Genomic DNA, 112056 nt, shown 5'->3' with positions numbered 1-112056 from the left:
GCCACGGGCGCGCGCTTCCGCCGCCTGCCGCTAATTTCCGAAGGACTTTGATGAACCGCCCCCCTAGTCAGCTGCCGTCTGATCACCCGACTATCCTGACGGGCAAGGTCGGCGTTCTGCTCGTCAATCTCGGCACCCCCGACGCTCCCGATGCCGGCGCGGTGAAGCGCTATCTCAAGCAGTTTCTCTCGGACAAGCGCGTGGTCGAGATTCCTGCGCTCGTCTGGCAGCCGATCCTGCGTGGGATCATTCTCAACACGCGCCCCAAGAAGTCGGCGCATGCCTACAGCCAGGTCTGGACCGACGAGGGCTCACCCCTAGCCGCAATCACCGCTGCGCAGGCGCGCGCGCTCCAGGCACGCCTTGGCGATGCCGCAATCGTGCGCCATGCCATGCGCTACCAGTCGCCCGCCATGGACAAGGAACTCGATGGGCTTTTGGCGGAAGGGTGCGAGCGCATCCTCGTTGCCCCGCTCTATCCGCATTACTCGGGCGCCACGACGGCGTCGGCGCTCGATGCCGTGGCCGACTGGATCAAGGCGCGCCGCCGCCTGCCGGCGCTGCGCTCGCTTCCGCCCTATCACGACGATCCGGCGTATATCGGCGCGCTCCATGCCGACCTCGCGCGACAGATCGCCACGCTCGATTTCGCACCCGAGATGCTGCTGCTCAGCTACCATGGCATGCCCGAGCGCACGCTGCATCTGGGTGATCCCTACCATTGCCACTGTCGCAAGACCTCGCGCCTGCTGGCCGAGCGCTTTGTGGCGAGCCATCCCGGCCTGCTGGTCGAGACCTCGTTCCAGTCGCGCTTCGGCAAGGCCAAGTGGCTGGAGCCTGCAACCGATGCCGTGCTGACGTCCTTGCCCAAGCGCGACGTGCGGCGGGTGGCGATCGCCGCGCCGGGCTTCTCGGCCGATTGCCTCGAGACTCTGGAAGAACTGTCCATTCGCGGGCGCGAGGAGTTCGTTGGCGCAGGCGGCACGCACTTCGCGTCGCTCGCCTGCCTCAACGCAGGCGATGAGGGGATGGCGCTTCTCGAAGCGATGGTGCGCCGGGAGCTTTCGGGCTGGATTTGACTCTGCTGACATGCGTGTTAATTGTTCGGTTAAGACGCAAACGGGAGAGATCATGGCCAGCCTCGCGCCGGACATCCGCAAGGACCTGCACACCGATCGCGCCAACCCGCACTGGGTCCGGCTTGGCGGCGATGACAAGCTCGACCACATTCCGGGTGACGATGGCTGGCCGCTGCTGGGCACGACGATGATGCAACTGGCCGATCCGCTCGGGTTCCAGCGGCGGATGTCTGAAACCTACGGTCCGGTCTATCGCACGCGCAGCTTCGGCAGGCGCGGCGTCAACCTCATGGGGGCGGACGCAAACGAACTGGTCCTGTTCGATCGCGACAAGCTGTTCTCGAACGAGCAGGGCTGGGGTCCGATGCTCAACCTGCTGTTTCCGCGCGGGCTGATGCTGATGGACTTCGAGGCGCACCGGGTCGACCGCCGCGCCCTGTCGATCGCGTTCAAGCCCGAACCGATGCGCGCCTATTGCGGCGTGCTCAATGCCGATATTGCCAGCGCAGTCGACGCATGGGCCCAAGATGCCGAAAAATGCCCGATGCGCTTCTATGACGCAATCAAGGCGCTCACGCTCGATACCGCGGCTTCGAGCTTTCTCGGGCTGCCGCTAGGGCCGGAGGCCGATGCACTCAACAGGGCCTTCGTAGACATGGTTCAGGCCTCGGTCGGCGTAGTGCGCCGTCCACTGCCTTTCACCAAGATGGGCAAGGGTGTTGCCGGGCGCCGGCTGATGATCGAGTTCTTTGGCAAACTGGTGCGTGAACGGCGCGCCAATCCGGGGCAGGACATGTTCAGCCAGTTTGCGCTGGCCACGCGCGAGGACGGTGCGCTCCTGCCCGAAGATGTCGTGGTCGATCACATGATCTTCCTGATGATGGCCGCGCACGACACGATCACCAGTTCGGCCACAGTCCTGTTCTGGCAGCTGGCGACGAATCCCGGCTGGCAGGACCGTCTGCGCGCCGAAGCCCGCGCCGTGACCGGGGGCGATGGCCTGCCACTGGGCTATGACGACCTTGGCCGGATGGAACTGACCGAGATGGCGTTCAAGGAAGCGCTGCGCTTCATGCCGCCGGTGCCCAACATGCCGCGCCGCGCGCTTCGTGCCTTCACCTTCGGGGGCTACACCATTCCGGCGGGCACGCCCGTCGGCATCAGCCCGGCGGCGGTACACGCCGATCCGTCCCACTGGCCAGACCCCGAGCGCTTCGATCCCTTGAGATTCACGCCCGAGAAAGTCGCTGGCCGCCACAAATATGCCTGGGTTCCGTTCGGCGGGGGCGCGCACATGTGCCTCGGCCTGCATTTTGCCTACATGCAGGTAAAGCTGCTGGTCAGTCACATCCTCACCCGCTACGAGGTCGCCATGCAGCCAGGCAGCGAACCTTCGTGGCAAGCCTGGCCGATCCCCAAGCCGCGTGACGGCCTTCGCGTGGAGTTGCGCCGAATCTGTTGACGATTCGGTGCCCTACCGCTAAGGGCGCCGCTTTCCGGCGGTGCTTTGCCGTCAAACCATGAGAATTCAGCGGCCCGTTTCTTGCGGCCCGCCAGAGGACGAGAAACAGAGACACATGGCCAACACGCCGCAAGCCCGCAAGCGCATCCGCCGCAACGACCGCCGCGCCGTAATCAACGGCAACCGCCTGTCGCGCATCCGCACCTTCGTCAAGAAGGTCGAATCGGCGCTCGAAGGTGGTGACAAGTCGGCAGCGGCCGAGGCCCTCAAGGCAGCACAGCCCGAACTGGCTCGTGGCGTTGCCCGTGGCGTGCTTCACAAGAACACCGTCGCCCGCAAGATGTCGCGTCTGTCGAAGCGCGTCGCCGCGCTCTGATTCGCGAATTTCGATTCGGATTGGTGCCGCAAGGCGCCATCGGATCGTAACAGCGTACAAAAGCGGAATTTGGCCGGCGATTTCTCGCCGGCCATTTTCGTTTGTGCCGCATATTATTCGCCACGCGGCGCACGAATGTTTCAATGTGACAGTGTGCAGTTGCAACAAGTCACGGAATCTTCGCGATTCGCTTCTCGAATAAGTAAATTCTCTTATAAATCAGTGCCTTGATGCATTTCTGCGGACCTTGGCGAGTCAAGGGCATTTATTTCAGTTTTTTTGCGGTCGCCCCGCTTGCGCAAGGGGGCTCTCGCCCAATAGACAGTGTGAACCGGGGGCGGGAATCACTGTCACCTGGTGTCACAAGACAACTTTTTGGGCGAAGCCTGCGGCGCAACCGTGCTGCCGGGCGGGGGTAGTTCGTGCCTGTGGGAACCGACCGGTTCGCGCATGGCTTTTTAGTCGGGGCAGCGACGCGTGAAAATTGACGATTTCGCTGGTGGTTCCGCTGGCCGGGGGGCAAGCGCGGATTTCACCGGGCAAGCCAGTGCCGACCGAAACATGACGAACAAGAAAGGGCGGGACAGCACGATGATTGAGGACCAGGAAGCGCTGGATCTGGCTGCCGACTGGGCCGACATCAGTCAGGGCCTGAAAAAGGATCTGGGGCCACAGCTGCACGCGCAGTGGATCAAGCCGATCCAGCTCGGGTCGTTCTGCAAGGACACCGGTACGCTCGATCTGTTCCTGCCGACCGAATTTTCCGCCAACTGGGTCGCCGACCGTTTCGCCGATCGCCTCAGCCTCGCCTGGAAGATCGCCCGGTCCGAAGTGCGCCAGGTGCGCATCACCGTGCATCCGCGTCGCCGCTCCCTGCCGGAACTGCGTGTCGGTGCCGACAGCGTGGCCCAGCCGCGCGCAAGCGCTCATCTGCAGGCATCGCCGGTCATGGCCGATTCGGCGCTGTCGGGCCTCGATCCCTCGCTCACCTTTGCCGAGTTCGTATCGGGCACGGCCAACGTGCTTGCGGTCAATGCCGCGCAGCGCATGGCCGCTGTCGAAACGCCCCAGTTTTCGCCGCTCTATCTCAAGGGCTCGACCGGGCAGGGCAAGACGCACCTGCTTCACGCGATCGGCCACGCCTTTGCCGCCAACAAGCCGGGCGCGCGCATTTTCTACTGCTCGGCCGAGCGCTTCATGATCGAGTTCGTCCAGGCGATGCGCTCGAACGAGATGATCGAGTTCAAGTCGCGCCTGCGCGGCTTCGACATGCTGCTGGTCGACGACATCCAGTTCATCATCGGCAAGGCGAGCACGCAGGAGGAATTCCTGCACACGATCGATGCGCTGATGAGCGCGGGCAAGCGCCTCGTCGTCGCCGCCGATCGCGCGCCCCAGGCGCTTGACGGGGTGGAGCAGCGTCTGCTCTCGCGCCTTTCGATGGGCCTTGTCGCCGATATCCAGCCGGCCGATATCGAACTGCGCCGCAAGATTCTCGAGCACCGCCTTGCCCGGTTCAGCAACAATCAGGTTCCCTCGGACGTCATCGAGTTCCTCGCCCGCACGATCAACCGCAACGTGCGCGAACTCGTCGGTGGCCTCAACAAGCTGATCGCCTATGCCCAGCTCACCGGCCAGCCGGTATCGCTGCAACTGGCAGAAGAACAGCTGACCGACATCCTCTCGGCCAACCGCCGCCGCATCACGATCGACGAGATCCAGCGCACGGTTTGCCAGTTCTACCGTGTCGATCGCACCGAGATGGCCTCGAAGCGCCGCGCCCGCGCAGTTGTCCGGCCGCGCCAGGTCGCGATGTACCTCGCCAAAGTGCTCACGCCGCGCTCCTACCCTGAAATCGGACGCAAGTTCGGCGGGCGCGATCACTCGACCGTGATTCACGCCGTGCGCCTGATCGAGGAACTGCGCACGCGCGATGCCGACATGGACGGCGACGTGCGGACGCTGCTGCGCCAACTCGAAGACTGACAGGATTTCCACCGGTTTTGCCGGTGTTGCGCACAACGATGCCGGGATGCGTGTGACCCTCGCATTCCGGCATTTTTGTGCCTAGATGCGCGCCATGACGCCAGACCGCCTAGACCGCTTCGCCCGCCATATTGTCCTGCCCGAAGTCGGGGCGGTTGGGCAGGCGCGGCTTGCCGGTGCCCATGCCGTTCTGGTCGGCATGGGCGGAATCGGCTCGCCAGCGCTGCAGTATCTTGCGGGGGCTGGCGTCGGCAAACTGACACTGATCGATGACGATGTCGTCGAAGCCTCGAACCTTCAGCGCCAGACGATCTTCGGCGAGGCCGATATCGGCGAGCCCAAGGCAACCGCCGCAGCCCTGTGGGCCGGCAAGTTCGATCCCGCACTCGACGTCGTGCCGCACATCGTCCGCATTTCCCGCGACAATGCCCCCCGCCTGATCGAAGGGGCTGACGTCGTGCTTGATGGGTGCGACAACTTTGCCACGCGCCTCGCCGTGTCCGATGCCTGCGTGGCCGCGGGCATCCCGCTCACCTCGGCTGCTCTCGGGCGCTTCCAGGGTCAGGTTGTCAACTTCGCCGGCCACCGCGAAGGGCATTCGTGCTACCGCTGCTTCGTCGGCGACGCCTTCGATGCCGAGGACTGCGATACCTGTGCCGATCTGGGCGTGCTCGGCGCGATGGTGGGCATGGTCGGTGCGTTCGGCGCGATGGCCGCCATGCGCGTGCTGCTAGAAGGCGTCACCACGCTGGGCGACCCGCAATGGGGACAATTGCATGTGCTGGATGGATTGAAGCCCGGCCTTCGCACGATGCGGATTGCCAGGGATGCCGAGTGCCGGGGCTGCAATTCGGCCCGATAATCAGCCCAGCAGTTCGTCCACCCATCCAGGCACCACCTCGCTTGCCGGGCCAAGCCGCGTCTCGTGGAACCACGCCGATCCCTGGCTCCGCTCGAGATTGAGCTCGAGCGTCTGCAGGCCGAGGTCGCGCGCGGTTCGTACCAGACCGGCGGCAGGGTAGACCGCGCCCGAGGTGCCGATCGACACGAACAGGTCCGCAGCCGAGAGTGCCTCGTAAATCTCGTCCATCCGATAGGGGATCTCGCCAAACCAGACGATGTCCGGGCGCAGCGATGGCGTGGCGCATGACGGACAGGGTGGCCGGTCGATCAGGGGGGCGGTCCAGCGATGGCGTGCATCGCAGGTGGTGCACCACGCGTTCAGATGCTCGCCATGCATGTGCAGCACGTTGAGCGCCCCGCCGCGCTCGTGCAGATCGTCGACGTTCTGCGTGACGATCAGCACCTCGCCGCCGGTTCGCTTGGGCCACTCGCGATCGAGCTTCGCCAGGGCAACGTGCGCCGGATTGGGCTGCTTGGTCTGGATCGCGGCGCGGCGCATGTCGTAGAAGCGCAGGACAAGCTCGGGATCGCGCGCGAAGGCCTCTGGCGTGGCGACGTCCTCCACCTTGTGCTGTTCCCACAGGCCACCGCCGCCGCGAAAGGTATCGATGCCGGATTCGGCGGAAATTCCCGCTCCGGTGAGAACGACGATATTGCGTGGACGTTTCATCGCGACCATGAAGCACGCCTGCAAAGGGACAGGCAATGACCAGAATCGCAAGACGCATCGGAATCATCGGCAGCGCAGGACGAATGGGCAATGCGCTTCGGGCGGCCATTGCGGCGGCAGGCCACGACTTTGCCGGCGGGATCGACAAGGGCGGCGATCCGCTGGCTCTGGCAAGCCTGAGCGATGTACTGGTTGATTTTTCCGCTCCGGCCGCCCTCGAGTTCAATCTCGACGCCGCCATCCACGCGGGCGTCCCGATCGTGATCGGCACCACCGGTCTCGAGGAGCGCCACCACTGGCTGATCGATGCCGCAGCCGTCAGCATTCCCGTGCTCCAGACCGGCAACACCTCTCTCGGCGTCACCCTGCTGGCGCATCTGGTCAAGGAGGCCGCGATGCGGCTGGGCGAGGACTGGGACATCGAGATCGTCGAGACGCACCACCGCATGAAGGTCGATGCGCCATCGGGCACGGCGCTGCTGCTGGGCGAGGCTGCGGCCAAGGGACGCGGCGTCGATCTGGCGGAGGAATCAGTGCGCGGGCGCGATGGCATCACCGGCGCAAGGCAGGCCGGCACGATCGGCTTTGCGGCGCTACGCGGCGGTAGCGTTGCAGGGGATCACTCGGTCCATTTTCTTGCCGACAACGAGCGCCTGACCTTCTCGCACCTCGCCGAAAATCGCGCGATCTTTGCCAAGGGCGCCATCCGCGCAGCCGAATGGCTTCTGAGCAGGGAGCCAGGCCGCTACACCATGCAGGACGTGCTCGGGCTCTGACATGAACCGGGCAGACGTCTTCGAGTTCTTCCGGCGCCTTGCCGAGGCCAATCCCTCGCCCGAGACCGAGCTCGAATACGGCAACGTCTATCAGTTGCTGGTCGCGGTGACACTTTCGGCGCAATCGACCGACGTCGGCGTCAACAAGGCGACGCGCAGGCTGTTTGCGCAAGTAAAGACGCCGCAGGACATGCTCGATCTGGGCGAAGCCGGGCTCAAGGATCACATCAAGACCATCGGCCTGTTCAATTCCAAGGCCAAGAACGTCATCGCCATGGCCGAGATACTGGTAGCGCGCCATGGCGGCGAGGTCCCCGCAGACCGCGATCTCCTGACCGAGCTTCCGGGCGTCGGGCGCAAGACCGCGAATGTCGTGATGAACTGCGCATTCGGAGCGGAGACCTTCGCAGTCGATACGCACATCTTTCGTGTCGGCAATCGCACGGGGCTGGCCAAAGGCAAGACGCCACTCGCGGTCGAGAAGGGCCTCGAAAAGAAGGTGCCTCAGCCGTTTCGCGTGGGCGCACACCACTGGCTGATCCTGCACGGCCGCTACATCTGCAAGGCGCGCACGCCCGAATGCTGGCATTGCCCGGTCATTGACCTTTGCGCCTACAAGTCCAAGGTGCTGGACAAGGGGGCCAAACCAGCCCCGCAGCCCACGAAGGCAGCGGCCCGAAAAAAGGAGAGCATGACATGAAGCGCATGACCCTGATCCTCCTGTCCGCAGCGGCCCTTTCCGGCTGCGCCGCGCAAGAGCCCGGCGCGACCTCGAGCAACGGCCATGGCAAGGATGTCCCGGCGGCCCGGGTCGTCGGCAATGCCGTCAGTTGCATCCCGCTCCAGTCGATCCGCGAAAGCCGGGTAAGAGATGACTGGACGATCGATTTCCGCACCGATGGCAACCGCTGGTACCGCAACACTTTGCCGCATCGCTGCAGCAGCCTCGGTTTCGAGCGGGCCTTCGCTTATTCAACCTCGCTCACGCGGCTGTGCAATGTCGATATCATTACGGTCATTGCCAGTAGCGGCGGCCCCGGCCCGATCAATCGCGGATCGTGCGGTCTTGGCGAATTCACGCCGGTAGAGCTGGCGAAGTAAAGCTACTTCTACCGGCGTGCAGAATCTGCACCGCACTTCGTCATTGCGAGCGCAGCGAAGCAATCCAGAGCGGCACCACATGGCCCTGGATTGCTTCGCTGCGCTCGCAATGACGCGTGACTCTGATTTACCGCATGCCGCTTTAGCCGTTGGCCTGCGCCTTGAGCTGGTAGAGCAGGTCCAGCGCCTCACGCGGTGAAAGTGCGTCGATGTCGAGGCCGTTCAAGCGCTCGCGCAAGGCGTCGACCTTTTCCTCGGCGGCTTCAATCGCGGCGGCGAACAGCGGCAGGTCGTCCAGGCCCGCAGCGAGGCCTCCGGTCGCCGCGCGACCCTTCTCGAGCTTGTCGAGCACAGACTTCGCGCGCTTGACCACGGGTGCGGGCACGCCCGCCAGTCGCGCTACGGCAAGGCCGTAGGACTTGTCTGCGGGGCCTTCGGCCAGTTCGTGCAAGAGGACAAGATCGCCCTTCCATTCGCGCGCGCGAACGTGGTGCAGCGACAGCGCATCGCAGCTTTCGGCCAGCCGCGCGAGCTCGTGATAGTGCGTGGCAAAGAGGCAGCGGCTGCGGTTGATCGAGTGGACCGTCTCGACAACCGCCCAGGCCAGCGCAAGCCCGTCATAGGTGGACGTGCCGCGCCCGACCTCGTCGAGGATCACGAAGCTGCGCTCGGTCGCCTGGGAAAGGATTGCGGCGGTCTCGACCATCTCGACCATGAAGGTCGAACGGCCGCGCGCGAGGTTGTCGGATGCACCGACCCGGCTGAACAGGCGGTCGACCATGCCGATCGTCGCGGCCTGCGCAGGCACGAAGCCGCCCGCCTGTGCGAGTAGCACGATCAGCGCGTTCTGGCGCAGGAAGGTCGATTTACCGCCCATGTTCGGACCGCCGATCAGCCAAAGGCGGTCCGTTGGTGCGAGCCGGCAGTCGTTTGCCACAAAGCGCTCACCCTTGGCGGCAAGCGCTGCCTCCACCACCGGATGACGGCCGCCCACGATCTCGAGGCAGGGCTCGTCCACCACGCGCGGCAGGGTCCATCCCCCCTCGGCCGCGCGCTCGGCCTGCCCTGCGGCAACGTCGATGCGTGCTAGTGCGGCGGCGGTCGTGGCGATTGCCTCCTTGGCGCGTACGGCTTCGCCCACCAGCTCCTCGAAGTGCGCTTCCTCGGCGGCGAGCGAGTGGCCGCCGCTTTCGGCGATGCGGCTGGCTTCCTCGTGCAGGGCAAGCGCGTTGAAGCGCACCGCGCCGGCCATGGTCTGGCGATGGGTGAAGCCCGATTCGGGCGCCATCAGCCGGTCGGCATGGCGGGCAGGCACTTCGATGAAATAGCCGAGAACGCCGTTGTGGCGGATCTTCAGCGCGGTGACGCCGGTCTCGTCGCGGTACTTCGCCTCGAGCGCGGCGATCGCGCGGCGGGCATTGCCCGACATGCGGCGCAATTCATCCAGCGCGGCGTCATAGCCCTCGGCAATGAATCCGCCCTGCGAACGTTCCGTTGGCGGGGTCGGAACAAGCGCGCGGGCATAGAGATCGACAAGTGCGCCGTGCCCGGCAAGCGCGGGCAGCAGTTCATCAAAGGGCGCGGGCCGGTCGGCGCGTGCGCATAGCAGGTCGTGGAGCCGGCGCGCCTCGGACAGGCCATCGCGCAGCTGCCCGAGATCGCGCGGGGAACCGCGTCCGGCGACCACGCGGCCGAGTGCGCGGCCGACGTCGGGGAGCGAGCGCAGGATTGCCCGCAAATCCCCGCGCAACAGCGGATCGTCGTGGAGCCAGCTTACCAGTTCCAGCCGCCGGTAGATTGCGCGCGAATCGGTGAGGGGGGCAGACAGGTCTTCGGCCAGCAGGCGCGCGCCCGCGCCCGTGACGCAGCGATCGATTGCTTCGGCGAGACTGCCCCGCCGCGTGCCACTGGTGCTCGTCAGGATTTCGAGGCTGGCACGCGTCGCCTCGTCCATCGCCATGTGCGTACCCGCTTCGCGCAGCACCGGTGGCAGCAGCAGCGGCAGGCTGCCACGCCCGACGTGGTCGAGATAGGTGATCAGGCCGCCCGCTGCGGCAAGCATGGCGCGGGTGAACTGGCCGAAGCCGTCCAGCGTGGTGACGCCGTGGACCGTCTTGAGCCGCGCCTCGCCCTCATCACTCGAGAAGGACCGATTCGGGCGCTCGACGCATCCGGACGGCGCTTCGCCCCAGGAATCGGGCGCCACGATCTCGCTTGCGCCAAGCCGGGCAAGTGCTGCGCCCATCTGCTCGGAGCCGCATTCCTCCAGCTCCATCCGGCCCGTCGAAATGTCGCAGGCGGCGATGCCGATGAGCCCGCGCACTTCGCAGACCGCGGCCAGCATGTTTGCGCGGCGCGGCTCGAGCAGGGCCTCCTCGGTCAGAGTTCCGGCAGTGACGAAGCGGACGATGTCACGCGCCACCAGTGCCTTGGAGCCGCCGCGTTTCCGGGCCTCCTCGGGTGTTTCGACCTGTTCGGCAATGGCGACGCGGCACCCGGCCTTGATCAGGCGGGCAAGGTAGCCCTCGGCCGAATGCACGGGCACCCCGCACATCGGAATGGGCGAGCCGCCATGCTCGCCCCGGCTGGTCAGCGCGATGTCGAGAACCTGCGCTGCGGTCTTCGCATCGTCGAAGAACAGTTCGAAGAAGTCACCCATGCGGTAGAACAGCAAGCAGTCACCAGCCTGCTGTTTCAGCGCAAGATATTGCACCATCATCGGAGTTGGGGCATTAGGGGTCACGCGGTGGTGGCTAGACCAGCCGCGCGTGTTTCTCAAACCATCGACACCGGGATATCCGCAACTCCGCGCCAAACGGCTGGAGACGGGTCCGGTCTTGTGGGGGTATGTACGGTTTGACGCAAGTCCGCGAGAAAGACTGGATGGCAGGGATCAAGGCCCTGTGGGCGCGTGCAGGCGCGCTGCCGTGGCTGTCTGGCCCCGGCATCCTTATCGGCGTGCTGCTGATCTGCCTGCCTTTCGCGCTGGTCGATGTGCCGCCCCTGATCGACGTGCCGGGCCACATGGGCGCTGCCGCGATCGAGGCTGCGGGCCCGGGCAATCCGCTTGAGAAGTATTTTACCTGGAAGTGGGTGTTCACGCTCAACATCGGCGGTGGCGTGCTGATGAAGGTGCTGGGCGCACAGTTCGGCATTCTCGCCGCAGGGTGGTGGAGCACCGTCCTGGCAACCGGCCTGTTCGCAGGCGGCTGCCTGTGGACGATCCGGATGCTCAACCCCAGGGGCGGGCATGCCGCGGCCTGGTCGCTGATGTTCGTCTTCAGCTTTCCGCTGCTTACCGGCTTCCTCAACTACATCCTCGCCACCGGCCTCTCGTTGACGGCGTTCGGCGCCTCGCTCTGGCTCGAGCAGAAGAACCCACGCTACCGCGCTGCCATGCTGATCGTGGCGCAACCGGTCGCGATGCTGTGCCATGCCATCGGCGGTCTGCTCCTTGCGATGCTTATCGCCGCGCACGCCTTTGGCCGTGCGATGGATGAACTGCCCGAAGGCTGGCGCTTCCGCGACTTGACCAACCGCCAGTGGCTCAAGACGCTCGACTGGAAGGCCATCGGCCTGCGCCTGTGGCAGACCTGCTGGCCGCTTGTGGCGACGCTCGTCACAATCGTGCTGTGGAAGGCGTTTTCGCCCGAAGCGAAGTCGATGAACATCTGGCGCTGGGACCAGAAGGCCTGGTCCTTCGTGCTTACCCTGCGTGACCAGAACCAGATTCTCGATGCAGGCACAACGATTGCAGCCTGCCTGCTCGTTCTTGCCGGCCCTTTCCTCGGCGCCCGCTGGCGCTGGCGGCAGGGCCTTCCGGCGCTGATCGTCTTCGCGCTGTTCCTCGCTATCCCAAGCGACATCAACGGATCTTCGTTCGTCGACATTCGCCTGCTCCCGGTCGCGGCGATGCTCGGGCTTGGGCTGCAGGACTGGAGCGGCGCGCGCAAGGCGCAGTGGGCAAAGATGGTCGCTTACGCAGGTATGGGCCTGCTTGCGGTGCGCCTCACGGTAACCGCGGTCAGCTTCTCCGACTATGCCGAGGACTACAACAAGCAGCTTGCCGCACTGACCCATGTCGAGCCGGGCAGCCGCGTGCTCGCCTTTGTCGAGCATACCTGTCTCGATGAATCCTGGCGCAACACCCGCCGCGATCACCTTGCCAGCCTCGCCAGCCTCTATCGGCAGGCGTGGGTGAACGACAATTGGGCCGTGCCGGGCCTGCACATGGTCGTGCCACGCTTCCGTCCGGGACGAAATTTCACGGCGGACCCGTCCGAATTCGTTTGGTCGCGCGGCTGTGCCGGCGGCTGGCGGCGCAATGTCGACAGCGCGCTCAAGGCTGCCCCGATCGAACGCGTCGACTATGTCTGGCTAATCGATACCGGGATGCCGCATCGTCCCGATCCGCGCCTGCAGCTCGTCTGGCAGGAAGGTCGCAGCCTGCTGTTCAAGGTGCGCCGCCTCGGCATCCCGACCTGGAAGCCGCGCGACTTCTGATCGCGCGCCGCATTCCGGTGAGGTCACCGGTGATTTCGCCGGTCGATTCTGTGTAATCGGTGCCTTGCTATCGATTGGAAGGCGGCTGCGCGCCTTGACGTAGCGTCAAAGGTCGGACAGTGCCTTTGTGCCTGACAACGGCGAGTTTACGGGGGATACCATGTCCGAGGAAAGCAACGTCCGCTTCACCGAACGCGAGGCGCTTTTCTACCACAACACGATCCGCCCCGGTAAGATCGAGATCATCGCCTCCAAGCCGATGGCGACTCAGCGCGATCTTTCGCTTGCCTACTCGCCCGGCGTTGCCGTGCCTGTTCTTGCCATCGCGGAAAATCCTGCGGACGCCTACGAATATACCACCAAGGGCAATCTGGTGGCGGTAATCTCCAACGGCACGGCCATCCTTGGCCTCGGCAATCTTGGCGCGCTTGCGTCCAAGCCGGTGATGGAAGGCAAGGCGGTGCTGTTCAAGCGCTTCGCCGACGTCGATTCGATCGACATCGAACTTGACACTGAAGATGCCGATGCGTTCATCGAGGCAGTCGCACTGATGGAGCCCAGCTTCGGCGGCATCAACCTCGAAGACATCAAGGCGCCCGAGTGCTTCATCATCGAGCAGGCGCTCAGGGAGCGCCTCAAGATCCCCGTGATGCACGATGACCAGCATGGCACCGCGATCATCTCGGCCGCCGGCCTTCTCAATGCCTGCCATCTGACCGGACGCCGGCTCGACGAGGTCAAGGTCGTCGTCAACGGCGCGGGCGCTGCCGCCATCGCATGTACCGCGCTGATCAAGGCCATGGGCGTGCGTCACGATAACGTGATCATGTGCGACCGTTCGGGCGTGATCTATCGCGGCCGCGAATCGGGCATGGACCAGTGGAAAAGCGCGCACGCGGTCGATACCTCGGCGCGAAGCCTCGAGGACGCTCTGGTCGGTGCCGACATCTTCCTCGGCCTGTCGGCCGCCGGTGCGCTCAAGCCCGACTGGGTGACGAAGATGGCGCCGCAGCCGATCATCTTCGCGATGGCCAATCCCGATCCCGAGATCACTCCGCCCGAAGCCAAGGCTGTGCGCCCGGACTGCATCGTCGCCACGGGCCGTTCGGATTATCCGAACCAGGTCAACAACGTGCTCGGTTTCCCGTTCATTTTCCGCGGTGCGCTCGACGTGCGGGCAACCGCGATCAACGAGGAAATGAAGATCGCCGCAGCCGAGGCGATTGCCCAGCTTGCGCGCGAGCCTGTGCCCGAGGAAGTGGCTGCCGCTTATGGCATGAACCACACCTTCGGCCTCGATTACATCATCCCGGCGCCGTTCGATCCTCGCCTGATGGAGGTGGTCTCTTCGGCCGTCGCCAAGGCGGCGATGGATTCGGGCGTGGCGCAGAAGCCGATCGAGGATTTCGACGCCTACCGCAACAGCCTGAAGGCGCGCCTCAACCCCACGACGTCCGTGCTGACCAACGTCTTTGCCCAGGCGAAGGACAATCCCAAGCGGGTGGTCTTTGCCGAGGCAGAGAACGAGGTGGTCCTGCGCGCCGCAATCCAGTTCAAGGACTTCGGTTACGGGACACCCGTTCTGGTAGGTCGCACGCAAGGCGTGCGCGATTTGCTGGCCGAACTTGGCGTCACGGATCCCGATTCCTTTGAGATCCACAATTCCGCCGTCTCGCCGCTCGTGCCCGAGATGATTGCCTTCCTTTACCAGCGCCTGAAGCGTCGCGGCTACATGGAGCGCGACGTCAAGCGTATGGTCAATCAGGACCGCAACGTCTTCGCTTCGCTGCTCGTTGCGCTTGGCCATGGCGATGCGCTTATCACCGGGCTTACCCGCACGTTCGCGCAATCGATGAAGGAAGTGCGCCGGGTGCTCGATCCCAAGCCCGGGCACCTGCCGTTCGGCATCCATCTTATGGTGGCGAAGAACTACACCGTGTTCATTGCCGACACGACCGTGAACGAGCGTCCTTCCGCCGAGGAACTGGCGCATATTGCGCGTGAAACCGCGGCCGTCGCGCGTCGGATGGGTCACGAGCCGCGCGTGGCGTTCATCTCCTACTCGACCTTCGGCAATCCCTATGGTCGCTGGCTCGATTCGGTGCGCGGCGCGGTGGCAATCCTCGACGCCGAGGACCCCGGCTTTGAATACGAAGGCGAAATGGCGCCCGATGCGGCGCTCAATCCCAAGGTCATGGCGAATTATCCGTTCAGCCGCCTTTCGGGACCCGCCAATGTGCTGATCATGCCGGGTCTGCAGTCGGCCAACATCTCTGCCAAGCTGCTGCGCGAACTGGCGGGCAACGCCGTTATCGGCCCGATGCTGATCGGTATGGAAAAGCCGGTGCAGATCGCTGCGATGACGTCGATCGCGCCCGATATCCTTACGCTGGCCGTGCTGGCGGGCGCGGGTATCGCGGGCTGAATCAGCCTTGTGCGGCGGCCTTGGCAACAAGGCCGCCGACCAGCAGCTCCAACCCAGTGGCATAACTCGCATCAAGATCGAACATCTGATCGAGATAGGCGGCCATCGCCGTGTTTTCCCGGTAGAGCGCCCAACCGACCGTAAGCGATAGCACCGAGGCCTGTGCTTCGAGAGCCGCCTCGACGCTGAAGCCGAGATCGCGCAGACCATCTGCCAGCGCACTTGCGCGCTCGGCGTCGGCTTCGCGCGCGGGTGCGGCCACGGCTAGCAGCCTTGCCGCGTCGCGGTGCCCGGACAGCACCCGCGCCAACCCCTTGCCAAGTTCGAGCAGCCAGCCGTGCGCGTCGGCGCAAGTTGCAAGCCCTGCCCGCCCACGCGCATGTATGTCCTCTGCCATCAAGGCGAGCAGGTCTGCCTTGTCGCGCACGTGCCAATAAAGCGCAGGTGCCTGCACTGAAAGCCGCGCTGCCAGCGCGCGCATGGTGATGCCATCGAGCCCCTTGTCCTCGAGCAGCGCGAACGCCGCAGCGAGGATCGCGTCCCGGCTGATCGAGATGTCACGTTGACGGGCCATATCCCCGTTTGACAATTTAACAGTGTTAAGTAAAGTCCGAAGCGCAGTTTGGGAGAACCGCGATGATTCATGTTCGCAATGCCTGGCACGTCGCCTGTTGGTCGATGGACCTCGAAACCGCGCAGCCTTTTGCACTGTCGATCGCGGGAGAGCCCGTCGTGATTTTCAGAACCGCCAGCGGCGCTCTCGCCGCACTCGAAGACCGGTGCGTTCATCGCCTCGCGCCGCTATCGCTGGGCCGGTGCGAGGGTGAGAGCTTGCGCTGCATGTACCACGGCCTGCGCTTTGCCGCAGACGGGCGCTGCGTAGAGATTCCGGGGCAGGACCAGATCCCGGCCGCGGCGCGCGTCCGGGCCTATCCCGTCGTTGACCGGCACAGCTGGATCTGGGTCTGGCTTGGCGATCCGGCAAAGGCCGACCCGGCGCTGATCCCGCAGGCGGTCGGTTTCGATGATCCTGACTACATCCTCGGGCGGGGGCAGCTGGATTATGCTGCCAACGCGCAGCTGATCCACGACAACCTCTGCGATTTCACGCACCTTGCCTTCGTTCATCCGGCCAGCTTCGGCGCCAACGAAGAATGGGCCAACACGCGGCCCAAGGTCACGCAACTGCCGCGCGGCCTGCGCTTCGAACGCTGGGTGCGCAATCAGTCGGGAATGCGCTCAGACGGTGAAGCGGTCGACGTGTGGTCTTCCTACGAATACCATGTCCCCGGTGTGCTGCTGATGCCCAGTGCGTCCTATCCTGCCGGCACGGCCGATGCGCTGGGCGATGCACCTCCGCCCCCCGACATGTTGGCAAGGGGCGTCACGTTCACCAGCCAGGCCGTGACTGCGCTTACCGATACGACAAGTCGCTACTTCTTCAGCTGGGGCCCCCACCGCAATCACGGGGACGAAGCCTTGCGGGATTTCCTGATGGGTCTGGCCGCAATGGCCTTTGCCGAGGACAAGACCATGATCGAGGCGCAACAGCGCGTGATCGACCTTGATCCGGCGCGCCAGCCGATGCCGGTCACCTTCGACAAGGGCGTCGTGCTCTATCAGCGACTGGTCGAACGACTGGCGCGCGAAGAGGCAGGCGCCGAAGCGGCCTGAGGCGTCAGATCACGTCCGTCAGATCAGTCCGGCCAGCGGGCTCGAAGGATCGGCGTACTTGCGCGTCTGCATCCTGCCAGCGAGATAGGCATCGCGCCCGGCCTGCACCGCCAGTTTCATCGCGCGCGCCATGCGGATCGGGTCTTTTGCTTCGGCGATGGCGGTGTTCATCAGCACGCCGTCGCAACCCAGTTCCATCGCCACGGCGGCTTCCGACGCGGTGCCGACGCCCGCATCGACCAGCACCGGCACCTTCGCGCCCTCGACGATCAGTCGCACGGTTACGCGGTTCTGGATGCCCAACCCCGAGCCGATCGGCGCGCCCAGCGGCATAACCGCTACCGCGCCCGCATCCTCGAGTTGCTTGGCCGCGATCGGATCGTCGACGCAGTAAACCATCGGCAGGAAGCCCTCCTTGGCAAGGACCTCGGTCGCACGGATCGTCTCGATCATGTTGGGGTAGAGCGTGCGCGCCTCGCCAAGCACCTCGAGCTTCACCAGATCCCAGCCGCCTGCCTCGCGCGCGAGGCGCAGCGTGCGGATCGCATCCTCGGCGGAAAAGCACCCGGCGGTGTTTGGCAGGTAGGTGATCTTCTTCGGGTCGATGTAATCGGTCAGCATCGGTGCCTTGGGGTCCGACACGTTGACACGGCGCACGGCCACGGTGACGATCTCGGCGCCCGATGCCGCCACGGCAGCAGCGTTCTGCTCGAAGTCCTTGTACTTGCCGGTGCCGACGATCAGACGGGACGTGAAGGTGCGTCCCGCCACGGTCCAGGTATCATTGTCGGTCACGTCCACTTGTCCTCCACCTACGAAATGCACGATTTCCAGTACGTCGCCTTGCGCGATCTGGACATCGGCAAGCGTGCTGCGCGCCACGATTTCGCCATTGCGCTCCACCGCGACCTTGGTGGGTTCGAGTTCGAGGCTGCGCACCAGATCGGCAATCGATCCGGGCGCAGCACGGCGCGGTTCGCCATTGACGGTAAGGGACAAGGTTTCGCTCATGCCGCCCGCTTTAACGAGGGCGGGGCAGGGTGCAAGCGGGAGCTTAGTGCGTGCCCCGGATGTTGATGAAGTGCGCGGTAGCCACAAGGATCACGCCGCACACGGTCAGCACCACTTCAGCATTGCCGTGGCCGACCGCGACCGCGCCCGCCATCAGGCCCAGGCCCGTTCCGCCCACGGCCAGCGGCAGGAAGCGGCCATGACGCAACGCGCCGATGCCGATCGTCGCCGCGCCGATGACCAGTGCAAAGGCGAGGCCCCAGCGATGAATATCGGGGTTCAGCAACGCGGTGCCGCCAAGGCCGAGCATGCCGACAAGGAATACGCCCGCGACGCAGTGAATCAGGCACAACCCCGAAAGGAGTACCCCGATCCGGTCCAGCCGGGCGCGCAAGGCAAGCATGGCATCACTCATCTGCCGCTCATATATGTTATACTGTATCATCCGGCAAGGTGCTGCTCTCGATTGATCGCTGCATGCCCCAAGAGGCAGACGATCCCTCTTGCGATTCGGCAGGCGCAGGAGCAGGGCGCAAGGCCATGAACGGAGCCGTTTTGCCCACTCTTCGCACCAGCCCCATCGCCATTGCCCGGTGGCTGTTCATCGTCGCGCTGATGGTCCTTGCCATCGTAGTGGTCGGCGGGATCACGCGCCTCACCGAATCGGGCGTGTCGATTACGGAATGGAAGCCGGTTTCCGGAACCTTGCCGCCGATCACCGACGCGCAATGGCAGGCCGAGTTCGACGCCTACCGCGCCACTCCGCAGTACCGGCTGGTCAACGGCCCGGCGGGGATGACGATCGAGACCTACAAGTTCATCTTCTTCTGGGAGTGGGTTCACCGCCTGCTCGCCCGCACGATCGGCCTCGTGTTCGCGGTGCCGCTGGCATGGTTCTGGATCAAGGGCCGCATTCCCCAAGGCTACAAACCGCGTTTGCTGGCGCTGCTGGCACTCGGCGCGCTGCAGGGGGCAGTTGGCTGGTGGATGGTCAAATCCGGCATCGTCAACGACGTCAAGGTCAGCCACTTCCGCCTCGCCACGCACCTGCTGGTCGCGCTGTTCACCTTGGCGGGCCTCGTCTGGACGGCGCTCGATCTGATCGGCCTGTCGAAAGGCGAGTCGCGCGCAAGACTTGGCGGGATCGGTGTTGCCGCGCTGGTCATGCTGTTCGTGCAACTGTTCTACGGCGCGCTCGTCGCAGGCCTGCGCGCCGGGACATCGGCGGGCGGCGGCTGGTTCAACCTGGATGCCTGGCCGCTGATGCAGGGGCGTATCTATCCCGAGGGTGTGGACTGGGGAGTGGGCGCTGCCCATGCGCTTCTGAGCGACGTGTTCCTCGTCCACTTCATCCACCGCTGGTGGGCTTGGGCGGTCGTAGCCGTGCTGGTGGTTGTCGCGCGCCGCCTGCGCAAGACCGATCGCAGGGCCTCGGTCGTCCTCCATTGCGTGTTCGGCACGCAGGTCCTGCTCGGCATCTTCACCGTGTGGAGCGGCGTTACGCTGTGGATCGCGGTGCTGCACCAGCTCGTCGGCGCAGTGCTGCTCGCAACGACGGTGTGGTGCGCGCATATCCTCGGATGCCGGTCCGGTCGTGCGCAATGACCGTCGCGCTGATCTGGTGCCCTTTCGGCGACATCGAGACCGCTGAAGCCGTTGCCGGCACGCTGCTCGACGAACGCCTGATCGCCTGTGCCAACATCCTCCCCGCCATTCGCTCGCTCTACCGCTGGAACGGCGAGCGCGGCGAGGGCACGGAAGTCGCCGCCCTGTTCAAGACGCAGGCTGATTTGCTCGACGCCGCCGTGGCGCGGGTCGAGGCGCTGCATCCCTATGATTCGCCGGCCATCTCCGGGTGGCGGTGCGATGCGGTCGGTGCGGCAACCCTGGGATGGCTGAGGACCGATTGCGGGCCGCCGAAATCATAGCGGTATTATTTTACCTCTCTGGAAACCCGCAGTTTGCTTGACTCTGTGCGGCATTTGCAACAAAGGCGCGCTTCCTTCGTCGGGAATGCGGATTTCCGTGTGGCCGACGCACTGAAATCCAGGGAACCGTAGCCATGAAGGCTCTCAGCAAGGTCACCCGGTCGATCAAGCCGGCCGAGGTGGAAAAGAACTGGCATCTTATCGATGCCGAAGGTCTGGTGGTTGGCCGTCTCGCCGTCATCATTGCCAACCGTCTGCGCGGCAAGCACAAGCCGAGCTACACCCCGCACGTCGATTGCGGCGATCACGTCGTCGTGATCAACGCCGACAAGGTGCGCCTGACGGGCAACAAGCTCAAGAACAAGACCTACTACAAGCACACCGGTTATGCCGGCGGCATCAAGGAAGTCACCGCGGACAAGGTCCTCGGTGGTCGCTTCCCCGAGCGCGTGCTTGAAAAGGCGGTTGAGCGCATGATCCCGCGCGGTCCTCTCGGCCGTGCGCAGATGCGCGCCCTTCACCTCTATGCCGGTGCCGAGCACCCGCATGGCGGCACCCAGCCGGTGGCGCTCGACGTCGCTTCGATGAACCGCAAGAACAAGGTGGGTGCATAATCATGGCCGAAACCGAAAACACCGTGTCGAGCCTGGCAGATCTCAAGGATCTGACGGCTGCCGCTCCTGCCGCTGCGGCTCCCGCCGAAGCTGGTGAAGTTGCTGCTCCCGTTGTCCGCACCGGCCCGGCCGCTCCGATCCGCGATCGCGAAGTCGATGCGCAGGGTCGTTCCTACGCCACCGGTCGCCGCAAGGACGCCGTTGCTCGCGTGTGGCTCAAGCCCGGCTCGGGCAAGGTCACCGTCAATGGCCGTGACCAGGAAGTGTACTTTGCCCGTCCGACCCTGCGTCTGGTGATCAACCAGCCGTTCCAGGTCGCCGGTCGCGAAGGCCAGTACGACATCGTCTGCACCGTCAAGGGTGGTGGCCTCTCGGGCCAGGCCGGCGCGGTCAAGCACGGCATCGCCCAGGCCCTGTCGAAGTTCGAACCCGAACTGCGCAGCGCCGTCAAGGCTGCCGGCTTCCTGACCCGCGACCCGCGCGTCGTGGAACGCAAGAAGTATGGTCGTGCCAAGGCACGCAAGAGCTTCCAGTTCTCGAAGCGCTAATCGCTTCGGCTGCAAGGCCAAACGAAATCAGGGGCTGGCCTTCGGGCTGGCCCCTTTTTTCTTGCCTGCATGGCGCAAGCATCTGAAAGAACGGGCGAGAGAGGGTGCCAGCCATGTTCAAGTTTCCCCGACCGACAGCTCTTGGCCAACTCCGTTTCGGCGGGCGGCTGGGTTGGGCGCGCGGGGCCGTCGGCGCATTGTTCGGGGTACTGGTCGCCGCCGCGCTGGGTAGGCTCCTTCCGCAGGCGCAGCACTGGCCGTGGATCGTCGCGCCAGTGGGCGCTTCGGCAGTGTTGGTCTTCGCCGTGCCCGCCAGTCCGCTGGCCCAGCCCTGGCCGGTGTTCGGCGGCAACATGGTGGCGGCGTTGACCGGTCTGGTGGTGGGCCACGTGGTAGGAATGCCCCTGCTGGCGGCGAGCCTTTCTGTCGGCCTTGCGATTGCCGCCATGACCTACGCGCGCTGTCTCCATCCGCCGGGCGGTGCATGTGCGATTCTCGGCGCGCTCGCGGCCACAGCGGCCGGGGGTGGGTGGATGGCGCTGCTGCTGCCGTTGGGGCTCAACCTCATGGCGCTGGTTGGCGCGGGCTGGCTCTACAATAATCTTACCGGACACGCGTGGCCGCACGTGCCGGTGCAGGCGCCGCCGATGCCGAAGGGCACCTGGGCGGGTACCTACGAGACCGCCGATCTCGATGCCGTGCTCGAAGAATGGGACGAGGTGCTCGACGTGAATCGGCGGGATCTCGATGCTCTGTTCCGCGCGGTCGAACGGCGCGTGCTGCGCCGCTGGGAAGACGATCTCAAGTAGTCAGAACAGGCTCGGCTGTGCGGGCAGGGAGTCGGGAATGTCGACCTCGATCATGGCTTCGTCTGAATAGGGCTGCTGCATCGCCGCCGCGCCGTCGCCATCGGCAGTCAGCCAGCGTGCGGCATCTTCCGGCGATCCCAGGATCACCGGCATCGCCTTGGGGTGAATTGCGCCGACCAGCGCGTTGGCCTCGCAGGTCAGGAACGCGAAGCGCGGGCCCTCGGAGGTCGGGCGCCACAGCCCGGCAAAGGCGAACAGGGGCTGGTCCTTCAATGCGAACCAGTGCTTGCGCTTGCGCCCCGTCACAGGATCAGGGGCCTGCGACCATTCGGAGAACTCGGTGACGGGCACAAGGCAGCGTCGCGAGGGATCGTCGAGCGCGCTGCGCCACATCGGCGAGGCGAGATTGCGGATGTTGGTGACCGGGCGCTTCACTTGCCCGAACGGTGGCCAGCCCCAGCGCATCACGCCCATTCTCCTGGCGGGGCCCCGCGCGATCAGGACCGGTGCCTCGGCATCGGGATAGATCTCGTGAAACGCGGGCAGGTTGGCCTGTGCATTTGCCACCGGCGCGAACATCTGCGCGATGGCTTGCGCGTTGCTGGTCATGCGATACAGGTTGCACATAACAACCATACTAACCGGAGAGCGCGTGATGGCTACCCACCTGCGGCCCAATATCGGATGCAGCGATGCCGAATGGCATGCGCGGCAGGAGCTGGCTGCCTGCTACCGCATCTACGATCACCTCGGCTGGTCGGAATCGATCTACAACCATATCTCGCTCAAGGTGCCTGGCGAGGAAGGCGCGTTCCTGATCAACCCATTCGGGCTGCTGTATTCGGAAGTCACCGCCTCGAACCTCGTCAAGATCGACATCGACGGCAACAAGCTCGACAGCAGCGAATTTCCGGTGAACCAGGCCGGTTTCACCCAGCACGCCTATTTCCACCGCCACCTGCCCTGGGCCCACGCCATCGCTCATGTCCACACGACTGAGACGATGGCGGTGTGCAGCCTTCAGGAAGGGCTGATGCCGATCAACTTCTATGCCTGCAATTTCGCCAACCAGCTTGCCTATCACGAGTTCGAGGGCGTTACCGTGCGCGCGGAGGAAGGCGAGCGGCTGCTCAGGAACCTCGGCTCCAAGCGCATCCTCATGCTCCGCAACCACGGCCCGGTCGTACTTGCGCCCACGCTCCAGCAGATGTTCATCATGCAGTGGAGCCTGCAGCGCGCTTGTGAAATCCAGCTTGCCACGTTGTCGATGGGCCAGCCCGTCGCGCGCGTGCCTGACGAGGTGATCGCAGTGCACCAGCGCGACCTGGGGCAGGTCAGCGCGGGCGGTGCCGTCGGCGCGGCAGACTTTGCGGCATGGACACGCCGGATCGACCGGATCGACCGCAGCTGGCGGGATTGATGCAGCGGCAGTTCCCCGGCTAGAGCGGACCCATGGCCCGCCTGACCGTCAACAACCAGCCCGTCCAGTATCGTCTCGAGGACGATACTCCGCTGCTCTGGGCGCTGCGCGACGCGGCAAACCTGACCGGCACCAAGTATGGCTGCGGCACGGGCGAGTGCGGCGCCTGCATGGTCATCGTCGATGGCCAGGCGATGCCCAGCTGCACCCTGCTGCTGGGCGAGGCCGAAGGGCGCAACGTGACCACGATCGAGGGGCTTTCAGGTGATCGTTCGCACCCGGTCCAGCAGGCGCTGGTGGCCGAACAGGCGATCCAGTGCGGCTTCTGCACGCCGGGCATCGTGATGGCCGCCGCCGCGCTGCTGGCCACCAACACCAATCCGACCGATGATGACATCGGCCGCGCGATCACCAACATCTGTCGCTGCGGCGTCTATCCGCGCCTGACCCGCGCAATCCAGCGCGCAGGCCGCGTAATGCGCGGGGAGGAGACGATCAGCGCTGCTCCACCGCCTGCAATCGTTGCACCCGGCGCTGGCTGAACTGGACGATCACGACAACGGAGGTGGCGCTCCCCTCCATGGGCGAATGAGGGGTGGAGGAGAGCGCCGGGGGGGGGTCAGAACTTCGCCTTGATCGACAGGCGTGCGTTGATCGGTTCGCCGGTCGAGATGTTGTTATCGGTGTGCGCGGCCGGGAAGTAGTCGTTGTCCAGCAGGTTCTCGACGTTCAGCTGGATCGAAACGCGGCTGGAGACGTCGTAGAACACCGCTGCATCGACACGGGTGAACGCGGGCAGCGTTACCGCATTGCTGATCGTCGAAAAGCTCTTCGACTGGTGCGTCACGCCAAGCCCGACGCCGATCTGCCCGGTCACGTCATAGCGGCTCCAAGCCGCAAACTGGTGGCGCGGCAGCTGCGCCAGCTTGCGACCGACCGGTGCGGCCGTGGTCTGCGAGCGGACTTCGCCTTCCTGCAGCGTATAGCCAAGGCTCATCTGCCAGTCGGGCAGGATACGGCCCGCGAGCTGGACCTCGATGCCCTTCGTGCGGGTCTTGCCCGAAAGCTCGGGCAGGCCGGTCACGGGGTTGTTGAAGCGCGAATTCTCGCGGTCCAGCCGGTAGGCGGCAGCAGTGAAGGCGAGGGCAGGATTGATGTCCCACTTCATGCCCACTTCGAGATTCTCGAACTGCTCGGGCGCGAGCGTAGCCTGCGTGGCGTCGAGCGCGCCGAACTGGTCGCCGGACTGCGGCAGGAAGCTGCGGGTGAAGCTGCCGTAGAACGACATTTCCTTGCGCGGCTTCAACAGTATGCCGAAGCGTGGCGACCATTTGCGGTCGGTGCGCTGCGCGTTCACGCCATTGATGGCGTTGCGGCCCGAAATGCGGAATTCGTCATAGCGCACGCCGGCCACCAGTTGCAGGAACGAGGCAAACTCTACTTGATCCTGCACATAGGCCGACAGCGTGCTCACGGCCGTGCGACTGTCGGTGACCAGCGCTCCGAACGCGAAGGCGGGCATGACGATCCGTTCGGCGAGCGTCACGGTTGCGTTGTTCGCATTGCGCCGGGTGGCGTGGGTGTCCTGATCCGCCGCCTCGACGCCTGCCAGCAAGGTGTGGCCGATGCCACCGGTGCTGCCGGTCCAGACGAGGTTCGCCTGACCTACCCAGCTGTCGCGCAGGGTGCCGCTTTGGTAGCCGGAGAGGGGAACGGTGTTGGTTGCCGTGTTCACCGCGCCGCTGGCGAAGACGTTGCCATAGAGCTTGTCGGTATGGGTATACTGGCCAAGTACGTTGAAGCTGAGGTTGTCGGCCAGATCGTGGTCGAGACGGACTTGCGCGATGTGCGCCTTCACCTCGGCGAGGTTGAGGTCCTCGGTGCCGAAGAACGTATCGTCATAGCCCGTCAACGGCTTTCCGCCCAGCGAAGGCACGCCGCGGTCGGTCGTGCGGCTGTCGTCGTCGTAGTTGTACGAAACCTCGATGCGCGTGGCATCCCCGGGCTCGAACGCCAGCGTCGGGTTCACGCCGATGAAGCGGCCCTCGAAGTTCTGGCGATGGTTGTCGAATTCCTCGTAAGTCGCGTTGAGGCGACCGGCGATCTTTTCCGACAGCGGCTGGTTGAGGTCGGCAGCGAGAGCGAAGGCGCCGAAGCTGTCGATGTTGATGTCGGCCCCGCCCTTGGTGCGGTCGAGGTCGGGCGTCTTGCTGACGCGGTTGATCACGCCGCCGCCGCCGCCGCGCCCGAACAGGAGGGCGTTGGCGCCCTTCAGCACTTCGACCCGCTCGATATTGTAGAGCGAGCGGTAGTACTGCGTGTCGTCGCGAAGGCCATCGAGGTAGAAGTCGGCGGTAGTGTTCTGGCCGCGCAGGTTGATCTGGTCGCGGTGGCCCTCACCTTGGCCGAGCACCACGCCGGGCACATAGCGCAACGCATCGCCCAGTTGGGTGACGGCCTGATCGTCGAGCTGTTCGCGGGTGAGCACGGTGATCGTCTGGGGAACGTCGACAAGCGCGGTAGGGGTCTTGACCGCGTTGGCGTCGACCGGCCGATAGCCGTCGGCCGTGCCCGTTACCACGATGACCGTTCTTGCCGGATCGGCGTCGAAGGCAGCATCAGCCGGCACGATGTCCTCTGCGAATGCCGCAGTGGGGGCAAGGATGGTTCCGGCAAGCAGCAGGCTCGTAATTCGTGTCACGGCAGTTCCTTGATTCCGATAATCATTCGCAAGAGGGCTGTTATTGCGACCCAATCGCATTTGCAAGAGCTTATTTGAGAATATATCGCAATAACATTGATCAAGCTCAAACCTGAACCTCTTGGAGCCCTTTGTGCCCATCGGATTGCGCGCTAAACGCCGTGGCGTTCCCTCAAGATCAAAGGAGTGCGGCGATGAAAGCAACGATCTGGCACAACCCGGGATGCGGCACGTCGCGCAACACGCTTGCGATCCTGCAGGACGCGGGCGTGGATCTGACCATCGTCGAGTATCTCAAGACTGCGCCGGCCGCCGCCAAGTTGGCCCAGCTTTATGCCGATGCAGGGATCACGCCGCAGGAAGGCCTGCGCCTGCGCGGAACTGATGCCGAAGCGCGTGGACTGCCGCTGGCCGATGATGCCACAGTGCTCGCCGCAATGGCCGCCGAGCCCAAGCTGATCGAGCGCCCGCTGGTCGAAACCGAAAAGGGCGTGCGTCTGTGCCGTCCGAAGGAGAAGGTGCTGGAGATTCTCTGACGACTTCTGCGGTCACATCGTGGTGAATAGCTCGTCCAGGGTGGGCCACAGGGATCCTGCCTTGTCGCGCGGCACGGCATCGTCGGCGTAGTACCACCAGAAGTACCCGCCAACGAAGCGCGAGCCTGCAAGTCGGGCAAGCTCGCCATGCATGCCCATGTAGCGACGTGCAATCCGCTGCTTCTCGGCAAGGTCTGGCTCGGGAAAGCCGTCAGCCTTCCGCTGTGCGCCGATTTCGCCGATCAGCAGGCGGGCCTTGGGGAACAGCGTGCCAAGCTCGGTCAGCATGGCGGCGATCTCGGTTGCGTTCGGCTGCTGTCGGGGTGAACAGGCGGTCTCGTAGATGCTCAGTCCGAGATAGCTCGTGCCCTCACGAATTTCGGCGGGGATCGTGCGTGCAAAGCTCAGCGTCGGCTCCCACGCCTTTGCATAGCAATTGGTTCCGGACCAGTAGTTGAGAGTGATCATGGCGGGCGCATGATGCTGGCGCACGATCACGTCGTAAGCCGCGTCGAGCTTGGCATTGATCGCGGCAGGCCCGCTGCCGACCCATTCGCCGTTCAGCTCGTTCCCGATTTCCCACAGATCGACATCGCTGCCGAATGCAGCGAAGTAGGCTGTGGCGCGCTCGCGCACCTGGGCCGCGCTCATGCCTGCCAGGGCATCCGAATCGACCAGTTCGCCAACGATGAAGGCCCGGGGTCTCAGACGCTGGACGATCGCGTGATATGTCGATGGCGGTTCACCTTTCTGGAACACCAGTCGCACTGTCGGCGCGCGGGCGTGCGCCGAAATGGCTTCGTAAAGGGCATCGCTACGGTCAAGCGTTTCAACCGTCAGGCCACGCAGAGGTTCTGCCAGAACGCGTCCGGCGGCCGCAGGCAGATCGTCGCGGCCACTGGCCGTGGGTGAAGGGCTTGGCGCAGGCGTGGGGCTGGGCGTGGGACTGGGTGAGGGTGTTGGCATCGGCACGATGATGGGGCCGGTGCTTGCACTGTCGCCTCCGCCACAACCGTGCAGGCTGCCAAGCAGCGCCAACATCGAAATCGCGAGTACGGTGGGCCGGCGCATTCCTGACGCTCCGTAATTACGCGGAGCGAAGCAAGCGGTGATGCTGTCAGATTGGAAAGACCGGTTGCGCCGTCAGAACGGCAGCGGCTTACCTGCCATGATCAGCGCAATGGCGCTGCCCAGAACGACAAGCTTGCGCACGAGGTCCTGCAGATCCACCGGCGTGTTGATGAGAGCGATAGCGCGAGCCATTTGTGAACCATGCCCGCCGAGTCCTTAACGCGGGGTAAAAACGGTCAATCCCGCAACCATTCGAGCAACGACGCGAGGCACTCGCGCGCAAGCAGCTTCGATCGCTCGGGGCTCCACCCTTGCTCAGCGCAGGGCAGATCGTCGTTGTCCTTGAACGGCATTTCCAGCGTCATCGCCACGCAGCCGAAGCGTTGTGCCACCTGGTTGGTCGACATCGTCAGGTTCGCGCGGCCTGCTGCGGCGACCGGATAGCCGCGTCTGGTCTGGAAATCGGGGGTGCGGCGTTCGAGAATTGCGCGATAGCGGGCGTAGGCCTCGCCCAGCGCTTCGGTCCAGCCGGGGATGCCTTCGAACCCGGCGATGAAGACATAGGGTATCGCCTCGTCGCCATGGACATCCATCGCGAAATCGACGCCGGTTGCGTCCATCGCGTTGCGGATCGCCAGTACCTCGGGCGAGCGCTCAGGGCTGGGTTCATGCCATTCGCGGTTGAGGTTCACGCCGACGGCGTTGGTCCGCAGGTGGCCGCGGCACGATCCGTCGGGATTGGCATTGGGCACAATATGAAAGCGGCATCGCCGGCGCAGCGCCCGCGCGTGGGGATCGGCCGGATCGGTCAGCATTTCCAGCGCGCCTTCCATCCACCATTCGGCCATGGATTCGCCGGGGTGTTGGCGGGCGTAGAGCCATACCTGCTTGTCGCCTTCGCCTACTGAAAGGCAATCGATCGGCTGGCCTTCGATGCTCGTCCCCAGGCATCGATATTCCACGCCTTCGCAGGCGGCGGTCGCGGCAACCAGATCATGATGCCGCTCCATCGAATAGGGTGCGAAGTAGGCAAACCAGCAGGTGCCCGCTGAAGGCGTGTGGCGGATCGTCAGCGTGCCGCCGTCTTCCTTGGCATCATAGGACGTGTCGGTGCGGCCCCAGAACTCGCGGTTTTCGGAATATGCCGCGCGGTAGGCAGGCCAGCCGCCGGGATAGGCCGATGAACCGAGGCCGGTGATCTTCAGTTCCAGCTCGCGCGCTCCGGCGCCGTCCACGCGGAAATGGAACCACTGGAAAAAGTCCGATTCGCGGTCTTTGCGGATGGCAAGACGGGCGCTTGCTCCGCTGACCGAAAGGACTTCGATGTTTCCGGAATCGAAAGCGGCGTTGATGCGGATATCGGTCATTTGACCGTGATAGTCTCGCCCGACGTTCCGGGGAAGCCCGCGAACAGTGCATGCGCCAGACGGGGCGCGGCCTGCGACGGCGCGGCAGCCTTGTCCTTCGCATTGTCACGCGTCTCGGCGCGGCCTTCCCACAGTGCCTCGCCGGTGCGGCGATCGCGGATGCGCACCGATAGCCGGGTCGTGACAATATCCTTGGGGCCACCGCCCAGATCGAAGCCGAGGCCCACGCCAAGCCCGCCACCATAGCTGCCGGTAGAGCCTCCGACTCCCACGCTCACCGGCCTGCGCGAGCGTTCGCGGCGCAGCGTCTCACGCATAACGTCCACTTCGGCCAAGACGTCGGCTGCACCCGGCGTCGCGCTGCCAAAGCCTGCTGCGCCAAGTTCGCGCGTCACGGCATCGCGCCAGACCCGGTCTTCCAGGCTCGCCGGATCGCTGCCCGGAGCCGATTCCACGATGACCGCAACGCCTTTCAGCCGGGGAAGGGTCTGTGCGGTATGGAACCGCGTGACCTCGACCGGACCAGGCTTTGCGGCAAGTGGCGACGTCGAAAGGGCAAGCAAGGCGAGCGCTGCGGCAAGGGGCTTCATGATCAAGGCATCCATCCGTTCATCGCGTATGGTGGAGCGGCGGCGCCAAGGCCGCAATGCCAAATGGCACGATCTTTCAACCAACCAGCGGGACTTCCGCCGCGTCTTCGAAGCGCGCGAACAGCGCCGTGGCGAGCCGCGCGGCGACTGCGCCATTGTTCAGGCCGTCATCGTCTTCCCGGGTCTGGGCCTCGGCATGTCCTTCCCACAGCACGCGGCCTGTGGCCTTGTCGCGAATTCGGACATCGAGCCGGGTCGAGACGATCGCCTTGCGCGGCTTGGACAAGTCGACGTTGAGCGCCAGCGCCGAATAATTGCCCCGGTTGGACACGCCCACTTCCATCGCGCCCGATACCGGCTTGCGCTTGGCTTCTTCGGGCACGACGACTGCATGCGCCACGCCGATCTGCGCGATCTGGCCGCCCTCGGCGCCACTCACCGCGGTATCGTAGCCAAGCCTGGCCAGCTGATCGACGACGGCAGCCTCGTAGACCGGCAGCTTCCATTCGGCCTCGGTTCCGGGCGCTGCAGCCACCGTTATCGGGCCCTTGCCGAGCAGGGCAGCGGCGTCGACGGCGCGAAAGGCTTCGACATTCACCTTCTTGGCCGGTTCGACCGCGCGCCGTCCATCGTCACCGCGCATGCGCTGGTTCATCATCGGCCGGTCCCGGTCGCCCCCGGGATAGCCCTGCGCCTGCACTGTTGCTGGAATGGCGGCGACGAGCACGGCAAGGGCAAGTGATTTGCGGTTCATTCGTAATTATCCCGTAAGCGGCAGATGTACGACCTGCGCAAGCGGCTATACCTGCAGCGCTGTCGTGAGCATGAACGCAAGGGGATGAACAGGCCCTGCGCACCAAGGAGCAGAACGTCGATGACCAAGGTTCCCGTACTCGTCACCGGAGGCGCAGGCTATATCGGCAGCCACGCCGTGCTGGCGTTGAAGGACGCGGGATGGCCCGTCTGTGTGATCGACAATCTCGTCACCGGCTTCCGCTTTGCGGTGCCGGAGGGCGTGCCTTTCTACGAAGGCGACATCGAGGATGGGGCGCTTGTCACGCAGATCGTGGCTGAGCAGGGCGTGCGCGCGATCATGCACTTTGCCGGGTCCGTGGTCGTGCCCGAATCGGTCGAGGACCCGCTCAAGTACTATCTCAACAATACCGTCAGGAGCCGCGCCCTGATCGAGGCTGCCGTGAAGGGCGGCGTGCCGCATTTCATCTTTTCGTCCACTGCCGCCACCTACGGCATCCCCGAAGTCTCGCCCGTGGCCGAGGACTGCCCGCAGCGCCCGATCAATCCCTATGGCATGTCCAAGCTGATGACCGAGGCGATGCTCGGAGATGTCGCCCGCGCACACCCGCTCAACTTCTGCGCGCTGCGCTATTTCAATGTCGCAGGCGCCGATCCCGAATGCCGTACCGGCCAATCGACGGCGGGAGCGACGCACCTGATCAAGGTCGCGGTCGAAGCCGCGCTGGGCAAGCGCGAATCGGTCGGCGTGTTCGGCACCGATTTCGCGACGCCAGACGGCACCGGCGTGCGCGATTACATCCACGTGTCCGATCTTGCGGCCGCTCACGTACTGGCGCTCGAAGCACTGACCGAGCAGCCGACCCGTTCGCTCACCATGAACTGCGGCTACGGGCGCGGCTTTTCGGTGCTCGAAGTGCTTGATGCGGTAGATCGCGTCACCAACCGCAAGATCGTCCGCAAGCTCGAAGGCCGCCGCGCCGGCGATCCCGACTCACTGATCTCGGACAATCGCCGGATCAAGGCGACGCTGCCCTGGGAGCCGAAATACGCCGATCTCGACACGATCGTCGCGCACGCGCTGGCGTGGGAGCGCAAGCTGGGGTCGATGCGGGGTAACGCTCAGTAACCGGCGTCGAGCGCCGCGCCTGCCTTGCCGAGCTGCGCCTGGAGTTCGGAATAAGTGATGAAGCTGCCATCGGGCTGGCGGAAAAAGTCGCCCTGCGTCGCTGTCGTCCGCGCGATGCTGGGCCAGTTTTCCATCCGGTCGGTCCCGAAATTGAGGCACAGGAACACTGCACGCTCGTCCAGTTGTCCCACCGAGGTCGAATGCCTGAAGTGCGTCCCGAACACGAGCCCCTTGCCGACGCGGTAGGTCAGCTCGCGCATCTCCTGCCGCGCGGTCTCGTAGGTCATGCCAAGGCCGCTGGCGTTTGGCGTGAGCGGAGCCATCAGCGTAAAGGCGTCGTTGCCTTCGGTAAGCCAGTCGCAATGCATGTCGAGCGCTTCGCAGCGGCTGCGCGTGACGAAGAACCCGGCGTATAGCCGGATCTCGCGGTCGTGCGGCACGAACTGGGCGACCATTTCGGCAAGTCCGAGGCGGCGATAGATGTCGTCGAACCAGTAATATGATGCCTCGTCCGCATGGCTCAGCCAGCAGATGTCGCTGCGCCACTTGCGCGGCCGTTCATTGAAGAGACGCAAACCGCCATCGAGCGTGTAGGTCTGGCCCGCTTCCTCCATCGTGCGCAGCGCCTCGGCGTGCTGCTGAAGGTCGGCGAGAACATCTGCCGCCACGTCGATCTCGAACGTGTTGGGCGTCATCATCGCAGGATTGAAGAACACCGGCGCACCCGGTTTGTGCAGAATGCCTGGAATGATGGGCGCGGACATGCTGTGGCTCCGTGGACTGGAAAGGCGAATCGCACGACCGTCGGCCTATGGCAAGAATCTGCGGCGTCAGGCGCATTTTGGTCTGTCGCCCCGCCCGGTCAGGGTTGACTTGCCCGAACGCCGTCTTTAACGGCCACGCTTCAGTTTTCAGCCCGGTCAGCTTCGGGCAAAGGGATTCGACATGAAGATTCGCAACAGCCTGAAGTCGCTCAAGGACCGTCACCGCGATAACCGCGTGATCCGTCGCCGTGGCCGCGTCTATGTGATCAACAAGACCCAGAAGCGCTTCAAGGCGCGCCAAGGTTAATCAGGCGCGCTGATATTTCGCAAGTTTCGGTGCAGTCTCGCGACGGCGGGGCTGCACCGGAAACACGGCAAGCTTCCGCGTGAAGCATGATGCCCCCGCCGAAACGCGGGGGCGCTGTCGTTTCTAGGCATTGGCGTTTGAGGGGCACGCTTTCGTGATCGAAGCCGTCGTCTGGGACATTGGCCGCGTGCTGGTCGAATGGGACCTCTCGCTGATCTACATCGATGCGATTCCCGATCCGGTCGAGCGTCGGCGATTCGTCACCGAAGTCGTGACCGAGCAATGGCACATGCAGCATGATGCCGGCGTGAGCTTTGCCGAAATGGTCGCCGCACGGCAGGCCGAGTTCCCGCAACATGCCAGCCTGATCGCCCTCTACGCCACGCACTGGCTCGATTGCCTCCCGGGGCCGGTCGCAGGCACGCACGAACTTATCGAGCGGTTGGCGCAGCGCGGGGTGCCGCAATATGCGATCACCAATTTCGGCGTCGAGGCATGGGACTTGTTCCGCCCGACCTTCCCGGTTCTGGACCACCTGCAGGACATTGTCGTTTCCGGCGTGGAGCGGCTGGTCAAGCCCGGCGAGGCGATCTTCGATCTGGCGGCGCGGCGATTTGCCCGCTCTCCCGAGACAATGATGTTCATTGACGACAGCGCCGCGAACATCGCGACCGCGCAGGCGCTGGGGTGGCACACCTTCCATTTCACCGGCGATGCGGCCGCTCTCGACCAGCGGCTGCAGAGCCTGGGATTGCTTTCCGCGGCCTGATCCGGGGAACTGCCCACCTTCGAGAGGCGTAGTGCCACTGACTTATCGGTGGAGCACGTCATGACCAAAGCGATCGCAATCAACTGCACTCTCAAGCCCGACGGCGAATCATCGACCGACGCAATGATCGACGTGCTTGCCAAGGCGTTTGGCAAACACGGCGTCACGATCAGCGAGACCATTCGCATCGCCGCGCATGACGTGAAACCGGGGGTGACCTCGGACGAAGGCGATGGCGACGAATGGCCCGGGATCCGCAAGAAGATACTGGCGGCCGACATTCTGGTTTTCGGCGGGCCGGTCTGGATGGGTCAGATCGGCAGCGTGGCCAAGCGCGTGCTCGAACGCATGGACGCCTTCCTGTCCGAAACCGACGATGCCGGGCGCATGCCCAGCTTCGGCAAGGTCGCGGTAGCTGCCATCGTCGGTAACGAGGACGGAGCGCATTTCTCGACCGCGCAACTCTTCCAGTCGCTCAACGATGTGGGCTGGACGATCCCTGCAACGGGCGCAGTTTACTGGGTCGGGGAGGCTTACGGGAAGATCGACTTCAAGGATCTCGACAAGGTGCCCGACAGCGTGACGGAGGCGGCGGAACTGGTCGCGCGCAACGCTGCGCACCTCGCTGGCCTCTTGAGCGCAAAGCCTTACCCGGCCTGACCGATCCTGACGTGGAGGGCGAACGCAGCTCACCCTCCACGCAGCATCTGCATGGCATCAGAAGCCGTCAATCGCCTTGCTGACGAGGACGTTGACCGCCACTCGGCGATTTTGCGCCTTGCCTTCAGGGGTGAAGTTGTCCGCGACCGGATCGGATTCCGCCATCCCGGTCGGGGTGAGCATGCGGTAGGGCTTCCACCGGCAAGCCTGCTGCAGGTAGTTGATGACGCTGGCGGCACGCTTCTCGCTCAGCGTCTGGTTGTATTCATCGCTGCCCACCGAATCGGTGTAGCCGACGACCAGCATCAGCGCATTGTCCATGCCATCGGCGGTAGATGCAGCCTGACACAGCTCGGCCTTGGCCTGTGGCGAAAGCGCTGCCTTGCCCGTGTCGAAATAGACGTTGGTCGTGCTCTTGATGTTGTAGTTGTCGATGTCGCCCATGCGGCTGCGCAGGCCCTCGGTAGCGGCGGTCTGCTCGGCGAAGCCCTGCGCCGTTCCGTTGCGGATCATGTTGGCGGTCTTGAAGTCGCCGTTGCGGAACGTGATCTGGCTGGCGACCAGCGTGGTCCCGGACTGCATTGTCTTGACTGTGACGGGCAAGCCGTTGAGCAGGTTTGTGAGGTTGAGCTTCTTGCTGCCGAACAGGCCGGTGCTGGCCTTTACGGTGGTGGCATCGTTGATGAAGATCACCGAACTTGTTCCGTCTTCGGCGGTGACTTTCATCTTGTCGCCCTTGCGGGCAGTGATCACGCCCTTGATCTCGGGGCCTTTGACCAGACTGGCCATGTCGGGCAGGACTTCGCCCTCGACGATGATGTTGGGATCGCGCGCAGCTTCCTGCGCAAGCAGGCCGGTCGACGACGATGCGGCGAGGGCTGCGAGGAGCACAAGACTCCCGCGCCCGGAATTGATCAATGACATGGCACACGGCTCCTTGGAAACTTTGACGCTGTCGGTGTTGTAGCGAAACTTGCTGGCCGATGAACGGCGCGCGCCCTCAGGAAATGTGCGGGTTATCCGGGCGAGGTCTGCGACAAACCGATGTGGATGTTTCGGCTGAACGCCCTCAGGACGCGTTGACGGCCGGAAACTGGACCGGCTCATCGCCCTCCTGCCACGGCTTGTGCCGTGCCATGACGGCGGCAAACAGGCCAGATTGCAGATGACCCTCGAGCCAGCGCTGGAGATGCCTTGTAGGCTGCGAATCGAACCATGCAGGATCGACGGCAGCGAACTGCCGGACAAACGGGAAAATCGCGGCATCGGCCAATCCGCGCCTCTCTCCGCACAGGTGCCCGCCGCTTGCCAGCCGCGCATCCAGATTGCGAAGGAACGCAAGACCGCCCTCGCGGTGTTCCTGCGGATCGCTGTGATACCGCTCCGGATACTTGTAGCGATCGAGGGCGTGCTTGAAGGCGGTGTCGTTTTGCGCGACCAGTTCAGGATCGTCGCGGTCCAGCCAGCCCTCGGGGTCGCTGCCGCCGAGCGCCCAGCGCATGATGTCGAGGCTTTCGTCGATCACCGCGCCATCCGGCAGAACCAGCACCGGCACCGTACCCTTGGGCGAGGCGGCGCACATCGCCTGTGGCTTGGCCGAGAGCTTGACCTCCCGCAGCTCGCACGACGCCCCGCTGACAGCCAGTGCCAACCTTGCGCGCATCGCATAAGGGCAGCGGCGGAAGCTGTAGAGGATTGGAAGTCGCACGGCGGTCAGGCGGCGCGCAGGCCGATCAGCGAGATCTGCCGTCCGTAGCCCGGCTCCTTGCGATGCGTTGCGCGGCGGAACGAATAGAACCGGGCCTCTTGCGCATAAGTGTCCTCGCCCAGCATCCCGACCTTGCCAACGCCCGCATCGCGCAGGCGCGAGGCGACATAGCCCTCGAGATCGAACCAGGCATGGCCTTCGGCGCCTGCGCGGAAGAAGCGCTCGTTCTCGGGTGCCTGTTCGAGGAAGCGGGTCTCGAACGCCGCATCTACCTCATAGCTCTTCTGGGCAATGCATGGGCCGACCACGGCTGCGATGTTGGCGCGCGTGGCGCCCAGTGCTTCCATTGCGGCGATCGTTGCGTCAGTGACCCCGGTGAATGCGCCCTTCCACCCCGCATGCGCCGCGCCGACGACGCCTGCATGAGCGTCATGGAACAGCACCGGTGCGCAATCGGCCGTCAGCACGCCAAGGACAATTCCGGGCCGGTCGGTGACCAGCGCGTCAGCCTTGGGGCGGTCGGCATCGTCCCACGGTTGCGTCACCGTCACCACATCGGGCGAATGGATCTGATAGCAAGTCTGCAAATGCCCTTCTGGCAGCACGGCCTCGGTCGCCCGTCTGCGGTTCTCGGCGGTGAGCGCGGGGTCGTCCTCGCTGTAACTGACATTGAGCCCCGCCAGATCGCCGCTGCTGACCCCGCCGCGCCGCCCGAGGAAGCCGTGGGCGGCGCTGGCCAGCAGCGGATGGGTCAGTGCCTCTACGCTCACCCCTCGAGGCTCTTGGTCACCTGCTCGCGCACATCGCGCGACAGCGTCGGTTCGGCGGCGATGCGTTCCAACTCGGCCCGCATCAGCGCGGCGCGGCCTTCGTCCACCTTTTTCCAGCGGCCCAGCGGCGGCACGAAGCGCGCCGCCACGTTGCCGTTGATCGGATCGAGCCTGAGGATCAGGTCGGCGATCAGGCGATAGCCTTCGCCGCCTGCGCGATGGAACGCCTGCGCGTTGACCGCAAACGACATCCACAGCGCGCGCACGCGGTTCGGGTTGGCCAGCGTGAAGTCCGGATGGCGGCTCAGCGCCTTGACGTGTTCGGTGGCGTCGTGGTGCAGCGATCCCGCCTGCAACGAGAACCACTTGTCTATCACCAGCATGTTGCCGTCGAACCGCGCATGGAAATCGGCCAACGCCGCCTCGCGCTGCGGGCAATCGAGGCTGCACAAGACCATGAGCGCCGACTGACGATCGGTCATGTTGGTGGCCGCATCGTATTGCGCCTTGGCGCGCGTGGCGGCTTCTGCCGAATCGGCGGGCGCAAGATAGACCAGCGCTTGCGTCTTCAGCTTGCGAGCGCCCCGGGCCGCGGCATCGAGGCTGTAGGGCACCGCACTGCAACGGTCGTGCAGGGCAAGCCACTTGTCCTTCAGCGTCTGGCCCAGCCAGCGCTTGAGTCCCTCGCGTTCGGCGAAGATGCGGGTGGGGTCAGCGCGGGTCAGCTGTTCGGCGAGATAGGCTTCGCCGGGCAGGATAAGCAGTTCGCCGCGCATCAGGTCATCGAGCGCTGCATCGTCGAGGATCGCGCCCATCGCCGCGCCGATCGCACTGCGCCCGGCCTCGCGTTCGGCCTCGGACATTACGCCGGAAACGGCGGCCACCAGATGGCGCACGATCAGCTGCTGCATCGCCTCGTAGCGGGCGAAGGGATCGTCATCGTGCCGGGCAAGGAACACCAGATCGTCGGCGGTCACGGGAGCGTTGATCTCGACTGGCGCGGAAAACCCGCGGTTGATCGAGAGAACGGGCGCCGTGGCAAAACCATCGAAAGTGAAGGTCTGTTCCGCCTCGCTCAGCACCAGCAATTGCTCGCCGTGATGCTTGCCCGTGTCGCGGTCGAACAGGGCGGTGCGCAAGGGGATGACCATCGGCTGCTTGACCGGCTGGCCGGGGGTGGGCGCCATGGTCTGGGACAGGGTCAGGGTGACCTTGCCCCCCTCATGACCCATGGTTACCCCCACCTTGGGAGTGCCTGCCTGCTCGTACCAGCGGCGGAACTGCTTCAGGTCGATTTCCGCACCGTCTTCGATTGCCTTGACGAAGTCTTCGCAGGTCGCCGCCTCACCATCGTGCCGGTCGAAGTAGAGCGTGGTGCCCTTGAGGAACCGCTCCATGCCGGTCAGGACGGTCATCATGCGGATAACCTCGGCCCCCTTGTTATAGACCGTGGCGGTATAGAAGTTGCTGATTTCCTGATAGGAATCCGGGCGGATCGGATGCGAAAGCGGACCTGAATCCTCGGGGAACTGCGCGGCGCGCAGGATGCGCACATCCTCGATACGCTTGACCGGGGCAGAGCCGCGATCGGCGCTGAACTGCTGGTCGCGCAGCACGGTGAAGCCTTCCTTCAGGGAAAGCTGGAACCAGTCGCGGCAGGTGACGCGGTTGCCCGACCAGTTGTGGAAATACTCGTGTGCGACAACGCCTTCGACCGCGTCGTAATCGCCATCGGTCGCAGTTTCGGGATCGGCCAGGATATACCGCGTATTGAAGACGTTGAGGCCCTTGTTCTCCATCGCGCCCGCGTTGAAATCGCTGACCGCTACGATGTTGAAATCATCAAGATCGTACTCGCGGCCATAGACGTCCTCGTCCCACTTCATCGACGCGATGAGCGAGCGCATGGCATGGGCGGTGCGCTCCTCGTCGCCCTCGCGGACATAGATGGCAAGATTGACGCGGCGGCCGGACATGGTCGTGAAGCTGTCACGCGCGGCAACGAGATCGCCCGCAACCAGCGCGAAGAGGTAGGACGGCTTGGGCCAGGGATCGTGCCACTCCGCCCAGTGCGTGCCGTCCGCTCCTTCGCCCGAGGCCACCGGGTTGCCGTTGGACAGGAGGACCGGGAAGGCCGCCTTGTCGCCGGTCATGCGTACCGAATAGACCGAGAGCACGTCGGGACGGTCGGGGAAGAAGGTGATGCGGCGGAAGCCTTCGGCTTCGCACTGGGTGCAGAGCAGGTCGTTCGAGGCGTAGAGCCCGGAAAGCTGTGTATTGGCGGTGGGATCTACCAGCGTCTCGATGCCGATATCGTGCGCATCGCCGGGCAGCGTGATGACCAGGTCCGCGCCATCCATGTGCCAATCGTTATGCGGGTGTCCGTCGACGCTGACAGCCTTGGCTTCGAGCCCGTCGCCATTGAGGCGGAACTCTGCGCTGCCTTCGCCCGCCGGATTCCTGCGCACCTTGAGCGTGGACTGCACCCGCGTCGCATCGAGCGAGAGCGCGAAGTCGAGCGCGATCTGGGGCACCAGCCATTCGGGCGGGCGATAGTCCGCGCGGTGAATCACGGGCGGCGGAGCGAATGGTGCGCTGGAGAGATCGTTCATGAAAACGAACTTAGGAACCCGTGGCGATTGCGGCAATCGCGGTTATGGTTCTTTCGATGAACTACATGCTGATTTTCGGAACGGGCTATACCTCGCAAGTGCTGGCGGCGCGGCTGCGAGGCATGGGCTGGCAGGTCCACGGGACGGGTAGCGCAGGCGACATCGCCTTCGCCGATGGCGCTGCAGTGCGGGCAGCGCTTGGGCGGGCGACCCATGTCCTGTCCTCGGTTCCACCTGCCAGAGCCGGGGGTGATCCGGTGCTGGAGACTTATGGGGCAGATATTGCTGCATGCGACGCGCATTGGATCGGTTACCTGTCTTCGACCGGGGTCTATGGCGATGCCGGCGGGGCGTGGGTCGATGAAAGCGCTCCTGTCGGGCAGGGGCGCCGCACCGCGCGGGCCGAGGCGGATATTGCATGGCAGGCACTGGGTGCGCGGGTGCGGGTCTTCAGGCTGCCCGGCATCTATGGGCCGGGGCGCAGCGCGCTGGAACGCGTGGCCGAAGGACGCGCGCATCGCATCGATCTGCCCGATCAGGTGTTCAGCAGGATCCACGTTTCGGACATCGCGAGCGGGGTGATCGCCTCGTTCTCAGGGCCTGCGGGAGCCTACAATCTGGCCGACAACCTGCCGTGCAGCCAGAACACGGTGATTGAAGAGGCGGCGCGTCTGCTAGGACAGGAGCCGCCGCCGATGCAATCGCTGGAGCAGGTTAAACTGTCGCCCATGGCGCTGGCGTTCTATGCCGAAAACCGCCGCGTGGCCAATGGCCGCGCGCGGCGGCTGCTGGGATGGAGGCCGGCTTTTCCGACCTATCGCGAGGGATTGCGCGCCCTGAGCGCAAGCGTGAGCCCGACCATGGCGAGTGCCGCACCGGTTCCGGCCAGCAAGGACCAGCGATAGCCCTCGAACAGGGTCGAGAGAACCATGGCGATCACGGGCACGAGCACGCCGTTGTAGGCGCCGCGCCCGGCACCCAGCCGCTGCAGAAGACGGAAGTAGAGCGGAAAGGTTACGACCGATCCTATCAGCGCGAGATAGAGAAGCCCGAAGAGATAGCCCGGACGCGTTTCGAACTGAGGTGGGCCTTCGACGACAAAGGCAAAGACCGCGTCCATCAGTGCGCCCATGGCCATCGACCATGCTAGCAGGGGGACCATCGGCTGGCGGCGGGCGGCCGGGCTCGCCTGCAGGACATTGGCGCTCGACGCGCTCAGCAGGGCCGCAGCGGTCAGGGCGATTCCTGTCAGGACCTGACCTTCGGGAGGGGCGATGCGGTATTCATGCAGCAGCAGCAGCGCGATGCCCGCGCCTGCTACGGCCGATCCGCCGAGAAAGCCGCGCGAGACGGGCTGCCGCAGAAAGATCCACGCAAGCAAGGCATTGGGCACCAGCAGCAGGGCAAAGAGTACCGCAACGATCCCTGAAGTGAGGTGCTGCTCGGCGCGATAGACCAGCTGGAAGTTCATCACGAATTGGGCGAGCCCGAGCAGCGCGGCCATGCGCAGTCCGGCAGCGTCGATCCGAAGCGATTCACGGCGAATGACGGCCAGCAGGCCCATGCCCACCGCGGCGATCATGAAGCGCCAGGTCACCGACCAGCTCGGTGGAACCGTGCCGACCTGGTCCTTGATCACCAGCCAGGTCGATCCCCAGATCATTGCGACGATGAAGAACGGCCCGGCGATGTCCCATTGCCAGAAGCGCGCGTGGCCTGGAACTTCCGGCACGGGCTGATCGCTCACAGTGCCGCAATCGCGCGGGCCAGTGCCGCCACATGTGCGGGTTCGCTGTTCCAGGACGTGACCAGCCGGGCCGCGCCCGAAGCGCTGTGGGGAGCGGTCCAATCGTAGAAGTCGAAGCCCTGCGCGCGCAAGGCGGCCTGTTCCTGCGGCGAAAGGATCACGAAAATCTCGTTTGCCTCGACCGGGTGGAATACGCGCGCGCCGCAGGCCTCGGCGATTTCCTGTGCGGCGGCATTGGCCGCACGGGCATTGTCGAGCCACAGGTCGTGCTTGAGCATCGCCAGGATCTGGGCGGCAAGGTAGCGACCCTTGGATTGCAGATGGCCTGCGCGCTTGCGGCGGTAACGCGCCACATCGGCCAGTTCCATGTCGAAGAACACCAGGGCTTCGGCGTTCATCCCCCCGTTCTTGACGCACCCGAAGGTAAGGGCATCGACGCCTGCCTGCGCGGTGATCTCCGCGGGGTGGCAGCCGAGATGCGCCACCGCATTGGCAAAGCGCGCGCCGTCCATGTGCAGGCCAAGGCCCCGCCCTTGCGCGAGCGATCCGATCGCGGCGACCTCGTCGGGGGCATAGACCCGGCCATATTCGGTTGCCTGCGTGATCGAGATGGCGTGCGGCTGGACCTGATGGACGTCGTTGCGGACCGGGTCGATCACTGCGCGAATCGCGTCGGGCGTCAGCTTCGCGCCATCGCCATCGGCCAGCATGAGCTTGGCACCGTGGGTGTAGAATCCGGGCGCGCCGCCTTCATCCATCTCGATGTGCGCCTCACGATGGCAGACCACGCCGCCATGCGGAGGCGCCATCGCGGCCAGCGCTAGGCAATTGGCAGCCGTGCCGGTGGCGACCCACAGCGCGACGCATTCTGTGCCGAACAGACCCGAGAACGCCTCGTCCATGGCTTGCGAAAGCGCGTCGCCGTCGTAGCCTGAATCCGGGCTGTCGGCAGCGTGCATCGCCTCCCACACCTTGGGATGGACCGTGGCGGCATTGTCGGAGAAAAATTTCATCGGAAACTGCAATGTCGTCCGGCGCGTTGCGGGTCAAGCAAGGAGCACAGGGCATGGCAGACAGTACAGGCGTCAGCATCACGCACTTCGATCAGGGCGCGCGGGGCGAATTTCATGCAAAAGTAGAGGGCAGCGAGGCGATCGGGCGCCTGACCTACCGGCGCGACGGCGATGTCGTCACCGCGGACCACACGCTGGTGCCCCCCGAGATCGGTGGACGTGGCGTGGCCGCCGAGCTGGTCAAGGCCCTGGTCGAGGACGCGCGCAAGTACGGTTTCAAGATCGTGCCGCAGTGCAGTTACGTCGAGGTCGCGTTCCGCAGGCACCCGGAATGGGCCGACCTGCGGGCTTGATCGGGAAGGTCAGGGTGTTGCGACAAGCGGAAGGCGCAACACCGAATCGAAGCCATTCTCGGACCATGCGATTTCAAAGGTGCCGCCACGAGCCTTGCAGATGCGCTGGATCAGCGAAAGCCCCTGACCCCCTGTGCGAGACGTAGCGGTCACTTTGGCGTCGGAGCGTTCGCTCCAGTGAATCACATGCCAGTCGGGCTCGGTCGTGGCGGTCAGGTCAATCTGTCCGCCACGGTCGATCGCGCCGTGCTTCGTCGAATTGACGGTGAGTTCGCCAATCACGAGCGCAATGACATCGGCCTGTTCGCGCGTGATCTCGTGGCTTTGCTGGCATTCCAGGTTGACGATCTTGCGGGCACCGTCGCGAAACGGGGTGACGAGCGTTTCGAGCAGGTCATGCAGATCGGTGGCCTGCTGGGTGTCTTCGAACAGGGTCTGTGCGCGAGCGAGCGCGGAAATGCGATCCACCATATCCGCGGCAAAGGCCGTGTTGGCTTCGTCGCCGCGCGCGATCGAATTGAGCATCGAGCACACGATCGTGAAGCTGTTTTTGAGCCGATGGCGCATTTCGGCCATGACGATGCGCTGTGCCTCACGGTCTGCGTGCTGCTGGCTGACATCGCGCGAGATCGAGATGAAACCGGCGGCTACGCCATCGGAAGTCGTGACCGGCGAAACGCTTACCTCCCACCAGCGCGGCGTGCCTTTGGCGGTCGGGCAGAAAGCCTCTACCCGTGCAATTTCGCCTCCTGCCGCCTCGGCCAGCGCAGACTTAATCAGGCCGCGCGATTCCTCGGGCCAGAGCGACACCCATTCGCGTTCGCGAAATTCGTGGAAATCGTCGATTTCCATGGCGCAGCGGCCGTTGCGGTTCATCCAGAGCAAACGACCATCCGGATCGACCAGCTTCACGCAATCGGCGCTTTGTTCGAGTACGAGGGAAAGACTTTCAGGGGAAAGCGCGGCAGATGAAAGCATCGGAGAATACCCGCGGAAGAATATGGGCAATAAAACCTCTGCCCACGCAAAGTTCCATATATCGAAAGTTAGGTATTCGGCCGCAGCAGTTCTTTCTGCACGATTACGCCGACGTAGGGAAATGGTGCTGCTGGGGAGGATTGAACTCCCGACCTCAGCCTTACCAAGGATGCGCTCTACCACTGAGCTACAGCAGCACACCATTTCCGCTGCCTCCCCCGGTAGGGTGGGCAGGGGCGGGCTAATGGCTGCGGGGGCGGGCTTTGTCAAGCAGGGGTTGCAGGACCGGCGTGGCGCGCGCAGATATGCGGGCGATGGCCCATGCAAACGCCCAAACCACCCGCGAAGAACGGCTAGCCGCGAGCCTTCGCGAAAACCTCAAGCGGCGCAAGGCACAGGCCCGTGCGATGGAAAGCGCAGATGCCCCGACGGCAAATTCCGCTGATTCGCCGGAAACCGGCCTTTCCAAGTCGGAAGGGTGACGCTAGGGGCCGCGTGATCCTTATCAACTGTCACAGGATGCCCAGATGCCCCGCCTGATCCTGATCCGTCACGGCCAGTCGCAGTGGAACCTCGAGAACCGCTTCACCGGATGGTGGGACGTGGACGTGACCGAGAGGGGCGCTGCCGAGGCCTTTGCTGCCGGTCAGCTGCTCAAGGACAAGGGCGTCCTGCCGACCCTCGCTTTCACTTCGCTGCAGACCCGCGCGATCAAGACGCTGCATCTCGCGCTGGAAGCGATGGGCCGCCTGTGGGTAGCCGAAGACAAGGATTGGCGCCTTAACGAGCGTCACTATGGTGGCCTTACCGGTCTCGACAAGGCCGAGACTGCGGCCAAGCACGGCGACGATCAGGTCAAGGTGTGGCGTCGCAGCTTCGACGTGCCGCCCCCGCCGCTGGAAGTGGGCAGCGAGTTCGATCTGTCGTCGGACCCGCGCTATGCCGGGATTGCGGTGCCCGCCACCGAAAGCCTCAAGGATACGATCGCACGCGTCCTTCCCTGCTGGGAAGAGAAGATCGCGCCCGCGCTCAAGGCGGGTGAAACGGTGATCGTCTCGGCACACGGGAATTCGCTGCGCGCACTGGTCAAGCACCTGTCGGGCATCTCGGACGAGGACATCACCGGGCTGGAGATCCCGACCGGGCAGCCCATCATTTACGAACTCGACGACAATCTCGCCGAGATCGAGCGCTACTACCTGTCGGAGCGCTGACAGCGCCAATCAAACGCAAGGGGCGGGGATGACGGACAAGCCAGCAGTTGCCATCGTCATGGGCAGCCAGTCCGACTGGGAGACGATGAAGAATGCGGCCGCCGTGCTGGAAAAGCTCGGCGTGGCGCACGATTGCCGCATCGTTTCGGCGCATCGCACGCCCGACCGACTGGTCAGCTTTGCCAAGGGCGCGCATTTCGAAGGCTTCAAGGTAGTTATCGCGGGCGCAGGCGGCGCGGCGCACTTGCCGGGCATGGTCGCTTCGATGACGCACCTGCCGGTGCTGGGCGTTCCGGTCGAATCGAAGGCCTTGAAGGGCATGGATTCGCTGCTGTCCATCGTCCAGATGCCGGGCGGCATTCCCGTGGCGACGCTGGCCATCGGCATCCCGGGCGCGACCAATGCGGGCATTCTTGCTGCATCGATCCTTGCAACGTCGGACGCGGCGCTCGCCGAAAGGCTGATCGCCTTCCGCACGGCGCAGACCGATTCGGTGGCGGAGCGGCCATCCTGACATGATCCCACCGGGCGAAACGATCGGCATCCTGGGCGGTGGCCAGCTTGGCCGGATGATCGCGCTGGCGGCGGCCAACCTCGGCTATCGCTGCCATGTCTATGCGCCCGAATCCGATCCGATCGCAGCCGACGTCTGTGCCGCGTTCACGCAAGGCACGTTCGATGACGAAGCGGCGCTCGGGGCATTTGCCGCGCAATGCGCCGTGGTGACTTACGAATTCGAGAATGTCGCCGCAGGTCCGCTCGGCGCGATTGCGCCCCATGCGCGCCTCCATCCGCCAGCGCGCGCACTGGAAGTGGCGCAGGACCGGGTCAGCGAGAAGTCTTTCGTCGAGTCGTTGGGCGGGCGGCCCGCACCTTGGGCGCAGGTCGATTCGGCGGGCGACCTCAAGGCAGCCGTTGCGAGCATCGGCGCTCCCGGCATCCTCAAGACCCGGCGCGACGGCTATGACGGCAAGGGCCAGTGGCGGATAATGCAGCCCGTCGACGTCGAGGCGATCGTCCTTCCGGACGTGCCGCTGATCTACGAAGGCTTCGTGACCTTCGCAGCGGAATTCTCGGTGATTCTCGTGCGTACCGCTGCAGGCGAGGTGCGCTTCTGGGATTCGGCGGAAAACGTCCACAAGAACGGGATTCTCGATCGGTCGACCGTCCCGGCCTCGCAGGTCATTCTCGATCAGATGGAAGCGGCCCGCGCGCTGGCGGCGCAAGTTGCCCACGCGCTGGAATATGTCGGCGTGCTCACGCTCGAATTCTTCGCGACGGCGCAAGGCCCGGTGTTCAACGAGATGGCACCGCGCGTGCACAATTCGGGGCACTGGACGATCGAGGGTGCGCTCACCAGCCAGTTCGAGAACCATGTGCGCGCGATTTGCGGGTTGCCGCTGGGATCGACAGACCTCGCCGCCCGGGGTGTGGTGATGGATAACCTGATCGGCGACGATGCGCACGATTGGCCTGCCATCCTTTCGGACCCGGCCAATCACCTGCACCTCTATGGCAAGGCAGCGGTCAGGCCGGGACGCAAGATGGGCCACGTTACGCGGCTGGTGCTGTGAGCGCAGCGCAAGTCAGGAAGGGCCTGTTCCTGATCTATGCGCGCGCCGAAAATGGCGTGATCGGGCGGGACAATGCCCTGCCCTGGCGGCTTCCTGCCGATCTCAGGCGCTTCAAGGCGCTGACCATGGGAAAGCCGATGATCATGGGCCGCAAAACTTTCGAGAGCTTTCCCGCGCCCTTGCCCGGCCGACGCCATATCGTCCTCACACGCGATGCGGCATGGCAATCCGATGAGGCAGAGGCAGTTCCCTCGGTCGAGGAAGCGCTGGCGCTTGCTGGCGAGGGCGAGGTGGCCGTTGTCGGTGGAGCGGAAATCTACCGCCTGTTCCTGCCGCTGGCCGAGCGCGTGGAACTGACCGAAATCCACGGCGATTTTGACGGTGACACGGTCATGGCGCCGTTGGACGATCAGTGGGTGGAGCAGGCGCGCGAGGAGCACCCCGCGAGCGATGGCCGCCCAGCCCATGCCTTCGTAACCCTGATCCGGCGCGGGAGCTGAGGCACGATGCGTGGCCGCATCGGATGGACGCTGGTCTTCGTGCTGGTCTTTGCCGTCCTGTTCGTGGTCGGCCCGCTTCCGGCGATGGTCGAGAAGCGCATGAACGTGATCGACGGGAAGCCGCTGATTGCCGTCAGCCCGCATGCCCGCGCGCTGCACCGGACGCTGACGATCGTCGATCTGCATTCGGACACCCTGATGTGGCGGCGCAATCTCGATACGCGCGCACGGCAGGGCCATGTCGATCTGCCGCGCCTGATCGATGGCAACGTGGCGTTGCAGGTGTTCTCGTCGGTGACCAAATCGCCCTCGGGCCTCAACTACGATTCGAACGGCGCGGATTCCGACACGATCACTGCGCTGGCGGTCGCGCAGATGCAGCCGGTGCGGACCTGGGGATCGCTGGTCGAGCGGTCGCTATGGCACGCGCAAAAGCTGGACCGCGCGGTTGCCGGATCGAAGGGGCAGTTGCTCAAGGTCGGCGATGCGCAAGGGATCGACGCGCTACTGGCCCGGCGTGGCGCGAACACGGTGCCGGTGGGCGCGCTGCTCTCGATCGAGGGGCTGCACGACCTCGAGGGCAAGGCAGAGAACCTCGACCGGCTCTACAAGGCAGGCTTCCGCATGGCGAGCCTGACGCACTTCTTCGACAACGAACTGGCAGGGTCGATGCACGGCCTCGACAAGGGCGGGCTTACGCCGCTCGGGCGGCAGATCGTTCAGATGATGGAGGCGCGCGGCATGATCGTCGACATCGCGCACCTCTCGCATACCGGGGTCGCCCAATTGCTGGCGATGGCGCGCCGTCCGGTCATTTCCAGCCACGGCGGGGTGCAGGCGACCTGCAACGTCAATCGCAACCTCACCGATGACGAGATCCGCGGTATTGCCCGTACGGGCGGTGTGATCGGGATCGGCTATTGGGATGCGGCGATCTGCGACACCTCGCCGCGCGCGGTGGCGCGGGCGATGGACCACGTGCGCGATCTGGTGGGCGCGCAATACATCGCGCTCGGCAGCGACTTCGACGGCGCAACGACAACGCGGTTCGATACCTCCCAACTGGAGCAGGTGACGCAGGCGCTGCTTGACGAAGACTTCACCGACGATGAAATACGCGCCGTGATGGGGCAGAATGCACTTCGGGTAATCCGCGCAGGGATCGCGCCCATGGTGGGTGGGGGCAAGTGATCCGTCTCGACAGTCTTGCGCCCGTGCCCGGGGCCTTGCGTGGTGGCGTGGTTGCGCTCGGCAATTTCGATGGCTTCCATCTCGGGCATCAGGCGGTGGTCGGCGAGGCGATCCGCTGGGCGAGGGCCGAAGGGCGCCCGGCCATCGTCGCCACGTTCGATCCCCATCCGGTGCGCCATTTCGCGCCCGATTCGCCGCCATTCCGCCTGACCACGCTGGACCAGAGGCAGGAACTGTTCGGCGCGGCCGGGGCAGATGCCATGCTGGTCATCCATTTCGGCGCGGGCGTAGCAGGGCTGACCGCCACCGAATGGATCGAGCAGGGTCTGGCAGGGCACCTCGGCGCGGCGGGCGTGGTGACGGGCGAGGATTTCACCTTCGGCAAGGGGCGCAGCGGCAATCCGCAGGTGCTCGTCGACCATGGCGCGAAAGTGGGGTTGCGCGCCCGCGCGGTCGGTGCGGTCACGCAAGGCGGCGAGGTCGTCTCCTCCAGCCGCATCCGCGATGCCCTGCAAGCGGGCGACTGCGAAACTGCGACGCGGCTGTTGACGCGGCCATTTGCTATTCGCGGCACGGTGCAGCACGGCGACAAGCTGGGCCGCACGATCAACTTCCCGACCGCCAATCTCGACATCGGCATGTACCTGCGGCCGCGCTATGGCATCTATGCGGTGACGGGCACGCTGCCTGGCGGACGCGTGCTGAAGGGCGCGGCCAATATCGGCATCCGCCCGACATTCGATCCACCCAAGGAACTGCTCGAGCCACACTTCTTCGACTTTGCCGAAGACATTTACGGGCAGGAGATCGAAGTGGCCTTCCACCATTTCCTGCGGCCCGAAGCGAAGTTCGACGGGCTCGACGCGCTGGTCGCACAGATGGAGCGGGATTGCGACCGGGCGCGGGAATTGCTCGGCCAGAGCGTCGTGCGGTAAATCAGAATCACGAAGTGTAGTGCAGATATTCTGCACATCACTCTAGGGCAGCCGCTCGGCAGGATAGGGTGTGCCGTCCTTGTGAAAATAGCCATCGGCGGTGAACACCATGTCGATGTCGGAATAGGCGCCTCCGCCATCGCGATCACCGCCGCTGATGCAGACGAACACGCAGTCGGCAGGGCTTTCGTTGATCAGGTGGTGGCCGTTCTCGACGCCCTTGGGCCAGGCCAAAACGTCGCCCGGGCGCACGATGGTCCGGCCTTCATCCTCTATCAGCACGGCCTCGCCCGCGATCATCACCAGCAGTTCGTCTTCGCCATCATGCCAGTGCCGCTGGCTCGACCATGCGCCGGGTTTCAGGACGACATGGCTGGCGCAGAAATCGGTGAGTCCGGCCGCGGGAGCCAGCCTGCGCCACCAGCGGCCTTCGACGGCGCGGTCGAACGGCGCGGGGTAGCCGGTTGCGTTGCTCTGCGCGATGGCATCAAGATCGATCCTGGGCATGGTGGCGGCTCCTTTCAGCGGCAAGCCAGCTTAGCGCAGGCCTGAGGGCCTCGCCACTTCCCCAAGCCGCGCATTTGCTCTAGTGCGCAGCCGTCATGACCGAGAAGCGCGATTTCAGACCGACCGTCTTCCTGCCGAAGACCGATTTCCCCATGAAGGCGGGACTCCCCCAGAAGGAGCCGGGCATTCTGGCGCGCTGGCAGGACGAGGGCATTTACCGCAAGGTGCGCGAGGCGCGCAAAGGCCGCGAGAAGTTCATCCTGCATGACGGCCCGCCCTATGCCAATGGCGACATGCACATCGGCCATGCGCTGAACCATATCCTCAAGGACATGGTCTGTCGCACCCAGTCGCTGCTGGGCAAGGACGCGCCCTATGTGCCTGGCTGGGACTGCCACGGCCTGCCCATCGAGTGGAAGGTCGAGGAAGAGTATCGCAAGAAAAGGAAGAACAAGGACGAGGTTCCGCCAAAGGAATTCCGCGCTGAATGCCGCGCCTATGCCCAGAAGTGGGTCGACGTGCAGCGCGAGCAATTGAAGCGCCTTGGCATCAATGGAGATTGGGACAACCCCTACCTGACGATGGATAGCCAAGCCGAGGGCACCATCGTGCGCGAACTGCTGAAGTTTGCCGAAAGCGGCCAGCTATATCGCGGGGCCAAGCCGGTGATGTGGTCGCCGGTGGAGAAGACCGCGCTGGCTGAGGCTGAGGTCGAGTACGAGGATATCGTTTCGACGCAGATCGACGTGGCGTTCGAGATTGTTGAATCGCCGATTGCGGAACTGGTCGGCGCGCATGCGGTGATCTGGACGACGACGCCTTGGACGATTCCGGTGAACCAGGCTTTGGCTTATGGGCCGGAGGTTGAGTATGTTCTGGTGCGCGAGACAATCAGTGCGCCCGATGCGCCTGTCCAAACAGGCAGGACGCTGCTCGTTGCCGACGCACTTTGGCTGCAACTCGGTGAGCGCTCAGGTTTTCTGACTGACGAAGGCGAGACCTTCTACGAATATGAGCGCCTCTGGGAAGGCAAGGGCTCTGACCTCGCAGGAACCATCTGTCAGCACCCGATGCACGCGCTCGGCGGGTTCTTCGCCAAGCCGCGTCCGATGCTGCCGGGCGATTTCGTCACCACCGACAGCGGCACCGGCCTTGTTCACATGGCGCCCGATCATGGCGAGGACGACTTTGCGCTGTGCAAGGCGCACGGGATCGAGCCGGTGTTCGCGGTGCAGGGCGATGGCAAGTATCGTGAGGACTGGGGCTGGCTCGGCGGGCAGGGCTCGGTCATCAACCCCAAGTTCAACGCGCCCGATGGTCCGATCTGTGAGGCCCTGCGCGAGGCTGGCGGGCTGCTGGCGGCGAGTGCCGATTACAAGCATTCCTACCCGCATTCGTGGCGTTCGAAGGCCAAGGTGATCTATCGCTGCACGCCGCAGTGGTTTGTACCGATGGATCGCGCGATTGCGCAAGGCGTCTCGACTTCGCTCGACACGAACGGAGATCAAGACACCACACAACAGCCGTTCGCGTCGAGCGAAGTCGAGACGCCGGGCGCGACCCTGCGCGAGATCGCCCTCAAGGCCATCGCCGACACCCGTTTCGTGCCCGAAAAGGGCCGCAACCGCATCGGCGCGATGGTCGAGGGCCGCCCTGACTGGGTGCTGTCGCGCCAGCGCGCCTGGGGCGTGCCGATCACGCTGTTCGTCGATCGCAAGTCCGGCCAGTACCTCAATGATCCGGAAGTGAACGCGCGCATTGTCGCCGCCGTCATGGCCGAGGGCGTGGATGCTTGGGACGAGGAACGCGCGCAGGAGTACCTGGGCGACAAGTACAAGCTCGAGGACTACGAGCGCGTCACCGATATTCTCGACGTGTGGTTCGATTCCGGCTCCACCCATGCCTTCGTGCTGGAATCGGGGCGCTGGCCGGACCTGCAATGGCCTGCGAACCTCTATCTTGAGGGATCGGACCAGCATCGCGGCTGGTTCCAGTCCTCGCTGCTGGAAAGCTGCGCCACGCGCGGGCGTGCGCCTTATGATGCGGTGCTGACGCACGGGTTCACCATGGACCAGAAGGGCATGAAAATGTCCAAGTCGCTCGGCAACACGATCAGCCCGATCGATCTGATGCGTGATTACGGCGCGGACATCCTGCGGCTCTGGGCGCTCTCGGTCGATTTCACCGAGGACCACCGTATCGGCAAGGAGATCCTCCAGGGCGTTGCCGACCAGTACCGCAAGCTGCGCAACACCTACCGCTACCTGCTGGGCGCGCTGGAAGGCTTCAGCGAGGACGAGCGGCTGCCGGTGGCGGAGATGCCCGAGCTGGAGCAGTACATGCTCGGCCTGCTCGGCAAGCTGGACACGACGCTGCGGCAGGCCGTCGAGGACTTCGATTTCAACACTTATGTCCGGGCGCTGACCGAGTTCTGCAACGAGGACCTGTCGGCTTTCTTCTTCGATATCCGCAAGGACTGCCTCTATTGCGATGCGCCGACCGATCCGAAGCGCCGCGCCTATCGCACCGTGCTCGACACACTGTTCCACGCGCTGGTCCGCTATGGCGCGCCGGTGCTGGTGTTCACGGCGGAAGAGGTGTGGACCTCGCGCTATCCCGATGGCGGCAGCGTCCACCTGCTCGAATGGCCGCAAGTGCCGGTCGTGACGGTCGATGAGGCGCGCTGGACCGAACTGCGCAGTTTGCGCCAGACGGTAAACGAGGCGATCGAGCCGCTGCGTCGGGAAAAGGTGCTGGGATCAGGGCTTGAAGCCAATGTCACCGTGCCGGCAGATGCGCCGGAAGCCGATCTGGCCGAGCTGTTCATCACCGCGACAGTAACGCGCGGGCAGGGCAGCGAAGTGACTGTCGAACGCGCCTCCGATCACAAGTGCGGCCGCTGCTGGCGCCTCCTGCCCGAGGTGACGGAGGACGGCGACCTGTGCGGACGGTGCGAGAGCGTGGTTTCCTCGATCGACGCGGGCGCGGCGGCCTGATGCTGACGCGCGCACGCATCGAGGGCTTGGGCCTTGCAGCGCTGGTCTTCGCCGTGGATCGCGCGGTCAAGGCGTGGATGACCGGAGCGCTCATGCTGCAAGAGCGTGGGCTGATTGATCTGCTGCCCTTCTTCGACCTGCGCTACGCCGAGAACTATGGCGTGTCGTTCGGCATGTTCACCGCAACCTCGCTGGAAATGCGGCTTGGCCTGATTGCCGTTACGGCCCTGATCGCCACCGGCGTGTTCATCTGGATGCTGCGCGAGAACGCGCGCGGAGACATTCTGGGGCTCGGCTTGGTGCTGGGCGGGGCGCTCGGCAATATCTATGACCGGCTGACCTTCGGCTATGTCATCGATTACGCCGATCTTCACATCGGCGCATGGCGGCCGTTCCAGATATTCAATCTTGCCGACGTCGCGATCACCTTCGGCGTCCTGATACTGCTTGCCCGCTCGTTCAAATCGCGCGAAAAGCCACTCGATAGCGGCGACAATACCGCCACGGAGAATGCATGATGCGTAAAGCTGCCGCCCTTGCCCTCGTCGTTTCGGCGGCGACCCTGCTGTCCGCCTGTGGTGGCGGTGGTGGCCTGTTCAATCGCGACCGTCCCGACGAAATGGCCGTGACCCGCGCCGCGCCGCTGGTGGTGCCGCCCGATTTCGCGCTGACCCCGCCCAATCCCGGCGCGCCTCGTCCGCAGAATTCGGAAACCGGCAAGCAGGCGCTCGACGTTCTGTTCGGCGGCCCGTCGGCCCGCTCTGGCGTGGAAACCGATACTCTCAACCGTGCGGGCACCGCGGCCGCCTCGATCCGTTCGACCGTGGGCGATCCGGAAACGCAGACCGTGGCCAAGGGCCAGGTCGTGCGCGACATTCTGGCTGCTCCCGAAGGTGACGGTCAGGCCGCCACGGCCTCGATCCCCGGCTGATCGAACGCTCTTTCGGACGCAAGGCAAACCCCGCTTCGGCGGGGTTTTCTTTTACACCCGCCAGTCGATCGTGCCGCGACCGTGCGCTTCGAGAAAGGCATTGGCCTTGCTGAAATGACGGCAGCCGAAGAAACCGCTGTAGGCAGAAAGCGGGCTGGGGTGCGGTGCTTCGAGCACGAGGTGGGGGCCTTCCACGAGCCCGGGCACTCGCGAGGCCTTTTTCTGCGCGTGGGCACCCCAGAGCATGAAGACGGTCGGCTCGGGTCTCGCGGCGACTGCGGCAATCGCGGCATCGGTGAACTGCTCCCAGCCGCGTTTCTGATGCGATCCCGCACGTGTGGCCTCGACCGTCAGGGCATTGTTGAGCAGCAGGACGCCCTGCCGAGCCCAATGCGTGAGATTGCCGTGCGACGCGCGCGCTATGCCAAGGTCTCCCTCCAGCTCCTTGTAGATGTTGGCAAGGCTCGGCGGAACCTTGACACCGTCAGGCACGGAAAACGCGAGGCCGTGGGCCTGGCCCGGCCCGTGATAGGGATCCTGACCCAGTATCACTACGCGAACCTGATCAAGCGGGGTCAGCTCGAAGGCGGCCAGACGCGCGCCTTTCGGTGGGTAGATCGCCTTGCCCGCGCCTTCCTCGGCCTGAAGAAAACTGCCAAGCTGGCGCAGCGGAGGAGACTGGAGAACGGGCTCGAGGCTGGCGCGCCAGGAAGGGGGCAGGGGAGCGGTCATGTCTTCGCAAGGTTAGACGTTTACAGACCCGCGCGGCAAGCGGGGTTGCCTGCGTTCGATCCAGCTTGCTAACAGCCGTTGGCTGCGCCGTTACGGGACGCAAGAAGGAGTGACGGATGAAGATCGCGATGGTGGGTTCGGGTTACGTCGGACTGGTGTCCGGAGCCTGCTTCGCCGATTTTGGCCATGACGTGGTCTGCGTGGACAAGGACGAGGCCAAGATCGGTCGACTGCTTGACGGCGTGATGCCGATTTACGAGCCCGGTCTTGCAGAACTGGTGGCCGCCAACGTCAAGGCGGGACGTCTTGCGTTCTCGACCGATCTGGCAAGCGCGATCGAAGGTGCGCAGGCGATCTTCATTGCAGTGGGCACGCCTTCGCGTCGCGGCGATGGCCACGCCGATCTCAGTTACGTTCATGCCGTGGCGCAGGAACTGGGCGAGCATCTGACTGAGCCTGCGGTTATCGTCACCAAATCCACCGTACCGGTTGGTACGGGCGACGAAGTGGAGCGGATCATCCGCGAGAGCGGGACAGCCGTGCAGTTCGCCGTCGTCTCCAACCCGGAATTCCTGCGCGAAGGCGCTGCAATCGGTGATTTCAAGCGGCCGGACCGCATCGTCATCGGCGCGGAGGAAGAATGGGCGCGCGGCGTCATGCGCGAGGTCTATCGCCCGCTGTTCCTGAACCGTGCTCCGATCCTGTTCACTTCGCGCCGCAGCAGCGAGCTGATCAAGTATGCGGCCAATGCCTTCCTCGCCACCAAGATCACGTTCATCAACGAGATGGCGGACCTTTGCGAGAAGGTCGGCGCTGACGTTCAGGACGTATCGCGCGGGATTGGTCTCGATAATCGCATCGGATCGAAGTTTCTGCATGCAGGGCCGGGTTATGGCGGATCGTGCTTCCCCAAGGACACGCTGGCCCTGCTCAAGACCGCCGAGGATTTCGAAAGTCCGGTCCGGCTGGTAGAGGCGGTGGTCAAGGTCAACGACAGCCGCAAGCGCGCCATGGGCCGCAAGGTGATCGAGGCTCTGGGCGGCGAGGCGCGCGGCAAGCGCGTTGCCCTGCTGGGTCTGACCTTCAAGCCCAACACCGACGACATGCGCGATGCGCCGTCGATCGCCATCGTGCAGACCCTGCTCGATGCAGGAGCCGAAGTGGTTGCCTATGACCCCGAAGGCATGGAGGCGGCCGCCGCGATCATGCCCGCTGTGCAAATGGCGCCCAATACTTATGCGGCGATCCAGGGTGCCGACGCCTTGGCGCTGGTCACCGAATGGGATGCGTTCCGCGCGCTTGATTTCAAGCGCGTGAGACAGCTCGTCAAGGCGCCGGTGCTGGTCGACCTGCGCAATGTCTATGATCCGGCCGAGGTCCGTGCCGCAGGCTTCCAGTATTCAAGCGTGGGACGCCCCTGAGCGCATTGGCGTCCTGGCCGATTCAGGCCAGATCGGGCTCCAGCTTTGCCGGGCTCGTATCCTCGGCAACGGGCGGGCGCTGCGTACCCCAGTGGATCGAGCTCCACACGCGCTCGTGAAAGTAATAGAGGCCGATCTTGGTAATGACCTCGGTGCCGGCGATGGCCCCGGCCTTGGCAGGACTGCCGGTAAAGAGCCAGCCGAGCAGGAACGTGTCGATCGAGCCGAGCATGCGCCAGCTGATCGCCTTGACCACCGAGCGGGAATGGTTTTCGTGACCGTTGAACAAGATCATGTCTGAATGCCTTTACGGAGCGAACAGGGTGCGGTCATTTCCAGCGATCAGGCCGTCGTGCCGAGAATCCTCGAGACGATCCGTTCCGCCGCATCTTCAGGCGATTCCGCGGTCGTGTCGACTCTGATTTGCGGGCTCTCCGGCGCTTCGTACGGGCTGTCGATGCCCGTGAAGTTCTTGAGCTGGCCCGAACGCGCCTTCTTGTAGAGGCCCTTGACGTCACGGCTTTCCGCCACGTCCAGCGGGGTATCGATGAACACCTCGATGAACTCGCCTTCGGGCAGCATGTTGCGCACCATTTCGCGCTCGGCGCGGAACGGGCTGATGAACGCAGTCAGCACGATAAGGCCGGCATCGGTCATCAGGCGCGCGACTTCGCCGACCCGGCGGATGTTCTCGATGCGGTCGGCCTCGGTGAAGCCGAGGTCCTTGTTGAGGCCATGGCGCACGTTGTCGCCATCAAGCAGGAAGGTGTGCTTGCCCAGCGCGTGCAGCTTCTTTTCGACCAGATTGGCGATCGTCGACTTGCCCGAACCCGAAAGGCCGGTGAACCACAGCACCGCAGGGCGCTGGTTCTTTGCCGCAGCGTGCGCCTCGCGGCTGACGTCGAGCGCCTGCCAATGGACGTTCTGCGCGCGGCGCAGACTGAAGTTGAGCATGCCCGCCGCGACGGTGGCATTGGTGATCTTGTCGATCAGCACGAACCCGCCGAGCGTGCGGCTCTGGGCATAGGCCTCGAAAACGACGGACTTGTCGGTCGACAGTTCGGCCACGCCGATGGCGTTGAGCTCGAGCGTCTTGGCCGCCAGATGTTCCATCGTGTTGACATTGACGACATACTTGGGCGCCTGAACCGTGGCCGAGACGGTCTGCGTGGCGAGCTTGAGCCAGTAGGCCCGGCCCGGAATCATCGACTCATCGTTCAGCCAGACGAGCGTTGCCTCGAACTGGTCGGCGGCCTCAGGCGGATTGTCGGCCAGCGCGATCACGTCGCCGCGCGAGCAGTCGACTTCGTCGGCAAAGCAGACGGTGACCGACTGGCCTGCAACGGCCTGATCGATATCGCCGTCGAGCGTGACGACGCGCGTAACCGTGCTGGTCTTGCCCGAAGGCAGGACGCGGATGGCATCGCCGGGCTTCACGCTGCCCGTGGCGATGAGCCCCGAGAAGCCGCGGAAGTCGAGGTTGGGGCGGTTGACCCACTGGACCGGCATGCGGAACGGCTTTTCCGCGTCGGTCGAGGAAAGCACTTCGACGGTTTCGAGGTGCTCGACGAGCGTCGGACCGGAATACCACGGCGTGTTGGCCGAGAGCGTGGTGATGTTGTCGCCCTTGAAGCCTGAGATGGGCATCGCGGTGAAGCTCTCGATCCCGATCGAGCGGGCGAACTCGGAGTAGTCCTTGACGATGGCGTCGAAGGTGGCCTGATCGTAATCGACCAGATCCATCTTGTTGACCGCGAGCACGATGTTGCGGATGCCGATCAGGTGGCAAAGGTAGGAGTGTCGGCGCGTCTGCACCAGCACGCCCTTGCGCGCATCGATCAGGATCACGGCGAGATCGGCGGTGGATGCGCCGGTCACCATGTTGCGGGTGTACTGTTCGTGCCCCGGGCAATCGGCGACGATGAACTTGCGCTTCTCGGTGTTGAAGAAGCGGTAGGCGACGTCGATCGTGATGCCCTGTTCGCGCTCGGCGGCGAGGCCATCGACCAGCAGTGCGAAGTCGATGTCCTGCCCCTGCGTTCCGACCTTCTTCGAATCGCTTTCAAGCGCGGCGAGCTGGTCTTCGAAGATCATCTTCGAATCGTAGAGCAGGCGGCCGATCAGCGTGGACTTGCCATCATCCACCGACCCGCAGGTGATGAAGCGCAGCATGGTCTTGTGCTGGTGCTGGTCGAGATAGGCGTCGATGTCCTCGGCGATGAGGGCGTCGGTCTTGTAGATCACGTCCTGGTCCGACATCAGAAGTACCCCTGCTGCTTCTTGACTTCCATGCCGGCCCCGCCTGCATCCTTGTCGATGGCGCGGCCCTGGCGTTCGCTGGTGGTGGTCAGAAGAGTTTCCTGGATGACTTCCGGCAGAGTCTTGGCGGTGCTCGCCACCGCGCCGGTCAGCGGGTAGCAGCCCAGTGTGCGGAAACGGATCGAGCGCATCACCGGCTTTTCGCCCGGAAGCAGCGGGAAGCGCTCGTCGTCGACCATCAGCAACATGCCATCGCGCTCGACCGTCGGGCGTTCGTCCGCGAAGTAGAGCGGCACGATCGGCACATCGTTGAGATGGATGTACTGCCAGATATCGAGCTCGGTCCAGTTCGAGATCGGGAACACGCGGATCGATTCGCCCTTGTTCTTGCGGGCGTTGTAGAGGTTCCACAGCTCGGGGCGTTGATTCTTCGGGTCCCATCCGTGGCTGGCGGTTCGGAACGAGAAGATGCGCTCCTTGGCGCGGCTCTTCTCCTCATCGCGCCTGGCGCCGCCAAAGGCCGCGTCGAAGCCGTACTTGTCGAGCGCCTGCTTGAGCCCTTCGGTCTTCCACATGTCGGTGTGCAGCGCGCCGTGGTCGAACGGGTTGATCCCCCGTTCCGCAGCTTCAGGGTTCTGGTAGACCAGCAGTTCCATGCCGCTCTCGGTCGCCATGCGATCGCGCAGCTTGTACATCTCCTGGAACTTCCACGTGGTATCGACGTGAAGCAGCGGGAATGGCGGCGGCGAAGGGTAGAAGGCCTTGCGCGCCAGGTGCAGCATGACCGCGCTGTCCTTGCCGACCGAATAGAGCATGACCGGGTTCTCCGACTCGGCCACCACCTCGCGCATGATGTGGATCGCTTCGGATTCGAGGCGCTGCAAATGGGTCAGGGTAGAACTGGTCATCGCTTCGGCTTTCGCTCCGATATTGCGTTGGTTGGGAGATGAATGCCGCGCCTGTCTGCAGATACTCCCATTTGGGAGCAAGGGAAGTGCCTTGTCTTTGCGCGGGCAAAGGTGCGCTTTGCTGCAGCGCTGTCAGGCCGACAGTGCTTGCGAGCAGCCGGTCAACCGCCTAAGCGCAAGGGATGGCCGTATATCTCCACGAAGAAGACCTGCCCGAGGGCGTATTGGCACCCGGAGCGGTTGCCGTCGATACCGAGACGATGGGACTGATCACGCCGCGTGATCGCTTGTGCGTCGTCCAGATTTCAGACGGTGGCGGTGACGAACACCTTGTCCGGTTCGGGCCTGGCAGCAGCTTCGATGCCCCCAATCTCAAGGCGGTCCTGGCCGATCCGGCCCGGGTCAAACTCTACCATTTCGCCCGCTTCGACCTTGCGGCAATCGAACACTACCTCGGCGTGACAGCCGCGCCGGTATTCTGCACCAAGATCGCCTCGAAGCTGGTGCGGACTTATACCGATCGCCATGGTCTCAAGGATCTCGTTCGCGAACTGCTGGGCAAGGAAATCTCCAAGCAGCAGCAGTCGAGCGACTGGGGCGCGCCGACCCTGAGCGATGCGCAGCAGGAATATGCCGCCTCGGACGTGCGCTATCTCCATGCGATGCAGAAAATCCTCGAGGAACGGCTTGCCCGCGAAAACCGCACTGACCTTGCGCAGGCCTGCTTTGACTTCCTGCCGATGCGCGCGCGCCTCGACCTTGCGGGCTGGGCCGAGCGTGACATCTTCAGCCACGTCGACATCTCGCCCCGCAGAACATTGAGCAGCTGGGGCAGCTCATCGATGCTCGTGCCGCGGATAAAACGACCGGTTCTGGTGATGCGGTCGTCGTCCTTGCTGGCAGAACGCGCGCCTGAAACATCGAGCTTCTCGACTCGCATCGAGCGGAACTTGAAGATCGGGAAAAAGCGGTTGCCGCGGCCCGTGCGCTTCTGGACGAAGAGGACGGGGCCACCGTCTTCGAGCTTGATCAACAAGGCGACGACGGCAAGCAAAGGGGCAAGTGCCAATACGGCGCTGCCAGCCAGTGCGAAATCGAGCCCTCGCTTCAAGGCGCGCGAGCGCAGGCCGAGCGGCCCGCTTGCCACGATGAGCGCGCCATAGCCGCGCTCGCGGCGTGCGCCTATCACACCCAGACTGCTGACCTCGGTATCGACGATCTCGCCGGACACGTTCGCACTCTTGAACACGAGCGCCCAGGCGCTGCGGCGCTCGGGCGGGCAGGTCACCATCACGCGGTCCATGTTCATCATGTAGAGACCAAGCCGGTCCATCATGTGAGGGTCGGACAAGTCGGGTGCCAGATGATGTTCGCGCGCGTCGATGTGGTAGGCGTGCGGCACGCGCAGGGGAGCGCCCTGATCGTCGAGCAGCAGCACGTTGATGCCCACGTCGCCGCAACGCGCCTTTATCACCGGGCGGATCAGCGACCGGATCCACACGACCAGCAGCATGCTCATCAGCAGTCCGAGGACTGCGGACACGCGCGAGAAGTTGTCCGTGCTCTTTGTGGCAAAGCCGACGAACAAAAGCGCGCTTTCCGCCCCGAGCAATGACAGCACCGATCGGACCCGCGCAAAATTGATCTGACGAAGGGCTGTCAGGGAATAGACCTGAAGGGTCAGCGCTATCGTCCAGTAGATCGGCAGCAGCACCTGGCCATGCAGCAGCGAATCCTCATCGAGAAAACGGCCGAGGTAGAGCCAGCTTGCCGTGCACAGGCCGCCCATTACTGCAAGGCCATCGAGCAGGAGCAAGGCGATGTATAGCTGAAGGCGGCGCTGTTCGAGCGGCGGCGCAAGCGGAAGCGTGATCCTGCGTCGGTCTTGCGACTGCCGCATATCGTCCATGGGTACGTGCTTGGTCATCACGCGTCTCGCTTAGGTTTGCCCCAATATGCCCGCACTACAGCAAGCATATGGACTGAACGTCCGAATCCGGCGCGACCGTCCTCAACTTTTTTGCACTGCGGGAAAATACCTACCGATTTGGTGATAGCAAGCGCGATCAGTGGCGAAAGTGCAAAATGTCACTCGAGGTGACGGAAATGTGCCACGCTCTATCGCGCTGCAGCACGCGCTATTTCCGCAAGGCCCTGCGCCAGCGCAAGCTCCCCGTTGCGATTGTCGGAAATTAGTGTGCGGTGCAGCATGGTTAACCGCTCGGCAAGCCTAACCAGTCGAGCGCCGCGCCAGCGACGCAACTGTTGTGTCAGATCTGCCCGGTCCCGAAAGAAGACGCGCCGGGCCGCAGTTTCCTGCTCCATGAACGAATTGACGTCGCCACGCTCGCCCATCCGAGAGGCAAGCTGGACAAGCTGGGCCACCCTGCGCTCGAAGGCCAGAACGAGCCCGACCGGGTTGAGCCCCATTTCGCGCATGCGAGATAGTTCGGCCGAGAGCTTGCGAACGTCGCCCCCCAGAACAGCGTTGACCACGGGCATCAGACTGTCGTCCTCGCTCACCGCACAGATCTCGTCGAGGGCTGCAGCATTGGCTTCGCGCGGGGACTGGGGGCTGGCATCGAGATAGAGTGCCAGCTTCTCGATTTCACTCTTCGCCATGCGAGTATCAAGCGCGGTCGATCGCGCAATACGCTCGGCAAGATTGCCATTGAGCTTCACGCCGGCGGCATCGCCCATGTCGCGAACCGCGTCAGCCACCGCGCGCAGATCGGGTGGATGAAACATCGCGACCATTGTTGCAGGCTTGCCATCCAGCAGTTTCGCGATCCGCGACTTGTCCGTTGCCGAGGTTGCGACGATCAGCACGGGCCAGCCATCGACGGGGCTTTGCAGCAGCGTTTCGACGGCGTCGTGCGCATCGTCGCCAACGGCACGGACGTGAATTATGCGCTTGTCGCCGAACAGCGAAACGGAACGCGCCTCGTCCGCCAGCCGTACTGGATCACGCCGTAGTTCCGCGCCGCTCATTTCCACCTTTTCGCCATCGCCCAGCATGGCAGCGATTCGATTGGCAGCATCACCGGCACCAGCCTCATCGGGGCCGCAGAAGTAGAAGATCCGGCATTCGCGCGCGGCCTTCGCTGCGCTCCCGGCAAATGTCTTCTGGGTAAGCTTCACTTGGCCTCGCGCAGGCGCACCGCAACGCGTGTGACGATCTGGTCGGCCACTTCCTGTGACAGGTTTTCAAGCGCGGTCTGTTCTGCCGCAATCACCGCATACTCGCTGTTGACCACGTCGAAGCCCGCGTCCGAGCCTGCTGTCGCATCGAGCATGACCTTGCCGGAAGTCAGATCCACCAACTGGTACCGAGCGCGCAGGGTGCGGCGCTCACGCGTGATCGTGTCGTTCGAAAGCTGTCCCAGACCCTCGACCCGATCGTCGAGGCGAATATCGAGGCGGAAGCGCTCGCCCCCGTTTTGCCGACCAGCTCCCAACCGGTCGACCAGCGCGTTGCGCACCAGCCAGCCGGATTGTCCTTCGATCGGGGCAACGGCGACATCGGAGAGCGCCTGTGCAAGCGCGCCTCCGCCTCCGCCTGCGTACATCGGTTGCAACCCGCAGCCCGAAAACAGCAGCAGGCAGGCCGCGGCAGGGGTAAGCCGCTTAGGCGACAAGATTCACCAGACGGTCGGGCACGACGATCACCTTCTTCACTTCCGCCCCTTCGAGTGCACGCTGCACTTTCTCGGACGCAAGGGCAAGGCGCTCAAGTTCGTCTTTCGGCGTCCCCTTGGCCACGGTCAGGGTGTCGCGCAGCTTGCCCTTGACCTGAATGGCCACGGTCACCTCGTCATCGACGAGCAGAGCCGGATCGACCTCGGGCCAGAGTGCGTCTGCGACCAGACCGGAGCCGAAACGTCCATAGGCTTCCTCGGCCAGGTGCGGCATCATCGGTGCGACCAGCAGCAGTAGCTTCGCGATCGCGGCTGATCGGCTGGCCGAAGGCGCTGCCTTCTCGATCGCGCCGGTCAGTTCATAGATGCGGGCCACGGCCTTGTTGAAGCCAAGAGCCTCGATATCAGCGGCCACGGCATCGACGGTCTGGTGAGCCTTGCGGTCGAGCGCCTTGTCGTCGCCGGTCGCGGCCGCATCGAATTGCCCGAACAGTCGCCACAGGCGCTGCACGAAGCGGGCGCAGCCTTCGATCCCGGCCTCCGACCACGGCAGGTCGCGCTCGGGCGGGGAGTCCGAGAGCATGAACCAGCGGATTGCGTCCGCACCGTATTTCGCGACGATCTCGTCCGGGTCCACGACGTTCTTCTTGGACTTGGACATCTTGATCACGCGACCGACCTCGACCGCCGCGCCGTCCACCTTCAGCGTCGCGCCTTCACTCGTCCGCTCGACCTCGCTTGGCGAGAAGAAGATCGGCTGGCCGTTCTCGGGATTCTTCCGCTCATAGGTCTCGTGCGTCACCATGCCTTGCGTGAACAGGCTGGCGAAGGGCTCTGTCACCTCGATCTTGCCGATGCGGGCAAGGGCGCGGGTCCAGAAGCGGGCGTAAAGCAAGTGCAGGATCGCATGCTCGATCCCGCCGATATACTGTTCGACCGGCAGCCAGCGCTTGATTTCTTCGGGGTCGAACGGCCGGTCGGCGGGCTGGCTGGCAAAGCGCAGGAAGTACCACGACGAATCGACAAAGGTGTCGAGCGTATCGGTTTCGCGCCGCGCGGCGTGGCCGCATTGCGGGCAATCCACATGCTTCCACGTCGGATGGCGGTCGAGCGGATTGCCCGGCACGTCGAAGCTGACGTCCTCCGGCAGCACGACTGGCAACTGCTTTTTGGGCACCGGCACCACGCCGCAGATCTCGCAATGGATGAACGGGATCGGCGTGCCCCAATAACGCTGGCGGCTCACGCCCCAGTCGCGCAGGCGCCACACCGTCTTGCCTTCGCCCCAGCCTTCGCTTTCTGCCCGCGCGATCACCGCAGCCTTGGCATCGGCCACGCTCATCCCGTCGAGGAATCCGGAGTTCACCAGAACCCCATCGCCTGCCTCGGCTTCGGTGCCGAACGGTTTGTCGACATCTGCCGGGTCACTGGCGACAACGCGCAGGATCGGCAGGGAATATTTGGTAGCAAAATCGAAGTCGCGCTGGTCGTGTCCCGGCACGGCCATGATTGCGCCGGTCCCGTATTCCATCAGCACGAAGTTGGCGATGTAGACCGGCAGGTCCGCGCCCGTGAACGGGTGCCTTGCGGTGATCCCCGTGTCGAAGCCCAGCTTCTCGGCGGTTTCGAGTTCCGCCGCGGTCGTTCCGCCCTGCTTGCACAGTGCGATGAAATCTTGCGCAGCCTGATTGCCCGTCGCCACGCCTTGCGCAACGGGATGTTCGGCAGCGATGGCCACGAAGCTTGCGCCGAAAATCGTATCGGGCCGGGTGGTATAAACTTCGAGGCTTTCGCCGCTCGAAAGATCGAACGCGAACTGCAGGCCCTGGCTCTTGCCGATCCAGTTCTCTTGCATCGTGCGGACCTTCTCGGGCCACTTGTCTAGACCGGACAGACCTTCGAGCAGTTCGTCGGCAAAGTCGGTGATCTTGAGGAACCACTGGCTCAGCTTGCGCTTTTCCACCAGCGCGCCCGAACGCCAGCCGCGGCCATCGATTACCTGTTCGTTGGCCAGCACGGTCATGTCGACCGGATCCCAGTTGACCGAGCTTTCCTTGCGGTAGACCAGGCCCGCTGCATAAAGGTCGAGGAACAGTGCCTGTTCGTGGCCGTAGTAATCCGGCTCGCAGGTTGCGATCTCGCGGCTCCAGTCGAGCGCGAAGCCGAGGCGCTTCAACTGCGCCTTCATGTTGGCGATGTTGTCACGGGTCCAGCCGCCGGGGTGAACGCCCTTCTCCATCGCGGCGTTTTCAGCCGGCATGCCGAACGCGTCCCAGCCCATCGGGTGGAGCACTTCGTGCCCGCGCATCCGCTTGTAGCGCGCCAGCACGTCGCCCATCGTGTAGTTGCGCACATGGCCGATGTGGATGCGTCCCGACGGATAGGGAAACATTTCGAGCACGTAGCTGCGCGGCTTGGGGCTCGAATCGTCGGCGCGGAACGACTGCTGCTCGTCCCATACCCGCTGCCAGCGGGTATCGGCGACATTGGGATCGAAGCGCTCGGGCGCGTTGGCGGCAGCAGGGTTCGCGGTCATGCGCGCTCCTCTAGGGAGCGCGGGCCTGACACGCAAGATTCGCCTGAGCCTTAGATCAGCCCGCGATGGCGGCGCGGCGCAGATCGCGGGCCTTGGTCAGGATGATGTCCTCGAGCTTCTGGACGGTCACGGCCTGAACCGGAGCGTCGACCCACTGGCCGTTGGTCGAAACCTGGCGGCTGGCGGCAACGCGCAGCGCGTCGGCGCGCAGGTCTTGGTCGACGATCGAGACCGTCACCTTCATCCGCTCACCCGGGTTCCTGGGGTTGGCGTACCAGTCGGTGACGATCACGCCGCCGTTGCTGTCGGTCTGGAGCAGGGGCATGAACGAGAGCGCATCGAGGCTGGCGCGCCACAGATAGGCGTTGACGCCGATCGTGGTGACCTGGCTGGCCGCGAGATCCGCCTTGGGGCGCTCCTTCTTGCCGCAGCCCGTGGCAAGGACTGCCATGGCCCCGATGACTATGGCGCGGACGACAAACTTGCGGGAATTGCGCGCGGTCTTGGCGGTCTTGGTCACTTCGTCACGGTCCTTGGCTTGCGGCGGCAGATGTCCGATCCCCCGCGTTGGGCCGCATCTTGCGAAGCGGCGTTTGAACGGCCTCTATCACCCCCGCGCAGCGTGCGGCAAGCACGTTGAGCGACACAGGCTTCTGAGGCAGATGTCGGCGCGCAATTGCCTGCTGGCGGCGTGAACCGATCCTGAATGCGTCCAGACCTGTGGACATTGCGCCACAGTTGCCAAGGAAGCGACCGAACTGGCTGCAGGGTATGGATATTCCTCTTCGCCAAACGTATTGTGCAAATGGAAGTTTCCGCTTGGCAGAGTCGCAATGGTTCTGCGTCATGCAGGGAACTAATGCAGATAGTGGCCGTAGCCAGGCCCGGACGGGGAAGAAGCAGATTATCATGGTGGGGATCGGCACGAAATCGGAAGCGAAGGGCGCAATGCGCCGCCGCTTGCGCGCGCCGCTCGCCTGCGCCGCTGCTGCCGTGCTCGGACTGGTTCTCGCACCGACTGTCAGCAGCGCCTTTTCCAGCGGTTTCGACGCCGCACCCGTCAGCCTTGCTGCTCGTGGCGGAATCGGTTCCTTCACGCCCGCTTCGGTGGATGAGCGTCTGGCCTCGCAGATTACCGTCCGCGCTTTGAAGAGCGGCAAGCTCTTCCGCTTCACGCCCGCGGGGAACGACACCCGTCCGGGCCGTGCGATCACTGTCGCTGTGCGGCTCGATTCGCAAAGCGCACGCGCCTTCTCCGTGCGTTCGGCCCTGGCCGATGCCGCCGTTCAGCCTGGCGCTGCCGCAGTCCGGATCGCGCCGGTGGCGTTCAATCTTGGCATGGCTCGCGGATATGCAAGTTTCGCGCCTTCGGCCGCTCCGTCGATGCTGCATGACCTGCAGCGGATCGACATGCCCGATCTTGCCAAGATGAAGTCTGCCGGTTCGCCTTCGCGCCTCGCGCCGCGGATCGAGATGGATGGACGTGATCGTGCCGGTCGCGCACCGCGCACGCTCGAAGGGCAGGGTGATTACCAGCTCGATCTTGGCGGCAGCTACCGCCTGACCCGCAACCTGAACGTCACCGCCGGCGTGCGCTACTCGCCCGAGCGTGACCGTCTCCTGCCGCTCACCGATGGCAAGCAGGACAATCAGGCCGTTTACGTCGGAACCCAGTTCCGCTTCTAATCGCTCGATTACTTGCAATTCAGCAGGTTGCTCTGCAGCAATTCGTTGCTGCACCCGCAGCATTTACGTATTCGGCAGCTTGTAGCTCATCCGACATGGACCTACCGTAGTTCCCTAGAGGGATCATGGGAGGTACAAGCATGTCACGAGTTGCAGTCGTCACCGGTGGATCGCGCGGTATTGGTCAGGCCATCTGCCTTGCCCTCAAGGCACAAGGGCGCACCGTGGTGGCGAACTATGCTGGTAACGAGGAAAAGGCCCGGGCCTTTACCGCCGAAACCGGCATTCCGGCCTATCGTTTCGACGTCGGCGATCATGAAGCGACGCAGGAAGGTTGCGCGCGCATCGCTGCCGAAGTCGGCGCTATCGACATCGTCGTCAACAATGCCGGCATCACGCGCGACGGCGTGCTCCACAAAATGAGCTTTGACGACTGGAACGAAGTCATGCGCATCAACCTGGGCGGGTGCTTCAACATGGCCAAGGCCACGTTTCCCGGCATGCGCGAGCGGGGCTGGGGCCGCATCGTCAACATCGGGTCGATCAACGGTCAGGCCGGCCAGTACGGCCAGGTCAACTACGCTGCGGCCAAGTCGGGCATTCACGGCTTTACCAAGGCGCTCGCGCAGGAAGGCGCGAAGTACGGCGTCACCGTCAACGCGATCGCGCCGGGCTATATCGACACCGACATGGTCGCCGCTGTGCCGCCAGCCGTGCTCGACAAGATCGTGGCGAAGATCCCGGTCGGCCGACTCGGTCATGCTGACGAGATCGCACGCGGCGTCGCTTTCCTGACCGCGGAAGAAGGCGGCTTCGTCACCGGTTCGACCATGTCGCTCAACGGCGGCCAGCACATGTACTGATGCGCGAAGGCCCCGCCTCACGTAGAAGGCGGGGCCTTTGTATGCTTACTCGACGGTTATGGCGGTCACCTTCCAGCCTCCGTCGTCCGACGCCATTTGCAGCGTTTCGGTCACCTCGCCAGCCTTCGCGTAGCGTGCCTTGAACGTCACGATCCAATAGCCGTTGGGCGGCGCAGGGGTGAAGTCCACCTTGTCGAGCTTGCGCGTGATCGGCTTGCCAATGCGGCCCCGAACGCCTTCCGATGCCTTCGCCCACCAGTCCACGGTATTCAGCAATTGGAACGCCTTGTGCGTGGCCTGCCAGCTTGCGGCCCAGTCATCGCGATCGACCAGGGCGAGGAACGCCTCGGCGGAGCGCAATGCCGCCTGCTCGCTCGCAGGAGTTGGTGCTACGGCGGGGGACGAAGTGGTGGTCGTGGCGGCTGGCGATTGGTCGGTGCCGGAAAGCGCGGTCAGTGCTAGCAGGGCAAGGCTGATGGTCATGGCAAATCCTCCGATGGTCCAACCGAGGCGGCGCGATGTGTTGTCGGCTCGGTCTGGCTGACCCATCGGGTAAGTCCCGGCGCGGTCGGTGGCATCCCCGATTTCGTTGTCCCCCACCGATTGGGGGGTAAGACCCTCGATCTCGTGCAGCAGGCGCGCCGCTTCGCGGCTGCTGGCAGTGCCCATTTTGCGTCGCGCCTCGCGCAGGCGTTCGTGGATCGTGTGCACCGACAAACCGAGGTGCCGAGCGATCGACTTCGCGTCATGCCCGCCCAGCAACAGGCGCAGAGTCTCCCGCTCCTTCTCGCTCAGTGCTTCATAGCCCGATGTCATGCTGCAGGGTTAGGAGTGATGCCGGTTGCGGGCCACCCCCAATAATTCGTATCCCTGCGACATGACCAACCTGTACCACCCGCCGGTAAAGCGCTCGGTCGAGATTGCCGGGCACAAGACCTCCATCAGCCTCGAACCGATGTTCTGGGACATGCTGCGCCAGGCCGCGCAGCGTGAGGACATGCCGGTCAACGCGCTTGTCGCAAGAATCGATGCCGAACGAATCGTCAGCCCGACGCCTCCGGGGCTGGCGGGCGCAATTCGTATATGGCTTGTGACGACTCTGACCTGAAGTCAGGACGCCGTGGGCGCAGGCATGTCCTGCGCGGGGATGGTCGCTTCGGGCAGGGCAGGCAGTTCACGCTTGTCGAGCATTTCCGCTGCTGCATCGAGCGCACGCGCCTCGTCCTGCGTCACGCCGCCGGGCTTCTCTTCCTCGGATGGGCCACATGCGCCAAGCGCAAGCAGCAGGGCGAGGGCGGGTAGGGCGCGCATGTCCGGCACTTTCACATCGTCATGGCGGACGGTGCGGGCAAAGGTGCCGCGCCGTCCGCGCATGAAGTTTACTGGGCTGGCTGTTCCGCGCCCTCGGCGTCTGCTGCCTGGGCAGCGGCTGCCACGGCAGCGGCGCTGTCTGCGGCATCGCGCGCGGCATTGGCTTCCGAATCGGCTGCAGCCGAGGCGTCGGGGGCCGGCGCCAGGGGGGCTGCTGCTGCCGAAGGCTCGATCACCGGCAGTTCGTCGGCGGGCATTTCCACGGTATCTTCCGATGCGGCTTCCGAGGCGTCGTCCGACCGGCCACATGCGGAAACGGAAAGGGCTGCTGCGGCGACGATCGCAAGGCTGGCATACTTCTTCATTGAAATCCCTCTCTTGGGTAGCCTGCGCCAGCTGGCGGTCGGGCCGTGGACCGTACCGCATGAAGGCATCATGGCGGCGTTCTACCGAGGGGGTACGGCGATGGCAAATGCATCATGCACAACACGCGAGTTCAAAACGCTAACATATGATATAAAGAAATCTTTAAGTCGCTTGACTGATATAAAGGTTTCTTTATATGCACATTCGCAATGCTGATCCACGACGCCATCCGGGCCCTCGATGACCCCACGCGGCTGCGCATCATGCGGCTTCTCGCCAGCATGGAGCTGGCCGTGGGCGAAGTCGCGCAAGTGCTCGGTCAAAGCCAGCCCCGTGTTTCACGCCATATCAAGATCCTGTGCGATTCGGGACTGGCGGAACGGCGCAAGGAAGGTGCCTGGGTATTTCTGCGTAGTTCGGTCGGCGAATCCTCCAGCAGCGCGCTGGCGTCTGCCATCGCCCGCTTGCTCGCCGTGGCCGAGCAGGAAGATATCGCCTTCGGTCGACGCTGCGCCGAGGACCGCCAGCACCTCGACGCCATCCGCGCCGCGCGCCAGTCCCATGCACTCGACTGGTTCGCCCGACATGCCGACGAATGGGATGAGCTGCGTTCATTGCATATCGCCGATGGCCCGGTTGAAGCCGCCCTGACCGAGATGCTGGCCGAGGCCGCTGGCGGCGGATCGCTCGGGCGGCTTCTGGATGTCGGCACCGGCACGGGTCGCATCGCCGAACTCTTTGCCGCCGATGCCGCGCATATTGTCGCCTTCGACAAGAGCCCGGACATGCTGCGGATTGCCCGGGCGAGGCTGCAGCACCTGCCCAGCGATGCCGTTGAACTCGTCCAGGGCGATTTCGCGCAACTGCCATTTGCGGCGCGCAGTTTCGATACGGTCCTGCTGCACCAGGTCCTGCACTATGCCCAGGCACCCGAGGCGGTCTTGGCCGGAGCCGCGCGTGTTACCGCGCCGGGCGGCCGGGTTGCGATCGTCGATTTCGCCGCGCATGAACGCGAGGACCTGCGTCAGACTCATGCCCATGCGCGTCTCGGTTTTTCGGATGCGCAGATTGAGGCAATGCTGATCGACAGCGGCTTCGTCCCTCACGCCACCCGTGCGCTCGCAGGGCATGAACTCGTGGTCAAGCTGTGGACCGGCATCCGCCGTGAAGACAGCGTCACCCAAATCGAACCTCGGCAGACCCGGAAAGCCTGAACACCCATGAATGCCAGCTACGACCAGCTCCGCGAGGCCCGCACCGCTCTCGACACCCCGCTGTTTGCCGGGCTTCCGGGCGACATAAACGTCTCGTTCGAGTTCTTTCCGCCCAAGACCGACGCACTGATGGCGCAGCTCTGGGACGTGGTCGAAACGCTCGCACCATTCCAGCCGCACTTTGTCTCAGTCACTTATGGCGCAGGCGGCTCTACCCGCGACCGCACGCACGGCACCGTGGCGCGGATTATCAAGGAAGCCAGGCTCCCCGCTGCCGCGCACCTTACCTGCGTCGATGCGACCAAGTCGGAAATCCGTGAAGTGGCCGAAAGCTACTGGGAAGCAGGCGTGCGCCATATCGTCGCGCTGCGTGGCGACATGGGCGCGCCGGGCGTGCCTTTCACGCCGCATCCCGATGGCTTTGCCAACGCCGCTGAACTGGTTGCGGGGCTCAAGGCCATTGCCCCGTTCGAAATCTCGGTCGCGGCCTATCCGGAATCGCACCCGGATTCGCCAAGCAGTCAGGCCGACATCGACAATCTCAAGCGCAAGCTCGATGCCGGTGCCACGCGTGCGATCAGCCAGTTCTTCTTCGAGCCCGAGACCTTCTTCCGCTTTCGCGACAAGCTGGCCGCTGCGGGGATCGACGCTCCGGTCCTCCCCGGCATCCTGCCCGTCTCGAACGTTGCGCAGACGCGCAAGTTCGCCGCCGCATGCGGTGCTGCGATCCCCGCCTGGATGGATGGCCTGTTCGAAGGGCTCGACACGCATCCCGCCTCGCGCCAGCTCGTCGCGGCCACCATCGCCGCCGAATTCTGCCGCCGTCTCTATGCCGGTGGCGTGCGCGATTTCCACTTCTACACCCTCAACCGCGCCGAACTGTCCTACGCGATCTGCCACTTGCTTGGCCTTCGCCCCAAGGCTTCGGCGCTGGAGAAAGCCGCGTGACCGTTATCCCGTCCCCCTTGATTCCTTCAGGCGCCCGCACCGCCTTCCTTGAACAGGCAAGCCAGCGCATCCTCATCACCGACGGCGCCTTCGGTACCGAGATTCAGAACTTCAAGCTGTCCGAAGCCGACTATGCCGGAACGCTCGGCCTTGCGAAGGACCAGAAGGGCAACAACGACATTCTCGCGCTGACCAAGCCTGAAGTGCCGGAGTCGATCCACCGCGCCTATTTCGAAGCCGGGGCCGACATTGCCGAGACCAACACCTTCAGCGCCAACCGCATCAGCCAGGCCGATTACGCCGCCGAACATCTCGTGCGCGAAATCAATGTGGAGAGCGCGAAACTTGCCCGCCGCGTCGCAGATGAATTCGCTGCCAGGGATGGCCGCCCCCGCTTCGTCGCAGGCGCCATCGGTCCCACGAACAAGACCCTTTCGCTCAGCCCCGACGTCAACGATCCCGGCTTCCGCGAGATCGACTGGGACCACCTCGTCGATGTCTATGCCGAACAGGTCCACGCGCTGGTCGAAGGTGGCGCGGACTTCATCGTGATCGAGACGGTGTTCGACACGCTCAACGCCAAGGCTGGCGTCATGTCGGTGCGCCAGGTCGAGAAGGAAATTGGCCGCGAAATCCCGATCATGATGTCGATGACGCTGACCGATCTGTCCGGCCGCAACCTTTCGGGCCACACGGTCGAGGCGTTCTGGTACGCGATCCGCCACGCCAAGCCGCTGACTGTCGGACTCAACTGTTCCTTCGGCGCGACCCAGCTGCGCCCGCACGTCAAGGCGCTGTCCGAAATCGCCGACACGCTGATCATGGTCTATCCCAATGCCGGCCTGCCCAATGAACTGGGCGAATACGACGAAATGCCCGCAACCACCGCCGGCCTCGTCAAGGAATGGGCCGATCATGCACAGGTGAACGTGCTCGGCGGTTGCTGCGGTTCCACGCCCGCGCACATCGCCGCGATGGCGCAGGCGGTGAAGGACCTGGCCCCACGCAAGATGGCCGTGCCCGAAACCGCCACCCGCCTCGCTGGCCTCGAACCCTTCATCATGGCTGCCTGATTTTCATGACCAATACCCCTTCCGGCTCGCGCTTCGTCAATGTCGGCGAGCGCACCAACGTCACCGGCTCCGCCGCGTTCAAGAAGCTGATCCTTGCGGGCGACTACGCAAAGGCGGTCGAAGTCGCGCGCCAGCAGGTCGAGAACGGCGCGCAGGTTATCGACGTCAACATGGACGAGGGCCTGCTCGACGCGCTCGAGGCCATGACCACCTACCTCAAGCTGATCGCCGCCGAACCTGATATCGCGCGCGTGCCGGTGATGATCGACAGTTCGAAGTGGGACGTCATCGAGGCGGGCTTGAAGTGCGTCTCGGGCAAGCCCATCGTCAATTCGATCTCGATGAAGGAAGGCGAGGACGCCTTTCTCACCCATGCCCGCAAGTGCATGGACTATGGCGCAGCTGTCGTCGTCATGGCCTTCGACGAGAAGGGGCAGGCTGACACCAAGGATCGCAAGGTCGAAATCTGCGCCCGCGCCTATGACCTGCTCACCGGCATCGGCTTCCCGCCCGAAGACATCATCTTCGATCCCAACGTCTTCGCCGTCGCCACCGGCATCGAGGAGCATGACAACTACGGACTGGATTTCATCGAGGCGACGCGCGAGATCAAGGCGCGCTGCCCGCACGTCCACATCTCGGGCGGCCTGTCCAACCTCTCGTTCAGCTTCCGTGGCAACGAAATCGTCCGCCGCGCGATGCACTCGGTGTTCCTTTACCACGCCATCCCTGCCGGCATGGACATGGCCATCGTCAATGCGGGCCAGCTCGACATCTACGACCAGATCGACCCGACCTTGCGTGAAGCCTGCGAGGACGTTGTGCTCAACCGCAAGCCTGCCGCCGATGATGGCAAGACCGCGACCGAGCGCCTGATCGAACTTGCCGAAAGCTACAAGGGCAAGGACAAGGTCGCCGAAAAGGAAGCTGAGGAATGGCGTGGCTGGGACGTCGTGCGCCGCCTCGAACACGCGCTGGTCAAGGGCATCGACGCCTACATCGTCGAGGATACCGAAGAAGCCCGCGCGCAGATCGATGCACGCGGTGGCCGCCCGATCGAAGTGATCGAAGGCCCGCTGATGGAAGGCATGAACACTGTCGGCGACCTGTTCGGCTCGGGCAAGATGTTCCTGCCGCAGGTCGTCAAATCTGCCCGTGTGATGAAGAAGGCCGTGGCTCACCTCATCCCCTATATCGAAGCTGCCAAGCAGCCGGGTGCCAAGGCCAAGGGCAAGATCATCATGGCCACGGTCAAGGGCGACGTCCACGATATCGGCAAGAACATTGTCGGCGTGGTCCTGCAGTGCAACGGCTACGAGGTGATCGACCTTGGCGTGATGGTGCCATGGTCGACGATCCTCGATACCGCGCAGAAGGAAGGGGTCGACATTATCGGCCTTTCCGGCCTCATCACGCCGTCGCTCGACGAGATGGTGACCGTTGCCGAGGAAATGCAGCGTGCCGGAATGAGCATTCCGTTGCTGATCGGCGGGGCGACCACCAGCAAGGTCCACACCGCGCTGCGTATCGATCAGGCCTATGACGGCCCGGTCGTCCACGTGCTCGACGCCAGCCGCGCCGTCGGTGTTGCCTCACAGCTGCTGTCCGATACGCAGGCCGATCCCTTCATCAAGGCGACCGCTGCCGAATACCAGCATGTGCGCGATGCGCGCGCAGGCAAGGGCGCATCAAAGCTGCTCAGCCTTGCCGATGCGCGCCTCAATGCCTTTGAGCCGGATTTCTCCGAAAAGGCCCCGCCGCCCGAACAGCCCGGTCGCCATGTATTCGACGACTGGGACCTCAACGATCTGGTCGACTGCTTCGACTGGACCCCGTTCTTCCGCGCTTGGGAACTCGCCGGAACATGGCCGGGCATTCTCGAGGACGAGGTCATCGGCGAAAGCGCGCGCAGTCTCTATGCCGATGCCCGCGCGATGCTGGACAGGATCATCGGCGAGAAGTGGCTCACCGCCAAAGGCGTCGCCCAGTTCTGGCCCTGTGCGCGGCATGGGGACGATGTCGTCCTGCACCCGCACGACGATGAACTCTCGGTCCGCCTGCCGTTCCTGCGCCAGCAGTTCATCAAGAGCCGTGGCCGCGCCAACTTCTGCCTCGCCGATTTCATCGACCCGGCAGGCGACTGGCTCGGCGGTTTCGCGGTCGGCATCCACGGCATCGACGAGCATCTCGCCCGCTTCAAGGCCGACAACGACGACTATTCCGACATCCTGCTCAAGGCGCTGGCCGACCGGTTCGCCGAAGCCTTTGCCGAACGCCTGCACCAGTACGTCCGCACCACGCTCTGGGCATATGCCCCGGGCGAACAGCTGACCAACGAGGCGCTGATCCGCGAACAGTACCGCGGCATCCGCCCTGCGCCCGGCTATCCCGCGTGCCCGGACCACACTTTGAAGCCGATCCTGTTCGACCTCCTCGACGCGCCCGGCACGGCCGGCATCACGCTGACCGAATCGCAGGCCATGCTGCCTACGTCAGCAGTTTCGGGCTTCTACTTCGCGCATCCGGAAAGCCAGTATTTCGGCGTAGCCACGATCGGTCGTGACCAACTTGAGGAGTACGCGGGCAGGCGCGGGATGGACCTGCCCACGATGGAGCGCTGGTTGAGGCCCAATCTGGATTGAGGTCTCCTTACTGGATCCCGCTGGCCAGTATCCGGGATCGTGCCCGCCGTCGCAGGTAGTCGGTCTCCACGTCCGTCCCTGTCTGCCCGGCAAGCACGCCCAGCGCAGCGGCGAGTCCGTGGTGGGCCAGTTCGTCTATGGCTGCATCGGTATCCTGACCCAGCTCGCCGGCAAGCGCCTTGAGGATTCGCGCCATCTCTGCAAATTCGACTTCGCTTTCCCACGCCGCCTTGCATTCTTCGCGGCGAACGAAGCTCTTGCGCATCTCGAAGCCCATCGCAAACCTCCTGTCACGGCGGACTTTTCCGCCTTGCAGGGAAGCTGGCAGGCGAGGGCGAACCTGCGCTTAATCGTACTGCGCGCATCATGCCGGAGATCCTCGATGGTTAACCGGTAAGGCATTTTTAGCGCGCGACTTGGCCTTGGGGCGGGCCAGCGCACCTATCGTATTCGTATTCTTCTTTGCGTAACAGGGCTTTGCCCAAGCCAAAGGCATTGGCCGCCCGATCCGATCGCGATATGCCCCATGGTTCGATTGGACAAGCCGTCGCAACGGGATAGAGACGACGGCACTTCGGGGGATAGATCATGCCGTCAGCCGCGACCGCGATGGGCACCACGGAAATTTTCCTGATCGCGCTGACGATCATTCTCGCCGTGCCCTATCTCGCGTGGCGACTGCTGCGCACCGACTACTGGGCCCCGCTCGTTGTCGTGCAAATCATCGGAGGGATCCTGCTTGGTCCCGGTGTGCTGGGCGCGGCCTTCCCGGACTATTACGCTTTCGTGTTCGACCCGCAGGTCATTGGCTCGCTCAACGGCATCGCGTGGTGGGCGGTGATGATGTTCGTCTTCGTCGCAGGCCTCGAACTCGACATTTCCGATGCCTGGGCCAATCGTCGCGAAACCGCCATTACTGCGGCCGGTGCGCTGATCACGCCGCTTCTGGCAGGAGCCGCCGCAGCAGCATGGCTCCTGCGCTCGCCCGGCTGGATCGGCCCGAACGGGACTTATCCCCAGGCCGTGCTCGGCATCGGAATGGCATGTGCGGTCACCGCGCTCCCCATTCTCGTGCTGCTGATGGAAAAGCTCGGCATTTTCCGCCAGCCGCTTGGCCAGCGCATCCTGCGTTACGCCAGCCTTGATGACGTGGCGATCTGGGGCGTGCTCGCCCTGATTCTCGTCGATTGGGAGCGGGTTGGGCGGCAGGCGATCTTCCTTGCCGCATTCGCGATCGCCGCGTGGGCCATGCGTGCGCTGATGCGCCGCCTGCGCGAGGACGATCGCTGGTTTGTCTCGCTGATTTGGCTGGCTATCGTGGGCTTTGCAGCGGACTGGTGCGGCCTGCACTTCATGGTCGGCGCCTTCCTGGCCGGGGCGGTGCTTGATGCGGTGTGGTTCACCCGCGAACGGCTCGACGGCTTCCGCCAGTTCCTCCTGCTCGCAGTCATGCCGGTGTTCTTCCTCTCGACCGGCCTTCGCACCAAGTGGGATGTCGGCGGCCTTGCCGTCTTCGGCGCTGCCTTCCTGTTTCTCGTCGCCTCGGTCGCAGGCAAGCTCGCTGGCACGCACATCGCCGGCAGGATCCTTGGCTGGGCAAAGGGCGAGGCGAGCCTGATCGGCTGGATGCTCCAGACCAAGGCGCTGATCATGATCATCTTCGTCAACGTGCTGCTCGACAAGGGAATCGTGACGAACGAGACCTTCACCGCGCTCCTGCTCATGGCGGTGATGAGCACAATGCTGACCGTGCCGCTGGTGACGCCAAGACTGCGATCGCTCGGACTCTCGCCAAAGTGACAGGCGGCACTACAGCTTCCATGCCTTAGACCCGAGGCCAACAATCATCCGGAGGCTAGCCTGTGACCGCCATGGACCCCGTCGCGCGCCTGATCGCCATCGAGGAGATCAAGCAGCTCAAGGCCCGCTATTTCCGCACCATGGATACCAAGGACTATGCGGCCTTGCGCAAGGTCTTCGCCGACGATGCCGTGTTTGACGCATCGTGCTCTCTCGGTATTGAACCGGCAGAGGATGCCGAGAACTGGATACACACGGGCGGAGACCAGATCGCCGCCTTCGTCGAGGCCGCCGTCGCCCCCCTGCGCACCGTCCACCACGGCCATGGCCACGAAATCGAACTGCTCTCCCAAACCGAGGCGCGGGGCGTCATCGCCATGGAGGACAAGATCTGGGACGCCGCAGGCGCCCTGTTCCTCCACGGCATGGGCCACTATCACGAGACTTATCGCAAGGAAGCCGACGGCTGGAAGATCGTCACCAGCCGCATCAGCCGCCTCCACGTCATTTTGGGGTGATGCGGATTTTGCTTGGGGGCCGCGATCTGGCATAGGCTCCCGGTGACTTCCGGCGAAAAACCCTACGAGCTCGATTACCTGCCTGACGATGCCTTCGACGACGGCATCCATTCGGGCTTTCCTGACGATGTCGGCCCCACGCCTCGGCCTGCGTCAGCGCCTCGCCCGGTTTATGCCAGCGCCGAGGATGCGCTCCACGCCGTCTTCGGGTTCCCGGCCTTTCGCGGCGTGCAGGATCAGGTAGTGGGTCGCGTGCTTGCGGGGCAGTCGACGCTTGCGGTCATGCCCACGGGCGCGGGCAAGTCGCTGACTTATCAGCTGCCCGCGGTGATGATCGACGGCACATGCGTGGTCGTCTCGCCGCTGATCGCGCTGATGCACGACCAGTTGCGCGCCGCCACCGCCAATGGCATCCGCGCGGCGACGCTAACCAGCGTCGACACCAATCGCGACGAGACGATCGAGCGCTTACGGGCTGGTGAGCTGGACCTTCTCTATGTCGCGCCCGAGCGCGCCAGCCAGCCCCATTTCCGCGAACTGCTGACGCGCGGGCGCATATCGCTGTTCGCCATCGACGAGGCGCATTGCGTTTCCGAATGGGGCCACGACTTCCGCCCGGACTATCGCCTGCTGCGTCCGATGATGGACGCCTTCCCCGATGTGCCGCGCCTTGCGCTGACCGCGACGGCCGATCGCCATACCCGGGCCGACATCCTGGAACAGCTCGGCATCCCCGCAGCAGGCCTGATCGTCTCGGGCTTTGATCGGCCCAACATCCGTTATGCCATCCGTCCGCGCGACAATCCGCAGCGCCAGATCAAACAGCTCATGGAAGAACATCCCGGTCCCGGCATCGTCTATGCGCCGACACGCGCGCAGGTCGAGAAGCTCGCCGGGCAGTTGAGCACGGCTGGGCGCCAGGTTCTGCCATATCACGCAGGGCTGGATCCGCATGTGCGCGCCGCCAACCAGGCCGCCTTCGTCGCCTCTGAAGACATGGTCATGGTCGCCACGGTCGCGTTCGGTATGGGGATCGACAAGCCCGACGTGCGCTTTGTCGCCCACGCCGCCTGTCCCAAGTCGATCGAAGCCTATTACCAGGAAACCGGCCGTGCCGGACGCGATGGCGATCCCTCGGTCGCCGTCATGCTCTGGGGCGCGGAGGATTTCGTCCGTGCCCGCCAGCGCCTGTCCGAGGTCGAGGAGCATCGCCGCGCTGGCGAGCGCACGCGGATCGATGCGCTGGCCATGCTGGTCGAAACGCCGCACTGCCGCCGTGCGCTGCTGTTGCGCCATTTCGGCGAGGACCCGCCGGCAACTTGCGGCAATTGCGACAACTGCCTCGAAGCGCCCGGGATCACCGATGCCACCGAAGTTGCGCGCAAGCTGCTTTCGGCGGTCTACCGCACGGGCCAGTCGTTCGGCTTCGGTTATATCGAGAAAGTCCTGACCGGCATTGCCGACGAGCGCGTGATCCAGCGCGGGCACGACCAGCTATCGGTGTTCGGCATCGTCACGGCAGACGAAGCGCCGCTGCTGCGTCCGCTTGCCCGTGCGCTTCAGGCAAGGGGGGCGTTGATCGCGACCGAGCACGGCGGACTTGCGCTCGGCGGAGATTCGCGCGCAATTCTGAAGGGCGAAGCGCAAGTGTCGCTCGTCATCGTACCGAAGAAGGAACGGACCAGCCGGCGCAAGGGCTCGGCAGGCGCGGTGCTCAATCCCGTGGGCGATCCGCTGTTCGATGCCTTGCGCAACCTTCGCCGGGACATGGCGCGCGAGGCGGGCCTGCCTCCTTACGTGATCTTCCACGATTCTGTCCTGCGCGAGATGGCGGCGGTTCGCCCCGCCAACCTGTCCGAACTCGGACAGATCGGCGGGGTCGGCACCCGCAAGCTGGAAGCCTATGGCGACCGTTTCCTCGAGGTTATTCGCCAGTGGTAAGCGCCGGAGCCTGATCCCTCGTCTTCCACAGCGAGAAGACCACGCCGCCCGCGATCAGTGCCAGGGTCACGCCAAGGCTGAGCACCGGCGGGAACTTGTCCCCGCCCAGCAGGAAGTCGGAGACGAAGATCTTCGAACCGATGAATACCAGCACCGCAGCCAGCGCATACTTGAGGTAGGCGAAGCGGTCGATCATGGCGGCGAGTGCGAAATAGAGCGCGCGCAGACCCAGGATCGCCATGATGTTCGAGGTGTAGACCACGAAGGTGTCTGTCGTGATCGCGAAAATCGCCGGCACCGAATCGACCGCGAAGACGAGGTCGGCAAGGTTGATCACCACCAGCGCCAGGAACAGCGGCGTCGCGGCATTGACCAGCTTACCGGTCTTCTCGTCGGTCACCTTCACGAAAAAGTGCTGGTCGTGCAGGTCCTTGGTCACGCGCATGTGGCGGCTGATCCAGCGCACGACCGGGTTGTTGCCGATGTCGGGGTCGTGGTCCGACGTGAAGAACATCTTGATCCCGGTGAACACCAGGAAGGCTGCGAAAATGTAGAGCACCCAATAAGCGCGCTCGACCAGTGCCGCGCCGCCCGCGATCATGCCGCCGCGCAGGAAGATCACCGCGATGATGCCCCAGAGCAACGCGCGGTACTGGTATTTTGCGGGAATCGCGAAGAAAGTGAAGATCAGGCTGATCACGAAGACGTTGTCGATCGACAGCGCCTTTTCGATGAAGAACCCCGTATAGTACTTCATGCCAAGGTCGGCGCCCTTGGCAGCCCATACCCAGGCACCGAAAGCCAGCGCGATGGTGATGTAGAACGCGGTCAGCTTCAACGATTCACCGATACCCATCGCCTTGTCCTCCTTGTGGAGGACGCCAAGATCGAAAGCGGTGAGGACGACCACGAGGCCCAGGAAGGCCAGCCAGAACCACGCCGGGGTGCCGAGCCAGTCGGCAAACAGAAATTCCATGTCTTGTGCTCCGCCAGCCGCCCGCGCCGAAGCAAATGCCCCGGCGCGAACGACGTTCCTCTATGTCAAAGCGTTGCCGACTTGCGCGGCAGCAGGCGGGCAAGGCGGTCCTTGATCGCGAGCTTGAGCTTCTTCAGGCGGGCAATCTCGAACGGATCGACCCAGCGCTTGCGGCGGGCAAGACGCAGGGCCTCGTCCAGCCTCTGGTGGCGTTCGAGCAGAGTGAAATAACGATCGGACATACTAAGCTCCCTATCGAAGCGAGTTGCGTTCGATCGGGTGCGCCGACGTCTTGGGCCACATGGGTCCGGAAGGAGGGGGAATAAAGGACCCGGACCACAAGACATCGGCTTCACCCGATGCGGTCCGACATCACGCAGCGATTGCCAAGGTGGCCAATTCGCCGCGCCAGAGGGGCCCGGTCCGCCTGCATAATCTGGAGTGTTTCGCTCTACATTGCAAGAGAGATTCGAAAGCCCTTGCGGATGCAACCGGATTTGATATTAATTTGATATCAGATTTAAGGGGGATGAACCGATGTCCGATTCGCATACCGCAAGCAAGGAAACCACCGCATGGACCGCCAGCGGCTACCTTATGCTCGTCATCTTGATCTCGCTGGTCGTGCTCACGGCTGCGCGTGTTCTGGGCTTTGCGGCCAGCAACCCGACCGACAATGACGTTCCCGGCTTTCTCGCCAGCATCTTTCTCGGCCCGGTCGGCATCGTGCTGATCGCCAAGGGGTTCTACATGATCCAGCCCAACCAGGCGGCTGCCATCACTCTGTTCGGCTCCTATCGCGGAACCGATCGCAGCCATGGGCTTCGCTGGGTCTGGCCGTGGATGAGCAAGACCCGGATTTCCGTCCGCGCCAACAACGTCGTGTCCGAAAAGCTCAAGGTCAACGATCTGCGCGGCAACCCGATCGAGATCGCCTGCAACGTGGTTTGGCGCGTGTCCGACACCGCGCAGGCCTTGTTCGATGTCGACGATTACAAGGCCTTTGTCTTTGTCCAGATCGAAAGCGCCGTCCGGTCGATCGGCTCGCGCTATCCCTACGACGATATCGAGCATCACGAAGTGACGCTGCGCAGCCACCATGACCAGATCAACGCTGAACTGCGCACCGAACTCAACGCGCGGCTCGTGCTGGCAGGTATCACCGTTGACGAATGTGGCCTCACGCATCTTGCCTATGCACCGGAAATCGCGGGCGCCATGCTGCGTCGTCAGCAGGCCGAAGCGGTGATCTCGGCGCGCAAGAAGCTGGTCGAGGGCGCGGTTTCGATGGTCGAGATGGCGCTCAACCAGCTTTCGGAGAAGGGCGTGGTCGAACTTGATGACGAGCGTCGCGCCGCCATGGTCTCGAACCTGATGGTCGTGCTCTGCGGCGAGCGCGATGCGCAGCCTGTGGTCAATGCCGGCACGCTCTACCAGTAACGGCCAGCCGATGCCGTCTGCTCCCAAGAAAGCTTTTCCGCTGCGGATCGATCCGGCGCTTTTCGCCGCGATCGAGCGCACGGCAGCGGCCGACCTGCGCTCGGCCAACGCCCAGATCGAAGTGCTCTTGCGCGAAGCGCTCGGCAGGCGTGGCGTGAAGCTCGCCGCCGCCGAGCCGATCAAGCGCGGCCGCCCGCCAAAGTCGGAGACAGAGAATGGTTGATGCCCGCTACACCACCCGCCCGCCGGCGGAGAACAAGCCTGCCGACGATCGTGCGTGGTTCGCGCCGAGGCGCTACGGGTTTGGTGCAGGTTTGCCGATCCGCTGGCAGGGCTGGGCGCTGACAGGAAGCTACGTGGCGCTGCTGCCCCTGATCGAACTGCTGAATGACAGCGGGGACGGGCGGTTGCGCGCATCGGCTTTCGCGCTGTTTCTGTCGGCCACCGTCACGTTCGTCTCCATCGCGGCACGCCGGACCCGCGGCGGCTGGCGATGGCGTTGGGGAGCTGAGGACTGATCCGGTTCGGGGCGGAACGCAACTGCCTGTCAATGATTGGTCGCTATCCGGGTATGTGAACCCTCCGGACCGGACGCGCGATGATGAACCTGACCGATGCCAACCCCTTTGTGGCGATTAACCGCCGGCACCGCAGCCAGCGGTTCTGGGCAACGGTCCTCGGCATCGCGGTTCTGGCGGCGATTCCCGCAAGCGCATTGATGGCGCAAGGGGCACGAGCGCCCTACACGGTCGTCGAAACAGGCCAGCGGTTTACGGCGCTGCAAGAAGCGGTCAACGCGATTGACGATGGCGCCGGCACGATCCGCATCGAACCCGGCGTCTATCGCGATTGTGCTGTGCAGCCTCGCGGGGATATCGCGTTCATTGCGCAAGTTCCGGGGCAAACCATTTTCGACGGCGCCACGTGCGAAGGCAAGGCAGCGCTCGTCGTTCGTGGTCGCTCGACCCGCGTCGAGGGACTGATCTTCCAGAACATGCGCGTGTCGGACCTCAATGGTTCGGGCATCCGCCTCGAACATGGCAATCTCACCGTGCGCCAATCGTGGTTCCGCGACAGCCAGCAGGGCATCCTGTCTTCCGACGATCCCTCGGCCGCCGTCCTGATCGAGAAATCCACGTTTTCGCGCCTCGGTCGCTGCGATGGCGGCGTGTCCTGTGCCCACTCGGTCTACTTCGGCGATTACGCCAGCGTCACGATCCGTCGCAGCCGCTTCGAGGCGGGGACAGGCGGGCATTACGTCAAGAGCCGCGCCTCGCGCATCGAAGTCACCGAAACCAGCTTCGATGACTCTGCGGGCAGCACGACCAACTACATGATCGACCTTTCCGCCGGCGCGACCGGCCGCATTGCCGACAATGTCTTCGTGCAAGGCAAGGACAAGGAAAACTACAGCGCCTTCATCACGGTCGCGGCCGAAGGCAAGGCGCACTCCTCCGCAGGACTGCAGATTACCGGCAATGACGCGCGCTTTGCACCGGGAGTAAGCCGCTCGTCTGCCTTCATTGCCGACTGGTCGGGTGATGCGCTTGCGATCGGCAGCAACACTCTGGGCAAAGGCCTCGCGCGGTTCGAGAAGCGCTGACCTTGCCTTGGAGGTCGGCTGACCTTACCTTCGGGGTCATGCTGGGCCGATTGTCCTTGAATTTGCACGGAAAGCTGTGGTCAGCCCTGCTGGCGCTCACAGTGCTGTTCCATGCGACGATGCCTTTCGATGCCCCGTTGCAGGCACGCAGCGGATCGGCGTTCAGCGCCGCGACCGCCGATCTGGCCGTCGCGCCGGAACGCCGGGTGGCAAGTCCACGAGCCCTCATGCCCGTGGCACCGCCTCCGCGTTTCGCCCTGCCGATGCTCGTACCCTTGCGCATAGAGCGTACAGCGCACGTCTGGCCGCTCCAGACTGCGCCTCCTGCCAAGGCGCCGCTGCTCCTGCGGCCTGCACCAAGGGCTCCGCCCCTTTCCTGACCCGCTCCACATGCCACCAATCGCGTGGCATCGTTGCAACGCATGTCAGGAATACACCAATGTCCACATCCAACACCGCGCACGCGGCCGATGCCCGGCGCGCCCATGTCGAGGCTCTCCTTTCGGCCTATCCCGATGTCACGCCTGAAGAACACGGCCTGATCGTCAACTGGTTCCGCCGCGATGCCACCGCGCTCGATGTCGCGCTGGTCGCCAGCAATCCGGTCGCAGAGCGCGGCTATCGCGCCTTCCGCGCCGAGCATGTCGACAGGTTCACGCCCAAAGACATGATACGCGCGCTTGGCATCGCCGCAGCTCTTGGCGTCGTCGTCCTGCTGATCGTCTGGCGCGCGCTTTAACGCAAAAGGTGACCCGTGCGGTCGCGCTTGGTCGCAAGGTAGCGTTCGTTGTGGGGATTGGCTGGAAGCTGATGGGCGACCCGCTCTGTCACTTGCACGCCCAGTCCCTGCAGCGTCGCCACCTTCTGCGGATTGTTGGTCAGGAGCCGCAGCGATCGGATGCCGAGCAGGTCGAGCATGCGCGCGGCGACGGGAAAGTCGCGCGCCTCGCTCGGCAGGCCAAGCCGTTCGTTGGCGTCGACCGTGTCGAAACCCTGGTCCTGCAGCTCATAGGCGCGCAGCTTGTTGATCAACCCGATCCCGCGTCCTTCCTGCCGCAGGTAGAGCAGCACGCCCCAACCGCCCGCATTTGCCTCCTCGGCCATCTGCGCGAGCGCGGCGTCCAGCTGCGGCCCGCAATCGCACTTGAGACTGCCGAGCACGTCGCCGGTCAGGCACTCGCTGTGCAGCCGCACCAAGGGTTCGCGCTCGCTCGTCTGCGTGCCGATCACAAGCGCGACATGCTCGCGCAAGTCGTCACGCGCGCGGAACGCGACGATCTCGGCATGTTCGCAAGGCTCGACGGGCAGGCGCGCGCGGGCCTGGATGGTGAGGTTCAGCGGGTCCTTGAACAGCGCGAGATCGGCGGCGGACACTTCGGCCGCCACCTCTACCCCGGTCGAAACGAGGAAAGCCGGCAGGATCCCCGCCAGCCGAGCAAGGTCCATCGCCGCCGTCGCCGCCTGCACCGGTCCAATCGGATCGGCCTTGAACGGCCCGCGCAAGGGGCTGCCCAGATCCTGCGCCGGATCGGAAAGGTTGCGCGCCGCAGACAGGCTGAAGGGTTCTGCCCCGTGGATCAGCACGGGCGCTTCAGGCACCGCCGCATCACGCTGGTTGGCGAGCTTCAGCGTCGCTGCGCGCGCAGCCGAGATCAACAGCCGCGCGGCATAGATGCCCGGCTGGACGAAGGCGGTTTCGGCAGGCAGCAGGTCGAGCGCGCCGTCTTCGCCGGTCACCCGGATCGCCCAGCCATGACGCAGCGCATCTAGCGCTCTGGCAACGTTGCGTGACTGGGCGGGGCGCGTATCTGTCAAAGGTCCAGCTCGGTGATCAGCGGAATGTGGTCGGAAGGCTGGTCCCACCGCCGCGTTTCTTCCACGAAGCGGTGGCCGCGCGTCTGTGCCGCAGCCTCTGGCGAAGCCCACATGTGGTCGAGCCTGCGCCCCTGATCCTTTTCGCGCCAGTAGGAGCGGTAGGACCACCACGAATAGTTGCGCTCTGGCGCGGGAATATGCTTGCGGCCGAGGTCCACCCAACCATGCGCATCGGCAAAGCGCTGCAGCGTCTCCACCTCCAGCGGGGTATGGCTGACGACCTTGAGCAGCGCCTTGTGATTATAGACGTCGCACTCCAGCGGCGCGATGTTGAAATCGCCCACGATCAGCGTCGGCCGCTCGATCTTCTCGGCCCAGCGTGTCATGCGCTCCAGAAAGTCGAGCTTCTGGCCGAACTTGGCGTTGACCTCGCGGTCGGCCACGTCGCCGCCTGCCGGGATATAGACGTTCTCGATGATCAGGCCATTGCCCGGCCCGGTAAGTTCCACGCCTATATGCCGCGCCTCGCCATTGTCCTGCCAGTCATGCTTGCTGAAATCGCGGAACGGGATGCGGCTGACCGTGGCGACGCCGTGATAGCCCTTCTGCCCATGAACCGCGCGATGGGTGTACCCGAGCTTCTCGAACACCTCGTGCGGAAACAGGTTCTCCGGCGTCTTGATCTCCTGCAGGCACAGCACATCGGGCGCCTCCTGCGTCAAAAAGCGTTCGACCTGATCGGCGCGCAAGCGCACCGAATTGATGTTCCATGTGGCGACCGAGATCATGGCAGTGCTTTAGGTATGCGGGGGGGCGATTGCTAGATGGGATGTAGGGCAGAGGTCATCGGTGCGCAGGTTACCGCGATTACCATGATTGGTTGTCGGAGTAGTTTCAGAGGATTACACCCTGTCTGTAGGCGATCTTTGCATCGCCCCTTGGTTTTGTCCCCCGCTTAGTAATCTGGACATGAGGCAGATTGTCGGCCTGTGTCAGCAAGATTCCAATGAAGGCTTCGCGGTCGAGGCCAGCGCAGGATTCAATTTCCACGTGGATTCGCCATGTGTTGTCCGTCCCGTAATGCCGGACCACCACATCGCAGCCGAAGACCTTGCCAGCAGCTTGTTTAATGAACGCCTTGATCTCTGGCAGGAGGTCAGCGGGCGTTTCGGGCTGTTTAGGGTCAGGACCTATTAGTCCCACCTTCGAGGTTTGAGGCAAAATGGCCTGGTGCAAGGCGGAAAGGTGCAGGAATAGTGGTTCTATTTCAAACCTTTCCAACGCAGCGCCGGGCCATTTTGGTCAAATCCCTGCGGGACGCCGGAATGGCTTCCATCTCGACCGGATACTCGCTTGGAAAGGCAACCAGCCTTCCCGGTGCGAGTATCCGCCCGATATGTTCGCCATTCCGACGCCTCGACGGTGGGATTAATAGGTCCTGACCCTAGCGGGCTTGGCGACAGGCATGCCTTGATTTAAGCAGCTTCCTGCAAGCGCCGAACTACCGGCTGCACATGCTGCCGCGCTCGCCACAGGTCATAGTTCGCCTGCATCGCCAGCCACGACCGCGCCGTACTTGCGCCAGCCTGTTCAAGCCGCAGGGCGAGGTCGGGGCTGATCCCTGCCTTGCCATTGAGCACTCGCGAGAGGGCGACGCGCGACATCGCAAGCCGGCTGGCCGCCTCGGTGACGGACAGGTTCAACGCTTCGATCACCTCGTCGCGGAGCATTTCGCCGGGATGGGGAGGGTTGTGCATCATGGCCATGACCTCAATGGTAATCCTGATAATCCACAAGTTCGGCATCGGTCCCGACAAACCGGAACGTGATCCGCCAGTTGCCATTGACCCACACGGACCAATGGCCTTTCAGATCGCCCTTCAGCAGATGAAGCTTGAAGGACGGCAGGTTCATGTCCTCTGGCCGTGCAGCAACGTCGAGAAGGCCGAGAATGTTGCGGATCTTCTTCACGTGCGATGCTTGAATGCCCCGCGTTGTGCCGGTGTTGTAAAAGGCCTCAAGCCCTTTGTGCCGGAATCCGACGATCATGCCGTTATGTATCGCGTATCGTTTCGCGATACAAGATGACATGCCTCCGAAGCCAAACAAAAAAGAAAACCCTCGGACCGGGGGCATTGGTCCGAGGGTTCCATTTGCGTTCGTCACGCTTGACTGAGCGGCCAATAGGAGATCGGGCAACAGGGGGGAAACCCGCCTCGACCGCCTCGTCGAGGACCTTTCTAGGCCCGGTTCGCTTGCCCCCCGATGAACGGTGCTGACAGGCTTGTCGCAGTTTGTCGCAAGGGTTGAACGGCGTGGCGGCGAGGTGAGGGCTCGTGGCGACGGGCTGCTGCCAAGCTGAACAGGCGTTCCCGAATCATCACATTCGTCGTCCCGGGCTCGACCCGGGATGAGGATTGGCTTTTTCGGCACTCGCGAGGAGGCGCCTTGCCCCGGATCAAGTCCGGGGCGAGGGGGTTTGTCGAGGAGTTGTGCTCTCAACGTCCCGGCGCGTTGCGGCGGGGGTCGGTCCATTTGAAGGTCTTGTCGTCCACTGCCACGCCATATTGGTGGCCGTTCAAGCGGATTGTCGTGCGCTTGTTCTGCGAATCGAGCGCGACCCACGAATCGAGCTGCAACCCGCCCGGCGCTGTACCGTTGCGCACGAAGATCATCGTGATCGTGCCGTATTCGGGATGCTTGGGATCGCGCACCTGCAGGCTGATCACGCCCGGATCGCCGGTCGGCAACTGCTTGGCAAAGCGCGCCACGTCCTTGTTCGGATCGAGCAGTGCGCCCAGCGGGCTGTTGCTGATCGGCCAGCGCTGCACCTGACGCACTTCGTAGTCGATCATGGTCAGCGCCTTGCCGTCACCCACGATCAGCAGAGGCACGCCCTTCTGGTACTGGAAGCGGATCTTGCCGGGGCGCTTCATCGTCAGCACACCGGAGGTGCTCTGGCCGGATCGGTCGGTCTGGACGAAGTTGGCGCGCAGCGTGGAGATGCCGCGCAGCGCCGAGACGGCGCGTTCGATGTCGGTACCTTGCGCCTGCGCCACGGTCGGCGCGGAAAGGAGCGCGGGCGTGGCCGTGCCGAGGACAAGCGAAAAGGCCGCCAAAGGACGGCCCATCTTGCGGAATGTGTCAAAAATCGTGTTCATCGCCGTTCCTTGCAGTGTCGGCGTTGAACTCGCCGTGAACCGCCCCAGTTCCCGAAAGGGGTCGGCGGTTCCGGCGGTCAAGAGCAAACTGCCCTTACTTGATCTTCGCTTCCTTGAACTCGACATGCTTGCGCACGACGGGATCGTACTTGCGGAAGGTCATCTTCTCGGTCGTGTTGCGCGGGTTCTTCTTCGTGACGTAGAAGAAGCCGGTGTCTGCGGTCGAGACCAGACGGATCTTGACGGTGGTGGGCTTTGCCATTGCTCTATCCTGAACTTTTCGCGCGAATCTGAAACGAATGTAGCGGCGCGTTTCCACGCCGCCTTCACATAAGTTTGGGTATGTGGGGCGGGCGGTTGGGGTAGAATCACCGCGAAGTCAAGAGCACAGTGCGGCCTTGCCCGATTTGCCCGCGCTCTCCTGCCGTGCTAATGGTTGCAAAGGAAACCATGTCCAGCGCCATCGCCTTGCCATTCGACTATGCGCGTCTGCCCGATCTGCCGGCGGGCGTCTATACCGCACCCCTGCGCCGACCGGCGCGTGTCGGAGAGGATTGGCTGGAACCAGCGCAGCACGCCTACACTGCCGCCGAACATGCGATCTGGGACGAGCTTTACGCCCGCCAGATGGATGTGCTGCCCGGACGTGCCTGCAGCGCCTTCATGGCCGGGCTGGAACGCCTTGACCTCGGGCAGGGAGGCGTGCCCGACTTCACGCGCCTGTCGCAGCGCCTGCAGGCCATGACCGGGTGGAGCGTCGTGCCCGTGCCGATGCTGATCCCCGATCACGTCTTCTTCTGGCATCTTGCCAACCGCCGCTTCCCTGCTGGCAATTTCATCCGCACGCGCGAGACGTTCGATTACATTCAGGAGCCCGACGTCTTCCACGATGTCTTCGGTCACGTGCCCATGCTCACCGATCCGACATATGCCGATTACATGCAGGAATATGGCCGCGCGGGGTGGAAGGCGATGCGTCACAACCGCCTGAAGTCGTTGGGCGCGCTCTACTGGTACACGGTCGAGTTCGGCCTGATGATCGAAGACGGTGCCCTGCGGGTCTACGGCGCCGGCATCCTGTCGGGCCCGCGCGAAGCTGTCTTCGCGCTGGAAGGCAGATCGCCCAATCGCATCATGCTCAATGTCGACCGTGTCATGCGCACAGACTACGTGATCGACGATCTCCAGCCGACCTACTTCGTGATCGAGAGCCTTGCCGACCTCTATCACCAGACCGTGGAGCGCGATTTCGACCGTCTCTACGCCGCACTCGGACCCGGCTTCACTTAAGCCAACACCGCCGTGATCGATGTTGACGACGTCCTCCATCGCGGCACGCTTGAATACCATTTGCGCGGCGGACGCGGATCGGGGGCAGCCGCAGTCTGAATACGAAAAACCCGGCGATGCCACAGGGCATGCCGGGTTCGTCGGTCTGTGGATCGAAGCGAAGTAACGCTCGGTCCTGGCCGGAACTGGCGACGAAAGGCGATCAGCCCGGCGTCTTGTCCATCTTGTCAGCCTGGTCTTCCATGGCATCGGCCTTGGCTTCGCCAGCGTCACGAACGGCTTCGGCCTTGTTTTCCATGGCGTCTTCCGATGCGCCGCCCATCTTGTCGGCGGTGTCTTCCATGGCGTCGGCAGTGGCTTCGCTGGTGGCGCGAACCGCGTCAGCCTGGTCTTCGGCCGCATTTTCCGATGCGCTGTCGCACGCGGAAAGGCCAAGGCCCATCGCAACAACCGAAGCCATCATGGCGCTCTTGATAATACCCTTCATGGCAGTCCCCTTTTTGGTGCTGTCTGGTCGTGGTGAGGGCGGTCCTTGCGGGCCGCCCTCGGGTTGGGTCACGTAGAGGCAGTTCGGCTTAGCGAACCGACCCGCGGCGAACGAGGTTGACGATCGCGAGCAGGATCAGGGCGCCGAGGAACGACACGATGAGCGTGCCGGCCGAGATGCCGTTGGTGATGCTGCCGCCGCCGATCAGCGGAGCGAGCAGGAAGCCGCCCAGAAGCGCGCCGACGATGCCGACGACGATGTTCAGGAAGATGCCCTGCTGGCCATCGGTGCGCATGACGATGCTGGCGAGCCAGCCGAGAATGCCACCGACGACGAGAAGAATGATAAGGCCCATTTTTTGTACCCCTTGAAGTGCTGTCTGCCGGGTCAATCCCGGACGCGGCACTTGGTTCCGCGAATGCGGTGGGGCGTTTTTCAGTTAATTTTAATCTAGCGGAGGGAAAGCCACGCGATGGCGGCAGCACCAGCCACGATGCGATACCACGCAAACGGCTTGAATCCGGCACGGCTGACATAAGCGACGAACAGCCGGATCACCGCCAGCGCCACCACGAACGACACGGCAAAGCCCACTGCGATTTCGCTCCAGCCCACGCCAAGTGTCCCGCTCATCACCGCCTCGCGATTGTCGAGCAGTTCGAGGGTTGTTGCGCCGAGCATCGTCGGGATGGCGAGGAAGAAGCTGAACTCGGCTGCCGTCCGGCGTTCGATCCCCATGGCCAGCGCACCCATGATCGTTGCACCTGAACGGCTGACACCTGGCACCATCGCAAGGCACTGCGCAAAGCCTACACCGAGCGCCTGACGCAAGGGCAACTGGCCGATGCCCGTCAGCTCGCCAGTCTTTGCATGCTTCTCGATCAGCAGGATCGCCACCCCGCCGACGATCAGTGCCCAACATACCACCATCGGGCTGCCGAGCAGGACATCGATGTAATCCTTCAGCAGCAGGCCGAGGATGGCTGAGGGAATGAACGCCGCCAGCAGGTTGCGCAGGAAGCGCAATGACATCGGCTGCAGCTTGAGCAGGCCCATGCCCACTGCCCAGAACGTGCGCCAGTACTGGACTACGACCGCAAGGATCGCGCCCAGTTGGATCACCACGTTGAACATCGCCCACTGGTGCGCGTCGTAGCCGAACATCTCGGTCGCCAGGATCAGGTGACCGGTGGAGGAGACGGGCAGGAACTCGGTGAGGCCCTCGACGATGCCGAGCAGGATGGCGGTGACGATCGTGTCCATGAACAGCCTTTATCGTGAAGCACGGGCGGGTTCGCCGCAGCGCACCATCAAGTCAAGCGGTAACGCCCGATTTAGCGGTGCAACCGGTCAGGCCGCAACGCCTTCGAACTGCAACCTTGCAAGGCGTGCATAAAGGCCATCCGCCGCCGAAAGGCTCGTGTGCGTGCCCTGTTCGACGATGCGCCCGCCGTCCATCACCACGATTCGGTCAGCCGCGCGGATCGTGGCGAGGCGGTGCGCGATGACCAGCGTCGTGCGCTCCTTCATCAACCGGTCGAGCGCTTCCTGCACGAGCCGCTCACTTTCGGCGTCGAGCGCGCTTGTCGCTTCGTCGAGCAGCAGGATCGGCGCCTTGCGCAGGACCGCGCGCGCAATCGCGATGCGCTGGCGCTGACCGCCCGAAAGGCGCGCGCCGTCTTCGCCAAGGAAGGTGTCGAGCCCTTGCGGCAGATCGCGAAGGAAGGTTTCGGCATTGGCGGTACGCGCCGCTTCCCAGATTTCCTCGTCGCTTGCGTCCCAGTTGCCGTAGCGCAGGTTGTCGCGCGCCGAGGCGGCAAACAGCGTGGCATCCTGCGGCACCAGGGCGCTGCGGGCGCGAATCTCGGCAGGGTCGGCGCTGGTCAGCGGTACGCCGTCGATCCTGACCATGCCGGCGTGGGGATCATAGAAACGCTGCGCCAGCAGGAACAACGTGGATTTTCCGGCACCCGAAGGCCCGACAATCGCCACGGTCTCGCCGGGTTCCACGGTGAGCGTGAAATCGTCGAGCGCAAGCACCTCTGGTCGCGAAGGATAGCGGAAGCCGACGTTCTGGAACGCGATCTGACCGCGCGGTGGCAGCGGCAGGCTGGTTGGGCGCGCGGGCGGCGCAATGTCCGGCTCCTCGCGCAGCAGTTCGTTGAGGCGTCCGGCAGCGCCCGCGCCACGCAGGAGGTCGCCATAGACTTCGGACAGCGCGCCCGCAGCACCAGCGACGAGCCCGGCGGTGATGACGATGGCAAAGATCGTGCCGCCGCTGATCGACCCTTCAGCCACGCCGACCGCCCCTTCCCACACCAGCATGGTGATCCCGCCGAAGACCAGCAGGATGACGATGGCTGTCATCACCGCGCGCAGGCTGATGCGGCGCAGTGCGGTCTGGAAGGTCGCTTCGACCTTCTCTCCGAACCGGGCGAGTTCGCGCTGTTCCTGCCCGAAGGCCTGCACGATCTTCATCGCGCCGAGCACTTCGGACACGATCACGCCGATCCCGGCAACCCGATCCTGGCTTGAACGCGAGACATTGCGCACGCGCCGCCCGAAGAATACGATGGGTCCGACAACCAGCGGGATGCCGACGAGCAGGATCGCGGTCAGCTTGGGCGCGAGGAAGAACAGGTAGCCGAGCCCGCCGATCGTGGTGATGGTGTTGCGCAGCGCCACCGAAACCGTCGTGCCGACCACCTGCTCGATGATCGCGGTATCCGATGTCATGCGCGAGGAGATTTCCTTCGGGCTGTTGCTTTCGAAGAATGACGGAGGCAGCCGCAGGAGATTTGCCTGCACGCGCAGGCGCACATCTGCGACAACGCGTTCGCCCAGCCACGAAACGAAGTAGAACCGGCAGGCCGTGCCGATGGCAAGCACCAGAACGACAAGCAGGAGAAGCTGGAACCAGCGGCCTAGCGCATCCACGTCTGCCCCTGCGGCAAAACCCTTGTCGATGATCAGCCGGAAGCCGGCCGGAATGGCCAGCGTTGCCCCCGACGTGACCAGCAGGGCCAGCGATGCAGCGGCCAGTCTGCCCGGATACTTTGCGGCCTCGCGCCAGATCATTGCCAGCGGCCCGAGATTGCGGGCGCGGGGCGGCTCGGCGGGCTTGGTTTCCTCGTCCATGCCTGCCCGCCTAGCCTAAGGCGCGGGCCGCCGGAAGGGGGTGCTTGGGGCACTGTCCATTTGTTGCGTTGCACAAGTGGCCGAATCACGGCAATCTGTGCCCAACGAGTCCCGGGCGACGGAACCTTCCGCCAGCTGCCGGCAACAAGCAAAAAGGTGTTCGCAGTGCTCTACAAGGCTTACGAAATCCAGCGTTCGCTGATGAACGCCGGCAGCGCATGGTCGTCGATGATGGTCGACATGCTTAACGATCCCCGCAATCCCTGGGCTGGTTCCGGCCCCACGCAGATGCTTGCTTCGGCACTCGATGTGTTCGCACATGCGGCTGCTCCGCGGGGCAAGCCCGCCTTCGGGATCAGGGTCGTCCATGTCGACGGCACATCGCACGCGGTCAAGGAAACCACGGTCATCACGCGGCCCTTCGGCGATCTCAAGATGTTCACGCACGATGGCCTGCCCAAGGATGCGCCGCGCCTGCTGCTGGTCGCGCCAATGAGCGGTCATTACGCCACGCTGCTGCGCGGCACTGTCGAACGGATGCTCGAGCGCTGCGTCGTCTACATCACCGATTGGGCCGACGCGAAGTACGTGCCGCTGGCGGAAGGCATCTTCGACCTCGACGATTACATCGATTACCTCACCGGTTTCCTCGAACATATCGGGCTCGATGAAAACGGCAGGGGCGCACACATGATGGCCGTGTGCCAGCCTTCCGTGCCCGCGCTTGCCGCCACTGCTATCATGGGCGCGAACAGGCATCCTTGCCGCCCGGTCACGCTGACCATGATGGGTGGGCCGATCGATACGCGCGAAAGCCCGACCGCGGTCAACGACCATGCGATCACCAAGCCTCACGTCTGGTTCAAGCACAACGTCATCACGACGGTGCCCGCGAACTACCCGGGCGAGGGGCGCCGCGTCTATCCGGGCTTCGTCCAGCTCGCCAGCTTCATGTCGATGAACCTCGGCAGCCACATGATGAGCCATTACAAGCTCTATCAGCACATGATGCAGGGCGCCGACGAAAGCGCCGAGGCGACCAAGACCTTCTACGAGGAATACCGCGCCGTCTGCGATCTTCCGGCCGAATTCTATCTGCAGACCGTCGATGTCGTGTTCCAGCGTCACGCGCTGCCGAAGGGCGAACTCATCCATCGAGGCCAGGCAGTGGACCTTGGTGCGATCACCGACACCGCAATCCTGTGCATCGAAGGCGAGCGCGATGACATTTCGGGCATCGGCCAGACCCGAGCCGCGCTCAAGGTCACGCCAAATCTCGCCGAGGACATGAAGCAGTACTTCCTTGCTCCCGAAGTCGGCCACTACGGCATCTTCAACGGCTCGCGCTGGCGCAACTCTATCGCGCCGGTGGTCGAACAGTGGATCGGCAAGTTCGAGAAGAAGGCCAAGGGACGCAAGCTGACGGCGGTAGCTTAAGCCGCCGATGATCGGTGACCGGATCTTCGGCTTGTTCCGGCGCAAAGCCGGCGCGATGTCGCGTCATGCCATACGCGACTATCGCCGGCTGGTCCGGCGCAAGCTGAAACAGTGGCCTGACGATCCGCGACTTGCTCTTGCGCAGGCGATCGGCGCTCCGACCCTTGCAGACTTCGCGGATTGGGGTGATCGCCAGGTCGCAGTCCTGCGTCACCATGGCCTGGCCGACGGCATGGCGATCTACGATTTCGGGTGCGGCTGCGGACGCACTGCGCAGGCGCTACAGCGCGCGGGATGGGTGGGTTCCTACAAAGGGGCCGACATCATACCCGAACTTGTCGCCGAGATCGGTCGGACGTGCCCCGGTTACGAAGCAATCGTCCATTGCGAGCTCAACCTCGCGGCCCTGTCGCAATCGCAGGACTTCGTGTTCCACTGGTCGGTGTTCACGCACCTCTACCCGGAGGAATGCTACATTTTGCTCATGGACATCTTCCGGGTCCTGAAGCCGGGTGGAAAACTGGTCTTCTCGTTCCTGGAATTCGGCCCACCCAAACACGATGCGATATTCGAGCGAAACGTCGCCATAATCCGCGCCGGGCGACGACCGCCTCATCTCGACCAATTCCTCCATCGCGACTGGATAAGCCATTTCGCGCAGAGGATCGGTTTCGGGCAGATCGAATTCACGGACGGCAACGATCGGCGCCATCACCCCCCGCTCGGCCAGTCGATTGCGAGCATGGTAAAATCCTGAACCAGCAGATGGACGCGGGTCCGAAGGCCCGCCGATTCAAACGAAGAATTGCGAAATCCATTCGCAGGTCAGAGCGGGCTTGCTCTCGCCTTCGATCTCGATCGTGATTTCCATCGTCTGCTGCCACTGCCCGGGGCGCTTCTCCTCCAACTCGAGCAGTTTGAAATGCCCGCGCACGCGCTTGCCCACGCGGACCGGCGCAAGAAAGCGGGTGCGGTTGCCGCCATAGTTGACGCCCATCTTGATGCCTTCGGGGCGGGGGCAATCGCTTTCGGCAGTCAAGAACGGGATCAGCGACAGGGTCAGGAATCCGTGCGCGATCGGCCCGCCGAACGGGGTCAGCTTCGCTTTTTCGGGGTCGACATGGATGAACTGGAAATCGCTTGTGGCCTCGGCGAACTTGTTGACGCGCTCCTGCGTGATTTCCAACCAATCCGACGTGCCGACGACCTGTCCGACCAGACCCTTGATCTGTTCTGCGGGAAGAAAATTGCTCAACTGTGGCCTCCACTCCGGTTGCCCCGAGAATGGCGGCAAGTTCAAGGACGTGCAAGCGATCTTAAGCGAGTGATTAAGCGGGTGATCAAGCAGGAAGGGGCGCTGGCCGGGCCTTGCGAAAAGGCTGCGGTTGAGCGGCGCGCACGCGTTTCACATAGGCCCACAGCCCGCATTGCAGGCCGACCAGCATGTATACGAAGGGCTGGAAGGCGATGCCCACGAAGGTCGCGCCGACAAGGTAGATCACCTGCGCCTGCTGCAGGGCTTCGGCCAGCGGGCTGACCCAGCGGAACTCCTCGCTCGTCTCCTTGCGGAAACGGCGGCGCAGCACTTCCATCTGCCACACGCCCAGCAGGTGAAGGGCCAGCCACAAGGCGAGGCCGGGATAGCCCTGTTCGCCCAGCATCTCGAAATAGCTCGAATGGTAGGCGCGGCCTTCCTCGACGATCGGCTGGTATTCAAGCGCGGTATTGTTATCGCCCGCCGATTCCGCTTTCACAGTGTCGTACTGGACCTTGTTCTGGCGGTAGGCCTCGAAGCCGCCGCCGAAGGGGTGTGACTTGGCGAACTCAATCGTCCAGCGCCACACGGCAAGGCGCGTGCCGGCAGACTGGTCGGACTGGTGGTTCTTGATCGTGCCCATGCGGTCGGTAAACTCCTTGGGCAGGAGCGGCACGACCACGAGCGAGGCTGCCGCCATAACCGAGACGATGAGCAGCCGGCGCTTGGCCGTGCGCAGGATCATCAGCGCCAGTACGCCGACACAGATCAGGCCGGTGCGCGCACCCGTGCCGATCGGCATCAGGGCGCAGGCAAAGCACAGCGCCAGCGCGAACAGCTTCACCCGCCAGTCGGGCGGAAACACCGTGCCGAAGCGCATCAGCCACAGCGCCAGCGGGATCACCGCTATGGCAACGGCGGAGATGATCGAGCCTTCGTAAAGCCCGGTGTTGTCGTTGACGAGCAGGCGCAACTCGCCATAGCCGCCGCCCCCTGCCGCGGTCTTGATACCGCCGCCGATCACGATCACCCCGATTGAGAGGACCAGGATCAGCGCGATCGCCTCGATGCGCAGGCGCGTGCGCAGCGTCAGCGGCAGGAATAGTGCAAACAGCAGCGCCTTCCATACCCACGACCATTTCTCGAGCGCCTCGACCGGAAAATCGGCTGTCTGTGTCGAGAGGCCGCAATAGACCAGCAGCGCAAGAAGCAGGAATTGACGCAGCGAGAAGCGGATGCCGTTCTTGTCTTCGGCGACAAGCCAGCCAATGAAAGCGCAGAGAAACGCGATCAGCGAAACCGGAATGTGTGTGAGTATGCCCCAGCTGACCTTCTGCGGGGCGACGATGTCGATATAGGTATAGGCCAGCACGAAGATGAACGGCTTGCGGAACCCTGCGCCGATGAAGCACAGCACGTAAGCAAGCAGGAAAAGGTCAAGCATCGGGGTGCCCGGAACCGGGATCGCGCCTGGTGCGGAACAGGGACTTCCGACTCGGCAACGAGGGATCGTCGTCCAGATCGTCGCGATGCAGCAACTGCCAGATGGCAATGGCCATCAGGACATGCGGCAGGAATATCGTGAACTTGTCGATCATGGCTGGGATGACCGCTAGACCATCGAGGTTGACGCGGCGTTAAGCTTCCCGTGGCAGGACATTCCCCCATGACCCGCGTGCTTCACGTTCTCGACCATTCGCTGCCTCTGCAGAGCGGCTATACCTTCCGCACGCGCGCCATACTCAAGGCGCAGGAGGCGATGGGCATTGAAGTGCGCGGGGTGACCGGCCAGCGCCATGCCGCGCCGCATTCGGGCAGCGATCCTGAATGGCATGATGGGCTGGCATTCCACCGCACGCCGGGCACTGCACAAGGCTTGCCGCTGGTCCGCGAATGGGCCGAAGTCACCGCGCTGGCCGAGCGGATTGCCGGAATCGCCGGACAATGGCGGCCGGACGTCATCCACGCCCATTCGCCTGCGCTCTGCGGGCTGGCTGCGGTCAAGGCTGGCAAGCGCCTCGGCATTCCTGTCGTCTATGAAATTCGCGCTTTCTGGGAGGACGCGGCGGTCGGCAACGGCACCGGCCGCGAAGGCAGCGCCAAGTATTGGCTTACCCGCGTTCTCGAAAACGAGGTCGTCAGCAGCGCCGAGCGGATCGTGACGATCTGCAATGGTCTGCGCTCCGATCTTGTCGCGCGCGGCTATGCCCCCGAAAAAATCTCGATCATGCCCAATGGCGTCGATCTCGAGCTGTTCGGCGATCCATTGCCGCGCGATGCGAAGCTGGCCGCCGAACTCGGCTTGGGCAACGGGCCGGTGATCGGCTTCCTCGGCAGCTTCTACCCCTATGAGGGGCTGGACGATCTGATCGCGGCCATGCCCGCGATCGTCGATCGGATTCCTGAAGCGCGCCTGCTGCTCGTCGGCGGCGGGCCTGCCGAAGGCGAACTGCGCGCCCAGGCGGCCGCCTCTTCCGCTTGCGATGCCATCCGTTTCGTCGGGCGCGTCCCTCACACCGAAGTCGACCGCTACTACTCGCTCGTCGACGTGGTCTGCTACCCGCGCAAGGCCATGCGCCTCACCGACCTTGTCACCCCGCTCAAACCGCTCGAAGCCATGGCCCAGGGCAAGCTCGTCGCGGCATCCGACGTGGGCGGGCACCGGGAACTGGTCCATGACGGTGTAAACGGCACGCTTTTTCCGGCCGATGATCCGGTCGGACTTGCCGATGCCATGCTACAAATGATTGATTCGCAATCCGAATGGCCGGAGCGTCGTGAACAGGCGCGGGTCTGGGTAAGGGAGCACCACGACTGGGCACGCAACGCCCGGCGTTATGAACTCGTTTACCAAGCCCTGTTACCCCATCGCAAAGTGTCGGTGCGCGCGGCTTGAAAGCCGTTCGCCCGCGCCAAGGCAGAGATACAGGACGCCCGCCAGTGACCGCGACGAAGCGCAAGCCCAAGCCCATCACCGCCAATCCCATGTTCCCGTTCGTGACCGCGCTGTGGTTCGCGACGTTCCTGGGTCTTGGCAGTTTCGCCGTGGCGCCTGCGCTTCTTGAAGGGCCTGTCGTCGCGCTGGGCATTCCCGCGATCATCCCGGCCGCCGCTCCGCCACTCGGTTTCACCGCGCGTGTCGCATTGGCGCTGTTGATGATGGGCGGCGGTGCCATTGCGGGCTTCCTCGTCGGGCGCTGGCTCGGCCGCGAGAGGATCGCCGCGCCTGCCCGAACCCGTGCATTCGGCAAGGCCTCGCATGAGTCGGCTTTCATCGTGCCGCGCCCGATCAACCCGGCCGAGGATCTTGGCGAGCCGCTTGATTCCCCGATTGTCGAGGAAATGCCGCTGCGTCGTCGTGCGCTTTCGCTGACCGAAGAGCCGCAGCTCGCCATGCCGACCGAATCCGCGCCCTTGCCCGGCGGCCTGTCATGGGAGCAGTCTGCGCCTGTCGCGATTGCGCCGTCCACGCCTGAAAGCCCGCTCCATTTGCCACAAGTCGTCGACCCTCTCGGGCTCGAAACCTTCCTCGAGGAAGCTCACGGCAGCACTCTGCAGAGCGGTCAGGATACCGCAGACGTACTGCCGTCGGATCATGAGTGCACTGAGGTGCCCGAAACTGTGGCGATCGACGAGGCTCCGGTCGAGCCCGCGGCGCACCAGCCTGGCCCAGTCCGTTCGAGCCCGTCCCTGCTTCAGGCCCATGCGGTGGCGGCGACCCCACTCGAGGCTGCGCCACTCGACAACCTTGGCCTTGTTCAGCTGATCGAGCGGCTCGCGCTTGCGATCTCTCGCCGCGCCACTGGTTCGCAGGCCCCGAGCGCGCACGGTGCTGTCAGTGCCAGCGTGATCGCTCCGGCTTCTCCTGCGCAGCCGGAATTTGTCGTCGCGACTCCGGCTCCGCAACCAGCCATCGCCCGGTTCGAGGCAGTCCCTCCGGCCCCGGTCGCTACGTCTCCACTGTCGATCAAGCCGGAACGTTTCGCCGACCCGGAACGCGTGGTCCAGCTCCGCCCCACGGCGATGCAGCCTGTTGTACCAGCAGCCGATGAAAGCGATGAAGGAGCCGACGACCACGGCGAAGACCTCGGCTTGGGTCGCTTCCTGCGCCTTTCACCCGAAGCGCCGGTCGCCGAACCCGATCAATCGTCAGTGGTCGCCTCTTCGGAGCCTGCACCGGAGCCGGAAGTTGCCGAAGACCGGTATCCCTCGCTGCTCGATATGGGACCTGTTGCTGCACGCCGTGAACCCCTGCGGATCGAGGACGGCCTGACAGTCGATTCCGAAGACGCCGCAGAGATAGAACCGGTCGTGGTCTTCCCGGGCCAACAGTCGCCGATCAACTCGGCCACTGCCCGCCCGTTCGAAAAGCCCTCGATAACGCCGCTCGCAGGTTCGCCGCTTGCCGCTCCCGGACGTGCTGCGCCCTCTGCAACCGTGCCTGACTCCGAGGCAGTCGATCCGGCCCAGCCAATCGGCCCTGCGCCCGATGCCGAGGAGGCCGACCGGGCCCTCCGCGCGGCCTTGGCCACGCTACAGCGGATGACCGCGCAAGGTTGATTTTCCTGCTGTAATTTGGCCACTGGCCAGCCCTTTCTGCCGTGTCGCATGCGTATTTTCGGGCTGAACCGCGCCCTTGTTGTTGCTGCGCGGTTGCAAAATAACTTTCCTGCAGTCATGGGGGCATTCCGCGCAACTTTCGTCGCCTTTCGGGCGGCGTGATTCGCGCGCAATTCCTCTTTTTGGATGTAGGACGATCTTCGAAATGGGATTTCCGCCGGTTCAGGGCCTGTACGATCCGCGTAATGAGCATGACGCCTGTGGCGTGGGCTTCGTCGCCCACATCAAGGGTCAGAAAAGCCATTCGATTGTAGATCAGGCCCTGGAAATTCTGCGCAATCTCGACCACCGCGGTGCGGTGGGCGCCGACCCGCTGCTGGGTGACGGCGCGGGCATCCTGATCCAGATTCCCGACCAGTTGTTCCGCAAGTGGGCGGCTTCCGAAGGCAAGGACCTGCCGCAGCCTGGCGATTACGCCGTGGCCATGTGCTTCCTGCCCCAGGAAGAAGCCTCGCGCCTGTTCGTGACCGAGTTCTTCGAGAAGTTCATCGCCAAGGAAGGCCAGGAACTGATCGGCTGGCGCGACGTGCCGACCACGATGGATGGCCTTGGCAAGGCTGTCGTGGAATCGATGCCGGTGATCCGCCAGTGCTTCATCAAGCGCGGGGCTGGCACGCCAGATCAGGCCGCGTTTGAGCGCAAGCTGCTCGCCATCCGCAAGCAGACCCAGAACCCGCTTGCCGCCATGGCGGAAAAGCACGGGCTTCCGGGCGTGACCCAGCTCTACATGCCGAGCTTCTCGACCCGCACGATCGTCTACAAGGGGCTGCTGCTCGCCAATCAGGTCGGCTCGTTCTACGACGATCTGCGCGATCCCGATTGCGTTTCCGCTCTCGGCCTCGTCCACCAGCGCTTCAGCACCAACACCTTCCCGAGCTGGAAGCTGGCGCACCCGTTCCGCTTCATCGCCCACAATGGCGAGATCAACACCGTTCGCGGCAACGTGAACTGGATGAACGCGCGCCGCCGCACGATGGAATCGGAGTTGCTCGGCCCCGATCTGGACAAGATGTGGCCGTTGATCCCGCACGGTCAGTCCGACACCGCCAGCCTCGACAATGCGCTCGAGCTGCTGATCGCGGGCGGCTATTCGCTGGCGCATTCGGTGATGATGCTCATCCCCGAAGCCTGGGCCGGCAACCCGCTGATGAGCCCTGCGCGCCGAGCGTTCTACGAATATCACGCGGCGCTGATGGAACCATGGGACGGTCCCGCTGCCGTCGCCTTCACCGATGGTCGCCAGATCGGCGCAACGCTCGACCGCAACGGTCTTCGCCCGGCGCGCTTCTCGATCACGCGTGACGACCTGATCTGCATGGCGTCCGAAAGCGGCGTGCTGCCCTTCCGCGAGGAAGACATCGTCCGCAAGTGGCGCCTCCAGCCCGGCAAGATGCTCCTGATCGACATGGAGCAGGGCAAGATCATCGAGGACGAAGAGATCAAGGCCGAGCTGGCCAGCGCCGAACCTTACGAGGAATGGCTCGACCAGGCACAGTACAAGCTCAAGGAACTCGACGTTGTCGAGCCCGAGCTGGCCGCGCTGCCGGTCGAGACGACGTCGCTGCTCGATCGCCAGCAGGCCTTCGGCTATACGCAGGAGGACATCTCCAAGTTCCTCGAGCCGATGGCCATTGCCGGTGACGATCCGTTGGGTTCGATGGGCACCGATACGCCGATCGCGGTGCTGTCGAAGCGTTCGCGCCTGCTCTACGACTACTTCAAGCAGAACTTCGCGCAGGTCACCAACCCGCCAATCGATCCGATCCGCGAGGAACTGGTCATGTCGCTGGTCAGCATGATCGGGCCGCGCCCGAACCTGCTCGGCCATGACGCCGGCAGCCACAAGCGCCTCGAGGTCGATCAGCCGATCCTGACCAATGACGAAGTTGCCAAGATCCGCTCGGTCGAGGCCGCGCTCGATGGCGCGTTCCGCACTGCCACGATCGACACCACATGGGACGCCGCTGCCGGGGCCGATGGTCTCGAAATGGCGATCAAGGAAATGTGCTGGGCGGCAACCGAGGCCGTGCTTGCCGACAAGAACATCCTGATCCTGTCGGATCGCGGCCAGAACGAGCAGCGCATCCCGATGCCCGCCGCTCTTGCAACGGCCGCCGTGCACCAGCACCTCGTCCGCCAGGGCCTGCGCATGCAGACAGGCCTTGTCGTCGAGACCGGCGAAGCGCGCGAAGTGCACCACTTCTGCGTGCTCGCAGGCTATGGCGCCGAAGCGATCAACCCCTACCTCGCCTTCGAGACGCTCGAGGCGATCCGCGTTGACAAGGAACTGCCCCTCACCACCAAGGAGGTGCAGAAGAACTACATCAAGGCGATCGGCAAGGGCATCCTGAAGGTCATGTCCAAGATGGGCATCTCGACCTACCAGTCGTACTGTGGCGCCCAGATTTTCGACGCGGTCGGCCTGTCGAGCGCATTCGTGGACAAGTACTTCACCGGAACCGCCACCAGCATCGAAGGCGTGGGCCTCAAGGAAGTGGCCGAGGAGACCGTGCGCCGTCACGCCGCGGCCTATGGCGATAACCCGATCTACCGCAAGATGCTCGACGTGGGCGGCATGTACCAGCTGCGCCTGCGCGGCGAGGAACACGCATGGACGGCGTCGAACATCGCCAACCTGCAGCACGCGGTGCGTGGCAATACGCCCGAAAAGTATCGCGAATTCGCACAGTCGATCAACGACCAGTCGGAACGGATGCTGACCATCCGCGGGCTCATGGAACTGAAGAAGGCCGGCGATGGCGTTCTTGAGCCGATCGACATTTCAGAGGTCGAGCCCGCCAGCGAGATCGTCAAGCGCTTCGCCACTGGCGCGATGAGCTACGGCTCGATCTCGTGGGAAGCGCACACCACGCTTGCCGTGGCGATGAACCGCATCGGCGGCAAGTCGAACACCGGCGAAGGCGGCGAGGACCCCGCGCGCTTCACGCCGATGGCCAATGGCGATTCGATGCGTTCGGCGATCAAGCAGGTGGCCTCGGGCCGCTTCGGCGTGACCGCGGAATACCTCGTCAATGCAGACGACGTGCAGATCAAGATGGCGCAGGGCGCAAAGCCCGGCGAAGGTGGCCAGCTTCCGGGTGACAAGGTCGACAAGACCATCGGCAAGACCCGCCACTCGACTCCGGGTGTCGGCCTGATCTCGCCGCCGCCGCACCACGACATCTATTCGATCGAGGATCTCGCGCAGCTCATTCACGATCTCAAGAACGTGAACACGCGTGCACGCATCTCGGTCAAGCTGGTGTCCGAAGTGGGTGTCGGCACCGTGGCTGCGGGCGTATCCAAGGCGCGCGCGGATCACGTGACGATCTCGGGCTACGAAGGCGGCACCGGCGCTTCGCCGCTGACCTCGCTGACGCACGCCGGATCGCCCTGGGAAATCGGTCTTGCCGAAACCCAGCAGACCCTGCTGCTCAACAATCTGCGCAGCCGCATCTGCGTGCAGGCCGATGGTGGCCTGCGCACCGGCCGTGACGTTGCCGTTGCGGCTCTGCTCGGCGCGGACGAGTTCGGCTTTGCCACTGCGCCGCTGATTGCGGCTGGTTGCATCATGATGCGCAAGTGCCACCTCAACACCTGCCCGGTCGGCGTTGCCACGCAGGATCCGGTGCTGCGCGCGCGCTTCACCGGCCAGCCGGAACACGTGATCAACTACTTCTTCTTCGTCGCCGAAGAACTGCGGGCGATCATGGCCGAAATGGGCTTCCGCACGGTTGCCGAGATGGTTGGTCGCGTCGATCGCCTCGATACCAACAAGGCGATCAAGCACTGGAAGCTCGAAGGCATCGATCTTTCGAAGCTCCTGCACAAGGTCGAACCCGTCGAGGGCACGACCCTGAACTGGAGCGGCACGCAGGATCACGGCCTTGAGGCCGCGCTAGACCAGGACCTGATCAAGGCCAGCGCTGCGGCACTCGAAAGCGGTCAGGCGGTTCGTCTCGAACGCACCGTGATCAACGTCAACCGCACGGTCGGCGCCATGCTTTCGGGTGAAGTTGCCAAGAAGTATGGCCACAAGGGGCTACCGGACAACACTGTCCACGTTTCGTTCAAGGGCGTGGCCGGCCAGTCGTTCGGCGCGTTCCTGGCGCACGGCGTGACGCTCGATCTCGTCGGCGATGCCAATGACTATGTCGGCAAGGGCCTTTCGGGCGGCCGCGTGATCGTGCGTCCCCCGGCGCATGTCGAACGCGATCCTTCGGAAAACATCATCGTCGGCAATACCGTGCTCTACGGTGCGATCGCTGGTGAAGCCTACTTCAACGGCGTGGCCGGTGAACGCTTCGCGGTGCGCAATTCGGGTGCCATCGCGGTGGTCGAGGGCACGGGCGATCATGGCTGCGAATACATGACCGGCGGTGTCGTCGCGGTGCTGGGCAAGACCGGTCGCAACTTCGCGGCAGGCATGTCGGGCGGCGTTGCCTACGTCTATGACGTCGACGGCAACTTCGCCGATCTCGCCAACAAGGCCATGGTCGATCTGCTGCCGATCTCGGCAGAGCGCGATGATGAAGATGGTGCGGGCCGTCCGCAACAGCGCGGCACCGACGTTTATGACTATGGCATGGGCGACATGCTGCGTCATGACGCGGAACGCCTGCGGGTGCTGGTGGAACGTCACCACCTCTACACCGGCAGCCGCCGCGCGCGGGACATCCTCGACAACTGGGCAGATGCCCTGCCGAAGTTCGTCAAGGTCATGCCGCGCGACTACGCGCGCGCGCTCCGCCAGATGGAGGCCGAGCGCCTCGAAGCCGCTTCTGTGGCTGCGGAATAAAGGTTAGAATACAATGGGCAAGGCAACCGGCTTTCTCGAAATCGACCGCAAGGACCGCACCTACGATGCGCCTTCGGAACGACTCAAGCACTACCGCGAATTCGTCATCCCGCATGACGAGACGGGCCTGAAGGGGCAGGCGGCGCGCTGCATGAACTGCGGCATTCCGTACTGCCACAACGGCTGTCCGGTGAACAACCAGATCCCCGACTGGAACCACCTGGTCTATGAGAACGACTGGCGCGAAGCCGTCGACAATCTCCACTCGACCAACAATTTCCCGGAATTCACCGGCCGCATCTGCCCAGCCCCGTGCGAGGCGGCGTGCACGCTCAACATCGTCGACCAGCCGGTCACGATCAAGTCGATCGAATGTGCGATCGTCGATCGCGGGTGGAAGGAAGGCTGGATCGAGCCGCAGGTTCCGGCGAAGAAGACCGGCAAGTCGGTCGCGGTCGTTGGCTCGGGCCCTGCGGGCCTTGCCGCTGCCCAGCAGCTCGCCCGCGCCGGCCACTCGGTCACCGTGTTCGAAAAGAACGACCGCGTCGGTGGCCTCCTGCGCTACGGCATTCCTGACTTCAAGATGGAAAAGACCCACATCAATCGCCGCGCGATGCAGATGGAGGCCGAAGGCGTCCAGTTCCGCACCGGCGTCGAAGTGGGCGTGACTGTCTCGTTCGCATCTCTGCAGGAAAACTTCGATGCCGTCGTCCTTTCGGGCGGCGCTGAAGACCCGCGCGGCCTCGGCATCCCCGGAGCCGAACTGCCGGGCGTGCGCATGGCGATGGAATTCCTGACCCAGCAGAACAAGCGCAATGCCGGCGACGACGAACTGCGCGCCGCACCGCGCGGCTCGCTCACCGCCACCGGCAAGCACGTTGTCGTCATCGGCGGCGGTGATACCGGCTCGGACTGCGTCGGCACCTCGAACCGCCAGGGCGCCGCCTCGGTCACCCAGCTCGAAATCATGCCCAAGCCGCCTGAAAAGGAAGACAAGGCGCTGTCGTGGCCGAACTGGCCGCTCAAGCTGCGCACCTCGTCCAGCCATGAAGAAGGCTGCGAGCGCGAGTTCGCCGTGCTGACCAAGCGCGTCGTCGGGGAAAACGACGTTTCGGGCCTCGAATGCGTTCGCGTCGAGTGGGTAAACGGGCAGATGCAGGAAGTGGCGGGCAGCGAGTTCACGCTCAAGGCGGACCTCATCCTTCTCGCCATGGGCTTTCTCGGCCCGCGCAAGCAGGGTCTGCTCGAACAGGCCGGCGTCGAGCTCGATCCGCGCGGAAACGTCAAGGGTAACGTGGTCGACTACAAGACCAGCGTCGAGAACGTTTTTGCCTGCGGCGACATGCGTCGCGGCCAGAGCCTCGTCGTCTGGGCGATCCGCGAGGGCCGCCAGTGCGCCCGCGCCGTGGATGAAGCGCTGATGGGTGTCAGCGAACTGCCGCGCTGATTTTCAAGGCTTAGCAAGATTGAAGAGGGGTTCCCGCATTGGGCACCCCTTTTTCGTGTACGTAAACCCGAACGGTAGGGTTACCCGTCCGCCTGAACCTCGGTGACAGGCGCCGACTTGCTCCGGCTGACCAGCAGCTTGTCGATTTTCCGCCCGTCCATGTCGACGACTTCGAAGCGCCAGCCCTGGTCATGGAAATGTTCGCCTTCGCCGGGCAGGCGCTTGAGCACCGACAGGCAATAGCCCGCGGTCGTCGCGAATTCGCGGTCGTCGGGCAGGTCGATGCACAGCCGGTCGGCCAGCGCGTCCGCCGGAAGCGCACCCGATATCAGCAGCGACCCGTCCTCGCGTTCGACCACCATCGGGCTGTCGCCCGCATCGCCATGGCCGACGAAGTTGCCGGCGATTGCGGCCAGAAGGTCGGCCGGCGTGACGATGCCTTCGAGATGCCCGTATTCGTCATGGACCAGCGCAATAGCGACCTCGGCCTGCTGGATCATGGTAAGTGCGTCCATCGTGTCGAGCTGGTCCGGCACGATCGCGGGCTTTTTCATCAACCGTCCGAGCTGGACCTTGCGTCCGCGCAGCAGCGTCGACAGCACGTCCCGCACCTTGACCACGCCGACGATCTTGTCGACCGACCCGTCTGCCACCAGCAGCAGCGAATGGGGCGAGTCCTCTATGGCGGAGCGCAGTTCGGCTTCGGGCGCGCGGCGCTCGATCCAGTGCAGTTCGGTGCGCGGCGTCATCACCTCTCGCACGGGTCGCTCGGCAAGGCGCATGATGCCGGTCATCAGCGCGCGCTCTTCCTCCTCGATCACGCCCGAACGAGTGGCCTCGGCGAAAATCATGTGCAGTTCTTCGGCGGTGACTTCCTGATCGCTGCCCTGCTTGAGCCCCAGCATCCGGATCAGCAGCCCCGAAGACTTGTCGAGTGTCCACACGAAGGGCGCGGTAATGCGCGACATCATCGCCATCGCCGGTGCCGCGATCTTGGCGATGGGCTCTGCGGCGCGCAGCGCAAGCTGCTTGGGCACCAGTTCGCCCACGACGAGGCTCAGATACGTCGTAATTGCAATGACGATCGCAAAGCCGATGTCGTCGGCAAACCGCTCGGGAACGCCGGCTGCCACGAGTCGCTCTGCAGTCGGTCCACCAAGGCTCGATCCTGAATATGCACCCGCGATGATGCCTACCAGCGTAATGCCGATCTGCACCGTCGAGAGAAACTTGCCAGGATCGGCCGCAAGCTCGAGAGCGACTTTCGCGCCTTTGCTGCCTTCTTCGGCGGCCACTTTAAGGCGGGCTGGGCGCGCCGATACGATGGCCAGTTCCGACATGGAAAACAGGCCGTTGAGCACAACGAGGCCCAGTATCAGCAGAACGTCAGACCAAGGATAAGGTGTCACGTGGGCGGCCCTAGCAGATATGAGCGGAAACGCGAAGAGGAGCAGGAATGATCCCGTGCCGTGCGGTGGCGGGTTCCCGTTCGGGAACCGTTCAGTCGAATCGGGCTTATCTGAACTGTCAAAGCGGCAATCCGTTGCATAAGGTCGCAAACGGGATGCCGATCGAAGGGGACAGGTTATGAAGATTCGTCGTATTATGATGTCGAGCCTCTGCGCGGTTTCGCTGGTCAGCCTCTCGGCCTGCGTCACCGATCCGAACACGGGTGAGCGCAAGGTTTCGCGCACTGCCATCGGTGGCATCGGCGGCGCGCTCGGTGGCGCCCTCCTGGGCGGACTGATCGGCGGCAAGACCGGGCGCATCGTCGGTGCGGGCATCGGCGGCGTTGCGGGTGGCGTGATTGGCTACCAGAAGGACAAGCAGATCAAGGAACTGCGCGAACAGACCGCCGGTTCGGGCGTCGACGTGACCGAGACCGACGGCGGCAACGCCATTCTCGTGAATTTGCCGAACGGTGTGACCTTCGACGTCGACAGTTCGACGGTTAAGCCGGCCTTCGGCGCCACGCTCGATCGTGTTGCGCAGTCGCTGGTCCAGTACCCGAATTCGCTGATCGACGTCTATGGGCACACCGATTCGACCGGTTCGGACGCCTATAACCAGGCGCTTTCCGAACGTCGTGCCCGTGCGGTTGCTGATTACCTGACCTCGCGCGGCGTGGGCTATGCCCGTATCCGCAGCCAGGGCTACGGTGAATCGCAGCCGATCGCCTCGAACGACACCGAGCAGGGCCGTCAGGCGAACCGCCGTGTCGAGATCAAGATCGTTCCGATCAGCCAGGATGACGTGAACGCTGCCCGTAGCGGTCAGTAATCGTCCTTCCTGCCGAGTTGACGGCGTCGCTCCTCACCGGGGGCGGCGCCGTCTTCGTTTGCGCGTGCCGCAGTTCGCGGTTGACCTCGCCCATGACCGGCTGGCATCCGCCCGGCAGCGCGGCCCGACGCCGCCTGCATCGTTCACGGAGTTCAAGAATGCCCATCCAGCTGCGCGCGATCAACGGACGTCTGACAAAGCCCGTCGGGTTGGGCTGCATGTCGCTGAGCTGGGCCTATGGTGAACGGCCGGGCGACGAAGACGGCATTCGTCTGCTTCAGCACGCGGTCGATATCGGCTACGATCATTTCGATACTGCGCGGCTTTACGGCCTCGGCCACAACGAGACGCTGGTCGGCAAGGCGCTCATCGGCCGCCGCGACAAGGTCTTTCTCGCTTCGAAAATGGGCATCTTCGCCAGCGGCGACAAGCGCGGCATCGATTGCCATCCCGATACGATCCGCAGCGAACTCGAAGTCTCGCTGAAGCTCCTGCAGACCGATCATATCGATCTCTATTACTTGCACCGCCGCGACTTTTCGGTGCCGATCGAGGAATCGATCGGCGCGATGGCGGACCTCGTCCGCGAGGGCAAGATCGGTGCGATCGGCCTGTCCGAAATGTCGGCAGACACCCTGCGCAAGGCCGCTGCCGTCCACCCTATCGCCGCGATGCAGACCGAGTATTCGCCCTGGACGCGTCAGGCCGAAATTGCCGTGCTCGAAGCGTGCCGCGATCTTGGCACCACCTTCGTCGCCTTCTCGCCCGTTGCGCGCGGCGTCCTCGCCAATGGCGTCAGCGATCCCGCGGCGCTCGAGGAGAAGGACATCCGCCGCGCGATGCCGCGCTTCAACAGCGAGAACTGGCCGCACAACTACGCGCTCGTCCGGCAGTTCAACGCCATCGCCGAGCGCGAGGCGGTTACGCCCGCGCAGCTTTCGCTTGCATGGGTCCTGTCGCGCGGGGAGCATGTCGTCGCCATACCGGGCACGGCCAAGGTGGCGCACCTTGAAGAGAACATCACGCGCTGGGACTGGGTCATCCCTGCTGCGGTCGCAGCCGAGGTGGACGCGCTGATCAACCAGCAGACCGTTTCCGGCCACCGCTATGCCGGCGTGATGCTGCCGACGATCGATACCGAGGATTTCGACTAGGCGAGCTTGGCTGCGCGCTCTGCCAGTCGCTCGACCGCCGCGGCGTGGATCGCCGGCGCGGTGACGAGCAGGCCAAAGGCGCGTGGATCGCGCTTGTTGTAGTCGAGCGGCTGGCCGAACGCGTCCGAGACCACCGCGCCCGCCTCACGCGCGATGAGCGTCGCGGCGGCAATGTCCCATTCGAAACCCCAGCGCAGCGTGGCCAGAAGGTCCGCCTCGTCCGCGCCGACCATGGCGATGCGCAGCGCGATGGAGTTGGGCTTGTCGACCATCACAAGGTCAGCGTCGGCCTTGGGCAGGCTGTCGGCCGGAACGCGCGATCCAGCAAGGGCGGTGCGCGTGCTGGCACTTAGCGCAATGCCGTTCCGGGTCGCGCCCCGTCCGGCTATGGCCGACCAGTACTCCTTGCGTGCCGGCGCGCTCAGGATGCCGATCAGAGGCCGTCCTTCGCTGACCAGCGCTACCGATACCGACCATCCGGGGCGCCCGCGCACGAAATCGCGCGTGCCGTCCACTGGATCGACCAGCCAGCACAGACCGCGCTCCAGCCGTTCGGGATGGTCAACCGTTTCCTCCGAAAGCCAGCCAGCCGAGGGCAACAACGCGCCCAGTTCGTGCTTCAGGAACGCATCTACAGCAAGGTCGGCATCGCATACCGGGCTGCCCGGCGTCTTTTCCCACACCTGCGGAGCATGGCCGTGCCCCGGCCAGAGACCAAGCGCCATTGCCCCGGCAGCCCTGACAATCTGGTGGAGGCGGTCATAGTCGATCATTCTTTACCTTTGAACCTGACGGGTCACGCGATGAAGTGCAATTGCGAGGCGTTATCAAAGATTGCTGCAGACCTCGCATTTACGCCCCTTTTCAAGCTCCGCTCGCTGTGCTTAAGGCAATCCGACTCAAAGCGCCAACGGCGGCGCATACCTTTGCGCCGATTGTGGCGCGCCTGTCGGCCAACCGGTGCATGCCGGTGGCCATTCAAAGCGGGGATCACGCATGAACGTCCATGAATACCAGGCCAAGGAACTGCTTGCCAAGTTCGGCGTCGGCATTCCGGCAGGCATTGCCGCGCTGACCGTCGAGGAAGCCGTTGCTGCCGCCAAGCAGCTCCCCGGGCCGCTCTATGTGGTCAAGGCGCAGATCCACGCCGGTGGCCGCGGCAAGGGCAAGTTCAAGGAACTGCCGGCCGATGCCAAGGGCGGCGTGCGCCTGGCCAAGAGCATCGAGGAAGTCGAAGCATTCGCCAGGGAAATGCTCGGCAACACCCTCGTCACCGTACAGACCGGTGAAGCCGGCAAGCAGGTGAACCGCCTCTACGTCACTGACGGTGTCGATATCGCCAAGGAATACTACCTCTCGATGGTCGTCGATCGCGCTTCCAGCCGCGTCGCGATGATCGTATCGACCGAGGGTGGCATGGACATCGAGGAAGTTGCCCATTCAACGCCGGAAAAGATCGCCACGATCACCATCGATCCGGCCGAAGGCTTCATGCCGCACCACGGCCGTGCTGTGGGTTATGCGCTCCAGCTGACGGGCGATCTCAACAAGCAGGCCGGCAAGATCGCCGAGCAGCTCTACAACGCGTTCGTGGCGCTCGATTGCGACATGCTCGAGATCAACCCGCTCGTCGAAACCAAGGACGGCAATCTGCTGGTCCTCGACACCAAGATGAGCTTCGATTCGAACTCGCTCTATCGTCACCCCGACGTAGTGGCGCTGCGCGACGAGACAGAAGAAGATCCGGCTGAAATCGAAGCCAGCAAGTATGACCTTGCCTACATCAAGCTCGACGGCAACATCGGCTGCATGGTCAATGGTGCGGGTCTGGCCATGGCGACGATGGACATCATCAAGCTGAATGGCGAATTCCCCGCCAACTTCCTCGACGTTGGCGGTGGTGCCAACAAGGAGAAGGTGACGGCTGCCTTCAAGATCATTCTCAAGGACCCGGCGGTAAAGGGCATTCTCGTCAACATCTTCGGCGGGATCATGAAGTGCGACATCATTGCCGAGGGTATCGTGGCCGCGGCGAAGGAAGTGAACCTTTCGGTTCCTCTGGTTGTTCGCCTCGAAGGCACCAACGTGCAGCAGGGCAAGGACATCCTTGCCAACTCGGGTCTGCCGATCGTTCCGGCCAACGACCTTGGCGATGCCGCCAAGAAGATCGTTGCCGAGGTGCGCGCCGTCGCCTGATCGGCTGCACAATCACGTTTAGGAAGGGCGCCGGGCAACCGGCGCCCTTTTTCGTTCCAACGCTCCCATATCCATGCGAGAGAAGTTGACGTTTACGTAAGCGCGAATTATGCCCGTTCAACCGGATTCGAGAAAAGGACGG

Annotated in this window: 112 protein-coding genes, 1 tRNA gene and 3 pseudogenes (1 of these 116 only partly in view); 64 read left to right on the top strand and 52 right to left on the bottom strand. The window is 64.0% G+C overall.

Going from position 1 to position 112056, the window contains the following annotated elements:
• The 6 genes from AC2A04_RS08050 to AC2A04_RS08025 all read left to right on the top strand — a co-directional run.
• Positions 1–51 carry the final stretch of a molybdopterin cofactor-binding domain-containing protein gene (locus tag AC2A04_RS08050; RefSeq protein WP_484211807.1) on the top strand. Its footprint begins 2259 nt before the window's first position, so the window shows 51 of its 2310 coding nt (coding positions 2260–2310); the start codon falls outside the window, past its left edge; it ends in the stop codon at positions 49–51.
• Entirely contained in the window at positions 51–1079 is a 1029-nt protein-coding gene (hemH, locus tag AC2A04_RS08045; protein WP_484211806.1) for a ferrochelatase, read from the top strand. Before AC2A04_RS08050 ends, hemH begins: the two co-directional genes overlap by 1 nt.
• 52 nt (positions 1080–1131) lie before the next feature.
• The gene (locus AC2A04_RS08040) at positions 1132–2541 is read left to right on the top strand and encodes a cytochrome P450 (RefSeq protein WP_484211805.1); all 1410 of its coding nucleotides are present in this window, start codon (positions 1132–1134) and stop codon (positions 2539–2541) included.
• Positions 2542–2656: 115 nt separating this feature from the next.
• Positions 2657–2917, top strand: coding sequence for a 30S ribosomal protein S20 (rpsT, locus tag AC2A04_RS08035; protein ID WP_484211804.1), 261 nt, complete (start codon positions 2657–2659; stop codon positions 2915–2917).
• Positions 2918–3508: 591 nt separating this feature from the next.
• Positions 3509–4903, top strand: a complete 1395-nt coding sequence (gene dnaA, locus AC2A04_RS08030) for a chromosomal replication initiator protein DnaA (protein WP_484212238.1) — start codon at positions 3509–3511, stop codon at positions 4901–4903.
• Between the two features lie 94 nt (positions 4904–4997).
• Positions 4998–5765, top strand: a complete 768-nt coding sequence (locus AC2A04_RS08025; protein WP_484211803.1) for a HesA/MoeB/ThiF family protein — start codon at positions 4998–5000, stop codon at positions 5763–5765.
• Here AC2A04_RS08025 and AC2A04_RS08020 read toward each other — a convergent pair whose 3' ends face one another.
• A complete protein-coding gene (locus tag AC2A04_RS08020; protein WP_484211802.1) occupies positions 5766–6476 on the bottom strand; it encodes an NAD-dependent deacylase in 711 nt (236 codons plus the stop codon).
• Positions 6477–6511: 35 nt separating this feature from the next.
• On the opposite strand from AC2A04_RS08020, the gene dapB reads away from it, so the two are divergent.
• Genes dapB through AC2A04_RS08005 form a run of 3 tightly spaced genes read left to right on the top strand, consistent with a single transcriptional unit; the run spans position 6512 to position 8353 of the window.
• Positions 6512–7252: a 4-hydroxy-tetrahydrodipicolinate reductase gene (gene dapB / locus AC2A04_RS08015; RefSeq protein ID WP_484211801.1), complete on the top strand. Its 741-nt coding sequence runs from the start codon at positions 6512–6514 to the stop codon at positions 7250–7252.
• Position 7253: 1 nt separating this feature from the next.
• A complete protein-coding gene (nth, locus tag AC2A04_RS08010; protein WP_484211800.1) occupies positions 7254–7952 on the top strand; it encodes an endonuclease III in 699 nt (232 codons plus the stop codon).
• The gene (locus AC2A04_RS08005) at positions 7949–8353 is read left to right on the top strand and encodes a hypothetical protein (protein WP_484211799.1); all 405 of its coding nucleotides are present in this window, start codon (positions 7949–7951) and stop codon (positions 8351–8353) included. Before nth ends, AC2A04_RS08005 begins: the two co-directional genes overlap by 4 nt.
• A gap of 142 nt (positions 8354–8495) precedes the next feature.
• Here AC2A04_RS08005 and mutS read toward each other — a convergent pair whose 3' ends face one another.
• Entirely contained in the window at positions 8496–11072 is a 2577-nt protein-coding gene (mutS, locus tag AC2A04_RS08000) for a DNA mismatch repair protein MutS (protein WP_484212237.1), read from the bottom strand.
• 164 nt (positions 11073–11236) lie between these two features.
• Between mutS and AC2A04_RS07995 the strand changes: the two genes are divergently transcribed.
• Positions 11237–12856: a hypothetical protein gene (locus AC2A04_RS07995; RefSeq protein ID WP_484211798.1), complete on the top strand. Its 1620-nt coding sequence runs from the start codon at positions 11237–11239 to the stop codon at positions 12854–12856.
• 160 nt (positions 12857–13016) lie between these two features.
• The gene (locus tag AC2A04_RS07990; protein WP_484211797.1) at positions 13017–15281 is read left to right on the top strand and encodes an NADP-dependent malic enzyme; all 2265 of its coding nucleotides are present in this window, start codon (positions 13017–13019) and stop codon (positions 15279–15281) included.
• 1 nt (position 15282) lies between these two features.
• Here AC2A04_RS07990 and AC2A04_RS07985 read toward each other — a convergent pair whose 3' ends face one another.
• A complete protein-coding gene (locus AC2A04_RS07985) occupies positions 15283–15855 on the bottom strand; it encodes a TetR family transcriptional regulator (protein ID WP_484211796.1) in 573 nt (190 codons plus the stop codon).
• A gap of 62 nt (positions 15856–15917) precedes the next feature.
• Between AC2A04_RS07985 and AC2A04_RS07980 the strand changes: the two genes are divergently transcribed.
• The gene (locus tag AC2A04_RS07980) at positions 15918–16955 is read left to right on the top strand and encodes a Rieske 2Fe-2S domain-containing protein (RefSeq protein WP_484211795.1); all 1038 of its coding nucleotides are present in this window, start codon (positions 15918–15920) and stop codon (positions 16953–16955) included.
• Between the two features lie 18 nt (positions 16956–16973).
• Here the strand turns inward: AC2A04_RS07980 and thiS are convergent, their stop codons facing one another.
• Together thiS and AC2A04_RS07970 are read right to left on the bottom strand one after the other, a co-directional pair.
• Positions 16974–17966 (bottom strand): sulfur carrier protein ThiS, encoded by a 993-nt coding sequence (gene thiS, locus AC2A04_RS07975; RefSeq protein WP_484211794.1) that lies wholly within the window; start codon positions 17964–17966, stop codon positions 16974–16976.
• Between the two features lie 43 nt (positions 17967–18009).
• Positions 18010–18381, bottom strand: coding sequence for a MerC domain-containing protein (locus AC2A04_RS07970; protein ID WP_484211793.1), 372 nt, complete (start codon positions 18379–18381; stop codon positions 18010–18012).
• Positions 18382–18506: 125 nt separating this feature from the next.
• On the opposite strand from AC2A04_RS07970, the gene AC2A04_RS07965 reads away from it, so the two are divergent.
• From AC2A04_RS07965 to AC2A04_RS07945, 5 genes are all read left to right on the top strand, one after another.
• Positions 18507–19571: a COX15/CtaA family protein gene (locus AC2A04_RS07965; RefSeq protein ID WP_484211792.1), complete on the top strand. Its 1065-nt coding sequence runs from the start codon at positions 18507–18509 to the stop codon at positions 19569–19571.
• A complete protein-coding gene (cutA, locus tag AC2A04_RS07960; protein WP_484211791.1) occupies positions 19568–19894 on the top strand; it encodes a divalent-cation tolerance protein CutA in 327 nt (108 codons plus the stop codon). Before AC2A04_RS07965 ends, cutA begins: the two co-directional genes overlap by 4 nt.
• 134 nt (positions 19895–20028) lie before the next feature.
• A complete protein-coding gene (rplM, locus tag AC2A04_RS07955) occupies positions 20029–20508 on the top strand; it encodes a 50S ribosomal protein L13 (RefSeq protein WP_484211790.1) in 480 nt (159 codons plus the stop codon).
• A 2-nt stretch (positions 20509–20510) separates the two neighbouring features.
• On the top strand, positions 20511–21056 hold the full coding sequence (gene rpsI / locus AC2A04_RS07950) for a 30S ribosomal protein S9 (protein ID WP_484211789.1): 546 nt from the start codon (positions 20511–20513) through the stop codon (positions 21054–21056).
• Positions 21057–21169: 113 nt separating this feature from the next.
• Positions 21170–21865: an HPP family protein gene (locus AC2A04_RS07945; RefSeq protein ID WP_484211788.1), complete on the top strand. Its 696-nt coding sequence runs from the start codon at positions 21170–21172 to the stop codon at positions 21863–21865.
• Here the strand turns inward: AC2A04_RS07945 and AC2A04_RS07940 are convergent, their stop codons facing one another.
• Positions 21866–22492, bottom strand: coding sequence for an SOS response-associated peptidase (locus AC2A04_RS07940; protein WP_484211787.1), 627 nt, complete (start codon positions 22490–22492; stop codon positions 21866–21868). It abuts the gene before it with no gap.
• A gap of 28 nt (positions 22493–22520) precedes the next feature.
• On the opposite strand from AC2A04_RS07940, the gene AC2A04_RS07935 reads away from it, so the two are divergent.
• Both AC2A04_RS07935 and AC2A04_RS07930 read left to right on the top strand, forming a co-directional pair.
• A complete protein-coding gene (locus tag AC2A04_RS07935; RefSeq protein ID WP_484211786.1) occupies positions 22521–23285 on the top strand; it encodes a class II aldolase/adducin family protein in 765 nt (254 codons plus the stop codon).
• 32 nt (positions 23286–23317) lie between these two features.
• Positions 23318–23827 (top strand): (2Fe-2S)-binding protein, encoded by a 510-nt coding sequence (locus tag AC2A04_RS07930; RefSeq protein WP_484211785.1) that lies wholly within the window; start codon positions 23318–23320, stop codon positions 23825–23827.
• A gap of 77 nt (positions 23828–23904) precedes the next feature.
• Here AC2A04_RS07930 and AC2A04_RS07925 read toward each other — a convergent pair whose 3' ends face one another.
• Positions 23905–25986 carry a TonB-dependent receptor gene (locus AC2A04_RS07925; RefSeq protein ID WP_484211784.1) on the bottom strand — a complete coding sequence of 694 codons (2082 nt, stop codon included), beginning with the start codon at positions 25984–25986 and terminating at the stop codon, positions 23905–23907.
• Positions 25987–26180: 194 nt separating this feature from the next.
• On the opposite strand from AC2A04_RS07925, the gene arsC reads away from it, so the two are divergent.
• Positions 26181–26522, top strand: a complete 342-nt coding sequence (gene arsC / locus AC2A04_RS07920) for an arsenate reductase (glutaredoxin) (protein ID WP_484211783.1) — start codon at positions 26181–26183, stop codon at positions 26520–26522.
• 12 nt (positions 26523–26534) lie between these two features.
• Here the strand turns inward: arsC and AC2A04_RS07915 are convergent, their stop codons facing one another.
• The 4 genes from AC2A04_RS07915 to AC2A04_RS07900 all read right to left on the bottom strand — a co-directional run bounded on the left by AC2A04_RS07915 (position 26535) and on the right by AC2A04_RS07900 (position 30304).
• A complete protein-coding gene (locus AC2A04_RS07915; RefSeq protein ID WP_484211782.1) occupies positions 26535–27593 on the bottom strand; it encodes a glycoside hydrolase 5 family protein in 1059 nt (352 codons plus the stop codon).
• Between the two features lie 236 nt (positions 27594–27829).
• Positions 27830–28960: a M14 family metallopeptidase gene (locus tag AC2A04_RS07910; protein WP_484211781.1), complete on the bottom strand. Its 1131-nt coding sequence runs from the start codon at positions 28958–28960 to the stop codon at positions 27830–27832.
• The gene (locus tag AC2A04_RS07905) at positions 28957–29550 is read right to left on the bottom strand and encodes a DUF4136 domain-containing protein (RefSeq protein WP_484211780.1); all 594 of its coding nucleotides are present in this window, start codon (positions 29548–29550) and stop codon (positions 28957–28959) included. Before AC2A04_RS07905 ends, AC2A04_RS07910 begins: the two co-directional genes overlap by 4 nt.
• Positions 29551–29626: 76 nt before the next feature.
• Positions 29627–30304, bottom strand: coding sequence for a DUF4136 domain-containing protein (locus AC2A04_RS07900; RefSeq protein ID WP_484211779.1), 678 nt, complete (start codon positions 30302–30304; stop codon positions 29627–29629).
• A 120-nt stretch (positions 30305–30424) separates the two neighbouring features.
• Between AC2A04_RS07900 and galE the strand changes: the two genes are divergently transcribed.
• Complete coding sequence (galE, locus tag AC2A04_RS07895) at positions 30425–31432, top strand: UDP-glucose 4-epimerase GalE (protein WP_484211778.1); 1008 nt, start codon at positions 30425–30427, stop codon at positions 31430–31432.
• On the opposite strand, the gene AC2A04_RS07890 is transcribed toward galE, so the two are convergent.
• Positions 31426–32196 carry a hypothetical protein gene (locus AC2A04_RS07890; protein ID WP_484211777.1) on the bottom strand — a complete coding sequence of 257 codons (771 nt, stop codon included), beginning with the start codon at positions 32194–32196 and terminating at the stop codon, positions 31426–31428. The genes galE and AC2A04_RS07890 overlap by 7 nt on opposite strands.
• Before the next feature lie 181 nt (positions 32197–32377).
• On the opposite strand from AC2A04_RS07890, the gene ykgO reads away from it, so the two are divergent.
• The 3 genes from ykgO (at position 32378) to AC2A04_RS07875 (ending at position 33932) form a co-directional block, all read left to right on the top strand.
• Positions 32378–32503, top strand: a complete 126-nt coding sequence (gene ykgO / locus AC2A04_RS07885; RefSeq protein ID WP_011446910.1) for a type B 50S ribosomal protein L36 — start codon at positions 32378–32380, stop codon at positions 32501–32503.
• Positions 32504–32657: 154 nt separating this feature from the next.
• Complete coding sequence (locus AC2A04_RS07880) at positions 32658–33272, top strand: HAD-IA family hydrolase (RefSeq protein WP_484211776.1); 615 nt, start codon at positions 32658–32660, stop codon at positions 33270–33272.
• Between the two features lie 60 nt (positions 33273–33332).
• Positions 33333–33932, top strand: a complete 600-nt coding sequence (locus AC2A04_RS07875) for a flavodoxin family protein (RefSeq protein ID WP_484211775.1) — start codon at positions 33333–33335, stop codon at positions 33930–33932.
• 57 nt (positions 33933–33989) lie between these two features.
• Here the strand turns inward: AC2A04_RS07875 and AC2A04_RS07870 are convergent, their stop codons facing one another.
• The 4 genes from AC2A04_RS07870 to pepN form a co-directional block, all read right to left on the bottom strand.
• The gene (locus AC2A04_RS07870; protein ID WP_484211774.1) at positions 33990–34856 is read right to left on the bottom strand and encodes an OmpA family protein; all 867 of its coding nucleotides are present in this window, start codon (positions 34854–34856) and stop codon (positions 33990–33992) included.
• 145 nt (positions 34857–35001) lie between these two features.
• A complete protein-coding gene (locus tag AC2A04_RS07865; protein ID WP_484211773.1) occupies positions 35002–35640 on the bottom strand; it encodes a glutathione S-transferase in 639 nt (212 codons plus the stop codon).
• A 5-nt stretch (positions 35641–35645) separates the two neighbouring features.
• A complete protein-coding gene (gene pgeF, locus AC2A04_RS07860) occupies positions 35646–36410 on the bottom strand; it encodes a peptidoglycan editing factor PgeF (RefSeq protein WP_484211772.1) in 765 nt (254 codons plus the stop codon).
• Complete coding sequence (gene pepN, locus AC2A04_RS07855; protein WP_484211771.1) at positions 36407–39022, bottom strand: aminopeptidase N; 2616 nt, start codon at positions 39020–39022, stop codon at positions 36407–36409. Before pepN ends, pgeF begins: the two co-directional genes overlap by 4 nt.
• A 56-nt stretch (positions 39023–39078) precedes the next feature.
• Between pepN and AC2A04_RS07850 the strand changes: the two genes are divergently transcribed.
• Positions 39079–39927, top strand: a complete 849-nt coding sequence (locus AC2A04_RS07850) for a Rossmann-fold NAD(P)-binding domain-containing protein (protein WP_484212236.1) — start codon at positions 39079–39081, stop codon at positions 39925–39927.
• Here AC2A04_RS07850 and AC2A04_RS07845 read toward each other — a convergent pair.
• Together AC2A04_RS07845 and AC2A04_RS07840 are read right to left on the bottom strand one after the other, a co-directional pair.
• The gene (locus tag AC2A04_RS07845) at positions 39837–40685 is read right to left on the bottom strand and encodes a DMT family transporter (protein WP_484212235.1); all 849 of its coding nucleotides are present in this window, start codon (positions 40683–40685) and stop codon (positions 39837–39839) included. The genes AC2A04_RS07850 and AC2A04_RS07845 overlap by 91 nt on opposite strands.
• Positions 40686–40765: 80 nt before the next feature.
• A complete protein-coding gene (locus AC2A04_RS07840) occupies positions 40766–41782 on the bottom strand; it encodes a threonine aldolase family protein (protein ID WP_484211770.1) in 1017 nt (338 codons plus the stop codon).
• A 53-nt stretch (positions 41783–41835) separates the two neighbouring features.
• Between AC2A04_RS07840 and AC2A04_RS07835 the strand changes: the two genes are divergently transcribed.
• Positions 41836–42135, top strand: coding sequence for a GNAT family N-acetyltransferase (locus tag AC2A04_RS07835; protein ID WP_484211769.1), 300 nt, complete (start codon positions 41836–41838; stop codon positions 42133–42135).
• A 9-nt stretch (positions 42136–42144) separates the two neighbouring features.
• On the opposite strand, the gene AC2A04_RS07830 is transcribed toward AC2A04_RS07835, so the two are convergent.
• Positions 42145–43113: a sensor histidine kinase gene (locus tag AC2A04_RS07830; protein WP_484211768.1), complete on the bottom strand. Its 969-nt coding sequence runs from the start codon at positions 43111–43113 to the stop codon at positions 42145–42147.
• A gap of 122 nt (positions 43114–43235) precedes the next feature.
• Positions 43236–43310, bottom strand: a tRNA-Thr gene (locus AC2A04_RS07825).
• Between the two features lie 117 nt (positions 43311–43427).
• Between AC2A04_RS07825 and AC2A04_RS07820 the strand changes: the two genes are divergently transcribed.
• Genes AC2A04_RS07820 through AC2A04_RS07790 form a run of 7 tightly spaced genes read left to right on the top strand, consistent with a single transcriptional unit; the run spans position 43428 to position 48527 of the window.
• Positions 43428–43595 (top strand): hypothetical protein, encoded by a 168-nt coding sequence (locus tag AC2A04_RS07820; protein ID WP_484211767.1) that lies wholly within the window; start codon positions 43428–43430, stop codon positions 43593–43595.
• A gap of 45 nt (positions 43596–43640) precedes the next feature.
• Positions 43641–44327: a 2,3-diphosphoglycerate-dependent phosphoglycerate mutase gene (gene gpmA, locus AC2A04_RS07815; RefSeq protein WP_484211766.1), complete on the top strand. Its 687-nt coding sequence runs from the start codon at positions 43641–43643 to the stop codon at positions 44325–44327.
• Between the two features lie 28 nt (positions 44328–44355).
• Complete coding sequence (purE, locus tag AC2A04_RS07810) at positions 44356–44841, top strand: 5-(carboxyamino)imidazole ribonucleotide mutase (RefSeq protein WP_484211765.1); 486 nt, start codon at positions 44356–44358, stop codon at positions 44839–44841.
• A 1-nt stretch (position 44842) separates the two neighbouring features.
• Positions 44843–45901 carry a 5-(carboxyamino)imidazole ribonucleotide synthase gene (locus tag AC2A04_RS07805; RefSeq protein WP_484211764.1) on the top strand — a complete coding sequence of 353 codons (1059 nt, stop codon included), beginning with the start codon at positions 44843–44845 and terminating at the stop codon, positions 45899–45901.
• Positions 45898–46401, top strand: a complete 504-nt coding sequence (locus AC2A04_RS07800; protein ID WP_484211763.1) for a dihydrofolate reductase — start codon at positions 45898–45900, stop codon at positions 46399–46401. Before AC2A04_RS07805 ends, AC2A04_RS07800 begins: the two co-directional genes overlap by 4 nt.
• 6 nt (positions 46402–46407) lie before the next feature.
• Complete coding sequence (locus AC2A04_RS07795) at positions 46408–47592, top strand: dipeptidase (protein WP_484211762.1); 1185 nt, start codon at positions 46408–46410, stop codon at positions 47590–47592.
• Entirely contained in the window at positions 47589–48527 is a 939-nt protein-coding gene (locus tag AC2A04_RS07790; protein ID WP_484211761.1) for a bifunctional riboflavin kinase/FAD synthetase, read from the top strand. Before AC2A04_RS07795 ends, AC2A04_RS07790 begins: the two co-directional genes overlap by 4 nt.
• 42 nt (positions 48528–48569) lie before the next feature.
• On the opposite strand, the gene AC2A04_RS07785 is transcribed toward AC2A04_RS07790, so the two are convergent.
• Positions 48570–49034 (bottom strand): cupin domain-containing protein, encoded by a 465-nt coding sequence (locus AC2A04_RS07785; protein WP_484211760.1) that lies wholly within the window; start codon positions 49032–49034, stop codon positions 48570–48572.
• 95 nt (positions 49035–49129) lie between these two features.
• On the opposite strand from AC2A04_RS07785, the gene ileS reads away from it, so the two are divergent.
• From ileS to AC2A04_RS07770, 3 genes are read left to right on the top strand one after another with little or no spacing between them, the layout of a single operon-like run.
• Positions 49130–52030, top strand: coding sequence for an isoleucine--tRNA ligase (gene ileS / locus AC2A04_RS07780; protein WP_484211759.1), 2901 nt, complete (start codon positions 49130–49132; stop codon positions 52028–52030).
• Positions 52030–52548, top strand: a complete 519-nt coding sequence (lspA, locus tag AC2A04_RS07775; RefSeq protein WP_484211758.1) for a signal peptidase II — start codon at positions 52030–52032, stop codon at positions 52546–52548. Before ileS ends, lspA begins: the two co-directional genes overlap by 1 nt.
• Positions 52548–52961: a DUF3035 domain-containing protein gene (locus tag AC2A04_RS07770; RefSeq protein ID WP_484211757.1), complete on the top strand. Its 414-nt coding sequence runs from the start codon at positions 52548–52550 to the stop codon at positions 52959–52961. Before lspA ends, AC2A04_RS07770 begins: the two co-directional genes overlap by 1 nt.
• A gap of 51 nt (positions 52962–53012) precedes the next feature.
• Here AC2A04_RS07770 and ung read toward each other — a convergent pair whose 3' ends face one another.
• A complete protein-coding gene (ung, locus tag AC2A04_RS07765) occupies positions 53013–53693 on the bottom strand; it encodes a uracil-DNA glycosylase (RefSeq protein WP_484211756.1) in 681 nt (226 codons plus the stop codon).
• 116 nt (positions 53694–53809) lie between these two features.
• Here ung and AC2A04_RS07760 point away from each other — a divergent pair, with 116 nt between their 5' ends.
• Positions 53810–55114, top strand: a complete 1305-nt coding sequence (locus AC2A04_RS07760) for a UDP-glucose dehydrogenase family protein (protein ID WP_484211755.1) — start codon at positions 53810–53812, stop codon at positions 55112–55114.
• A 22-nt stretch (positions 55115–55136) separates the two neighbouring features.
• Here the strand turns inward: AC2A04_RS07760 and AC2A04_RS07755 are convergent, their stop codons facing one another.
• From AC2A04_RS07755 to cysD, 3 genes are read right to left on the bottom strand one after another with little or no spacing between them, the layout of a single operon-like run.
• On the bottom strand, positions 55137–55409 hold the full coding sequence (locus AC2A04_RS07755) for a DUF2061 domain-containing protein (RefSeq protein ID WP_484211754.1): 273 nt from the start codon (positions 55407–55409) through the stop codon (positions 55137–55139).
• A gap of 47 nt (positions 55410–55456) precedes the next feature.
• Entirely contained in the window at positions 55457–57373 is a 1917-nt protein-coding gene (gene cysN / locus AC2A04_RS07750; RefSeq protein ID WP_484211753.1) for a sulfate adenylyltransferase subunit CysN, read from the bottom strand.
• Entirely contained in the window at positions 57373–58281 is a 909-nt protein-coding gene (gene cysD, locus AC2A04_RS07745; protein WP_484211752.1) for a sulfate adenylyltransferase subunit CysD, read from the bottom strand. Before cysD ends, cysN begins: the two co-directional genes overlap by 1 nt.
• A gap of 182 nt (positions 58282–58463) precedes the next feature.
• Between cysD and AC2A04_RS07740 the strand changes: the two are divergent.
• Positions 58464–59075, top strand: a pseudogene (locus AC2A04_RS07740) (ribonuclease D); the annotation flags it as partial.
• Positions 59076–59137: 62 nt separating this feature from the next.
• Here AC2A04_RS07740 and AC2A04_RS07735 read toward each other — a convergent pair.
• From AC2A04_RS07735 to AC2A04_RS07715, 5 genes and pseudogenes are all read right to left on the bottom strand, one after another.
• Positions 59138–59572 (bottom strand): annotated as a pseudogene (locus AC2A04_RS07735) (sugar transferase); the annotation flags it as partial.
• An 827-nt stretch (positions 59573–60399) separates the two neighbouring features.
• The gene (gene holA, locus AC2A04_RS07730) at positions 60400–61422 is read right to left on the bottom strand and encodes a DNA polymerase III subunit delta (RefSeq protein WP_484211751.1); all 1023 of its coding nucleotides are present in this window, start codon (positions 61420–61422) and stop codon (positions 60400–60402) included.
• The gene (lptE, locus tag AC2A04_RS07725) at positions 61419–61850 is read right to left on the bottom strand and encodes an LPS assembly lipoprotein LptE (protein WP_484211750.1); all 432 of its coding nucleotides are present in this window, start codon (positions 61848–61850) and stop codon (positions 61419–61421) included. The genes holA and lptE overlap by 4 nt, the downstream gene beginning before the upstream one ends.
• 58 nt (positions 61851–61908) lie before the next feature.
• Positions 61909–64455 (bottom strand): leucine--tRNA ligase, encoded by a 2547-nt coding sequence (gene leuS / locus AC2A04_RS07720; protein ID WP_484211749.1) that lies wholly within the window; start codon positions 64453–64455, stop codon positions 61909–61911.
• 55 nt (positions 64456–64510) lie between these two features.
• A complete protein-coding gene (locus tag AC2A04_RS07715) occupies positions 64511–64906 on the bottom strand; it encodes a DUF3576 domain-containing protein (protein ID WP_484212234.1) in 396 nt (131 codons plus the stop codon).
• Positions 64907–65364: 458 nt separating this feature from the next.
• On the opposite strand from AC2A04_RS07715, the gene AC2A04_RS07710 reads away from it, so the two are divergent.
• Positions 65365–66141 (top strand): hypothetical protein, encoded by a 777-nt coding sequence (locus AC2A04_RS07710; RefSeq protein WP_484211748.1) that lies wholly within the window; start codon positions 65365–65367, stop codon positions 66139–66141.
• A gap of 140 nt (positions 66142–66281) precedes the next feature.
• The gene (gene phbB / locus AC2A04_RS07705; RefSeq protein ID WP_484211747.1) at positions 66282–67004 is read left to right on the top strand and encodes an acetoacetyl-CoA reductase; all 723 of its coding nucleotides are present in this window, start codon (positions 66282–66284) and stop codon (positions 67002–67004) included.
• 45 nt (positions 67005–67049) lie between these two features.
• On the opposite strand, the gene AC2A04_RS07700 is transcribed toward phbB, so the two are convergent.
• On the bottom strand, positions 67050–67820 hold the full coding sequence (locus AC2A04_RS07700; protein ID WP_484211746.1) for a DUF4019 domain-containing protein: 771 nt from the start codon (positions 67818–67820) through the stop codon (positions 67050–67052).
• 61 nt (positions 67821–67881) lie between these two features.
• On the opposite strand from AC2A04_RS07700, the gene AC2A04_RS07695 reads away from it, so the two are divergent.
• Positions 67882–68112, top strand: a complete 231-nt coding sequence (locus AC2A04_RS07695) for a ribbon-helix-helix domain-containing protein (RefSeq protein ID WP_484211745.1) — start codon at positions 67882–67884, stop codon at positions 68110–68112.
• Between the two features lie 2 nt (positions 68113–68114).
• Here the strand turns inward: AC2A04_RS07695 and AC2A04_RS07690 are convergent, their stop codons facing one another.
• Positions 68115–68378: a hypothetical protein gene (locus AC2A04_RS07690; protein WP_484211744.1), complete on the bottom strand. Its 264-nt coding sequence runs from the start codon at positions 68376–68378 to the stop codon at positions 68115–68117.
• Between the two features lie 5 nt (positions 68379–68383).
• Complete coding sequence (locus AC2A04_RS07685; RefSeq protein ID WP_484211743.1) at positions 68384–68680, bottom strand: hypothetical protein; 297 nt, start codon at positions 68678–68680, stop codon at positions 68384–68386.
• A gap of 210 nt (positions 68681–68890) precedes the next feature.
• Between AC2A04_RS07685 and AC2A04_RS07680 the strand changes: the two genes are divergently transcribed.
• The 4 genes from AC2A04_RS07680 to metH are packed head-to-tail and all read left to right on the top strand — an operon-like array spanning position 68891 to position 74558.
• A complete protein-coding gene (locus AC2A04_RS07680; RefSeq protein ID WP_484211742.1) occupies positions 68891–69895 on the top strand; it encodes an ArsR/SmtB family transcription factor in 1005 nt (334 codons plus the stop codon).
• Positions 69896–69901: 6 nt separating this feature from the next.
• Positions 69902–70843: a methylenetetrahydrofolate reductase [NAD(P)H] gene (gene metF / locus AC2A04_RS07675; protein WP_484211741.1), complete on the top strand. Its 942-nt coding sequence runs from the start codon at positions 69902–69904 to the stop codon at positions 70841–70843.
• Entirely contained in the window at positions 70840–71916 is a 1077-nt protein-coding gene (locus AC2A04_RS07670; RefSeq protein ID WP_484211740.1) for a homocysteine S-methyltransferase family protein, read from the top strand. The genes metF and AC2A04_RS07670 overlap by 4 nt, the downstream gene beginning before the upstream one ends.
• 5 nt (positions 71917–71921) lie before the next feature.
• A complete protein-coding gene (metH, locus tag AC2A04_RS07665; protein WP_484211739.1) occupies positions 71922–74558 on the top strand; it encodes a methionine synthase in 2637 nt (878 codons plus the stop codon).
• 7 nt (positions 74559–74565) lie between these two features.
• On the opposite strand, the gene AC2A04_RS07660 is transcribed toward metH, so the two are convergent.
• Positions 74566–74835, bottom strand: coding sequence for a hypothetical protein (locus tag AC2A04_RS07660; RefSeq protein ID WP_484211738.1), 270 nt, complete (start codon positions 74833–74835; stop codon positions 74566–74568).
• 311 nt (positions 74836–75146) lie between these two features.
• Here AC2A04_RS07660 and AC2A04_RS07655 point away from each other — a divergent pair, with 311 nt between their 5' ends.
• The 3 genes from AC2A04_RS07655 to recQ all read left to right on the top strand — a co-directional run bounded on the left by AC2A04_RS07655 (position 75147) and on the right by recQ (position 78817).
• Positions 75147–76358 carry a cation:proton antiporter gene (locus tag AC2A04_RS07655; RefSeq protein ID WP_484211737.1) on the top strand — a complete coding sequence of 404 codons (1212 nt, stop codon included), beginning with the start codon at positions 75147–75149 and terminating at the stop codon, positions 76356–76358.
• A gap of 71 nt (positions 76359–76429) precedes the next feature.
• Positions 76430–76876 carry a nuclear transport factor 2 family protein gene (locus AC2A04_RS07650; RefSeq protein ID WP_484212233.1) on the top strand — a complete coding sequence of 149 codons (447 nt, stop codon included), beginning with the start codon at positions 76430–76432 and terminating at the stop codon, positions 76874–76876.
• A 42-nt stretch (positions 76877–76918) separates the two neighbouring features.
• A complete protein-coding gene (gene recQ / locus AC2A04_RS07645; RefSeq protein ID WP_484211736.1) occupies positions 76919–78817 on the top strand; it encodes a DNA helicase RecQ in 1899 nt (632 codons plus the stop codon).
• Here the strand turns inward: recQ and AC2A04_RS07640 are convergent.
• The gene (locus AC2A04_RS07640) at positions 78801–79793 is read right to left on the bottom strand and encodes a TerC family protein (protein ID WP_484211735.1); all 993 of its coding nucleotides are present in this window, start codon (positions 79791–79793) and stop codon (positions 78801–78803) included. The two genes, recQ and AC2A04_RS07640, sit on opposite strands and share 17 nt — an antisense overlap.
• A gap of 65 nt (positions 79794–79858) precedes the next feature.
• Entirely contained in the window at positions 79859–80035 is a 177-nt protein-coding gene (locus AC2A04_RS07635) for a DUF465 domain-containing protein (RefSeq protein ID WP_484211734.1), read from the bottom strand.
• A gap of 295 nt (positions 80036–80330) precedes the next feature.
• On the opposite strand from AC2A04_RS07635, the gene AC2A04_RS07630 reads away from it, so the two are divergent.
• The 6 genes from AC2A04_RS07630 to AC2A04_RS07605 all read left to right on the top strand — a co-directional run bounded on the left by AC2A04_RS07630 (position 80331) and on the right by AC2A04_RS07605 (position 83575).
• Entirely contained in the window at positions 80331–81233 is a 903-nt protein-coding gene (locus AC2A04_RS07630; RefSeq protein ID WP_484211733.1) for an SPFH domain-containing protein, read from the top strand.
• Positions 81234–81243: 10 nt separating this feature from the next.
• The gene (locus tag AC2A04_RS07625) at positions 81244–81456 is read left to right on the top strand and encodes a type II toxin-antitoxin system antitoxin (protein WP_484211732.1); all 213 of its coding nucleotides are present in this window, start codon (positions 81244–81246) and stop codon (positions 81454–81456) included.
• Positions 81449–81751 carry a hypothetical protein gene (locus AC2A04_RS07620; RefSeq protein ID WP_484211731.1) on the top strand — a complete coding sequence of 101 codons (303 nt, stop codon included), beginning with the start codon at positions 81449–81451 and terminating at the stop codon, positions 81749–81751. The genes AC2A04_RS07625 and AC2A04_RS07620 overlap by 8 nt, the downstream gene beginning before the upstream one ends.
• 83 nt (positions 81752–81834) lie before the next feature.
• Positions 81835–82836: a right-handed parallel beta-helix repeat-containing protein gene (locus tag AC2A04_RS07615; RefSeq protein WP_484211730.1), complete on the top strand. Its 1002-nt coding sequence runs from the start codon at positions 81835–81837 to the stop codon at positions 82834–82836.
• Between the two features lie 38 nt (positions 82837–82874).
• Positions 82875–83216, top strand: a complete 342-nt coding sequence (locus tag AC2A04_RS07610; RefSeq protein WP_484211729.1) for a hypothetical protein — start codon at positions 82875–82877, stop codon at positions 83214–83216.
• A 59-nt stretch (positions 83217–83275) separates the two neighbouring features.
• A complete protein-coding gene (locus AC2A04_RS07605; protein ID WP_484211728.1) occupies positions 83276–83575 on the top strand; it encodes a hypothetical protein in 300 nt (99 codons plus the stop codon).
• On the opposite strand, the gene ribA is transcribed toward AC2A04_RS07605, so the two are convergent.
• From ribA to rpmG, 7 genes are all read right to left on the bottom strand, one after another.
• Positions 83572–84651 carry a GTP cyclohydrolase II gene (gene ribA / locus AC2A04_RS07600; RefSeq protein WP_484211727.1) on the bottom strand — a complete coding sequence of 360 codons (1080 nt, stop codon included), beginning with the start codon at positions 84649–84651 and terminating at the stop codon, positions 83572–83574. The two genes, AC2A04_RS07605 and ribA, sit on opposite strands and share 4 nt — an antisense overlap.
• On the bottom strand, positions 84648–85439 hold the full coding sequence (locus AC2A04_RS07595; protein WP_484211726.1) for an exodeoxyribonuclease III: 792 nt from the start codon (positions 85437–85439) through the stop codon (positions 84648–84650). The genes ribA and AC2A04_RS07595 overlap by 4 nt, the downstream gene beginning before the upstream one ends.
• A 106-nt stretch (positions 85440–85545) precedes the next feature.
• Positions 85546–85932, bottom strand: coding sequence for a hypothetical protein (locus tag AC2A04_RS07590; protein WP_484211725.1), 387 nt, complete (start codon positions 85930–85932; stop codon positions 85546–85548).
• 194 nt (positions 85933–86126) lie between these two features.
• Positions 86127–86417, bottom strand: coding sequence for a HigA family addiction module antitoxin (locus tag AC2A04_RS07585; protein WP_484211724.1), 291 nt, complete (start codon positions 86415–86417; stop codon positions 86127–86129).
• Between the two features lie 4 nt (positions 86418–86421).
• A complete protein-coding gene (locus tag AC2A04_RS07580) occupies positions 86422–86817 on the bottom strand; it encodes a type II toxin-antitoxin system RelE/ParE family toxin (RefSeq protein WP_484211723.1) in 396 nt (131 codons plus the stop codon).
• A 332-nt stretch (positions 86818–87149) separates the two neighbouring features.
• Positions 87150–87812, bottom strand: a complete 663-nt coding sequence (locus tag AC2A04_RS07575) for a LolA family protein (RefSeq protein ID WP_484211722.1) — start codon at positions 87810–87812, stop codon at positions 87150–87152.
• Positions 87813–87906: 94 nt separating this feature from the next.
• On the bottom strand, positions 87907–88074 hold the full coding sequence (gene rpmG, locus AC2A04_RS07570; protein WP_011446825.1) for a 50S ribosomal protein L33: 168 nt from the start codon (positions 88072–88074) through the stop codon (positions 87907–87909).
• A gap of 188 nt (positions 88075–88262) precedes the next feature.
• Between rpmG and phhA the strand changes: the two are divergent.
• Positions 88263–89201: pseudogene (phhA, locus tag AC2A04_RS07565) on the top strand (phenylalanine 4-monooxygenase).
• Between the two features lie 103 nt (positions 89202–89304).
• On the opposite strand, the gene AC2A04_RS07560 reads toward phhA, so the two are convergent.
• The 4 genes from AC2A04_RS07560 to AC2A04_RS07545 all read right to left on the bottom strand — a co-directional run bounded on the left by AC2A04_RS07560 (position 89305) and on the right by AC2A04_RS07545 (position 92727).
• Positions 89305–89589 (bottom strand): hypothetical protein, encoded by a 285-nt coding sequence (locus tag AC2A04_RS07560; RefSeq protein WP_484211721.1) that lies wholly within the window; start codon positions 89587–89589, stop codon positions 89305–89307.
• Positions 89590–89677: 88 nt separating this feature from the next.
• Positions 89678–89944 carry a GlsB/YeaQ/YmgE family stress response membrane protein gene (locus tag AC2A04_RS07555; protein ID WP_311508399.1) on the bottom strand — a complete coding sequence of 89 codons (267 nt, stop codon included), beginning with the start codon at positions 89942–89944 and terminating at the stop codon, positions 89678–89680.
• Between the two features lie 95 nt (positions 89945–90039).
• Entirely contained in the window at positions 90040–90852 is an 813-nt protein-coding gene (locus tag AC2A04_RS07550; RefSeq protein ID WP_484211720.1) for an undecaprenyl-diphosphate phosphatase, read from the bottom strand.
• An 87-nt stretch (positions 90853–90939) separates the two neighbouring features.
• Entirely contained in the window at positions 90940–92727 is a 1788-nt protein-coding gene (locus tag AC2A04_RS07545; protein ID WP_484211719.1) for an ABC transporter transmembrane domain-containing protein, read from the bottom strand.
• A gap of 165 nt (positions 92728–92892) precedes the next feature.
• Between AC2A04_RS07545 and AC2A04_RS07540 the strand changes: the two genes are divergently transcribed.
• Both AC2A04_RS07540 and AC2A04_RS07535 read left to right on the top strand, forming a co-directional pair.
• The gene (locus AC2A04_RS07540; RefSeq protein ID WP_484211718.1) at positions 92893–94164 is read left to right on the top strand and encodes a polyhydroxyalkanoate depolymerase; all 1272 of its coding nucleotides are present in this window, start codon (positions 92893–92895) and stop codon (positions 94162–94164) included.
• A 7-nt stretch (positions 94165–94171) separates the two neighbouring features.
• Positions 94172–94921 (top strand): class I SAM-dependent methyltransferase, encoded by a 750-nt coding sequence (locus AC2A04_RS07535; RefSeq protein ID WP_484211717.1) that lies wholly within the window; start codon positions 94172–94174, stop codon positions 94919–94921.
• Between the two features lie 36 nt (positions 94922–94957).
• Here the strand turns inward: AC2A04_RS07535 and AC2A04_RS07530 are convergent, their stop codons facing one another.
• The 3 genes from AC2A04_RS07530 to AC2A04_RS07520 all read right to left on the bottom strand — a co-directional run bounded on the left by AC2A04_RS07530 (position 94958) and on the right by AC2A04_RS07520 (position 97017).
• Positions 94958–95419, bottom strand: a complete 462-nt coding sequence (locus AC2A04_RS07530) for a MaoC family dehydratase (protein WP_484211716.1) — start codon at positions 95417–95419, stop codon at positions 94958–94960.
• 85 nt (positions 95420–95504) lie between these two features.
• Complete coding sequence (locus AC2A04_RS07525) at positions 95505–96863, bottom strand: putative O-glycosylation ligase, exosortase A system-associated (protein ID WP_484211715.1); 1359 nt, start codon at positions 96861–96863, stop codon at positions 95505–95507.
• Positions 96856–97017, bottom strand: coding sequence for a hypothetical protein (locus AC2A04_RS07520; protein ID WP_484211714.1), 162 nt, complete (start codon positions 97015–97017; stop codon positions 96856–96858). The genes AC2A04_RS07525 and AC2A04_RS07520 overlap by 8 nt, the downstream gene beginning before the upstream one ends.
• A 68-nt stretch (positions 97018–97085) precedes the next feature.
• Here AC2A04_RS07520 and AC2A04_RS07515 point away from each other — a divergent pair, with 68 nt between their 5' ends.
• The 4 genes from AC2A04_RS07515 (at position 97086) to AC2A04_RS07500 (ending at position 106284) form a co-directional block, all read left to right on the top strand.
• Entirely contained in the window at positions 97086–98315 is a 1230-nt protein-coding gene (locus AC2A04_RS07515) for a TIGR04063 family PEP-CTERM/XrtA system glycosyltransferase (RefSeq protein ID WP_484211713.1), read from the top strand.
• 44 nt (positions 98316–98359) lie between these two features.
• Complete coding sequence (locus AC2A04_RS07510; RefSeq protein ID WP_484211712.1) at positions 98360–99979, top strand: hypothetical protein; 1620 nt, start codon at positions 98360–98362, stop codon at positions 99977–99979.
• Between the two features lie 205 nt (positions 99980–100184).
• Positions 100185–104837, top strand: a complete 4653-nt coding sequence (gene gltB, locus AC2A04_RS07505) for a glutamate synthase large subunit (RefSeq protein WP_484211711.1) — start codon at positions 100185–100187, stop codon at positions 104835–104837.
• Between the two features lie 13 nt (positions 104838–104850).
• The gene (locus AC2A04_RS07500; RefSeq protein WP_484211710.1) at positions 104851–106284 is read left to right on the top strand and encodes a glutamate synthase subunit beta; all 1434 of its coding nucleotides are present in this window, start codon (positions 104851–104853) and stop codon (positions 106282–106284) included.
• A gap of 80 nt (positions 106285–106364) precedes the next feature.
• Here AC2A04_RS07500 and AC2A04_RS07495 read toward each other — a convergent pair whose 3' ends face one another.
• Entirely contained in the window at positions 106365–107693 is a 1329-nt protein-coding gene (locus tag AC2A04_RS07495) for a hemolysin family protein (protein WP_484211709.1), read from the bottom strand.
• 178 nt (positions 107694–107871) lie between these two features.
• On the opposite strand from AC2A04_RS07495, the gene AC2A04_RS07490 reads away from it, so the two are divergent.
• On the top strand, positions 107872–108564 hold the full coding sequence (locus tag AC2A04_RS07490) for a YiaD family glycine zipper/OmpA-like lipoprotein (RefSeq protein ID WP_484211708.1): 693 nt from the start codon (positions 107872–107874) through the stop codon (positions 108562–108564).
• A 158-nt stretch (positions 108565–108722) separates the two neighbouring features.
• The gene (locus AC2A04_RS07485) at positions 108723–109718 is read left to right on the top strand and encodes an aldo/keto reductase (RefSeq protein WP_484211707.1); all 996 of its coding nucleotides are present in this window, start codon (positions 108723–108725) and stop codon (positions 109716–109718) included.
• Here AC2A04_RS07485 and AC2A04_RS07480 read toward each other — a convergent pair.
• Entirely contained in the window at positions 109715–110491 is a 777-nt protein-coding gene (locus tag AC2A04_RS07480) for a 3'(2'),5'-bisphosphate nucleotidase CysQ (RefSeq protein ID WP_484211706.1), read from the bottom strand. The two genes, AC2A04_RS07485 and AC2A04_RS07480, sit on opposite strands and share 4 nt — an antisense overlap.
• A 223-nt stretch (positions 110492–110714) precedes the next feature.
• Here AC2A04_RS07480 and sucC point away from each other — a divergent pair, with 223 nt between their 5' ends.
• Positions 110715–111914 (top strand): ADP-forming succinate--CoA ligase subunit beta, encoded by a 1200-nt coding sequence (gene sucC, locus AC2A04_RS07475; protein ID WP_484211705.1) that lies wholly within the window; start codon positions 110715–110717, stop codon positions 111912–111914.
• Positions 111915–112056 lie beyond the last annotated feature (142 nt).

Source organism: Novosphingobium sp. HNCC26DJ243, from assembly GCF_057180545.1.
The sequence above is the reverse complement of the archived record's forward strand: the minus strand, read 5'-3'. Positions and strand labels throughout refer to the sequence as shown.

Bases quoted from the DNA above. Each gene is read 5' to 3' on its own strand.
- hemH (WP_484211806.1), top strand. From the start codon at position 51: ATGAACCGCCCCCCTAGTCAGCTGCCGTCTGATCACCCGACTATCCTG.
- AC2A04_RS08040 (WP_484211805.1), top strand. From the start codon at position 1,132: ATGGCCAGCCTCGCGCCGGACATCCGCAAGGACCTGCACACCGATCGC.
- rpsT (WP_484211804.1), top strand. From the start codon at position 2,657: ATGGCCAACACGCCGCAAGCCCGCAAGCGCATCCGCCGCAACGACCGC.
- dnaA (WP_484212238.1), top strand. From the start codon at position 3,509: ATGATTGAGGACCAGGAAGCGCTGGATCTGGCTGCCGACTGGGCCGAC.
- AC2A04_RS08025 (WP_484211803.1), top strand. From the start codon at position 4,998: ATGACGCCAGACCGCCTAGACCGCTTCGCCCGCCATATTGTCCTGCCC.
- AC2A04_RS08020 (WP_484211802.1), bottom strand. From the start codon at position 6,476: ATGAAACGTCCACGCAATATCGTCGTTCTCACCGGAGCGGGAATTTCC.
- dapB (WP_484211801.1), top strand. From the start codon at position 6,512: ATGACCAGAATCGCAAGACGCATCGGAATCATCGGCAGCGCAGGACGA.
- nth (WP_484211800.1), top strand. From the start codon at position 7,254: ATGAACCGGGCAGACGTCTTCGAGTTCTTCCGGCGCCTTGCCGAGGCC.
- AC2A04_RS08005 (WP_484211799.1), top strand. From the start codon at position 7,949: ATGAAGCGCATGACCCTGATCCTCCTGTCCGCAGCGGCCCTTTCCGGC.
- mutS (WP_484212237.1), bottom strand. From the start codon at position 11,072: ATGATGGTGCAATATCTTGCGCTGAAACAGCAGGCTGGTGACTGCTTG.
- AC2A04_RS07995 (WP_484211798.1), top strand. From the start codon at position 11,237: ATGGCAGGGATCAAGGCCCTGTGGGCGCGTGCAGGCGCGCTGCCGTGG.
- AC2A04_RS07990 (WP_484211797.1), top strand. From the start codon at position 13,017: ATGTCCGAGGAAAGCAACGTCCGCTTCACCGAACGCGAGGCGCTTTTC.
- AC2A04_RS07985 (WP_484211796.1), bottom strand. From the start codon at position 15,855: ATGGCCCGTCAACGTGACATCTCGATCAGCCGGGACGCGATCCTCGCT.
- AC2A04_RS07980 (WP_484211795.1), top strand. From the start codon at position 15,918: ATGATTCATGTTCGCAATGCCTGGCACGTCGCCTGTTGGTCGATGGAC.
- thiS (WP_484211794.1), bottom strand. From the start codon at position 17,966: ATGAGCGAAACCTTGTCCCTTACCGTCAATGGCGAACCGCGCCGTGCT.
- AC2A04_RS07970 (WP_484211793.1), bottom strand. From the start codon at position 18,381: ATGAGTGATGCCATGCTTGCCTTGCGCGCCCGGCTGGACCGGATCGGG.
- AC2A04_RS07965 (WP_484211792.1), top strand. From the start codon at position 18,507: ATGAACGGAGCCGTTTTGCCCACTCTTCGCACCAGCCCCATCGCCATT.
- cutA (WP_484211791.1), top strand. From the start codon at position 19,568: ATGACCGTCGCGCTGATCTGGTGCCCTTTCGGCGACATCGAGACCGCT.
- rplM (WP_484211790.1), top strand. From the start codon at position 20,029: ATGAAGGCTCTCAGCAAGGTCACCCGGTCGATCAAGCCGGCCGAGGTG.
- rpsI (WP_484211789.1), top strand. From the start codon at position 20,511: ATGGCCGAAACCGAAAACACCGTGTCGAGCCTGGCAGATCTCAAGGAT.
- AC2A04_RS07945 (WP_484211788.1), top strand. From the start codon at position 21,170: ATGTTCAAGTTTCCCCGACCGACAGCTCTTGGCCAACTCCGTTTCGGC.
- AC2A04_RS07940 (WP_484211787.1), bottom strand. From the start codon at position 22,492: ATGTGCAACCTGTATCGCATGACCAGCAACGCGCAAGCCATCGCGCAG.
- AC2A04_RS07935 (WP_484211786.1), top strand. From the start codon at position 22,521: ATGGCTACCCACCTGCGGCCCAATATCGGATGCAGCGATGCCGAATGG.
- AC2A04_RS07930 (WP_484211785.1), top strand. From the start codon at position 23,318: ATGGCCCGCCTGACCGTCAACAACCAGCCCGTCCAGTATCGTCTCGAG.
- arsC (WP_484211783.1), top strand. From the start codon at position 26,181: ATGAAAGCAACGATCTGGCACAACCCGGGATGCGGCACGTCGCGCAAC.
- AC2A04_RS07915 (WP_484211782.1), bottom strand. From the start codon at position 27,593: ATGCGCCGGCCCACCGTACTCGCGATTTCGATGTTGGCGCTGCTTGGC.
- AC2A04_RS07910 (WP_484211781.1), bottom strand. From the start codon at position 28,960: ATGACCGATATCCGCATCAACGCCGCTTTCGATTCCGGAAACATCGAA.
- AC2A04_RS07905 (WP_484211780.1), bottom strand. From the start codon at position 29,550: ATGAAGCCCCTTGCCGCAGCGCTCGCCTTGCTTGCCCTTTCGACGTCG.
- AC2A04_RS07900 (WP_484211779.1), bottom strand. From the start codon at position 30,304: ATGAACCGCAAATCACTTGCCCTTGCCGTGCTCGTCGCCGCCATTCCA.
- galE (WP_484211778.1), top strand. From the start codon at position 30,425: ATGACCAAGGTTCCCGTACTCGTCACCGGAGGCGCAGGCTATATCGGC.
- AC2A04_RS07890 (WP_484211777.1), bottom strand. From the start codon at position 32,196: ATGTCCGCGCCCATCATTCCAGGCATTCTGCACAAACCGGGTGCGCCG.
- ykgO (WP_011446910.1), top strand. From the start codon at position 32,378: ATGAAGATTCGCAACAGCCTGAAGTCGCTCAAGGACCGTCACCGCGAT.
- AC2A04_RS07875 (WP_484211775.1), top strand. From the start codon at position 33,333: ATGACCAAAGCGATCGCAATCAACTGCACTCTCAAGCCCGACGGCGAA.
- AC2A04_RS07870 (WP_484211774.1), bottom strand. From the start codon at position 34,856: ATGTCATTGATCAATTCCGGGCGCGGGAGTCTTGTGCTCCTCGCAGCC.
- pepN (WP_484211771.1), bottom strand. From the start codon at position 39,022: ATGAACGATCTCTCCAGCGCACCATTCGCTCCGCCGCCCGTGATTCAC.
- AC2A04_RS07850 (WP_484212236.1), top strand. From the start codon at position 39,079: ATGAACTACATGCTGATTTTCGGAACGGGCTATACCTCGCAAGTGCTG.
- AC2A04_RS07845 (WP_484212235.1), bottom strand. From the start codon at position 40,685: ATGATCTGGGGATCGACCTGGCTGGTGATCAAGGACCAGGTCGGCACG.
- AC2A04_RS07840 (WP_484211770.1), bottom strand. From the start codon at position 41,782: ATGAAATTTTTCTCCGACAATGCCGCCACGGTCCATCCCAAGGTGTGG.
- AC2A04_RS07835 (WP_484211769.1), top strand. From the start codon at position 41,836: ATGGCAGACAGTACAGGCGTCAGCATCACGCACTTCGATCAGGGCGCG.
- AC2A04_RS07830 (WP_484211768.1), bottom strand. From the start codon at position 43,113: ATGCTTTCATCTGCCGCGCTTTCCCCTGAAAGTCTTTCCCTCGTACTC.
- AC2A04_RS07820 (WP_484211767.1), top strand. From the start codon at position 43,428: ATGGCCCATGCAAACGCCCAAACCACCCGCGAAGAACGGCTAGCCGCG.
- gpmA (WP_484211766.1), top strand. From the start codon at position 43,641: ATGCCCCGCCTGATCCTGATCCGTCACGGCCAGTCGCAGTGGAACCTC.
- purE (WP_484211765.1), top strand. From the start codon at position 44,356: ATGACGGACAAGCCAGCAGTTGCCATCGTCATGGGCAGCCAGTCCGAC.
- AC2A04_RS07805 (WP_484211764.1), top strand. From the start codon at position 44,843: ATGATCCCACCGGGCGAAACGATCGGCATCCTGGGCGGTGGCCAGCTT.
- AC2A04_RS07795 (WP_484211762.1), top strand. From the start codon at position 46,408: ATGCGTGGCCGCATCGGATGGACGCTGGTCTTCGTGCTGGTCTTTGCC.
- AC2A04_RS07785 (WP_484211760.1), bottom strand. From the start codon at position 49,034: ATGCCCAGGATCGATCTTGATGCCATCGCGCAGAGCAACGCAACCGGC.
- ileS (WP_484211759.1), top strand. From the start codon at position 49,130: ATGACCGAGAAGCGCGATTTCAGACCGACCGTCTTCCTGCCGAAGACC.
- lspA (WP_484211758.1), top strand. From the start codon at position 52,030: ATGCTGACGCGCGCACGCATCGAGGGCTTGGGCCTTGCAGCGCTGGTC.
- AC2A04_RS07770 (WP_484211757.1), top strand. From the start codon at position 52,548: ATGCGTAAAGCTGCCGCCCTTGCCCTCGTCGTTTCGGCGGCGACCCTG.
- ung (WP_484211756.1), bottom strand. From the start codon at position 53,693: ATGACCGCTCCCCTGCCCCCTTCCTGGCGCGCCAGCCTCGAGCCCGTT.
- AC2A04_RS07760 (WP_484211755.1), top strand. From the start codon at position 53,810: ATGAAGATCGCGATGGTGGGTTCGGGTTACGTCGGACTGGTGTCCGGA.
- AC2A04_RS07755 (WP_484211754.1), bottom strand. From the start codon at position 55,409: ATGATCTTGTTCAACGGTCACGAAAACCATTCCCGCTCGGTGGTCAAG.
- cysN (WP_484211753.1), bottom strand. From the start codon at position 57,373: ATGTCGGACCAGGACGTGATCTACAAGACCGACGCCCTCATCGCCGAG.
- cysD (WP_484211752.1), bottom strand. From the start codon at position 58,281: ATGACCAGTTCTACCCTGACCCATTTGCAGCGCCTCGAATCCGAAGCG.
- lptE (WP_484211750.1), bottom strand. From the start codon at position 61,850: ATGTACGCAGGCGGAGGCGGAGGCGCGCTTGCACAGGCGCTCTCCGAT.
- leuS (WP_484211749.1), bottom strand. From the start codon at position 64,455: ATGACCGCGAACCCTGCTGCCGCCAACGCGCCCGAGCGCTTCGATCCC.
- AC2A04_RS07715 (WP_484212234.1), bottom strand. From the start codon at position 64,906: ATGGCAGTCCTTGCCACGGGCTGCGGCAAGAAGGAGCGCCCCAAGGCG.
- AC2A04_RS07710 (WP_484211748.1), top strand. From the start codon at position 65,365: ATGGTGGGGATCGGCACGAAATCGGAAGCGAAGGGCGCAATGCGCCGC.
- phbB (WP_484211747.1), top strand. From the start codon at position 66,282: ATGTCACGAGTTGCAGTCGTCACCGGTGGATCGCGCGGTATTGGTCAG.
- AC2A04_RS07700 (WP_484211746.1), bottom strand. From the start codon at position 67,820: ATGACATCGGGCTATGAAGCACTGAGCGAGAAGGAGCGGGAGACTCTG.
- AC2A04_RS07695 (WP_484211745.1), top strand. From the start codon at position 67,882: ATGACCAACCTGTACCACCCGCCGGTAAAGCGCTCGGTCGAGATTGCC.
- AC2A04_RS07690 (WP_484211744.1), bottom strand. From the start codon at position 68,378: ATGCGCGGACGGCGCGGCACCTTTGCCCGCACCGTCCGCCATGACGAT.
- AC2A04_RS07685 (WP_484211743.1), bottom strand. From the start codon at position 68,680: ATGAAGAAGTATGCCAGCCTTGCGATCGTCGCCGCAGCAGCCCTTTCC.
- AC2A04_RS07680 (WP_484211742.1), top strand. From the start codon at position 68,891: ATGCTGATCCACGACGCCATCCGGGCCCTCGATGACCCCACGCGGCTG.
- metF (WP_484211741.1), top strand. From the start codon at position 69,902: ATGAATGCCAGCTACGACCAGCTCCGCGAGGCCCGCACCGCTCTCGAC.
- metH (WP_484211739.1), top strand. From the start codon at position 71,922: ATGACCAATACCCCTTCCGGCTCGCGCTTCGTCAATGTCGGCGAGCGC.
- AC2A04_RS07660 (WP_484211738.1), bottom strand. From the start codon at position 74,835: ATGGGCTTCGAGATGCGCAAGAGCTTCGTTCGCCGCGAAGAATGCAAG.
- AC2A04_RS07655 (WP_484211737.1), top strand. From the start codon at position 75,147: ATGCCGTCAGCCGCGACCGCGATGGGCACCACGGAAATTTTCCTGATC.
- AC2A04_RS07650 (WP_484212233.1), top strand. From the start codon at position 76,430: ATGGACCCCGTCGCGCGCCTGATCGCCATCGAGGAGATCAAGCAGCTC.
- AC2A04_RS07640 (WP_484211735.1), bottom strand. From the start codon at position 79,793: ATGGAATTTCTGTTTGCCGACTGGCTCGGCACCCCGGCGTGGTTCTGG.
- AC2A04_RS07635 (WP_484211734.1), bottom strand. From the start codon at position 80,035: ATGTCCGATCGTTATTTCACTCTGCTCGAACGCCACCAGAGGCTGGAC.
- AC2A04_RS07630 (WP_484211733.1), top strand. From the start codon at position 80,331: ATGTCCGATTCGCATACCGCAAGCAAGGAAACCACCGCATGGACCGCC.
- AC2A04_RS07625 (WP_484211732.1), top strand. From the start codon at position 81,244: ATGCCGTCTGCTCCCAAGAAAGCTTTTCCGCTGCGGATCGATCCGGCG.
- AC2A04_RS07620 (WP_484211731.1), top strand. From the start codon at position 81,449: ATGGTTGATGCCCGCTACACCACCCGCCCGCCGGCGGAGAACAAGCCT.
- AC2A04_RS07615 (WP_484211730.1), top strand. From the start codon at position 81,835: ATGAACCTGACCGATGCCAACCCCTTTGTGGCGATTAACCGCCGGCAC.
- AC2A04_RS07610 (WP_484211729.1), top strand. From the start codon at position 82,875: ATGCTGGGCCGATTGTCCTTGAATTTGCACGGAAAGCTGTGGTCAGCC.
- AC2A04_RS07605 (WP_484211728.1), top strand. From the start codon at position 83,276: ATGTCCACATCCAACACCGCGCACGCGGCCGATGCCCGGCGCGCCCAT.
- AC2A04_RS07595 (WP_484211726.1), bottom strand. From the start codon at position 85,439: ATGATCTCGGTCGCCACATGGAACATCAATTCGGTGCGCTTGCGCGCC.
- AC2A04_RS07585 (WP_484211724.1), bottom strand. From the start codon at position 86,417: ATGGCCATGATGCACAACCCTCCCCATCCCGGCGAAATGCTCCGCGAC.
- AC2A04_RS07575 (WP_484211722.1), bottom strand. From the start codon at position 87,812: ATGAACACGATTTTTGACACATTCCGCAAGATGGGCCGTCCTTTGGCG.
- rpmG (WP_011446825.1), bottom strand. From the start codon at position 88,074: ATGGCAAAGCCCACCACCGTCAAGATCCGTCTGGTCTCGACCGCAGAC.
- AC2A04_RS07560 (WP_484211721.1), bottom strand. From the start codon at position 89,589: ATGAAGGGTATTATCAAGAGCGCCATGATGGCTTCGGTTGTTGCGATG.
- AC2A04_RS07555 (WP_311508399.1), bottom strand. From the start codon at position 89,944: ATGGGCCTTATCATTCTTCTCGTCGTCGGTGGCATTCTCGGCTGGCTC.
- AC2A04_RS07550 (WP_484211720.1), bottom strand. From the start codon at position 90,852: ATGGACACGATCGTCACCGCCATCCTGCTCGGCATCGTCGAGGGCCTC.
- AC2A04_RS07545 (WP_484211719.1), bottom strand. From the start codon at position 92,727: ATGGACGAGGAAACCAAGCCCGCCGAGCCGCCCCGCGCCCGCAATCTC.
- AC2A04_RS07535 (WP_484211717.1), top strand. From the start codon at position 94,172: ATGATCGGTGACCGGATCTTCGGCTTGTTCCGGCGCAAAGCCGGCGCG.
- AC2A04_RS07525 (WP_484211715.1), bottom strand. From the start codon at position 96,863: ATGCTTGACCTTTTCCTGCTTGCTTACGTGCTGTGCTTCATCGGCGCA.
- AC2A04_RS07520 (WP_484211714.1), bottom strand. From the start codon at position 97,017: ATGATCGACAAGTTCACGATATTCCTGCCGCATGTCCTGATGGCCATT.
- AC2A04_RS07515 (WP_484211713.1), top strand. From the start codon at position 97,086: ATGACCCGCGTGCTTCACGTTCTCGACCATTCGCTGCCTCTGCAGAGC.
- gltB (WP_484211711.1), top strand. From the start codon at position 100,185: ATGGGATTTCCGCCGGTTCAGGGCCTGTACGATCCGCGTAATGAGCAT.
- AC2A04_RS07500 (WP_484211710.1), top strand. From the start codon at position 104,851: ATGGGCAAGGCAACCGGCTTTCTCGAAATCGACCGCAAGGACCGCACC.
- AC2A04_RS07490 (WP_484211708.1), top strand. From the start codon at position 107,872: ATGAAGATTCGTCGTATTATGATGTCGAGCCTCTGCGCGGTTTCGCTG.
- AC2A04_RS07485 (WP_484211707.1), top strand. From the start codon at position 108,723: ATGCCCATCCAGCTGCGCGCGATCAACGGACGTCTGACAAAGCCCGTC.
- AC2A04_RS07480 (WP_484211706.1), bottom strand. From the start codon at position 110,491: ATGATCGACTATGACCGCCTCCACCAGATTGTCAGGGCTGCCGGGGCA.
- sucC (WP_484211705.1), top strand. From the start codon at position 110,715: ATGAACGTCCATGAATACCAGGCCAAGGAACTGCTTGCCAAGTTCGGC.